We start from the raw sequence: 115,343 nt of genomic DNA, 5'->3' as shown, positions 1-115,343 counted from the left end.
CGCATGGCCCACACCGAGGTGCCTTTATGGCAATGGGCGATTTCTTTAAGTCTGTTAGTTGCGTGCTTGTGGTGGTTTAAATCTGCCGCTACGAGAGTATTTACACTCGGTATTCGCATGTATGGGAAAGAGCCCTCTTGGAAGCAGATGTTTGAAGCATTTTTGTTTCCGATTAAATCTATATGAGGCGGTGAGGGTCAAGGTTTAAATGTTGTACTGATAGCTCAATACCGAAAAAATGACTGCTGTCAAAAAAAGCCCAAATGCATCGCACTGGGCTTTTTTTATATTCTTCAATCAGGCATTTTGTATTTTTTTCGTTCCGCTCGAAAATCAACGGTCACTGATGCTTTATCGATAATGTCGATTGCATTCTGCAGCAGCTCGATGGCACCATTAAAAAAAACAGGATTTACTTTATCAGCAGTGTCGCTGGGCTTATGATAATCGACATGATCTTCTACGCCAAAATACAAGTGAGGAATGCCCGCTGTGTAAAACACATAATGATCAGATTGGTTGGTCCAATCGTTAGTCCCTTGCTCAGGGCGATCGTGATCGAATTGCAATTGGATGCCGTAACGGCCATTTAAGTCTGAAAGCAAAGTTCTAAACGCAGGTGTTTGGTACGAGCCACTGGCAAATAGAACATTCTTGTCGCCTCGGGCGATCATATCAAAATTAATATTGGCCACAATTTTATTGAGTGTAATCGTTTGTTGCTTGATGAACGCTGCAGCCCCTTTTAAACCGATCTCTTCCCCATCAAAAAAAGCATAAACAATATTGTTCGTCGGCGTTTTATGTTTAAAGTATTCTGCAACAGCGATTACGCCTGCGACTCCGGAAGCATTGTCGTCTGCACCGAAGTAAATTTTTTGATTGTTGACTCCGAGGTGATCATAATGAGCTGATACCACAATGTAGTCTGCTGAAGTCGTTTTCCCTGGCTGGCAAGCAATTACATTTCTGCCAATGCTTTCACTTGTGTTGCGCGCTTTGACATTGAATTCTGTAATAAATTGACTGGAACATGGTTTCAAACCGATCTCAGCGATTCGCTTGAGTATGTAATTACGAGCACGTTCACTTCCTTCAGTTCCAATGCCGCGGCCTTGCATCTCAGCACTTGCGAGCGTCTGCAAATCACGCATCGCTTGGCTTGATGGTGCAGTTTGCTTGAGTGGAGCAGCATGAAGTGTGCTGCTAAAAAATAAGCCCAGGAGAGCAGTCGCAAATGGCATTTGAAATGGAATTGGTCGCATAGAATATAAAAAAAAGTTGGTTTCGCGACTGTCGTTGCGAAAGCAGAAAAGCCTGTGATCATAGACCACAGGCTTTTCTGTTTAGTTCAGAAATTTCTTGGAATTAGCCGAGGTTCGCTGTTGCGAAATCCCAGTTAGCCAATGCCCAAAACGCTTCTAAGTATTTTGGACGTGCATTACGGTAGTCGATGTAATATGCGTGTTCCCACAAATCGCAAGTCAACAATGGTGTATCCGTTGTTGTCAATGGTGTTGCAGCATTTGATGTGTTGACGATGTCTAATGTGCCGTCGGCTTTTTTTACCAACCAAGTCCAGCTAGAACCGAAATTGCCAACACATGATTTGGTGAATGCGTCTTTGAAAGCGTCGAAGGAACCCCATTTCGCATTGATGGCATCTGCCAATTTGCCACTTGGAACGCCGCCACCATTTGGTTTCAAACCGTTCCAATAGAAAGTGTGGTTCCAGATTTGCGCTGCGTTATTGAAAATACCTGCGGAAGATTTCTTAACGATTTCTTCGAGCGTTGAGTTTTCGAACTCGGTACCTTTGATCAGGTTGTTGAGGTTAGTCACATAAGTTTGGTGATGCTTACCATAGTGGTATTCCAGCGTTTCTTGTGAGATGTGTGGTGCTAACGCGTCGATTGCGTATGGCAGAGCTGGCAAAGTATGTTCCATGATCGTTCCTATCAAGAAGTGTCGCGCCAACGGATGTTGGCACGGCGTTACCGTTTATGGGGAATAAAACTGCAAACCGACATTGTAAGCGTTTGTCGCTTTGCTTGCAGCTTCGCCTTACTTTTTTTTGAGGGCAAACATTCTTCGGCAAATAGACTTACAACTTCTGGGGTTTTCCGACCTGCTTCAATTGAACTTCATTGAGATCAAGGGCTGTACGTACTAGGAGATGTTGGTCAGCGTGAAGTTCTTTACCACTGCGGATTAAGCTTCCATCTGTCTGACTTAAAATGACATAGCCACGTTCCAAAGTACGCTGGGGATTGAGTAATTCTAGTTGTTCTTTGAGGTGATCTAAACGCAGGCGACGTTGTTGGAGTAGCTGATTCATTGCGACTTTGAGCGCGTCAGCCTTGCCAGTCGCTTGTGCCTCTAGGCCGGCGGTCTGTGGCTTATGCTGCTGCAGCCTCTGTTGCAATTGTTGTAAACGCAGTCGACCGCGTTGTGCTGGGACTTGCAAAGCATGACGTAAATGCTGGGAGCTGATCTGCAGACTTTGACGCTTACTCGCGATACTGGCGATCGGGCTAATCAAGCGCCTTGCGGTCCAATCGAGTTGCTGGGTCTGAGTCTGGATTTGCCTGTGCATGAGGCGATATAGGCGTTGACCTTGGTGTTCGATTGTGGCGAGCCAGTCTTGTTGCGCGGTAGCGGCTAACTCAGCCGCTGCTGTTGGCGTTGGTGCTCGCAGGTCAGCCACAAAATCCGCAATGGTAAAGTCTGTTTCATGTCCGACGCCACTAATCACTGGGATTTCGCAATGCGCAATGGTGCGCGCTACGATCTCTTCATTGAATGCCCACAGGTCTTCGATACTCCCGCCCCCGCGGCATACGATTAGGAGTTCGTTGCGCGGGTCTGCAGACGCGGTGGCAATTGCTTGGGCGATCTTGGCAGCAGCGCCTTCACCTTGAACCGGGCTTGGGTAAATGCAAACTTCTACATGGGGAGCTCTACGTTTGAGTGCCGTGAGCACATCGCGTAAGGCTGCAGCATTCGGGCTGGTGACGATAGCAATACGTTTGACAAAGATCGGAATATTTTTCTTTTTGTCGGCATCGAATAAACCTTCACTCTCTAACTGTGCCTTGAGACGGAGGAAAGTTTCGTAAAGTGAGCCTAGGCCAGCACGACGTATTGCTTCGACATTGATTTGATAGTCACCGCGTGGTGTATAGAGTCCGACCACAGCGCGTACCTCGACTTTATCGCCTTCTCTCGGCGTAAATGACGCGTATTGCGCCCGCCCGCGAAACATTACGGCTCGCACTTGTGCATCTTGATCCTTGAGTGTGAAGTACCAGTGCCCGGAGGCAGCGCGGGTGAAGTTCGAAATTTCGCCGGAAATCCAAGTCAGCGGAAAGTTTTGCTCGAGAAGCCGCGCCACCGCTTGGTTTAAGGCTGATACCGTGATGACAGGCTCGGTTTTTGCGGGATTGTCGAACAAAGAATAAGATGCCATGGTGTCTGAAGGGGAGATATGTCCACAAGCAGTGATTATAGGGCAGGGGAGGCTAGCTGTGGCTGCACATCTTAAAAACTGCTTTAGCTGAAAACTTTAAGTTATTGATTAATAAGATAATTTAAAGTTTTTATTGATTTTATTTCATGTAAAAAAAGTTTCTTTCTTTGCTGAAGGCTTTTTATAAGTAGTTCGGCATCAAGTTTATTCACAAAGTTATCCACAGATAGATCGAACAAAAACTTAAATTATTTCCATGTGGCATTAAAACAAGATTTGCCTTTTTTTAAGGCAGTGAAACAAAAATCAATGAAATCATCGACTTAAACTTTATTGCCCATCATGTTCACAATCTTATCCACAATTCTTGTGCAAAACTTGCTGAATATAGGCGATATTTCCTAAATAAGTTATGTATTATTTATTTTTTTATTGATTTTTTAGATAAAAGCCAGCTTTGATCAAAATTCGTGCAGATAACTTTTACTTAAATGAATCAATGACTTAAAGAAGTGTAAAAGTGTTGTTCACAAAGTCATCCACAGTTTGTGTGCAAAACTTTGAGACTTATCCACTTTTCCGAAGAAATTTCCGAAAATTCCCGTTGGGAAATGTATTTTGCGTATATTTTGGTCAAAATAGGGAGGTGCTTAAATTTGTAGCTAGCGACTAAAATGTCGATAAATCAATCACTTATCTTTTCATCCAGAAGATATCCACAATATTGCACACAGATTCTGTGCAAAACTTTTCACTTCGAGTTGGATGTTGAGGAAAATATAAGTTTGGTTTGTCGTGTTTTAGCCCTAACAAAAATATTCCGTGCGATAGACTTGCCCGCTGCGCAACAACACGATACATTGCGAGCTTGATCTAGCAAATTCATCTTTAGTGGTCAGTCTTTGCATTCGATTCGTCGAGTTTGAAGACAGATGAAGTTTAATTTGCCTTGAGGTGCAATTCATATTTAAGTCTTTGTAAGGAGTTTCATTTGTTTGCAATTATTCAGGCGGCTGGCTGGCCTATTTATTTACTTTTGATAGCTTCTATCGTGGCGCTGGCATTAATTATTGAGCGCTCCTTGTCATTACGCCGTCAACGTATCTTGCCGAAAACCTTGCTAGAAGAGGTTATTCGCGTGTATCAAAGCGGAAAGATCAAGCAAGAGGTGATCGATCAATTGGCGATCAATTCTCCTCTCGGCCGTGTATTGGCTGCGGGCTTGCGTAACGTTCATGCACCGCGTGAAGTGATGAAGGAGTCCATCGAGGAAGCTGGAAGCGCGGTTGCACATGACTTGGAAAAATTCCTAACCACCTTGGGGACGATTGCTTCTTTGGCACCATTAATGGGGTTATTTGGAACCGTGGTCGGTATGATTGAAATTTTTGGGTCACAAAATGCATCTGGTGCGAATCCAGCACAGTTGGCGCATGGTATTTCAGTCGCTTTGTACAATACCGGTTTTGGTCTGTTGATTGCGATGCCTGCGATGATTTTTTATCGCCATTTCCGTGCTCTGATTGATAGCTTCGTGGTTGAAATGGAGCAGCAAGCAGTGAAGTTTGTTGACGTAGTGCACAGCACGCGCAAGTAATTGCGAGATTTTCGTATTTGATATTAGGAAGAAGTCGCCTCCATGAATTTTCGTAAAGGTCTGGGTAAGGAAGATCCTGAAATCAACCTGATTCCATTTATCGACGTGCTATTGGTGATCCTGATTTTCTTGATGGTAACCACGACGTATAGCCGTTTTACTGAGTTGCAAATTACTCTGCCAACTGCAGATGCTGAAAAGGCGCAAGAAAAACCCAGTCAAATTGAAATAGGTATCGATGCACAAGGTCGCTATAAGATCAATAGCGAGGCAGTGAGTTTTCTTGACACTGCAACTTTGGCGAACGATCTGAAAAAAGCGGCTGATGCTTTGGGTTCTGGCAAAGGTAATCCTGATCCTGTGATCATCATTAACGCGGATCGCGCGACGAGCCATCAATCAGTGATCGATGTGCTAGAAGCAGCACGTATCGCAGGATTGGCAAAAGTGACTTTTGCGGCGCAGGCGTCATCGGGCGGAAAGTAGCGTCGATCTAATTTGAAGGTGTTGAACGAATGGGAAACGCTGCAACGTTTCCCATTTTTCTTGATGCGACGCGAATGTTTGTTATTGAGACCCAGTTGATACAGTTTAGGAAGAAAGTGATTGTGATCGATGCTTGAAAAGTTTTTCTTGCGAGTGTGGATGCGACGCGGCGTTATCGCATTTGTTTTGTGGCCACTGTCTAAGATATACGGTGCGCTATTGAACCTTCGCTTTGGCTTATATGTGATGGGCTATAAGCCGCAAAAGAAGTTGGACGTTCCTGTCATCGTGGTTGGGAATATCTTTATTGGTGGTACAGGTAAGACACCGATGGTGATTTGGCTAGTCGAATTTTTGCGCTTGCATGGCTGGAATCCCGGCGTTATTTCTCGTGGTTATGGTGCAGATTCTAACTTCGTACGTGAGGTTAAAGAGGGCGCATTGGCCGCAGAAGTTGGTGATGAGCCTTTGTTGATCGCGCAGAGTACAGGCTGCCCGTTGATGGTAGGGCGCCAGCGAGCAGTCGTTGCTGAACATTTATTGGCGCAACATCCTGCAGTCGATATTATTATTTCAGATGACGGTATGCAGCATTATGGGATTGCACGTGACGTCGAGATTTTGATGTTTGACCAGCGCGGAATTGGGAATGGGTTTTTGTTGCCCGCAGGACCTTTGCGTGAGACGTCCTTGCGCCGACGTGATTTCACGATACTGAATTCAAGTTCGGATCAAATTCCTACCGGAATTGGCGAGCCGGTTTTGCAAATGTGCCTGCAACCGGCGCAATTGACACAGCTCGTCGATAGCAAATGCAAATCTGAATTGAGTGATATGCGTAGCAAAAAAATCCTGGCTGCCGCCGGAATTGGCCATCCGCAACGGTTCTTTCAATTGTTAGAGAGTCATGGTCTTCAGTTTGAAGCTATGCCACTGCCAGATCATTTTAGTTACACACCAGACTTGTTCGCGCAAAAAGACGCGGAAATCATCCTGATTACTGAGAAGGATGCAGTAAAATGTCGGCAACTAGCTGGTTTGAAAGAAGACCAGCGTATCTGGGTAGTGCCGGTCTCGGCGCAAATCGACGCACAATTTGGGACGCAACTACTTGCAAAGCTTTCGGAGATTAAACATGGACGCACGTCTGCTTGATGTACTAGTATGCCCAATTTGTAAAGGACCCTTAGAATTTGATAAGGCCGCTAAAGAGTTGATCTGTAAGGCAGATAAACTAGCATTTCCGATTCGCGATGGTATTCCTATCATGTGGGAAGACCAAGCTCGTCGTTTAGACGGCGACACTCAAGTTCCTGCGTAGTAATGCTATGAGTTTTACTGTCATCGTGCCAGCGAGGCTGGCCTCAAGCCGATTACCGAATAAGCCTTTAGCTGATATTGGCGGCAAGCCCATGGTAGTGCGGACCGCGATGCGAGCACAAGAGTCAGGCGCGTCGCGCGTTGTGGTTGCGACGGATCATGCCGATATTGTCGCCGCTTGCCGTGACCATCAAATTGAAGCTTTCATGACACGTGCCGATCATCCTTCAGGCACCGACAGGATTGCTGAAGTGGCTGCTTTGCTCGAACTCGCGGATGACGCGGTAGTCGTCAATGTACAGGGCGACGAACCGATGATTGATCCGCGTCTCATCGCGGCGACGGCCGCTAAGGTGAACGCCCAAACACCAATGGCAACAGCCGCTCACCCTTTGCACGATATCGCGGAAGTGTTAAACCCGAATGTGGTCAAGGTTGTGCTGGATAAAAATCAACGTGCGCTGTATTTTTCACGAGCGGTCATCCCTTGGGCACGCGATGCTTTTGCGCAATCCCTAAATTTGATGCCGGCTGCTTATGAGCCGCTTCGCCATATCGGTCTTTATGCTTATCAAAATCAATTTTTGCAAGCCTACCCAAATTTGCCCGTGTCGCCTTTAGAGCAAATTGAGGCTTTGGAACAATTGCGAGTGTTGTGGAATGGCATCGCCATTGCCGTCCATGTCACTGCGCATACACCAGCGGTAGGGGTTGATACGCCAGAGGATTTGGAGCGCGTACGACAGTTTTTTTGAGATAAGCGGAAAAAATGAAAAAACTTGAAGTCTGAAAGCGCTTCAAGCAGAAAAATCTGTGGTAAATTTCGTAAAGATACAATTTGTCGGCGACCCGCGTTGCAACACTCAGTCTGCAGCATAAGAAAAATAATTGAGCGTCGTCTGGCAACAGCAAGCCAATCAATCCTGAACGATTCGGGTGTTTGAATTGCGTACAGAATAATTAAACTCGTCTAGGAAATAAAAATGCGTCTTATTTTGTTGGGAGCACCCGGAGCAGGCAAGGGCACGCAGGCCAATTACATTAAGGAAAAATTCGGCATTCCACAAATCTCTACAGGGGATATGTTGCGTGCTGCGGTGAAAGCAGGCACACCTTTGGGTGTGGAAGCGAAAAAAGTCATGGATGCTGGTGGCTTGGTGTCTGATGACATTATCATCGGTTTGGTTAAAGAGCGTTTGAAGCAAGCTGATTGTGCTAATGGCTACCTGTTCGACGGATTCCCGCGCACCACGCCGCAAGCTGATGCAATGAAAGAAGCCGGTGTCAATATTGATTACGTGCTGGAGATTGATGTCCCTGACAGCGCGATTATCGAACGTATGAGTGGTCGCCGCGTACATCCTGGTTCTGGTCGCACATATCATGTCAAATTTAATCCTCCGAAAGTGGAAGGGAAAGATGACGATACAGGCGAAGACTTGGTACAACGCGATGACGATAAAGAAGAGACCGTCAAGAAGCGTTTGAACGTCTACCACGATCAAACTGAAGTGCTGCTAAGTTACTACGGTGATTGGGCGAAATCAGGGCAACCTGGAGCACCGAAATATCGCAAGATTGCTGGCGTGGGCGCCGTAGAGGCGATTCGCGATGCCGCTTTTGCTGCACTAAGCGAATAAGAATAGAGAGAGCGGACACCATGTCCGCTTTTTTTTCGTCTGTCTTGATGTTAATCAGATAATTGAATATTGTTTATGTTGACGTAAAAATGAGGGAGGTAAGATTTAACGCAGAATGATTCAAAATTGAACCGCTAGGTTATCGGCGGCGAATACAAAGCAAAGAATAAGCAGCAGAATAAATAGAACTTCAAGTAATTGTTAGACGCAGTATTTTTCGTACAGTTTTAAAGAGGGGCCGACTGCAGGTAGTCATTCTGTAGGAGGTTTTAAAACGAGTGTTTGATCTATTCGAAAAGAGCTAAATCCAGATCAAGTGCTTTGGTGAACACCAAGAAAAATTGGAGGAGTCGACATGGTAGAGAGTCTGTGGATTGTTGTTGGATGTGGCGTACTAGCCGTACTTTATGGTTTACTGACCAGAAGTTGGATTTTGAAACAGGATGCGGGAAATGCCCGTATGCAGGAAATCGCGACAGCGATTCAGGAAGGTGCCGCTGCTTATCTGGCACGTCAATATAAAACGATTGCAATGGTGGGCGCTGTGTTGTTCATCGCAATCGCTGTTTTACCTGGTTTAGGCTTGGTCACCGCACTTGGGTTTCTAGTCGGTGCTGTCTTATCGGGCGCCTGTGGTTTTATCGGCATGAATGTCTCGGTTCGTGCCAATGTACGCACTGCGCAAGCCGCTACAAAAGGCATGAACCAAGCTTTAGACGTGGCCTTCAAAGGCGGTGCAATTACTGGTATGTTAGTCGCTGGTTTGGGCTTGCTCGGCGTCGCACTGTTTTATATGTTCTTAACTAAAGGTGGAACTACGCCAACCCACGAACTGATCAAACCTTTAATCGGCTTGGCATTTGGCGCCTCCTTGATTTCGATTTTCGCACGTCTCGGTGGTGGTATCTTCACTAAAGGCGCAGACGTCGGAGCTGACTTGGTGGGTAAAGTTGAAGCTGGCATCCCTGAAGATGATCCACGTAATCCAGCCGTGATTGCTGATAACGTTGGCGATAACGTTGGCGACTGCGCAGGTATGGCTGCTGACTTATTCGAAACTTATGTCGTTACCTTGATTGCGACTATGTTGCTCGGTGCTTTGATGGTAACCGGTGCAGTGACCGAGGCCATCATTTATCCATTATTGCTCGGCGCTGTTTCAATTCCTGCTTCGATCATTGGTTGTGCTTTCGTCAAACACACACCTGGTCAAAAAATTATGTCGGCTCTGTACAAAGGTCTATGGTGGGCAGCGGGCTTATCGTTGATTGGTTTTGTGGTCGTCACCCATATGTTGTTTAAAGACGAAGCGATGCGCAATCAAATGATTATCTCGTCAATCGTTGGTATCGTATTGACAGGTTTGATGGTCTACATCACTGAGTACTATACGGGTACGGACTTTAAACCAGTTCGCCATATCGCCGAAGCGTCAACTACAGGCCACGGTACGAATATTATCGCTGGCTTAGGTGTGTCCATGAAGTCCACTGCTTATCCAGTATTGGCTGTTTGTGCAGCAATTTTGGTGTCTTATAAATATGGTGGCGAGCTCTATGGTATCGCTGTGGCTGCGACTTCAATGTTATCTATGGCAGGCATTATCGTGGCACTCGATGCTTATGGTCCAATTACTGATAATGCCGGTGGTATCGCTGAAATGTCAGGTATGGATGAGTCAGTTCGTGCCATTACGGATCCTTTGGATGCGGTTGGTAACACCACTAAAGCGGTCACTAAAGGATACGCTATTGGCTCCGCAGGTTTGGCGGCCTTGGTTTTGTTTGCCGATTACACCCATGCTTTGAGTTCAGTAGGTTTGAATGTGAAGTTTGATCTTTCCGATCCACAAGTGATTGTCGGCTTGTTTATTGGTGGTTTGATACCTTACTTGTTCGGTGCGATGGCGATGGAAGCTGTTGGACGTGCAGCTGGTGCTGTGGTGGTTGAAGTACGCCGTCAATTCCGTGACATCAAGGGCATCATGGATGGCACCGGTAAGCCAGAGTACGATAAGGCAGTCGATATGTTGACGGCTTCGGCTATCAAAGAAATGATTTTGCCATCTTTATTGCCAGTAGCGGTGCCTATCATTGTGGGTTTGACTTTGGGTGCAGCGGCTCTGGGTGGGATGTTGATGGGTACTATTATTACTGGCTTGTTCGTCGCGATCTCGATGACGACCGGTGGCGGTGCTTGGGATAACGCTAAAAAATACATCGAAGATGGCAATTTCGGTGGCAAGGGGTCTGAAGCCCACAAGGCAGCAGTGACAGGCGATACCGTTGGTGATCCTTATAAAGATACTGCAGGCCCTGCGGTGAATCCATTGATTAAGATTATCAATATCGTTGCTTTGCTTTTGGTCCCTTTATTTCCCTTGGTTCCATGGTTAAAGGCGCCAGCAGCACCTGCGCCAGTGGTGCATCAAGTAGAAGCGCCATTACCTGCTGTAACCGCACCGGAAGGTATGGATGTGGTGAAAGTAAAGGCAGCGGCACCAGCACCAACAAGCCCAGCGAGTTCTGCTTCCGCGGCTGATGCTGGAAAATAGGACTGATCTCATCTTGTTCGCCTGTTAATGTATTGTTAATACTGGGCTAACATAGGAAAGGCAGCTGAGGCTGCCTTTTTTATTTTGAGGGAGCGACCAAATTCGATACAATAGCGTTAATTGACGTTTACGTTAACGTTAAATTTGGCGACCCAGTTAGCATGCTTTACTGGCCTTTGCCTGAAATGCGTCAATCTAATTATTTGAACTAAAACAAGAGGAAATTATGCAAATTCAAAATAACGTTTTTATCATTACTGGTGGCGCATCTGGTTTGGGTGAAGCAACAGCACGCATGATCAAAGCCAATGGCGGTCAAGTAGTTATCGCTGACGTGCAAGTTGAGGCGGGTCAAAAATTAGCAACTGAACTCAATGCGATTTTCGTGAAATGCGATGTAACTTCCGAAGCCGATGGTAAAGAAGTTGTCGCAGTTGCGACTGCAGCCGGAACCTTGCGCGGTTTGATTAACTGTGCGGGCGTTGCACCTGCGGTGAAAACCGTGGGTAAGGATGGCGCCCATCCTTTCGAGTTGTTCCAACGTGTCGTGAATATCAACTTGGTCGGTACCTTCAACATGGCTCGTTTGGCTGCTGAAGCGATGTCCAAGACAGAGGCAACGAGCCAAGACGAACGCGGTGTGATCATCAATACTGCATCAGTTGCAGCATTCGACGGCCAAATGGGGCAAGCGGCATACGCGTCTTCTAAAGCGGCAGTCGTTGGTTTGACTTTGCCTATGGCTCGCGACCTGTCTCGTAACGGCATCCGTGTCATGACTGTGGCGCCAGGTATTTTTGAAACGCCTATGCTGTTAGGTATGCCTCAAGAAGTTCAAGACGCACTCGGCAAGATGGTTCCGTTCCCATCACGTTTGGGCAAACCAGACGAATATGCGCAATTGGCGAAGACCATCATTGAAAACATGATGTTGAATGGCGAAACAATTCGTCTCGATGGCGCAATTCGTATGCAACCAAAATAAGTTGGTGAACTGGACTGAGCCTTTGGTTCAGTCTTCATTTGTATTTGTTACAGCACGGCTCCAAAAATCAGACAAATCGAACTGGAATTGCTTGTAAATGCAGACATTTTTTGTGTCTGCGAATACACTTAGGCAAACTAGTCGATCTGACTAAAACTGATTTGAGGAGCCGTTTGTGCATGGGCGATAACGCGAATACCGGATTAATTTTGACTGGCGGTGGCGCCCGCGCCGGTTATCAAGTGGGTGTGCTGAAAGCGATTTCCGATATCCTGTTGGAGGAAGGTTGGGGGCCGCGAGACAATCCCTTTGGCATTATTTGTGGTACTTCGGCTGGTGCAATTAACGCGACAGCCTTGGCTTGTCGTGCTGATGATTTTCGTGAATCGGTCATGAACGTTCATCAGGTGTGGAGCAATTTCGAGGCCGCACAAGTGTATCGTGCAGATTCGCTTGGGGTTATTCGCTCTGGCGCAAAATGGCTCTCGATTATGTCGTTTGGTTGGTTGCTCAATAAATGGCGCAAATCACCACCGACCTCTTTACTTGATAACTCTCCCCTTGAGGGTTTGCTACATCGGATGCTCGATATGGAGCGTCTTGATCAAGCATTTGTGAATGGTGATTTGCATGCCTTAGCGGTTACAGCCTCTTCGTACACGACAGGTCATCACTTAACTTTTTATCAGACGTTGGCGGAAATTCAACCCTGGGTGCGCACTCAGCGCCTGGCACAACGTGACTTCATCGGTATTCAGCATTTATTGGCATCCTCCGCCATTCCCTTCATTTTTCCCTCAGTAGCGCTGAATTGGGGAGGGCATCTCGAATATTGTGGTGATGGATCGATGCGGCAATTGGCGCCTATTTCGCCAGCAATTCATTTGGGCGCTAGCAAAGTATTAATTGTAGGAGCGGGGCGTTTATCTGAACCTGCACGTCAAAACTTTGATACGGCCCGTTATCCAAGTTTGGCTCAAATTGCGGGCCATGCGATGTCGAGCATTTTCCTAGATAGTTTGGCGGTCGATATTGAGCGTCTTACTCGCATCAATAAAACACTGTCGATGTTGCCGGCTGAGTTATTGGAGCAAACACCGCTCAAACCAGTTGATCTTTTGGTGATCGCGCCATCGGAACGTTTAGATGAAATGGCCAGTCGCCACATCCAAAGTTTGCCGCTCCCTGTTCGGACCATGCTGGGGGGGATTGGTGCGACTGAAGCACGTGGCTCAGCATTGGCTTCTTACTTGTTGTTTGAGGCTAGTTATACTTGTGAGTTGATTGATTTAGGGATGCGCGACACTCACGCAAAACGCGCTGAAGTTGTTGCGTTTTTTGGAGTGAAGAAACACTAGGACCTTTTTTTTCTTATTTTTGTGTGTTTTAAAATATGATTTTCGCTCGACTTTCTCTGTTCTTTAAGTTCACTTTATTCGCTTGGCTTGTTGGACTTGGTAATTTCTCTGCTGCCGCAGATTTAGGTGTAATTTCATATGGTCAGCTGCCGAGAGAAGCAAAGATAACCATCGAATTAATTAAGCAAGGAGGACCATTTCCTTATGAGAAAGATGGATCTGTTTTTGGTAACTATGAAAAACAATTACCTAAGCGCCAGCGTGGTTATTATCGTGAATATACGGTCAAAACTCCCTACGCAAGGAATCGCGGTGCAAAACGGATAGTGACAGGTGGGCAAAGCCCGAGCTACCGTTATTACTATACCGATGACCACTATCGGAGCTTTCGCGAAGTGATCAATTAAGCTTTTTAGATGAGTTGTGAGTCTATATTTTCGTTGAGGTTGAAATGAGTTTGCTCAGTAGTATTTCTAGTAATGTCGTGCAATCGATTCGTGCTTTTCGAATTAGCGAGCTGCGTCAAGACGCCGCTGATTTAGGTCAGCACTTCCTCTATGCGTATTGTGGCGACGCAAAAAGCAAAGAAGATGTACTAAAGGAGATAGGACATCATTTTGGTTTTCCCGCGCATTTCGGCCATAATTTTGACGCTTTGTACGACTGTTTGACCGACTCAATTTATAAAGCCGGCAAACAAAATGGATTCGTCGTGGTCGTTGAGCAACTGCCATTTACCGAGGAATTTGACCGTGACGCTCGGGAAACTTTGATTGATGTTTTTCGCGACGCAGCGGAATTTTGGCATAAGCGTCAGATTCCTTTCCGCATGTTTTACTCCTTTGTCTGAAATGACTATCTAGGCTGTTTTATTGTTTAAATGATAGTGAAAAGCGAGTAAGCCTCCCAATTCCGGGCTTTTCTCTTGGGCTTCAAGCCTGAGACGGGTACAATGCTGGCATGAAAAAGATCGTTATCCTTATTTCTGGACGCGGCAGCAATATGCAAGCCATCGTCCAAGCTTCCCAGAAAGAACAATGGCCCGCGCAGATCGTTGCTGTTATCAGTAATAAGGCTGATGCGGCTGGTTTGCAATTCGCGCAAAGTCAGGGTATTCCAACCCAAGTAGTAGAAAGTAAAGGGTTGACGCGTGAGGTTTTTGACCAAAACTTACAGCAGGTGATTGATCAATGCCAAGCCGATTTAGTGGTGTTGGCTGGCTTTATGCGAATTTTGACGCCGGCTTTCGTGCAGCACTACCAGAATCGCATTATCAATATTCATCCATCGTTGCTCCCTAGTTTTGTGGGGTTACATACTCATCAACAAGCGCTAGATGCTGGGGTCAAGCTACACGGTGCGACGGTCCATTTTGTGACCGCTGAACTTGATCACGGCCCGATTATCGATCAGGCTTGTATTCGCGTTCTGTCTGATGATACGGAGCAGTCACTAGCGCAACGCCTTTTGGAAAAAGAACATCTAATTTATCCACGTGCAGTACGCTTGTTTATCGAAGACAAGCTTGAAGTACAAGGCGATCGCGTTTTGATTAAGGCTGACACCAGCCAGTTCTAACACCGACAGCTTTAAGCTGCCGATAAAAATTTTAAGTGCGCGAATGATGACGATCATTTGTGCCGTTCAGCATTACTGTTTATATCAAAGTTACCGAGGAATACCATGAGATTACCACCAGCTATTATTGGCCATGCAGAAGAAGTTCTACGTGAAATTTTGCGTTTTACTGGGCCTGCTGACGGTACGCTCTCACGTTATTTCCGCGAACATCAACGTTTGGGTTCACGTGAACGTGGTGTGATTGCCGAGGCGATTTATGGATTGCTTCGTAACAAAAGTGTTTACACCAGTTTTTCAGAGTCTGGTTCAGGCTCAGCGATGCGTCGTTTAACATTGCTTGGTTTGGCAGATGCCGTTGGGATCGATTCCTTAGGTGGTTTAACCGAAGATGAAGATGCTTGGTTGCGTCGGGTGATGGATATTGATCGTACGCATTTGCCGATCGCGCTCAAATCAAACTTGCCAGACTGGCTGTGGCAAAAGTTGCAGTCAAAATTTGGCGAAGAAGATGCCTTGAAATTGGCATCCTCGTTGAATACGCCGGCCTCACTGGATTTGCGAGTAAATACCTTGAAGTCGAATCGTGATGACGTGATCACTTCTTTGGCGCAGGCACCGATTATTGCCGAACCTACCCCATTTTCTGCCACAGGATTGCGTATCCTGAAAAAACCATCAATTCAAAATTTGCCGCTGTTTAAGGACGGTACGATCGAAGTGCAAGACGAGGGTAGTCAAGTGCTCGCTCAGTTAGTTGGCGCTAAGCGCGGTGAGATGGTTGCCGATTTCTGTGCCGGTGCGGGGGGTAAAACTTTGGCTCTTGGAGCCATTATGAGAAATACCGGACGTTTGTACGCATTCGATATCTCTGAGAAACGTTTAGCTAAATTAAAGCCACGTTTGGCACGTAGTGGTTTGTCGAATGTCCATCCAGTGGTAATCGCGCATGAACGTGATGCAAAGATCAAACGTCTGGCGGGTAAGCTTGATCGCGTCTTGGTTGATGCTCCATGTAGCGGACTCGGGACCTTGCGTCGTAATCCAGACGTTAAATGGCGTCAAACGGAAAAGGGTGTAGCTGAGCTCAACGAAAAACAAGCATCGATTCTTGACAGCGCTGCGCGCCTTGTGAAGGCAGGTGGTCGTTTGGTGTATGCAACCTGCAGTATCTTGGATGAAGAAAACGAAGGTATTGTTAGTGATTTCCTAAACAATCATCCTGACTTTGAATTGTTGCCGGTATCTCAAGTTTTGGCTGAGCAAAAGATTGCAATTGAGATGGGCGATTACCTAAAACTGTATCCGCATTTACATCAGACTGATGGTTTCTTCGCCGCAGTATTGCAACGCAAAAAACTTGAGATTACAAAAGTTCCTAAGCCTGCAAAGGCCGAGGAAGCGAGCGAAGAGTAACTGTTTCGAATGATGAGCGTTGCTAGAAATTGAGTAGAACGCAAGTTGAACATGAGTAGAGAATAAGCGAAGAATGAAATTGATCATGGGCACCCATTCCATTTCCCATCTGGTTTCTGATATCTCAGCCGATTTTGGCGATGCGACTTTCGTATGGCAGGTGGTTAGCATCGTTCTGTGTTTCGTCTTGGCATGGTTCTTATCCAAGCAATTGCACAGAATGTTTGCCAAAGTCGGAGATAGTTCCGATGTGGTCAAGCTTGGGGTGGAGAGTTTCTCTCGAGTGCTTTGGCCGCTGTTGGCGTTGGCATTTTTGTTTTTGGCGAAATTTTTTCTCGCTAAATTTCAGCATACGAGCTTGTTGAAACTGTCGTTTCCTATATTGACTAGTTTTGCCCTAATTCGTTTTAGTTTTTACGTTTTTCGCCGCGCATTCGTGCGTGAAGGAACTGTTGGTAATACCTTGTTAGTTTTTGAAAAGGTATTCGCGTCTTTGGTTTGGCTGGGCGTGGTCCTTTATATGACGGGTCTATGGGACGAACTATTGCTAAGTCTCTCAGAAGTGGTACTGCCTCTGGGTAAAAGTAAAGTAAGTTTGCTAGCTGTTTTGCAAGGACTTGCATCTGTCGCATTGACGGTGGTGCTCGCTTTATGGATCAGTGCGATGTTGGAAGCGCGTTTGATGCTTATACCGAGCATGCACTCTTCTCTAAAAGTCGTGTTGTCGCGCCTAGGACGAGCGATTTTCATCTTGATGGCGATCCTGATCAGTCTATCCTTGGTTGGTATCGACTTGACTGTGTTATCGGTTTTTGGTGGTGCACTGGGTGTTGGTTTAGGCCTCGGTTTGCAACGCATTACCAGCAGTTATGTGTCTGGATTCATTATCCTTTTTGATCGTAGTTTGTCGATCGACGATATGATTACGGTGGATAAATTTAGCGGTCGCGTCACCCAAATCAATACACGTTATACGGTCTTAAAGGGACTTGACGGTGTGGAATCGATTATCCCCAACGAGATGCTGGTATCGAATCCGGTGCAAAATTTATCACTAACAGACCGAGCGGTGATCATAACCACGGATTTTACCGTCGATTATAAGACCGATCTTGATGTCTTATTGCCCCGTCTGATTGAGGTGGTGAGTGAGGTGCCTCGAGTTTCGAAAACAATTCCGCCTTCTTCCTATTTAATTCGTTTTGGTGCGGACGGTTTTGATGTGCGCGTTGGTTTTTGGATTGACGATCCAGAAAATGGACGCACCAATATTACTTCCGAGGTGAACCGCATCATTTGGAAGTTATTAAAAGAATTGAATGTTGAATTGCCATATCCTCATAGAGACATAACAATTTATCAAGCAGAAACAAAGAGATAGCGTCGTTTTTGTGTTGGGCATCTGCGACTGCATGCAGAAACGAGCGTACAATTTAGTGGTGTGTGATGTCGAGTTGTTCGACAGCAAAGTTTTGAAATCATTTGGAGTGGTTATATATTTTGAGTAATTTTATTGATAGCGCCGTGGATTTCCTGAGTAATGGATTTACCCGTGCCACAGCTTGGCAAGTGTTTATTTTTACGATGGTGGTTACGCATATCACGATCGCTAGCGTCACGATCTTTTTGCATCGTTGCCAAGCACATCGTGCGCTTGAATTGCATGCAATTCCAAGTCATTTCTTTCGCCTTTGGTTGTGGATGACGACAGGGCAAGTGACTAAAGAGTGGGCAGCAGTACATCGTAAACACCATGCAAAATGTGAAACTGAAGAAGATCCGCATAGCCCGGTCACACGTGGCATTAAGAAAGTGTTGTTTGAAGGTGCAGAGTTGTATCGTGCTGAATCCAAGAATTTGGAAACGATTCAAAAATACGGGCATGGAACACCTGACGACTGGATCGAGCGTAATTTGTATACTCGCTTTAGTTGGCAAGGCGTGGCACTGATGTTGATTATTGATTTTCTTTTGTTTGGCGTGATCGGTGTTACCGTTTGGGCAGTTCAGATGTTGTGGATTCCAGTGACAGCAGCCGGAATTATTAATGGTATTGGTCACTATTGGGGGTATCGTAACTACGAATGCAGCGATGCAGCAACTAACATCGTGCCTTGGGGCATCTTGATTGGCGGCGAAGAGCTGCATAATAACCACCATACGTTCGGTACCTCTGCAAAGTTGTCCTCTAAATGGTATGAGTTCGACATCGGTTGGGGATATATCCGTATCTTGGAGACAATCGGTCTTGCGAAAGTGAAGAAAGTTGCACCGCGTCCTAAGTTTTCTAAAGAGAAAATGCTGGTTGACGTTGAGACTTTACAAGCAGTGATTACGAATCGCTATGATGTCATGGCGAAATATGCGAAGTCTTTGAAAAAAGAATGGAGCGAAGAGTTTCAACAGTTGCGTGAAAAGGCTCAGTTAGAAAAGAGCTTCCTCAAGTCAGCGAAGAAAGCATTACAGCGTGAGCCAGGTAAGTTGGAAGCAACGCAATTACAAACCTTGCGCGAATTGTTTGATCACAGTAGTGCATTGAAAACCATGCATGATATGCGTGTCGAGCTAAATGCGATTTGGGAGCGTTCTAGTGCAACGCGTGAACAGCTGGTGGCGCAATTACAAGACTGGTGCGCACGCGCTGAAGCCTCAGGTATCAAGGCTTTGGAAGAGTTCTCACTGCGTCTGCGTACTTACGCCTAATCGGTGAATCTTAATTTGAAAAATGGCGCCTAGTGCGCCATTTTTTTTATACTTGTTTCACTTGCATAGATTTGAGATTTGCTCGGCGCAGTTATGGATAGAGGGTGAGCTTCAAATATTTGCTGCAGGGGGAGCGGAGTAGATTGGCGAACGAAAAAAAACCTGCATGGTTGCAGGTTTTTTTTGACATTCTACCAAAGCAGAAACTAAGTAAAAATTACTTAATTTTTGTTTCTTTGTAGATAACGTGCTTACGTGCCTTTGGATCAAACTTCATGATTTCCATTTTTTCAGGCATCGTACGTTTGTTTTTGGATGTCGTATAGAAGTGACCCGTACCAGCTGTCGATTCTAATTTGATTTTGTCGCGACCAGATTTAGCCATGATATTTTCCTAACAATTATTTCTGTATAAACAGCGTCAGCTTAGACTTTTTCGCCGCGAGCACGTAAGTCGGCCAAAACGGCATCAATACCGATTTTGTCAACGATACGCAAACCTGCGTTAGACAAACGCAAGGAAACCCAGCGATTCTCTGATTCTACGAAAAAGCGACGATTTTGCAGGTTAGGCAAAAAACGACGTTTAGTTTTGTTGTTCGCATGGGAAACGTTGTTGCCAACCATTGGCCCTTTCCCTGTAACTTGGCATACACGCGCCATGTTTCACTCCTTAATGATTTCCGAAATTGGAAAAAATGAGAGTATAACGAAAAAACTACGGAATATCAACGACTTGCGAAAAACAATTGTGTCTTTTTTCTTTTTTAGGATTTAACAATTTGAATTTGGGTCGATTTTCCTCTATGAGAACGCCTAAATCCGCCCATTTTCAGCGAAAGAATAGATTTGGTTGTTCGCCACAATAAAATGATCAAGGACGCGAATATCAACTAAACCAAGGGCTGATTTTAAGGTCTGTGTCAGACTCAAATCGGCTTGGCTAGGCTCGCTTGAACCAGAGGGATGATTATGCGCGAGGATCAGGCTCGCAGCGTTAAAGCTCAGTGCGGTTTTGACCACTTCCCTAGGATACACGCTGGCATGGCTTAAGCTGCCACGGAAAAGTTCCTGGGCACTGATTAAACGGTTTTTGACATCAAGAAAAAGCACAGTAAACGACTCATACTGTTTATTCCCGATTTGAAGTTGCAAGAATTGTTTGACTGCTTGCGGCGACGATAAGGCTGAATTAATTTGTAACTCTTCAGAGATAGAGCGCTTGGCAAGCTCTAGTACGGCCTGTAATTGCGCGAACTTTGCACTGCCCAGCCCATGAACTTTAGAGAAGTCGTGTAAATTTGCTGCAAATAAGGTGCGTAAAGAACCGAATTCTTCAAGCATTTCACGACCAAGGTCGACCGCGCTCTTGCCGCGAACACCAACACGCAGAAAAACCGAAAGGAGCTCAGCATCAGATAATGCCTGAGCACCTTGTCGAATCAAACGTTCGCGGGGACGTTGATCTTCTGGCCAATGATTAATTCCCATACTTTTCGTTCTCCATATGCTGCTAGACCGGTCTGTTCTGGCGGGTTTGGAAGCAATTCCACTCGGTCTGCCTTACAATAGCGGTTTTGTTGCTAATGAAATCCCATTTGAAAGGCGGAGTCGAACAAATTTGGTAGAAACTGCCATGAGTTTGCGACTCCGATCAATAAATTATGTCCGAAAAGTCTATACTTGTCGTTAACAATGGTGCTTATTTGACACTGCATTACCGTCTTGCCACTTTGGATGGTGAAGATATTATTTCGACTTTTCATGAAAGTCCTGCCACCTTGTTACTCGGTCAAGGCCAGTTGGCACCCAGTTTGGAAGAGGCTCTATTGGGTTTAGAAGAAGGATCCCATACGACGCAAGAACTTCCACCAGAGCAGGCTTTTGGCTTGCGCAATCCAGACCTCATTCAGCGTGTCTCGCTGAAGACTTTGCGTGAAAACTCTGCATTTGGCGAGGAATTTAAGGTGGGTGATTTGATCGACTTTTCGGCTCCATCGGGCGGGAAGTTCGCTGGGGTGATTCAAGAAATTGATGATGAGTCTGCTTTGTTCGACTTTAATCACCCGTTGGCTGGTCAACGCGTATTGTTTGAAACCAAGATTATTGGCATTTTGTGAGTCGCCCCATGAGTGAAATACACCAAGAAATTTTACTGGCACAGCCTCGCGGTTTTTGTGCAGGTGTCGATCGTGCGATCGATATCGTTGAGTTAGCGCTGGCCCAATTTGGCGCACCGATTTATGTGCGTCACGAGATTGTTCATAATGCCTATGTGGTAAATGATTTACGACAAAAAGGGGCGATCTTTATCGAAGAACTCGATGACGTTCCAGCGGGGAATACTTTGATTTTTTCTGCTCACGGTGTGTCACAAGCGATTCGCGAAGATGCGGAAAAGAGGGGGCTGAAAATTTTTGATGCAACTTGCCCCTTGGTGACCAAAGTACATATCGAAGTCTCAAAAATGCGCAAAGAAGGTCGTGAAATCATCATGATTGGCCACCAAGGCCATCCAGAGGTTGAAGGCACGATGGGCCAGAGTGAAGATGGCATGTATCTGGTGGAGACCGTCGAAGATGTGGCAAAACTTGAAGTGACCAATCCTGCAATGTTGGCCTATGTCTCGCAAACGACCTTGTCGGTGGACGACACAGCAGACATTATTACTGCCCTCAAGAGTCGTTTCCCTTTAATTGCTGAGCCTAAGAAGGGTGATATCTGCTATGCGACCACCAACCGTCAAGCTGCCGTCAAATTTATGGCACCGCAGGTGGACGTGGTGATCGTGGTGGGCAGCAAAAATAGCTCAAACTCCAATCGACTGCGCGAAGTTGCCGAGAAGATGGGAACCGCCGCGTATATGGTGGATAAAGCAGAAGATATCGATGCTAAATGGCTGGCGAGTGCAGTTCGAGTGGGCGTTACCGCAGGCGCATCAGCGCCTGAGATTTTGGTCAACCAAGTGATTGCTCAATTGCAGAAATTTGGCGTCAAGAGTGTGCGAAAGCTAGAAGGCGAAGAAGAGAATGTGACATTCCCTCTGCCGAAGGGGCTGAATCGTTTACCTAAACCCTAAAGGCATCAACTCTCAGTTGAGTAGCGCGATCAGACCTTTCTTTAAGATTTTTTGATCGCAGCGTTCAATACGAATGCCTGGCGTTTCATGCCACTTGGCGAAAGCGCTTAAAGCTTTCGCCAAGTCTTTACACAGTGACTCACTGATCTCGACTCCTTCTTCGAGATGCACAGACTTTATTTCCATTTCCTTGAGTTTGCGATGTGCTTTGGCATCGACACGTCCGATCAACTGGCCTTTGCGTAAAATCGGCAATGTAAAATAGCCAAATTGACGTTTTGCCTCGGGCGTATAACATTCGAGGCGATAATCGAAGTTGAATAATTCTAGGGCTCGTTTTCTATCCCACACGACAGGGTCAAATGGGGATAGTAAGCAAGTGTGTGTGGCGCGAAGTTTTCCTTGCTTTGCTTTATTGACTAAGGCCTCATGGTCTGGGTGGTAAAACGCAGAGCCTGCCCAGCCTTCGACTTCTATTTGCTTCAAGAAGCCTTGTTGACATAGGTATTCCGGTGTGATGTCTGGTGCCAATTTTTTCATACGAAAGTAATCTGCAATCCAGCTTGCTTTGCAAACACCCAATGCGCGTACCGCGTCGATTACTTGATCTCGTTGTTCGTCGAGGACAGGCCGCATATCGCGTTTGTCGTTCCAATTGGGATGTACACGTTCGGTAAGATCATAGACGCGCTGAAAGCCTTGGCGTTTGGAGACCATGACCTGGCCAGTGGTGAACAAAACTTCGAGCGAACGTTTTTCAGGTTTCCAATCCCACCAACCACCACCTTTGCCATCTTTGCGCTCAAAATCAGCAGAGCGGCAAGCGCCAAATTTCTTAATGTGTTGCAGAACTTGTTTGACTTGAGTTCTGTTTTCTTGGAGCCAAGTTTGATTGTATTTCCAACCTAAACCTTCTGGCTTAAGCATTTGATGGCGATAGCGACTGAAGCTTTCTATCGGCAAAAAGCTCGCTTCGTGAGACCAGTATTCGAAAAGCTGTCCCTCGGCGAGTAGTTCATCCAGCCAAGACGAGGTGTATTGACCTAATCGGCTCCATAGCACCAGATAAGGGCTGCGGGCGACGACATGAATCGTATCAATTTGCAGCACGCCCATGCGTCGTATGCAGGCAAGAACGTCTTCTTTGGTTGCCTTTGTTTTGGCCGGTGACAATAAGCCTTGCGCTGCAAGATGAATATTTCGGACTGCGCTTAGGCTTATAGTCATACTGTGTTGCTCGGCATTAGAAATGCTTAAGTCCGATCGCGGCTTTGACCTCATCATTGGTCTTTGCTGCGATTTCGCGTGCACGGTAAGTGCCTTCTTTTAATAGCTGCAAAACGTGACCGCGGTCTTTCTCGTACTCTTGGCGACGTTCGCGAATCGGACGTAGCATATCTTGCAGAATGCCTTCTAAGCGAGCTTTCACTTTGCTGTCACCAAGACCACCGCGCACGTAGTGGTCCTTCATCGCTTGTAAGGATTCTTTATCAGTATCGAAAGCATCGAGATAGGTAAAGGCAACATTGCCTTCAAGGTGTCCAGGGTCGTCGACACGCAGGTGCAACGGGTCAGTGTAAACATTGCGTACAGCTTGTTTGATTTCAGCTTCGCTGGCACCTAAGTTGATTGCATTGCCCAACGATTTACTCATCTTTGCTTTGCCGTCGATGCCTGGGAGGCGGCCGATTTCTGGCACCAATGCTTCACATTCGACCAAGATATCCTTTTTCGCTAATCGGTTAAAGCGACGTACGATTTCGTTGGTTTGTTCAATCATCGGAATTTGATCATCGCCAACCGGCACCAACGTTGCCTTGAACGCTGTGATGTCAGCTGCTTGGCTAACTGGATAGGTGAAGAACCCCGCAGGAATATCACGCTCAAAATTACGCAAGATGATTTCTTGTTTAATCGTTGGATTGCGCTCTAAACGAGAGATGGTCACCAAATTCATGTAGTAGAAGGTGAGTTCCGTGAGCTCTGGAATTTGCGACTGAATGAAAATTGTAGATTTACTTGGATCGATGCCTACCGCAAGATAATCCAATGCAACTTCGATTACATTGTTATGCACTTTGGCTGGGTCATCCATGTTATCGGTCAAGGCTTGTGCATCGGCGATCATGATGTACTGCTTGTATTGGTCTTGATAGGTGACGCGGTTGCGCAAGCTGCCAACAAAATGGCCCAAATGTAGCGGTCCAGTTGGGCGATCGCCAGTCAAGATTAAATGTTGCTTATTGGCTGAAGGCTGCGCAGATGCTTTTACTGCGTCATTGCTTTCTGCTGCTGGGTTCGCTACTTGTTCGCTCATGAAAAATCCAAAAAATGAAAATAAGGTAATAAATGAAAATGCCGCGCTTCAATTCCTGAAGGGCGGCATCATAAAATTTGTCTTGATTGTAGTCGTAACGGGGCGCCACCCTAAAAATAGGTGTTACGCCAATGACCGCAATGAAGTGTAAATGATGAATACATGCAGGCATGATGCCGTTTTTTCCTGTTTTTTGTCAAGAATTGTATGGGGTGACATGTTAAAATCTCGGCTTTTCCGACTGTGGTCAGAGGCTAGCGAGCGTCAAACGCAGTTCATGCAGAATTTAAATAGAAAGTCATTTTGTGAAGCCATCACCAACCAAACTTATTATCGCGTCCCGTGAAAGCCGCCTTGCAATGTGGCAGGCAGAGAACGTTCGTGCCCGTTTGCAAGCCTTGTATCCGCAGTGCGAGGTTCAGATTTTGGGTATGACTACGCGTGGAGATCAGATTCTCGACCGTGCTTTGTCGAAGGTCGGTGGTAAAGGCTTGTTCGTGAAAGAGCTTGAAGTGGCAATGGAGGAAGGTCGTGCGGATTTGGCTGTTCACTCGTTAAAGGATGTACCGATGGACTTGCCTGAAGGCTTTAGTCTCGCTGCAGTTTTAGAGCGTGAAGATCCGCGTGATGCTTTCGTATCGACACAATTCAATAGCTTAGCCGAACTGCCACACGGTGCAATCGTCGGTACCAGTAGTCTACGCCGTCAAGCACTGATTTCAGCGAGGTTTCCTCATTTGGTCATTAAGCCGTTGCGAGGGAATTTAGATACTCGTTTGCGTAAATTAGACGAGGGCGAATACGCGGCGATTATTTTGGCTGCTGCAGGCTTAAAACGTTTGGGTTTGCCCGAGCGTATTAAAGCGTTTTTAGATCCTGTCGAGAGTTTACCGGCAGCTGGTCAAGGTGCGATGGCAATTGAGATCCGAAGTGATCGCCAAGATTTGCAGGAAATTTTAGCACCACTCAATCATCTTGAAACTTCACAAGCGGTGAATGCAGAGCGTACTGTCTCGAAAGCATTTGGCGGTAGCTGCCAGATTCCGTTGGCGGCATTTGCTGAAATTAATGCTGGTGCGATGCGTTTGCGTGCGATGGTGGCAACGCCAGATGGCTTGAAATCTGCGAAGGCTGAGTTACAGGGGCAGGCAGTTGATGGTAATAAGCTTGGTCTGCAAATTGTGGATGCACTGCGTGCGCAAAATGCAGAGGCAATTTTGGCCGAATGCAAAGTACAAGAAGATGTTTCCACTTCGTAGTGGAGAGGCTCGGCTGATTAAGCCAAAAAAACGGAGCACGACACTCTGTGTGATTATTTCGAAGTGAAAGCGAATATGCTCAGTCCAGTAGTTATTACGCGGCCGGAACGACAATCGCAGGAGTTAATTTCACTGCTGCAGAAACAAGGGAAGACTTGTGTAAGCTTCCCTATGTTTGAAATTGCCGCGTTGGATAACACTACAGATCTCGACCAGCAACTGGCAAGACTTCAGGCTTTTACAATGCTTGTTTTTGTCAGCCCAAATGCAGTCGAGGCCTTTTTTTCTCGATTAAAAGAATTGGATTATGTTCGGCCTCAGCAACTGAGTCTTGCTGTGATGGGGCAGGCAAGTCGCTTGTCATTGAAACGACATGGGGTTGATTTTGCGGTGACGCCAGTGTTCAGCCCTCAAGATAAACAGCGAACCGATTCCGAAACTCTACTAAAAGAGCTGGATCTCGCTAGTATGAGTGGGAAAGAGGTGTTGGTCATACGTGGAGATTCTGGACGTGATTTCTTCGCGACGAGTTTGCGTGAAGCGGGGATCCTGGTGACGCAGGTGGCGTCGTATCAGCGAGTTATTCCAGAGTTTGACCAGCATAAACAATCCCAATTGTTGACATTGATTTCATCCGCGCTTGCTTGGATAGTTACTAGTTCGGAGGTGTTGCCGCGCTTACTCGCATGGAGTGAAAAGCTAGGAGGAATTGAAATGGTTGCTAAAATGCAACAACAGTCTTTGTTTGTTCCACATGCTCGGATTGCAGAAAAAGCACAAGAATTGGGCTTCAAGTCGGTTTCATTGACTGCTTCTGGCGACGAAAACCTCGCACTCGCGTTACAATCTCGTTATGAATGATCAACCTATAATTCCTGAAGCTATGTCGACACCTAACTCGACCGAAAATAATCCTGTTGCCCCAGTCGTGACTGTAGCGGCGGCCGAGCCATCGAGCTTTTGGCGCAGCCAACAAGCGCCATATGCATTGTCGGCAGTGCTGGCCGTTTTGTTGGCCATGCATTGGTATGCCTCGAATACACAGATTCATAGCCTGCGTGACGAAATGGCGCGTCGTTTGCAACTGAGTGATGTTTCTGCAATTGAAGTTAAAGGAATTGCGAAGACGGTGCAAGAAACATCGAAAGACCTGCAAACCAAAGTCACTTTGTTAGAAGGTAAGCAGGCGGAAGCACAAGGACAGCAACTGGCGCTTGAGCAACTCTATCAAGACCTATCGAAAAATCGCGATGAATGGGCCTTGGCGGAGATTGAACAAGTGTTGGCGACGGCGAGTCAACAATTGCAATTGGCAGGTAATGTGCAAGGCGCCTTGATCGCTCTACAAAATGCAGATAATCGATTGGCTAAGTCGGAGAAGGCGCAATTCATTGCTGTGCGTCGTGCGATTGCAAAAGATATCGAGATGCTCAAGACTTTGCCGCAGCTCGATATGACAGGTTTGGTTTTGCGTTTGGATAGCGTCATAGCTCAAGTCGATAGTATTCCGTTGTGGTCTGATGAAAAGCCACCCGCAACTGTGACGGCCCCGAAGGCACCATTGCGCGTCTTGCCAAAACCTAATAAAGGTAAGACGGATAAGGAAAACGAGGCAAGTGGCGAAAATACTTTCTCGACCAAGGTTCAAGATTACTGGCAAAGCTTCTCTAGTGAAATGTGGACAGAAGTGAAGCAATTAGTACGCGTACGTAATGTTGAAAATCCTGAGGCTTTGTTGTTGAGTCCTTCGCAGGCGTATTTCGCTCGTGAGAATTTGAAACTGCGTTTGTTGAATGCGCGCCTCGCATTATTGTCTCGCAACGAAGGGGCCTTCCGCAGCGATATGATTTCTGCTCAGGACATCATTACCAAATACTTTGATGTTCGCTCTAAGCAGGCGCAAACCGCACAGTCACTGTTGAAACAAGTGCAGAGTAATAATTTGTCGATCGAAATGCCAGCTCTGACTGAGAGCTTGAATTCTGTTCGCAATTTCAAGGTGAAGCCTTAAACATGCGCATTTTTATTCGAATCCTTATCCTATTTGCCTTGGCGGCAGGGATTGCTATTGGTGGTCGTTTTAATCCAGGTAACGTGGTGTTCTTCTATCCGCCAACGCGGATTGATATGTCACTCAATGTTTTTTTAGTGCTGCTGGGTATCCTGTTCTTTATCTTGTATTTCTTGGTTCGCACTTTCGTCGTGACCATGGATATGCCTGCAAAAGTAGCCGAATATCGGCAAGCGAAACGTGAGCGTGAAAGTAATAAAGCTTTGCGAGAAGCGTTGAAAGCCTTGTTCGAAGGACGTTTTGGACACGCTGAGAAATCTGCGTTGAAAGCGGTAGACCTTCCTGATAACGCAGCTTTGAGTGCATTAATTGGTGCTCGTGCCGCACATCACATGACTCAATTTGAGCGTCGCAATGCTTGGTTCGCACGCATTGAAGATGATAGCGCCTACAAAACAGCTCGTTTGGTGACAATGACAGAGCTTTTTGTCGATGAGCATAAGGCTGATCAAGCCCTAGATGCCGTGCGAGAATTGAATGCGAGAGGGAAGCGTCATATTCAAGTTTTGCGTTGGGCATTGAAGGCAAATCAACAGGCTAAGCAATGGGCAGAAGTCGTCAAGCTGGTGCGAACTTTGGAGAAAAATCATGCAATTCATCCCGCATTAGCTGGACGTTTGCGCGAGATGGCCTATGAAGCTTTGCTCAAAGAACACGGTCATGATCCAGAATCTTTGCGTCGTGTATGGAATGAGGTTCCTGCTGCTGAACGTAAGAATCGTTACATTGCTTTGACAGCCGCTGCCGCATTTACTAAGTGTCAGTTGACGGAGGACGCTCGTAGTATCGTTGAAAAATCACTCATCGAAGAGTGGGATAACCGACTATTACGAGTATATCGGGAGGCTTCGGCTCCTGAAGGCTCCGCCGCTCTACGCTCGCAAATTGAGAATTGCGAAACTTGGTTAAATGATCATCCGAAGAACGCCGAATTAGAACTAACTTTGGGTGTCCTTTGTTTTAATCAAAAGCTTTGGGGTAAAGCGCAAGTGCATATGGAAGATGCCTTAGCACATAGTCAAGAGCCACGAACCATACGTGAATCGAATTTGAGTTTGGCACGTCTGCATGAAACGATTGGGCAGGAGGCGGCTGCCGCCAAATACTACCGTCAATGTGCGATCGCTACGACACTGTAGGCGAGTGCTCTACGGAATTGGTGTGAGGCTGCATTGATCCTGCTGCATTGCACCAAACACCTCTAAAAATCGTTATAATCACGTATTCCTGACTGATTCTGTTCGATTTACTTTGAAAGTGCATTATGAGTTTAAATAAAGTCCCTGCTGGACGCGATTTGCCAAACGATTTTAACGTGATCATCGAAATTCCTATGAATGCCGATCCGATCAAGTATGAAGTGGATAAAGAAAGCGGTGCGATTTTTGTTGACCGCTTTATGGGCACGGCGATGCACTATCCATGTAACTACGGTTATGTACCAGACACTATTTCTGGTGATGGTGATCCTGTTGACGTATTGGTCATTACCCCATTCCCGTTGATTCCAGGCGTAGTTGTGCGTTGCCGTCCTATCGGTATTCTGAATATGCACGATGAAGCCGGTGCAGATGGTAAAGTTCTAGCAGTACCTATCGATAAGATTCTCCCAATTTACCAGCACTGGCAAAAACCGGAAGATATGAACGAATTGCGTTTACGCCAAATTCAGCATTTCTTCGAACACTACAAAGACCTCGAAAAAGGCAAGTGGGTGAAAGTTGATGGCTGGGGCGGCCCTGATGATGCACGTGCCGAGATCTTAGCGGGCGTTGAGAACTATAAGAAATCTCAACAAGCTTAATTGCTTCCCAACAAAAAAGGCACCGAAAGGTGCCTTTTTTGTTGGGCGCGAATTTCGTGAGTCTTATTTTTGGAAAGCCAATACGACCAGGATCGAGGCAATGATAAAACTTGCCCAGCCGAGCCAGAATAATGCGCTTTTTTCACTGATCTCGCTTGTGGTTTTACTGATTACATTTGCTGTCCCAGACTTGCGACGCTCACGTTTTTCTTTTGCTAAGAATTTGTTTAAAGCAAGGGCCATTTCCGCGGCGCTCTTATAGCGTCGATGCGGTTTTTTTTGCATCGCTTTCATCACGATGTGGGCCAGTTTTTCGGGTACCTCAGGATTGACCAAATCCGGTGATTTCGGTGTCTTACGCGCAATGTTATACAGCAGCTTGTCAAAATCGGATGCTGAAAACGGTTTTTGGTTCGTCAGCATTTCGTAGAGTGTCGCACCAAGTGAGTAAACATCAGTAAGCGCAGTGACAGGTTGGCTTGAGGCTTGTTCTGGGGACATGTAGTTTGGTGTCCCCATAATATTATTTTTGAACAAGGTTTGAGGTTGTCCGTTTTCGTCAAGTGTACGATTTGGCACCCTAGCGATCCCAAAGTCCACCACCTTTGGTTGATTATTCTCAACCAAGAAAATATTGGCAGGCTTGATATCCCGATGGATGACACCCTGATTATGGGCAAATGCAAGAGCGTTCGCGACCTTATAGGCAATGCTTGCAGCTTCCATCGCATCGAAACGTTTGCCATTTGACATTAGCTCACGTAGATCCTTACCTTGCAAGAATTCCATGGCGATGAAGGTAGTGCCGCCTTCGGTGGATGCGTCATAAATGGTGACGATATTGGGATGCGAGAGTCGACCTGCCGCTCTTGCTTCATTTATGAACTGCTGTTCACGTTGTTTCTTATCAGCTGTGCCGCCTGGGTTATTCAATATCTTGATGGCTACTGGGCGATCAATCACAGGATCGTGGCCGAGCATGACGTTCCCATTAGAGCCACTTCCAAGCTTATCGGTAATAGTGAAACGACCAATGCGACGCATTGGTGCCTTTACTTGCGCTGCAGCGTTCGATAAGTGGTGGTTTTGAATCATTGTCTTTGGGGTATTGGTGTTAATTTGGAATCAAATTGACTCTTTATTTTTATTGTTCAATTGATAGCGCTCTTTTGCATCTGCACATTCTAAAGGATTTAACAGTAATTAAAGAAGTGGTGTTAGCTTTTGCTTAAATTTATGTTGCAAATGCGCGCTTTTTGACAGAAAAGATTGCTTTTACTTATTTAAACGGAGAATGCTCGTTCAGTTCGTCAATGTATTCGGTGATGCCATGTTTCTCTCGACGCAAGAAATCTGCGACAGCGTCATAAAACATAGGCTCTTGCAAGTAGTGTGTGGAGTAAGTGGTATGGGGCAAAAAACCACGGGCCATTTTGTGCTCACCTTGTGCGCCCCCCTCAAAACGCTGGATACCTTTCTTGATGCAAAATTCTAGGGCTTGATAATAGGCGGTCTCGAAGTGTAGACAAGGAATGTACTCGGTGCAGCCCCAGTAGCGGCCAAAAAGCACGTTCTCATCGTGTATCAAGAGGGATGCGGCGATCGGATTCTTGTTTCGGTAGGCCAAAATTAGATGAATTTGATCTGGCATTGTCTGCCCGATTTTTAGAAAAAATTCGAGATTCAAGTAGGGCGAGGAGTGGTGTTGTGCATAGGTATTGTCATAGCAGGTCTTAAAAAACTCCCAATCTTCGCCTTGGATTTGATCGCCCTCGAGATGTCTGAAAGTGATGCCTGCTTCTTGCACTTTACGCCTTTCAGCGCGAATGTTTTTCCGTTTTTTAAACTCGAGGTGCGTTAAGAAATCTTCAAAGTCTTTATATCCTTGATTCTGCCAGTGAAATTGCACACCTTCCCGCAGTAGAAATCCGTTTTTTTCCATTTGCATTGCTTCTTCTTGTGGCAAGAACAGAATGTGTGTAGATGAATAGAGATTGAGTTGGCTAATGTGTTGGATTGCTTGAATCAGACCGAGTCGAGCCGCGTCATCGAGTGCGAGCAGACGATTACCGCTGACTGGTGTGAAAGGTATCGCTGAGAGGAGTTTAGGATAATAGTCCAAACCGTGTTGGCGATAGGCATTGGCCCAGGCCCAGTCGAATACGTACTCACCGTAAGAATGCATCTTTTCGTACAAGGGCAGGGCGGCAGCAAGTTCTTCATCTCTCCAGAGGCAAAGGAAACGGCAAGTCCAGCCTGTATCAGAGGAAGCGGAGCCAGAAGTTTCCAACGCTGATAGAAAAGCGTAACTCAAGAATGGGTTGCCCGCATTTTGCTGCGTAACCAGCTTGTCCCAATCTTGTTGTCGAATCTCTGATAGAGAATCAAGCAGCTGCATGCGATAATGTAGGTCTTCAGAATCCATAGCTTTCGGTAAAACGTATGACTGTTAAAGTTGCTATTGCGCAAATGAATAGCATTGTCGGTGATCTCACTGGCAATGCCACCAAAATTCGTGATCTCGCCCGCCAAGCTCACGCTGCAGGGGCCGATATTTTGGTCACACCTGAATTGTCCTTGGTCGGCTATCCTCCCGAAGATCTGTTATTGCGAGCCGGCTTTTACGTTCAGTCGGCATTGGCTTTATCGACTTTAGCAAATGAACTCGCTGAATTCCCTGGTTTGCATGTTTTGGTTGGACATCCCCATCAAGTCGCTGACGCACACTATAACGCGGTTTCAGTTTTGTTGAATGGTAGCGTGTTAGCCAGCTATTGTAAGCATGCTCTTCCGAACGATATGGTGTTTGACGAAAAACGCTATTTTGAAGCTGGCAATCAGCCAGTTGTTATTGACGTCAAAGGCACGCGCTTCGGTATCAATATTTGTGAGGATACATGGACTGCTGGCGCGCCGTTGCAGGCGCGAGAAGCGGGTGCTCAAGTGCTGTTAGTGCCAAATGGCTCCCCATTCCATCTGAACAAAGAACAGCTGCGATTTGATGTGATGCGAAATCATGTATGTGCTGCTGAAATGAGCATCGTTTATGCCAATCTTTTAGGCGGGCAAGATGAGTTGATCTTTGATGGTAACTCTTTTGTTTTGGATAAAGACGGGCGTTGTATGCTGCAAATGAAGCATTGCGAAGAGCAATTGGATTTTATCGATTTTATCGATGGTGTACCTCAGCAAACTCGTTGCGAACCTACACTTTCCACCGAAGCGCAGATTTATCAAGCATTGGTGTTGGGTGTGCGAGATTACGTCACGAAGAATGGATTTCCATCAGTATTAATAGGTTTTTCTGGTGGTGTCGATTCTGCTTTGACACTGGCAATCGCTGTCGATGCTTTGGGGGCGGATAAAGTACGGGCAGTGATGATGCCTTCACCTTATACAGCAGACATTTCTTGGATTGATTCTCGTGAGATGGTAAAACGCATAGGCGTTCGTTATGACGAGATTTCCATTAACGAATGCTTTACTGCGTTCCGCAATACTTTGAGTGAAGAGTTTGCAGGTTTGAAGGAAGATACAACCGAAGAGAATATTCAAGCGCGTATTCGGGGCACTATTTTGATGGCCATGTCAAACAAGTATGGATCTATTGTCCTGACGACCGGTAATAAGAGTGAAATGGCGGTAGGGTATTGCACTCTGTATGGTGACATGGCTGGCGGTTTTGCGGTGATCAAGGACATCGCGAAAACGATGGTGTATCGATTGTGTGCTTACCGTAATTCGGTTTCAGACGTCATTCCTGAACGCATTATTACGCGTCCACCGTCTGCAGAATTGCGCCCAGATCAAAAAGATCAAGATAGTCTTCCCCCCTACGATATTCTGGATGGCATCATGCAACGCTATATGGAAGAAAATCAATCGCGTGCTGAGATTGTTGCGGCCGGATACAGTGAGGCTGATGTTGAAAGAATTACGCGATTGATTAAAATTAACGAATACAAACGTCGGCAAGCACCTGTAGGAATTCGCATTACGCACCGCGCATTTGGTCGAGATTGGCGTTATCCAATTACGTCGAAATTCAGAGATTAAGTATTATTTAAAATAAACGATAGGGACGGACAATTTTATGAAACAAATTACTGCAATTATTAAGCCCTTTAAACTAGACGAAGTGAGAGAAGGTTTGGCGGATGTCGGTGTAACTGGTTTAACGGTAACAGAGGTCAAAGGTTTTGGCCGGCAAAAAGGGCACACTGAGCTGTATCGTGGTGCCGAATATGTGGTCGACTTCTTACCGAAAATTAAAGTCGAAGTCGTGGTTGACGACAAAGTTTGTGATGACGTCGTTGACGCCATCATTAAAGCAGCTCATACCGGCAAGATCGGTGATGGTAAGATTTTTGTGCAGAATGTTGAGCAAGTAATCCGTATCCGCACCGGTGAGACGGGGCCAGAAGCGGTTTAACTGGAACGCAGTAAGACGATCAAAGCACCCGAGCCACCATCAGCAGCGGTGGCTTGGCTAAAGGCGATGACTTCTTCTTTTTGTATCAACCAATTGCGAACTTTGTTTTTGAGAACCGGTTCTTTATTCACTGATCCAAGACCCTTGCCGTGAATTACACGTACACAGCGAAAACCGCTACGTACACAACGGCGAATAAATTCCCCAAGGTTGTCGCGCGCTTGATCTCGCCGCATTCCATGCAGATCGAGCTGCGCTTGTATTGTCCATGCCCCTTGTCGTAATTTCTTGGCGACATCGATGCCAACTCCAGGCCTGGTGTAACTCAAATTTTCATCTGAGTCGAGCAAGCTTCCAGCATCAAATTCATCAGAGATCGATTCCTGAAAAGCCGCGCGTTCGTCTTCTATGTGTTTGTAGGGAATAGGTGCAGGTTTCTTCGGTTGTGGATGATGTTTGTCGACACTTTTTGATTTCAATGCCTGCACTTCACCGACCGTGTTCCGAAAAATATTCGCTTCAATTGCAGCTTGTTTCTCACGGGCGAGTCGCTCGGCTTCGGCTTTTGCCCGTTGCTCTTGTTGCAGCTTGAGTTGTTTGGCGACGTCTTGTAATTCAGCAAAAGTTTTCATCGATTTGCCATGATATTTGCTGGTTAGGGAGAGAAGTGATGTGAGTCCTGTGCGCAGTTTTCTTTTGCACACAAGACTTCATAAGGCAATTGTTTTGCTTAGCCTTCGAGGAAGCGCTGTGCATCCAATGCAGCCATACAACCTGTACCAGCGCTCGTGATTGCCTGGCGATAGATATGGTCTTGCACGTCACCCGCCGCAAATACCCCAGGGATATTGGTTGCGGTTGCCATGCCTTCGTTACCCATTTTGGTAATGATGTAGCCGTTTTTCATTTCTAACTGCCCATCAAAAATACCGGTGTTAGGCTTGTGTCCGATGGCGATGAAAACACCATGTAATGGCACAGAGCTCACCATGCCATCCGCAGATTTGATATTAATACCTGTGACGCCAGAATCATCGCCAGTGACTTCATCTAAAGTGTGATTCCATTTGATTTCGACTTTGCCTTCAGCAACTTTTGCCATTAAACGATCAATCAAAATCGCTTCTGCGCGGAATTTGTCGCGGCGGTGAACCACAGTCACTTTGCTCGCGATATTGGACAAATACAATGCCTCTTCAACGGCAGTGTTGCCGCCACCAACTACTGCAACTTCTTTGCCGCGGTAGAAGAAGCCGTCACAAGTGGCGCAGGCAGATACGCCTTTGCCCATAAACGCTTCCTCTGAAGGTAAGCCTAAGTATTGTGCCGACGCACCTGTCGCAATAATCAAAGAATCGCAAGTGTATTCAGCTTGGTCGCCGATCAAGCGAATTGGTTTCTCAGTCAATTTTGCTGTGTGAATATAGTCAAAGATAATCTCAGTATTGAAACGTTCGGCATGTTCCAAGAAGCGCTGCATCAACTCTGGACCTTGCACGCCATTTGGATCTGCAGGCCAGTTTTCAACGTCAGTAGTAGTCATGAGCTGGCCGCCTTGTTCTACGCCTGTGATCAGAACAGGTTTGAGGTTGGCGCGAGCTGCATACACCGCTGCAGAATAACCTGCGGGGCCAGAGCCAAGGATCAAGACATGGGCGTGTTTAGCTGTAGTGGACATAATGTTTCCGATAAAAAAGTCGACAATACCGTCAGTGTGAGCACAATTCAACGTTAGTGTATTGTCCAAGAACTCTGCAGATGGAGCATTTGGTCAATAAATCAAGCGATGAAATAATCAAAGAGGGGATTATCCCAGATTTGCGTTGACTTGACTTTATTCAGCTCAAGGAACCAACGAAATGGTGGGAATGCAATTGACTACGCTTGGCGAATTAGCTAGACGTAGTCAATTTTTGAATGTGTATCAATCTACTTATTTTGATAATGCAATCTTATTTGATGTCGGCCACAAAGATACCGCGAGCGCCGAGATTAATCGTGGCGATGCCATTGTTATCCGCAGTGATGCTGGTACCTGCAGGGAAAAGTGGTGTCAGTGTTGCGTTTGCAGGAAGCCCGCGGATAATCGTTGAGCTGCTACTATTGTTGTAATTGATGACTACAATGCTGCGCTCACTTCCTAATTGACGCTCGAAACTCATCACATTACTACTGGTGCTCGGGTTTTGGTAATTCCCTTGGCTTAATGATGGACGTTGTTTACGTAGACTGATCAAGCTCTTGTAAAAGTTCAATAAGGAATCAGGATTGCCTGCCTGGCTGGCGACGTTTTGGCTTGCTACGTTACCTGAGAGTGCGCGAAACGGTGTGCCGGTGGTAAATCCTGCATTGCTGGTACTAGCAGTCCAACTCATCGGTGTACGCAATTTGGCGTCACCGCTGAGGTTAGCAGCGCCCGCTAGTCCGATCTCTTCACCGTAGTAGATAAATGGCGTTCCAGGTTGTAGTAAGTAGGTCGCAGCTGCAAGACGGTATTGACTCAAGTCTCCGCCGACTTGATCCCATAAGCGAGCGCCAGCGAATTCATCATGGTTAGATACCATGGTTGCGATCGATAGTGGCGCATTTGGGAAATAGTTTGCGACCGCTTGGATCGCGCTGCTTTGTCCTTTGGCGGCATTGACGATGTCATAGTTATGTTTGAAGGCGAAAGCATTGCCGCAAGAGTTACTTGCTGCGTACAGTAAAGGATTGCCCGGTGCTTCACATACGATGAAGCGTTTGTCGTATTGCATTATATTCTGCTGCACTTTACCCATCAGACTGACACTTTCGGGTTGGCTTTCCCACGCGCCAGCGTTATTTTCGATCAGGTTGCCAACAGCGTCAAAACGAAAGCCATCAACACCTCGATTGAGCCAGAAACGCAGATTGTTTTGGTGAAAATCAACGACTGTTTGATTGCTTAAATTGAAGTCGGGCATGCCGGAATAGAAGGCTGCGAAGTAAGCGCCATTCTTGGTGTTGTACCAAGGGTTCGCGCCGAAAATATTCCATCCTGTGGGTGCCGTATCCTTCCACACATACCAAGAGCGATAGGTATTGGTCGTAGTATCTGCGGAGTTAACAAACATGGGATGAGTGTTGGCACTGTGATTCATCACGTAGTCGAGAATGACACCAATGCCACGTGCATGGGCTTGCTTTAACAGTTCGTCGAGGTCAGCCAAATTGCCATAATCACTTTCAATGTCGCGATAATCTTTGACGGCATAGCCATGGTCCTTATCTTCGCTTTTGGTCACCGGCATCAACCATATGCCAGTAATGCCGAGATCTTTGAGGTAATCAAGGCTTTGAATAACGCCGCGCAAATCACCAATACCATCGCCATTACTGTCTTTGTAGCCGCGTACATAAATTTCCATGAACACGCCTTTGCTCCAATCGGCACTCAATGTGCTGCCAGGATCTTGCTTGCTAATAGCACTGATGTCGACCGCAGGGAGATTTGCGCTTGGTGTTTCTGGAGTTGGCGTGGTGGTACCTGTGCCTGGGTTAGGATTTGGCGTAATAGCGACAGGAGGAGAACTGCCCCCGCCGCCTCCGCAGGCGTTCAAAAACAAACACAAACTGAGACTGAGTAGGGTGGGACGGAGAATGGTGGACGTGCGCTTTTTCATACGAGCTGACCTGTATTTTAGTTACAAAGAAAATGCCTAATCATGATTTTTGTTGCAAATTTTCTTAATAATAATCTGTTTACGTCAATTCAAAGCGCTTTGATGTAATAAAACTACATTTTATTAGACAAAAAAGCGACCAGAAGGTCGCTTTTTGTTGTGAGCTTTGTAGTCGCCACTTCGGTGGCAATGACCTCCCAATCGCGGCTAACAATTTGACTCAGTTAATGTCGATCAGAGCCTTTTTAATGGTGTAAGGGCCGCTATAGGTTCCACTCGCATTTTTGTAGGATTGTGTTTGCCCATCACGTTTGAAGGTGAGGGTGAACGAGCTTGGATTGTAGCTGTCTGAAGGTGCAGTGCCAGTACTGGAAGTTGGAGTTTGATCAGCCATGTGTCTGAAGGTCGCCGTTGTACTGCCTAGGCCATTTGCATCGACCGCGAAGATGTCGCTGGAATTGGCTGTTGTACTAAACTGGTAAGGAGCACTTGTCGAGCCAATCAAATAGGTTTTGCTCGTAGTGATCGTACGATCGCTGAACTTGAAGCTGTCACCCGCGGTGAGATAGGACAGGCGAACTGCAGTCGCGCTAAATTTTGTTCCTGTACCAAAATTGCTGCTGGTTGCTTCGGCAACGAAGACACCACCCGCACCATAAACCGTTGCTACATCACCATTCACATACAGTGCTGTATTTTGATCGACGCCGTAGCTGACTGTCGGGCCAATGTTTTTCAGAGCTGCAATCATACGACCCAAGCGCCCAGAACGACTCGCCCGATTATCAAAGTGAGTGTCAACGTTGGCATTTGGAATGAAACCGAAACCTTTGATTTTGGTTCCGTAGTCAACATTACTTGGATGAGTTAAGCAGCTTGGTGCTGGCGTGCCATCGGATGCAGGTGCAGTATAAGGGCAATTCGCAGGTGTAATTGAACGCAGAGTATTTTGATTCAAATAGCCAATGCTGATACCTTCACCGTAGGAGGTGCTTGGCGCAATTGCAGTACCTGCAGAATCACCTGCATAAATCAAAGAGCCCGCATTGTAACGACTACGAATCGCTGCCATCAAAGGGGAGTCGCTGCCGTCATCCTTCAAAAAGGTTCTTGCTAAGCGGGACTGATCTCCGCCAATCACATAGACCAAATCAGCTTGATTGATAATTGCGATATTGGCTTGTCCTTGGGTGCTCGTGTTGCCTGAGTTGGAGGCATATGTATCGTGATGGCTGAGAATGTGTTTTGGTGAGAAACCATGGCGTTGGAACAGATTGTAGTAAGACCAAGTTCCCGTTGCAGTGTCGTTGGTGAATTTATCTACACCATCTGCCTGATTAACAGCGGCTGCAGTAATAATTGCCACGCGTGGGCATGGTGTGGTGTTCCAATCAGTGCTGCAATTGGTCGTGCTATTGATATTGGGTGTAGTCGTATTTTTGCCAGTTGCTTGACGCAAACCGCTCACAAAAATCGCGGTGTTAGTTTGCGAAATTGCGCCACCATTTAACCAGACTTTTCCCGTGACTGCTGAAGTGGTTGGTGGGGTAGTCGGATCGCCGCCTCCTGTGTTGCCGCCAGTACCTCCGTCGGGGTAGGTAACAGTCAAGGTATACGCGCCTGATCCAGAATAACTTTTTACTCTGATGTAGTAGGTTCCCGCGGCTGGCGCTATATAGTTGCCTGTTTCGGGGTTGCTACTTGTCGATTTGTAGGTGACATAGCTTCCTGTTGCTGGGTATAAATACCAATCGAGATCAATGCCACTTGCATGGGCTAAGTTGATACTGATTGTGCCTCCTGCGACTAAATCGATGCGATACCAGTCGTAATCGGTACTTGAGCTAATGCTGCCAGTGACCGCCGTTCCAGAGCATAGTCCTTTGTTGGCTGTGGTATCGGTGTTGTTTGATTCGCTTTCGCTTGTCAGGCAAGCGGCAAAACTCGTTTGAAAACAAAGCGATGCGAAAAGAGTGATGACACCCTTCATAAGAGTACGTGTATTCAATTTACAAACCTCCAAGTGTTTAGTTGCGCAAACTTCTTTCCTAGACCGATCTCGTTCGGATCTTTCTTGGTAGTCTTAGGTTGGGCTTGCGTTAGCTAGATCGGTCTTTGTTTGTGTATTGACTGAACATGCGTTAAAGCAATATTGCAAATGTTCAAATATTTACATCTTTGTGTTTTATGTAAACCGATTTACATGCAATATAAATCGAGCTTCCGAGAAATACAAAGTTTTTTTATGCTGTGTTGCAGAAATGTTGTAGAAGATGTTTAGTCCCGCTTTGAATGTCTATATGTCGGCAATAAATTTAATTTCTCGGTAATTGCCGTATGCTTTTCCGATATGACAGTTCAAATTAGACGAAAAGCCTGATTTCATAGCGCTGAGTAGGGCTTTTGCCCTACAATCATGGTAACTGTAATGCTTGAAGACTATGACAAATTCCAATGAAGTTTATAAGCGCAGTCGTGCTGCCACGCCTGCGGTGCAATTGCCAAACAGATTAGTTCTGCTGCTGAGCGAAGCTCGGTGGTTGTTTTTCGCTGTTTGCTGCCTTTACCTGATTCTGATTTTTGCAAGTTTTTCGAAATTAGACCCGGGATGGTCGCGCGCGATTGAAGTCGCAAAATTTCACAATATTGGTGGTCGTTTCGGTGCCTATATCGCCGACTTATCTTTCTTTATTTTCGGATTCTCTGCTTGGTGGTTCTGTGTGGCCTTGTTTCGATTTGTTTGGAATGATTACCGACGAGTTGCAAAAAGCAAAATAGGCCAAGCAGATGATGAGCCCGTTCATCATTTGGAAAAAATGATAAAGCTGATCGGTTTTGGTTTGATTTTGTTCGGTTTTATGGGCTTGGAATCACTCCGTTTGTACAACATGAATGTATCTTTACCCGGCGCACATGGTGGTGTGTTGGGAGAGTTGATAGGCAACCTAAGTTTTGCTGCATTTGGATTTACAGGAGCGACCTTATTGTTGCTGCTTCTGATTGCTGTCGGTGTCAGTTTGTATTTTCATCTTTCTTGGTGGCAGATTGCTGAAAATACAGGTACGGTGCTTGAGACCAGTTTTGAATTCATCCGCAAAAAATATACCGATAGGGAAGATCGACGTTTAGGTGAAACTGCGGCTGTCAAACGTGAATCTACCGTGGTGCAGGAGCGCGCGAAAATCGTTGAAGCACCGCCGATCCGCATTGAGCCGCAAGTGGTTGCGGTACAAAAATCAGAGCGCATTGAGAAAGAGCGTCAAACTTCGCTATTTGACGATATTCCAGAAACGAATTTGCCGCCCCTTTCTTTGCTCGACGATGCTCCTGTTAGCCAAGAAACGGTAAGTATAGAAACCTTAGAGTTCACTAGCCGTTTGATTGAGAAAAAGCTGTCGGATTTTGGCGTTGAAGTGAAAGTGATAGCGGCTTATCCTGGCCCCGTCATCACGCGCTATGAGATTGAACCAGCGACTGGAGTCAAGGGTAGCCAAATTGTGGGCCTCGCGCGTGACCTCGCTCGTTCATTTGCGTTGACTTCGATACGCGTGGTTGAGACCATTCCTGGTAAGAATTATATGGGCTTAGAATTGCCCAACCCTAAACGTCAGATCGTCCGTTTGACAGAGATCTTAAGTTCCAAAGTCTACAACGATAGTCATTCGAATTTGTCAGTGGCCTTGGGTAAAGACATTGCTGGACACGCAGTCGTCGCTGATTTAGCCAAGATGCCGCATCTGTTGGTAGCGGGTACTACCGGCTCGGGTAAGTCGGTCGGCATTAACGCGACTATCTTATCCTTGCTGTATAAATCAGACCCGAACGATGTTCGCATGATTTTGATCGACCCTAAGATGTTGGAAATGTCGGTCTACGAGGGCATTCCGCATTTGTTGGCGCCAGTGGTGACGGACATGCGTCAGGCGGGGCATGCGTTGAATTGGGCGGTCAACGAGATGGAGCGACGTTATAAATTGATGTCGAAACTCGGCGTTCGAAATTTAGCTGGCTACAACGCCAAAATTGCGGAAGCGGCGAAGCGTGAAGAACATATTCCGAATCCATTTAGCTTAACGCCGGATGCACCTGAACCATTAGAAAAATTGCCGACGATCGTTATTATCATCGACGAATTGGCGGATTTGATGATGGTCGTTGGTAAAAAAGTGGAAGAGCTCATTGCCCGTATTGCACAAAAAGCGCGAGCCGCCGGTTTGCATTTGATTTTAGCGACGCAACGACCTTCGGTCGATGTGATTACCGGTTTGATCAAGGCCAATATTCCGACGCGTATCGCTTTCCAAGTCAGCAGCAAGATTGATTCACGTACGATTCTCGATCAAATGGGCGCTGAGTCCTTGCTCGGGATGGGTGACATGCTATACATGCCGCCAGGTACTGGTTTGCCGGTTCGTGTTCATGGTGCTTTTGTTTCTGATGATGAAGTACATCGAGTCGTCAAATACTTGAAAGAACAGGGCGAACCTAACTACATCGAAGGTATTCTTGAAGGCGGTGTACTTGAAGAAGGTGCTGATGGTATGCCTGCGACCGAAGGTGGTGGTGAAGCAGATGCTTTGTATGATCAAGCGGTTGCTATCGTCTTGAAAAATCGTCGTGCCTCGATTTCTTTGGTGCAAAGGCATCTACGTATTGGTTACAACCGCGCTGCACGTTTGTTGGAGCAAATGGAAGCAAGTGGGGTCGTCTCAACCATGCAGTCAAATGGAAATCGTGAAATCTTAGTCCCAGCTGGTAACTCGGAGTAGACGCTTTATTGTCTGCTGCGTTACTAGCAGTAGCGGTGTGTCTTTTGACACATTCAATCTTGAAATTACATGAATGCTCATATGAATAAATTTGTTCCGTCATGGTCCGTGAAAGCGCTTCTAGCTTCGGCCATTCTGTTTACCAGTCATTTTGCAAATGCTTCTGCGATTGAGCAGTTTAAATCATTCGTGGTGAATACAAAGACAGCGAAAGGCGAGTTTTCGCAGCAACAAGTGAAAATGGTGAACGGAGCGGCGAAATTAGGTAAAACTTCAGCGGGCACGTTTAAATTTTCTCGTCCAGGTCGTTTCATTTGGACCTATGAAAAACCTTATGAACAGGTGTTGCAAGCGGATGGTGACAAGCTGTATATGTACGACAAAGATTTGAATCAAGTCACGATCAAAGCCTTGGGTAATGCGATCGGTTCAAGTCCAGCTGCTATCTTGTTTGGTAGCGTCGATCTAGAAAAAAACTTCGTATTGAAAGACGCTGGTTTGAAACAAGGTATCGAATGGTTAGAAGCCATTCCAAAATCGAAAGATACGCAGTTCGAATCCATCAGCATCGGCATGAGAGATGGTCTTCCAGTGGGGATGGAGTTGCGAGATACTTTTGGCCAAATTTCCTTAATCAATTTAAAGAATTTCGAGCGCAATCCCAATTTTTCCGCCGATCAGTTTAAGTTCATCATGCCGCAAGGCGCTGAAGTATTGCGTCCATAATGTTTGGTTTGAATTTAACTTCGCATCAGCCTTTGGCTGAGCGTATGCGTCCTGCCAGTATTGACGATGTCATTGGTCAACAGCACTTGCTTGGGCCCGGCAAACCGTTGCGTGTTGCCTTTGAATCGGGTGAGCCTCACTCTATGCTGTTATGGGGGCCGCCTGGGGTTGGAAAGACGACACTTGCACGATTAATGGCACAAGCTTTTCAAGCGGAATTTATTGCTTTATCTGCGGTGCTATCGGGCGTAAAAGATATTCGCGATGCAGTCGAAAAGGCGGAATTAATTCGCGCTAGTTCACAGCGTAGAACCATCTTGTTCGTTGATGAAGTGCATCGTTTTAATAAGAGTCAACAAGACGCATTCTTGCCGCATGTTGAGAGTGGCCTATTTACCTTTATTGGTGCCACGACTGAGAATCCATCATTTGAAGTGAACAGTGCGTTGCTCTCACGTTCCGCAGTGTATGTGCTGAAATCCTTGACCGATAGCGATCTTGAACAAATGGTGGATCGTGCATGTAGCCGAGAACTCGACGGTTTACAATTTACGATAGAGGCGAAAGCGAGCTTGATTGCTAGCGCGGATGGTGACGGTCGCAAGCTCTTAAATAATCTCGACATCACTGCACGTGCTGCCGGTGTTAAAAAAACACGTGAAGTGGATCCTGTTTTATTAGCCGAATGTCTTGGCGATGCTTTGCGCCGTTTCGATAAAGGCGGCGATGCATTTTATGACCAGATCTCCGCTATGCATAAATCGGTGCGTGGGTCTAACCCTGATGCCGCTTTATATTGGCTGGTGCGTATGCTAGACGGTGGCACTGATCCACGTTACTTGGCACGTCGCATTATTCGTATGGCCAGCGAAGATATAGGTTTGGCCGACCCACGCGCGTTACGCATCAGTCTTGATGCCGCTGAAACTTATGAGCGCCTCGGTTCGCCTGAGGGGGAATTAGCATTAGCAGAAGCGGTGGTGTATTTGGCCTGTGCGGCGAAATCGAACGCGGTCTACATGGCCTATAAGGAAGCGCGAGCGTTTGTCGCCAAGGATAAATCTCGGGTAGTGCCGGAACATCTTCGTAATGCGCCAACCAAGTTAATGAAAGAACTTGGCTTTGGCAAGTTGTATCGCTATGCCCATGATGAACCTAATGCATATGCAGCAGGAGAAACGTATTTGCCAGATGGTCTAGAAGGCCAGCGTTGGTATCAACCAGTCGCTAGAGGTCTAGAAATTAAGATCGCGGAGAAGTTAGCCTATCTGCGACAACTCGATCAGGATACCCAGGGCTAATGCTTGTTGATCGTTGATAGATCCTTGCGCCTAGGGCTGAAACCATAACTCGCTTCGCTGTAATGGCAAGGAGTTGATATTCAGATGAGGATTGTTAAGCTTGATGACGGTTCTCTGCTTAATGTTCGTCTTCCCTATTGATGCTTGATTGTGTTTTAAGAATAGTTTTTCGAAACTTCCATTCGCCAGAACTTTTTCAAAGCCGATGCGAAAATCTTCCGCCAGTTGTGGACGTCGAGGCGTGACAAAAAAATAGACGGCGGCTGGATAGTGCAAGATGATATTTTGATCTAGATGTACGCCATATTCCTGATGGTTAGATAACTCGCCATATACCTCGAAAATGGAACGCGGGAAGTAATCGAAACGGCCTGCTTGCAACATGCCAAATAATGGTTCGAAACTTGACGAGGTCGTGACCGGTAATTTGTTCGCTTTCAAGATGGCGACGTCGGGCCAATCTTGTTCTTGTCCAGCGGTGAATTTACGTAAATCGTCAATTGAACGTATGGTACTAAAGTCAGCTTTGATTTTTGGCGAAATTAAGGCGACACGCCATCCGATTAATCCTTTGTCGACAGGAATGCGAATCGGTATTAATTTCTTCTCACGTTCATCGGTGGTCATCGTCAGAATCATGTCGACGTCACCATGCTCGCGTGTCATTTCGTAAATAGCACGTCCCTGTAACATGCGAGATTTTGTGGGACTATATTCATACCGTTTGGGAGTGTTTTGCAAGATCAACTGAAGCAAGTCCAATACGTAAGCTTCATTCGGATCTGCTTTGACATCGAGTCTAGGGAAACGAATCAGTGAATTCTCTTTGGCCACAGCGCAAGGCGAGGTAAAGGCGAAGATCATGCAGAGCATGATGCAAAGCATCAAATTCTGATGCATGTATCGTTTGAACTCTTGCATTACTGATGTCTCCCTTATTCGTGCAGAATTTTTGTCTATATGCACGTTTGTTACAAATGAGTATAACTCAAAATAAAAAAAGAGCGTCTATCCACGAAGGATGACGCTCTTGTAAAAATTGCTTCTTTAGATCTTACTTTAGCCGGCGAGGCTCAAGTGTTTTTCGATATGGCTTAGATGTCGAAACTGATACCCTGTGCCAATGGCAAGGAATGGCTGTAGTTCACTGTATTCGTTGAACGACGCATGTAAGCTTTCCAAGAATCTGAACCAGATTCACGACCGCCACCTGTGTCTTTTTCGCCACCGAACGCACCACCGATTTCCGCGCCAGATGGGCCGATGTTGACGTTAGCGATACCGCAATCACTACCAACATCAGACATGAACAATTCTGCTTCACGCATATCTGTTGTGAAGATACTAGAAGACAAACCTTGTGGTACTTCGTTATTCATCGCGATCGCGTGTTGCAAATCGGTGTAACGAACGATGTACATAATCGGCGCAAACACTTCGTGATGCATGTGTTCAGTTTGGCTTGGCATCTCAACGATAGAAGGACGAACATAGTAGCCACCTTCTGCGCCAGCAACTGTAACACGCTCACCACCGAATACCTGACCTTGGTCCGTTTTCGCTGCTTCTAATGCTTTTTGCATGCCGTCGAAAGCGGCTTGATCGACCAATGGACCGATCAATGTCGTTTTTTCCAAAGGATTGCCAATTGGCAGACCTGCGTAGATTTTCTTCAAGCGTGGCACCAAAGTGTCATAGATGCTGTCGTGCACGAACAAACGACGCAAGGTGGTGCAGCGCTGACCTGCTGTACCAACCGCAGAGAAAGTGATGGCGCGTACTGCCATTTCCAAATCTGCACTTGGTGCCACGATCATGGCGTTGTTGCCGCCTAATTCCAAAATCGTGCGTGTCAAACGTTTAGCACAAACTTCAGCAACTTGACGACCCATACGTGTGCTGCCTGTTGCAGAAACTAAAGCAACGCGTTTGTCTTCGACCATTTGTGCGCCAGTTTCACGAGCACCAATGATCAATTCAGCCAAACCAGCTGGTGCATCGTTACCAGTCAAATTGAAGCGGGCTACTGCTTTCATGAACAAAGCGTGTGTTGCCACTGCTGTCAATGGTGTTTTTTCAGATGGTTTCCAAGTGACGGAATCACCACAAACGAATGCCAATGCCGCATTCCATGCCCACACTGCGACAGGGAAGTTAAATGCAGAAATCACACCAACCACACCAACCGGATGCCATTGTTCCATCATGCGATGACCAGGACGCTCAGACGCAATAGTTAGGCCGTACAGTTGACGTGAGAGCCCGACTGCGAAATCGCAGATGTCGATCATCTCTTGTACTTCGCCCAAGCCTTCTTGCAAAATTTTGCCAGCTTCCAAAGTGACTAATTGGCCCAATTCTGCTTTGTGTGTGCGTAACTCTTCACCGAACAAACGGATCAATTCGCCACGACGTGGCGCTGGTACTTTGCGCCATTGAAGGTATGCAGCGTGCGCACGATCAATCTTCGCTGTCACTTCTGCAGCATTGTCCGCGCGCAAAGTCGCCATGGTTTGACCATTGATAGGGGAAACGCTAGGAATGTCTTGACCTTGGTAATCGGCCATGTTGACGCCGAGGCTGGTGAGCAAGGTGTTTATATCTTTTGTCATGAGTGCTCCAATAAATTCTTATTTAATCTCAACCACTTGAATCACAGAGGCGCAGAGTGCAGAGAAGTGATGAAATCTCTGCTACCTCCGCGCCTCTGCGACGAGAACTAATTGTGTTGATTACAGTGCGTAGTAGCGACCGAAGCGGTTAGCTGTGAAGTCTGCCAAAGTAGCTTGCTCCTGACGAACCATACCTTTTTGTGGCAATTTGCCTTCAACAACCATATCGACCATTGCGCAAATACCAGACGCTGTTGTCAATTGTATCGCAGACAGCAATTGGCCGTTAACTTCTTGCGCGTAGATTTTCTTCGCATAGGACTCTTGTTCCAAGCGACCGTTACGTGTACCGATAACACTGACGAATACCAACACCACGTCTTGTTTAGTCATAGGAACAGAAGTTTCCAATACGTCTTTCAAGATTGGACGGCGTTCCAATTTGCCCAATTCCAAATCGCGAATCAACATTTTGACGATATCGCGGTGACCTGGGTAACGTACTGTTTTGTAGTTCAAGTTTTGTACTTTGCCTTGCAAAGATTCGCACAATGTACCCAAACCACCAGATGTGTTAAATGCTTCGTAGTCGATACCGTCGAGTGAGAAGTGTTCCATTTCTTCCAATGGGGATGTTTCGCGCAATTGACCATCAACGATAGCTTCGCATGGGTTGCAGTATTCGTTGATCAAGCCGTCAGTACTCCATGTGAGGTTGTACTTCAATGCATTGTTTGGGAAAGTTGGCAAAGCACCGACGCGCATGCTGACATCACGCAACGTTTCGAATTTTTTCGCAACATCGTTTGCAACGATAGAAATAAAGCCTGGAGCCAAGCCGCATTGTGGAACGAATGCGCTATCTGCACCGTCAGCCAATTGCTTCACTACGCGTGTGCTTTCAACGTCTTCTGTCAAATCGAAGTAGTGGGAGTTGGCTGCTTTCGCTGCACCAGCGATGATTGGTGTCAAGAAGTATGGGCAAGCAGACAATGTGACTTTATGACCACGGATCAATTCAGTAACAACTGCTTTATCGCCCAAGTCAGCTTGTTTTGTTGTTACATTAGGAAAACCAGCTTGTGCCACATATTTCAAACGCTCTGGATCGCGGTCTGCCACGGTGATTTCATAATCGCCAGTGTGGGATAACAAGTTCAGGATTGCATCGCCGATTTTGCCAGCGCCGAGAAGAATGAGTTTAGTTGCCATGTTGGGTCTCCAATTGGATGGGGATTGAATCTAGGGTTTGGTTTTGTTGTCGAAATCGTTTTGATTGCGTTTTCGAATGGAGAGAGTGTAGAGGCAATAATTGTCAGAAAATAGAGTGTAAATTATCGTCATATTGCGTCATAATGATGCAATATGACGATTGAATGAGATAAAGTGTATAAATGAAACCAGCGCTAGACGATATTGATAATAAAATCCTCGCTTTACTGATGGATAACGCTCGCATGCCAGTGACAACCATCGCTAAACGTGTGGGAATTGCACGTACAACAGTTATCGCGCGAATCAGTGCCTTGGAAAAACGAGAGGTGATCGCTGGCTATGGCCTTAAGTTGAATCAAGCGATGTATCAACCCGCGGTCCGTGCTTATGTAGGACTCTCGATTGAGGCGCGTTCGGTTGCCGGCTTAATCAAATTTTTGCAGCAATTACCAGAGGTGGAGAGTTTGTGCGCGGTTAGTGGTGCCATTGATTACATGCTGACTTTGCGCTGTGCCACTACAGAGGTACTTGATAAGTTGCTCGACCAGATAGGTGCTATGGAAGGCGTCAGGCAAACCTCAACTTCGATTATCTTAAGTAAACGCATCGACCGTTCCGCTCTGTAAAAAGAAAATGGCCCGTCGAATTTCGCGGGCCATTTTTCTATATTCTTTCGAATCTACCTGTTGAGTTGGTGATCCTTCAAAACACGTAATTAGTTATTTTCTTGTGTCTTCGTGTTGTTTGACTTTTTCTCGTCTGCAGATGATTTCTTCGGTGAGCCTGAGCTTTCAGTGAAGCGTGGGGAAGTTTGCTGCATGATTTGCAGGTGTACTGAAGCTTTGTCCATACCGCTACGATCAATTTGTAAAGGTGCTTGCGCTTGGCCTTCTTGAGAGCAGTTTTCCTGACACTGTGCTTCTTTGTTCGACTGGGTTTGTGAAACAACGAATAGTTCCTGAGCGCAGGCTGTTCCAAACATCGCAGACAATGCTAGGCCTAGGGAAATTCTTTTCATGTTCATGATGTCAAACTCCACTTGAATGGATATTAAGCGTATTAGTGTAATTCAAAACGAAAATAAATTGTCGAACAAATTGCCTTCAAAGTTAATAAATTAAACATTAACTGTGGTATTCGCATTACTTTTGCAATCGACTTAAAAATTCTTACTTTTTTGCTTTGATCTGTGCACTTTAGTCAAAGCTTGTCGGTCAATTCATTATGCAGTTTGACGCAGAGTCTTGTTGAATTGAACATTCGCCTGAAAGCTGGAAGCATTTGCTTTGTCATAGGCTAATTTCGCCTGTGGGCTCAAACGCTTTGCCGATATGACCACGGTTTGTACACCATGGCTGGCCTGTTCTTGATCATATGCAACCTTCTGTTCGTTACTCATGCGTTTGGCTGTGACAGTGATAGTTTGAACCTCGGCGTTGGAGATCTGCTTGTTTTTTGTCACATCGGTTGCCGAAGATGCTGCGGCTAAGGCTAGAGAGATAGCCAATGTTGAGAGAAGTGCTGCACCAGTTTTAAGTGAGTTGTTCATTTTCTAATCCTTTAAGTGTATTGAAAATTTATTCGGTTTAAATTTTGTTCAGTTTTGAGCGCTAGATGCTGAACGTATGCCTCTGTTTCGATGTGATCACTTTAAAGAAGCATGAAGCAAGTCGCCAGCGGCATGCGACGAAATGCGAAATGGCGGGAATCAACGCCGGAAAACCAAGCGTGGAATGTAAAGAAATCTCAGAAAAGTGTGTGCTTTGGAAGGTTTGCAGTGCTTCGTGGCAATAGATGTTGGTGGCTATCTTTCCTCAGTTTTACCGTAGCCATTGTGAAGGGCTTAGACAGATAATCTTTCAATACATATTTTTTTGCACTTCAGCCCGCATTTTTGTGATTTGGTCGGATAGTGCAAGAAACTATGTTGGCGCTGACATATAGTTTGTCTGCCTTCATTCTTTATAGGGATTCAAAATGAAATCTTCGACTAGTGAATATTTGTACTCGGTTTTGCGTCAAGCCTGGCAAGAGTTGCGCGCCTTGGGCGGCAAAGCAGCACAAATGCTGATGCGTACGCCTTTGCCTAAGTTGCTAGTGCTGTGTATTGGCTTAGCCTTGATCATCACGATCGTGCCACTAATTTTGACGCTGTTCGTTGCTTTCATGCTCATCAAGCTTTTGTTGCTTTTGGTCTTTGTGAGTGTTCGTGCAAATAAAACGCGCCATGACTCATCACCTAATCGGCCACATTATTCATCAAATGACGTCGAGGACGTACAAGTGATACGGGTTGAGAAAATCGATTTTCGTCGCGGCGATCGTCGTTAAATCTACATTTGTGACTTAACATTTTTCTTTAGACGAAAAAAAGCCACACCGTAATTGGTGCGGCTTTTTTGCTTTTAATATCTTGGTTTGTCGAGCCGATTTTTTTAGTTTTGATTGAAACGGTCAAATCGAGGAATGACATAAATTTCTTTTTGACGGCCATCGATGTAGCGTACTTTTTCTCCATCAAAAAACGCATCTTCTTCGAGCATGATGCGGATGGATTTTTTCCATTCGGGGATCATACTAGTGGCATTCAATTCAATCGAATAGGCGGTATTTTTACGTAATTGTTGTTCTCCAGTTCCAGGGACTCCATCTTGTTGGTCCCACATGCCAAGCGCCGGGCCTGCTGCATGACCATGGTAACCAATCGGATGTGAGTAGATACTCGGAACAATTCCTTCTTTTTTGGCTTGCGCTAACGCATCTGCCAACACTTGGTTGCCTGTTTTTCCTTCTTTAAATTGCATGGTCAAAATGTCTTGCAGGCGGTTCCCGCGTGCGAATGCAGTTTTAATTGACTCTGGCACACTGGTTTCACCTGGGCGCAAAATGTATGCATGCTGTTGAATATCCGTATTCAACCGCAGATAAGTGATACCGATATCAACATGGATCAAGTCGCCAGGTAGGATAACGTCGGTTTTTGGGCGATTGGAGAAGCTGCGTTGCGCTTCGTCATTGTTTGGATCAGCGCGTTGAATATCGACGGTAGGGTGAAACCAAGTGTCATAGCCTAAGTCACGAATCTTTTGGCGGAACCACCAGACAACATCTTCGCTTGTAGTAATGCCAGGTACAATGACTTTTTCAGAGAATCCTTCTTCGATGATTTCATGAGTTGTTCGTATCAACTGCGGGTAAAACTGCATTTCTCTTGCGGTACGAGTTTCAAGCCAACGAATGGCGAGTGGTTCAGCCGAAACGACTTTGCTTTTCAAGTTGGCCGGAAGCTTGTTTTGAAACTCTTGATATTCTGTATGGTCAAGTCCATCTGCATGGGCAAAATGGGTCGAAGTATTGATGCCGATCTTATTGGGTTGACGTTTTTGGATGAGATCGATTAAGGCATCCCATTGATCCGGAAATTTTTTGGTATCCCATGCTGCTTTGACGTTGTCACCAAAATCGTAACGAGCGACGGCAAGTCTTTCCACTTTCTTTGTTTTGCTATCTTGGAAAAAGACCAAAATGGTGCGCCGACGTGCATTTAGCCACTCAGCCGGAAGCATCGTTTTCAGTACAGGATCTTCATTATATTCCCGTGAAATCACTACCCACATGTCGATTCCAGTTTGCTCCATCATGCCTGGAAGCAAACGATCAAATCTCTCTGCTAAATTTTCATTAACAACACGAGCTTGCTCACGTACGCTGAGGATTTGTGCGTCTGCTGAGCCGTATGCGAGGGCGCTGCATAAACTGAGAGCGAGTAGGAATTTTTTCATGACAGCCTTCAAGTTCAAATGGATGATGTTGGTTTTGAATCAGTCTTGCTTGTGAAGCTGGTTAGAGCAGTGTCAAGGCGAAAAAGTTCTCCACAAAAGCTCAATGCGGAGTGCTTTATGGACGATTTTTAATCACTTAGAGCAATTTTTGCAGCTTCTTCTGGGCTAAGACCATCGTAGAACTGGTCAGTAAGGAACTCGATCTCTTCCTCAATGTATTCTTGTGCCTGGGCCTGCGTGGCGCCGCCTTTGACTAGGAAAGCTTCTAGTTCGATACACCATTGAATGACAGCCATGGTTTCTTCGTCGAGTTCTTGATTTTTCTTAGACATAAATGCTTCCTATTTGATATCGTTGATAAGTTTATCAATGTCGACTTTGCATTCTACAAGTTTCATCTTGACGGAAGGTTGTTTTCAATGACGTATCGTTACCGATTGCTGAATGTTTTTGCCGAAACGAAGTTTGGCGGAAATCCCCTGTGCGTGTTCGAACAGGCTGCCGGCTTGAGTACAGAAGAAATGCAAGCAATTGCTTTGCAATTTAATCTATCTGAAACTGTATTTCTACTGCCTTCGATTGTAGCGCACGCCAAGATCCGAATCTTTACGCCGAATGCTGAGCTTCCCTTTGCAGGTCACCCTTCGGTGGGGGCTGCGCAAGTGGTGAGTTCAATGGCCAATGGAATAACTCACCTGACACTGGAGTGTGATGCTGGTATCGTTGCATTGCATCGGGACAGAAATCAATGGAGTTTGTCGCCACCTGTACTGGTTAGTAAGAACGCCGATTATCAAACAATGCTGCGACCCGTAGAGTGCAATCCTAAAGAGCTCGCTGACATTTTGGGTATAAACCTGAAAGATTTGTCTGATGACATCGTTTGGGTGAATACGGGCAACGAGCATTTAATGATACCTGTACGTTCGGCTGAGATTGTTCAAAGTGCTCGTATTGCTAGCCATCGACTGAACGATTGGCCTGTTAGTAAGCTTGGACGACAGAATGCTTATGTTTTTAGTCTGGGTGGTGAAGAAGAGGGCGTGAAAAAAGTCAAGGCACGCTATTGGTTTGCTAAGGCAGGAAGCCTCGCGGAAGACCCTGCGACAGGTTCCGCAGCGGCCAATCTTGGTGCATGGTGGATCGCGCGAGGCCTATCATTGCCGCAATCTTTTATGATTACGCAAGGTGCCGAGATGCAGCGTCCATCGCGGCTATATTTGAATGTGGAATTGGATGCAGATCAAGTTCCTAGGATACAGGTTGGCGGGTCTGTCATCGAAATCGGTTCTGGAATGCTACACTTGTAAATTCCTTCGTTAATAAACGCTTATGGTAGTCAATCTTATGAATCAAAAACGTCCGATGTTGTCGGTAACGGAAGCGCTTGAAATACTGTTGAATGCGGCTGGAACAGGTCAAGCGACAGAGATAGTGCCGACGATTTCGGCGAATGGACGGGTACTTGCCAGCGCTCAATACTCAAACTTACACGTGCCTCCCATGGATAATACGCAAATGGATGGCTACGCAGTTCGAAGTGCAGATTGTAGAGGTGGTGCGGCGCTCTTGCCGGTAATTCAGCGTATCCCTGCTGGCCTAGTGGGGGCTGAGTTGGCTCCAGGATCTGCGGCACGTATCTTTACAGGGGCATTTATACCCGTGGGTGCGGATGCGGTGGTGATGCAGGAGCAAACGCAAGTAGAAGAGATTGACGGCCAGACCTATGTACGTATCTTGCACGAGCCACAGGCGGGTGAATGGATACGACGTCAGGGTGAAGATATCAGAGAAGGCGCTGAAATTTTGCAGGCTGGTACGCGGTTGCGAGCACAAGAGCTGGGCTTGGCGGCGTCGGTCGGCTTGGCCGAATTGCCTGTCGCTAAAACCTTGCGGGTAGCAGTCTTTTTTACCGGTGATGAATTGACGATGCCGGGGGAAACTTTACGTCCCGGCGCTATCTATAATTCAAATCGTTTTTTGTTGAACGGTCTTCTGCAAAATCTCCAGTGCCAAGTCACAGATTATGGCATCGTACCCGACAGCCTAGAGTCTACGCGCGAGACCCTCCGGAAAGCGGCGCAAGAGCATGATTTGATTATTACCTCGGGAGGGGTGTCGGTTGGAGAAGAAGATCATATTCGCCCCGCTGTAGAAGCCGAGGGGCACATCAATATGTGGCAGATTGCGGTAAAGCCTGGAAAACCTTTGGCGTTTGGAGAAGTCAATCGAGTGTCTTCAGGTGCCGCTTTCTTTATTGGACTGCCCGGCAATCCAGTGTCTAGCTTCGTGACCTTCTTGCTATTTGTTCGCCCCTTCATTTTAAGATGCCAAGGGGTGCAAGATGTAGCGCCGAGATCTGTCCCAATCAGAGCTGATTTCGATTGGTTGAAAGCTGACCGACGAAATGAATTTTTACGAGTCAAAATGAACGAACATGGTGGTCTAGATTTATTTCCGAATCAAAGTTCCGGCGTTTTGAGTTCCGCCGTTTGGGGTGATGGTTTGGTGGACGTACCGGCAGGCACAAGTTTTCGAAAAGGCGATTTCGTTAAATTTATCCCTTTCGATAGTTTGATGTATTAAACAAAAAAAGATATTTGTCGATGAAGATACAGCTTAAATTCTTTGCGAGCGTCCGCGAACAACTTGGGGTTTCGGTTGAAACCTTGGAACTTGATGAGGGCTTAACTGCCTTTGCTGTACGTGATTATTTGATGCAACGCAGTGATGTGTGGTCAGCTGCTCTGTCGCATCAAAAAGTATTACGTATGGCCTTGAACCAGGACATGATACAAAATGATCAGGCTTTAAAAGACGGTGATGAACTGGCTTTCTTTCCACCAGTGACAGGCGGTTAATTCATGCATATTAGTGTACAAACCAGCGATTTTGATGTCTCCAGTGAACTTAAACGTTTGCATGCGCATGATTCTGCAGTTGGCGCGGTGGTGAGTTTCGTCGGCCTGGTGCGTGATCTTGGTGATCAGCAAAAGTTGATTGCTATGGAGTTGGAACACTATCCAGGCATGACAGAAAAGTGTTTACTGAAAATTGCCGAAGAGGCTAAACAGCGCTGGAAACTAATCGACTGTTTAATCATTCATCGTGTTGGTCGCCTACAGGCGCTCGATCAAATTGTCTTAGTTGCCGCAGCGAGTGCACATCGTGGTGACGCTTTTTCAGCATGTGAGTTTATGATGGACTATCTGAAAACAGAAGCACCGTTTTGGAAGAAAGAAATCGGCCCTAGCGGAGCACAGTGGGTTGACGCACGATCGAGCGACGATAGTGCGCTTGCGAAGTGGAAAAAATAAGAGAGGAACTAAGCGATGAACGCAATGGGTATAGTAGCGGTGGGGGGGGGCGCAGCGCTGGGCGCTTGTTTGCGCTGGCTACTGAGTATGTCGATGAACGGCATACATACTAGCCTACCAATCGGAACCTTGTTAGCCAATCTCGGAGGTGGTTATGCGATCGGCATTTGTGTCGGTTTCTTCTCGGCTAATCCCGATCTCTCTCCTGAATGGCGCTTGTTTGTCGTGACGGGCTTTCTAGGTGGGCTAACCACATTTTCCACATTTTCCGCCGAAGCGATGAGCTTGATGCAAAAGGGCGATTGGACTTGGGCATTCGCTCACACCGCGTTACATCTGTTAGGATCTATTTTGTGTTGTTTCGCAGGATTTGCAACTTGGCGTGTTTTACATTAAACGCGCAGAATTTCTGGCAATACAGTAACTCGAACAAATCAAAATTGTACCTTCGGTTAAATCAATAAAGGCCAAAACTATGTCTGAAGAAAATACCTTGATGTTTCCAGCAATCGAACCATACCGTCAAGGCATGTTGCAAGTCGATGATTTGCATACCTTGTATTGGGAAGAATGTGGGAATCCGGCAGGCCAACCAGTTTTGTTTTTGCATGGTGGTCCTGGTGGTGGAACTTCGCCAACACATCGTCGCTTCTTTGACCCAGCGCATTATCGTATTGTGTTGTTTGATCAACGTGGGGCTGGTAAATCTAAGCCGCTCGGTGAGTATAGAAATAATACGACGGCCTTATTAATTGAAGATATCGAAAAAATCCGTCAGATGCTGAACATCGATCAATGGTTGGTGTTTGGTGGTTCTTGGGGTTCTACGCTCGCATTGGCGTATGGCGAAGAGTTTCCTGATCGTTGTTTGGGCTTTGTTTTGCGCGGCATTTTCCTATGTACCAAGGCTGAAGTTGATTGGTTTCTCAATGGTATCAATCATTTTTATCCTGAAGTGCACCAGAGGTTCTCAGATGCGATACCGCATTCTGAGCGCGGCAATCTCTTGCAAGCCTACGTAAAACGTTTGTTTGACGAAGAGCCAGCGGTTTATAAAGAAGCGGCTCGCAATTGGAGTCGTTACGAAGGTTCTTGCCTATTCTTGGAACCTCAAGCACAAGCGATTGAAGATTTTGAATCGGATGAAGTGAGCCTGGGAATTGGCCGACTAGAAGCACACTATATGCTTAATGGTGCCTTCATGGATGAAGACCAGTTGATCAAGAACATTCAAAAGATTCGACATTTGCCAGCGGTGATTGTGCAAGGACGTTACGACGTGATTTGCCCACCTTTGTCTGCGTATCGCTTACATCAAGCATGGCCAAGTGCGAAATTTCATATGATTAAAGATGCGGGCCACGCGGCGATGGAGCCCGGTATAGCTGCAGAGCTGGTGCGTGCAACTGAACAGTTTAAGTTGCATAGGAAGTTTTTGTAGACTTATGTAAAGCAAGGTCTCTCATTACCGGAGAGACCTTGATCAAAAAGTTTAAGCTAGTTCAATAGGTGGGCAGGCTTATGAAATTCCTCAGATTTTGGTAAAACGAGGTCTAAGTCCCATCTCGCCGTTTTTTCGGTGTCGATCAATAGCTTACAGAAACCGTGCAATAGCTCGGTATGTAACTTCAAGTCAACTGTGCCGCCTTGAGTAGGAAAAAACTGCAGCCACAAAGGCTCATCTTTTTGTAGATGTATTTTTACTGTTTCCAATAGGTAAGGGCGTTCGCCATTGAGGATATTTCGGTTGCTGCCGTCATATTCTTGGTCAAAATTGCCACTTTCCGATATCTTCTGAATGGCTTCGTCGTGGTCCATATTTACTAGTTCTTCGCTAGCAAAAGCGGCTTCTGGCCGATTTAGACGTAGATGTGACGCGATCGACTCCATCAACACAGGCCACATCAATTGTAATAAACGACGTGTGAAAAAGAGCTGAATTTCATTCTTAGGGCCCTCAGGAGCTTCGGAGGATAATCCCACTTTGCACAGAATCCTGTCTTCGTTCGCGAGATAGCTGAGATTAAGTTGTTCTAGTTGCATAAAAAATTGATGTAGCACAATGTCCTAAGGAATTTTTCCGAACATCGTTCTTGAAAAGTTCTACTCTTGCCTAATCTATCGCTTATCGAAATTCAAATGGAAGATTAGGGGGCATTATGCGTCTTGATAAATTAACGACAAAACTACAAGAGGCTTTGGCAGATGCGCAGAGCCAAGCTGTCGGCAATGATAACCAATATATCGAACCTGTGCACGTCTTGCTGGCGCTGATGAACCAAGATGACGGCGGCGCACGCGCACTACTGCAGCGTGCTGGCGTTAATATCAATGGTTTACTTAATGGGCTCAAGAGCGCTTTGGATCGCTTGCCAAAGGTGACAGGTACCGATGGCCAAGTACAAATTGGACGCGAATTAGCAGGATTGTTGAACCTTGCAGACAAAGAATCGCAAAAGCGTGGTGATCAGTTCCTTGCGAGCGAAATGTTATTGCTGGCCTTGGTTGACGACAAATCAGAAGCCGGTAAGTTAGCGCGCGAGAATGGCCTGACACGTAGTGCATTGGAAGCCGCGATTAAAGGTGTTCGTGGTGGTGCTAATGTTGATTCCGCCGATGCGGAAGGTCAACGCGAAGCATTGAAAAAATATACCTTGGATCTGACTGAGCGCGCACGATTGGGTAAGCTTGACCCAGTGATTGGTCGTGACGATGAAATTCGTCGTGCTATACAAGTTTTGCAGCGTCGTAGCAAAAATAATCCGGTACTCATTGGTGAACCAGGTGTGGGCAAGACGGCCATCGTCGAAGGCTTAGCACAGCGTATTGTCAATGGCGAGGTGCCAGATAGCTTGAAGTCTAAACGGGTACTGTCACTCGATATGGCAGCATTGCTGGCAGGTGCGAAGTTTCGTGGCGAATTTGAAGAGCGTCTAAAGGCGGTGTTAAAAGAGATCGCGATGGATGAAGGTCAGACTATCGTTTTCATCGACGAGTTACACACAATGGTCGGCGCTGGTAAAGCTGAAGGCGCTATGGATGCGGGCAATATGTTGAAGCCAGCCTTGGCGCGTGGCGAGTTGCATTGTGTTGGTGCCACTACTTTGGATGAATATCGTAAGTACATCGAGAAAGACGCTGCTTTGGAGCGCCGCTTCCAAAAGATTATTGTCGATGAGCCTAGTGTGGAAGCGACGATCGCGATTTTGCGCGGATTGCAAGAAAAGTACGAAGTCCACCATGGCGTTGATATCACAGACCCAGCAATCGTGGCTGCGGCTGAATTGTCGCACCGTTATATTACCGACCGCTTTTTACCGGATAAGGCGATTGATTTGATCGATGAAGCGGCTGCGAAGATCAAGATCGAAATCGACTCGAAACCTGAAGTGATGGATAAGCTTGACCGTCGCTTGATTCAATTAAAGATCGAACGCGAAGCGGTTAAACGTGAAAAAGATGAAGGTTCGAAAAAGCGTTTGTCTTTGATTGAAGAAGAAATTAAGAGCTTGTCGCGTGAGTACGCCGACCTCGAAGAAATTTGGAAGGCAGAGAAATCACAGGTACAGGGTACAACCCATATCAAGGAAGAGATCGAAAAGATACGTCTGCAAATGGACGATGCCAAGCGCAAGGGTGATTGGCAAACCATGTCGCAATTGCAGTATGGGCGTTTGCCAGAGTTGGACGCACAATTAAAAGCCGCTGAGCTTCAAGCAGCGAAGAATGAAGCGGCGGATGGCAAAACTAAATTGTTGCGTACGCAAGTTGGTGCAGAAGAGATTGCTGAAATCGTATCACGTGCTACTGGTATTCCTGTGTCGCGCATGATGCAGGGCGAACGCGACAAATTGCTGCAAATGGAAGACGCTTTGCATCAACGTGTGGTTGGTCAACATGAAGCAATTACTGCGGTTTCCGATGCTATCCGTCGTTCACGTGCAGGGCTTGGTGACCCGAATCGTCCGTATGGCTCTTTCTTGTTCTTGGGCCCTACCGGTGTCGGTAAGACAGAGCTATGCAAAGCATTAGCGGGCTTCATGTTTGATACTGAAGAGTCCTTAATTCGTATCGATATGAGTGAATTCATGGAGAAACATTCCGTCGCGCGTTTGATAGGCGCGCCACCTGGATATGTTGGCTATGAAGAAGGTGGTTATTTGACCGAAGCAGTGCGCCGCAAACCGTATAGCGTGATTTTGCTCGATGAAGTGGAAAAAGCCCATCATGATGTGTTTAACGTCTTGCTGCAAGTGCTTGATGATGGTCGTATGACTGATGGCCAAGGCCGTACTGTGGACTTCAAAAATACCGTGATCGTGATGACCTCGAATCTGGGCTCGCATCAAATCCAAGCGATGGAGGGTAGTGAACCTAGTGTGATCAAGATGGCGGTAATGGGGGAAGTGAAGTCACATTTCCGTCCTGAATTTATTAACCGTATCGATGAGATCGTGGTGTTCCACGCTTTGGATGCAAAGAATATTGGTGCGATCGCCAAGATCCAATTGCAAACGCTAGCCAAACGATTGGCGCAAATGGATATGGGCTTAGAAGTATCCGATGCGGCTTTGCTCAAGATTGCGGAGGCAGGCTTCGATCCTGTGTATGGTGCACGGCCTTTGAAACGAGCGATACAGCAAGAAATTGAGAACAGTCTGTCTAAACTCATCCTGCAAGGTAAGTTTGGTCCAAAAGACGTGATCATTGTGGACGTTGATGGTGCTGAACTCGTATTCAAGAAAGCAGTTTAAGTCGATGATTTTGGCTTAATCAAACGCGCCGTCAATGTGCTTGCGGCGCGTTTTTCTTTTATGCCGATTCTGTGTATCATGAGTTTTCGTTCGTGATCAAGGAAGAGGTAGACATGTCGGTATCAAAGCCATCATCGGTGCTCGTGCGTCCCAGTACGATGGAAGAAGTTCCAGAATTGAACCAGCTCATTCAAGAATCTGCTCGTGCCTTGAGTCGTGGTTTTTATTCGGATGTGGAGACCGAAGCGGCGATTCAGTACGTGTTCGGTGTTGATACCGCACTGGTCAAAGATGGGAGCTACTTCACTGCAACGATCGACGGCAAGTTGGCTGGCTGCGGAGGTTGGAGTCGCCGTCGCACCTTGTATGGTGGCGATCAAAGACCGATGGGTGGTGCAGAGTTTCTTGACCCAGCCCATGACGCAGCTAGAATTCGCGCTTTCTTTATTGCGCCCGATGCCGCCAGACGTGGTGTGGGGACCGCAGTGTTTAATGCTTGTAAAGAGGCCGCTAGAGAACAAGGTTTTCGAAGTTTGGAATTAATGGCGACCTTGCCGGGCGTGCCGTTTTATCAGGTACTTGGATTCCAAAAAATAGAAGACGTCGCCGATACCTTACCTAATGGCGTGACGATACGATTTGAACGTATGCGTTTAGAATTGGAATAGTTGATCGATGCGTAGCGTCAACGAGTATCTCGATGAGTATAGTGATGCAATAAAAAAACGGACAGCGTTAATCGACTGTCCGTTTTTTCTTAGCTGTTGAATACACTACAGCGTATTAATCTAGCTTCGCTGCATGCTCACGTGTAGCGTGGAATACGATGTCAGGCCAACGCTCTTGGGTTAAACGTAGATTAACCCCTGAGCTCGCTAAGTAAGCCAGATTACCTGCGGCATCATAGGCTAGGTTGCCGCCAGCGCTAGAGCGCTCGAAATCTGCCAACATTTTCTTGTCTTCACAAGTCACCCAGCGGGCACTACTAATGCTAGTGCCCTCAAATACTGCATCGACGCCGTATTCATTTTTGAGACGGCTGGCGACCACTTCAAACTGCAAGACACCGACCGCACCGAGGATGAGGTCACTACTGACCACAGGTTTAAACACCTGCACTGCACCTTCTTCACCCAACTGTTGCAAACCTTTTTGCAACTGTTTGGTTTTTAACGGATTAAGAATGCGAGCAATACGGAAAAAATCTGGCGCGAAGTAGGGGATGCCAGTGAACTGCAAGAGTTCGCCTTCTGAAAAACTATCGCCGATTTGCATGTTGCCGTGATTTGGCAAACCAATGATGTCACCTGCGTAAGCTTCTTCCACTTGTTCGCGAGAAGAAGCCATGAACGTGACCACCGAAGAGACTTTAATATCACGATTAATGCGCAAATGTTTCAGCTTCATGCCGCGTTCGAAACGGCCAGAGCATACGCGCAAGAAGGCGATACGGTCGCGGTGTGCAGGGTCCATATTCGCTTGAATCTTAAACACGAAACCGGAGAAAGGCGCTTCGTTTGGTTCAACTGCACGCACTGTCGCATCACGACCGCGCGGTGCTGGAGCCCAGTCTAACAGGGCATTCAAAATTTCACGGACACCGAAATTGTTAATTGCGGAGCCAAAGAAAACAGGGGTTTGCGTACCTGCTAATACAGCGTCCAAATCAAATGGATGTGAGGCGCCGTGTACCAATTCAACTTCCATTTTTAATTGTTCGATTTCGAGCGGGAATAACTCGGCAAGGCGAGGGTTATCAATGCCTTTCACGACTTCAAATTCTTGATCAGCACGTTCACTACCGGGTGTGAACAGCATGATTTCATCTTTGAGAATGTGATACACACCGCGGAAAGTTTTACCCATACCAATCGGCCAGGTGACTGGCGCGCATTGGATTTTCAATACAGATTCAAGTTCGTCCAAAAGCTCCAATGGGTCGCGTGTTTCGCGATCCATTTTGTTAACGAAAGTAATGATAGGCGTGTTGCGCATGCGGCAGACATTGAGCAACTTGATGGTTTGCTCTTCCACACCCTTCGCAGCATCGATCACCATCAATGCCGAGTCAACAGCGGTTAATACACGATAGGTATCCTCTGAGAAGTCTTGGTGACCTGGAGTGTCGAGCAAATTGACGACGTGATCGCGGTATTCAAACTGCATTACAGAAGACGCAACCGAGATACCACGTTGCTTCTCAATTTCCATCCAGTCCGAAGTGGCATGGCGACCGCTCTTACGTGCTTTGACAGTACCTGCCAATTGAATTGCACCGGAGAACATCAATAGCTTCTCAGTGAGTGTCGTTTTACCCGCATCCGGATGGGAAATAATGCCGAAAGTGCGACGACGGGCGACTTCTTTGCGAATCAGATCGGTCGAGACTTTCTTGACTTGGACTGACTCTAAGTCGTCTTGTTGTTCGGGATTTTGGGTAAGATCGTTCATGGCAGGACTTGCAATAAAATGGAGAATAACCCGCCATTCTAACACGGGAGGGGCATGCTCCAAAGTCCTGCGGGTAGGCGACAAATCAAGGCCGAGAAAATTGGCGCTTTTGATAGAGGCTGGTGAAGAGGTTATTCAGGGCTTTACGATAATCCGATCAGATAACTATCGGTAGCATAAAAGCAATTTAGTAAGGCGCAATGAAACGTCGTACCAAGAACAAATTACGGTGAGCGTAATTCGACTTTGAGTTTCGATTTGCCTAACCAATAGCCATAAACGTTTGTACCAGAAGTTTTCAGCTGGAACTTGGCTTGCTCTTGTCCATCTTCATTTCTCTCAATGAGCTCAAACATCCCATTCTGTCCGCTACCAAATAAACTGATGGCTTTTCGATATTTGTCATAGAAATAAATCGCGGAGACGGTATCTTTGGTATCTGCTTGTATCACCATAGTGATGGCATTGTTGCCGAGCTTTCCTCGTAAGACTTGGCTGATGACAGTATTCTCTAGGGTTACATTTCCTTCGAATAGAAGGGCTTGACCATATTTACTGAGATGGGGGCGTAGACTGTCGTAACTGATGTTGACGCTTATTTCACCCACATCATCGAGTGCACGCGAGGCATGATTACTGCAGCGACTACTGAGGATCATCAGCTCTTTATCGAGTAGCTTGTATCGCAAGTAGGTAAGGGCTTCAACCGATGTCATGCTGCTGAGACTTGCTTGGCTATCATTCAGACATTGCGTATTCAATGCGATTCTATCTTCGATGTCAGCGATCTCATCTTGCTGCGATTTTGTTCTTTTCGGGGAGATATTCTTGCGCTCAAGTCTAAGTTGTCGCAATTGGTCACGATACTGACGTATTTTCTCAGCCTTCAACCGTCGCAAGATTTCCTGCGCGCCCGGCTTGGTGACTAATTCCGAAAGAACGATGTAGCGACCGCTCTGCGTTTCAAAGTTGTAAAAATAGTTGGACGCTTCGCAATAGGCGCCGCAATATTCAGTGTCGAAATCGACTGTAATGACTTTTTGATCTAGGCGGCTAACGGTGAAACTTTGATTTTCAATGCCAGTCACGCTCGTGCCATCGGCATCACCAAAAAAGGGCTTCCATCGTGTTGGTGCCAACATTTCGAGCTGCCCGATGAAGAGCTTGTCATTGATATAGCTCGCAATATCTGTTTTTGAAGAACTGAAGAAAGGCATGGTGATATCGCTCGTCACGATATCACCGCGTGTTGACTTTCCTTTAAATTGCATTGATTGATAACTGATGTCTTGGGCCAAGGCTTGAACGCATGCGCTGATCAAAACTGAGGCGACGATAGTCCGATGGATCCGGAAATAACGGATGTTTAACAGAGAGAACAGACCAGAAAGAGGGAAAGCAAACATAGCAGATCAGTACAACAAATACGAAAGCAGGTTCAAGCTGTGTGGCTAGGTCCTATTGCGGCGAACTTCGATATGCTTGTTCGCCGCAGTCCATTTTAGCGCTAGAATTCAACAACAGAGCGTATCGATTCTCCACTCTTCATTAAGTCGAAGCCTTCGTTGATACGCTCCAATGGTAACTTGTGCGTGATCAAATCATCGATATTGAGTTTTCCTTCCATATACCAATCGACGATTTTCGGTACATCGGTGCGGCCGCGTGCGCCGCCGAAAGCGGAACCTTTCCAGACCCTGCCAGTGACTAATTGGAATGGACGCGTACTGATTTCTTGACCTGCCGCTGCGACGCCAATGATGATCGATTGCCCCCAACCTTTATGACAGCATTCTAAAGCTTGACGCATTGTCGTCGTATTGCCTATGCATTCGAAACTATAGTCGGCGCCGCCATCTGTTAAGCCGATGATGGCATCCACCACATTGCTGACTTCTTTAGGATTGATGAAGTCTGTCATGCCGAATTTTCGCGCCATGCTTTCGCGTGCTGGGTTGATGTCGACGCCAATGATTTTGTTGGCACCGACCATGCGAGCTGCTTGAATCACATTCAAACCAATACCGCCTAAACCAAACACCACTACGTTAGCACCGGCTTCGACCTTGGCTGTAAACAGAACGGCGCCAACGCCTGTGGTGACACCGCAACCGATGTAGCAAACTTTATCGAATGGCGCGTCTTCACGAATCTTGGCGAGGGCGATTTCCGGGACGACGATGTAATTAGAAAAAGTCGAAGTGCCCATGTAATGGAATAGTGGCTTGCCATCCAAAGAAAATCGGCTAGTAGCGTCGGGCATCAAGCCGCGGCCTTGCGTGCTGCGGATGGCCTGGCACAAATTCGTTTTTTGGGAGAGGCAAAATTTGCATTCACGACATTCAGGCGTGTACAAAGGAATGACGTGGTCATCTTTCTTGAGTGACTTCACACCTGGGCCTACATCAACCACGATGCCCGCACCTTCGTGGCCCAAAATGGCAGGGAAAATACCTTCAGGATCTGCGCCTGAAAGAGTGTAGTAATCGGTGTGGCAAATACCAGTGGCCTTAATTTCCACCAAAACCTCGCCTGCCTTTGGTCCTTGCAAGTCAACTTCTTCTATTGTTAATGGTTTTCCTGCCTGCCATGCAACCGCTGCTTTAGTTTTCATTTGGAGTCTCCCGGATCATTGGTATGGTGATTTGTGCTGAAAATTTGTGTGCCGCTATTGTAAAGCTTTCAATCAAAATGCGTGCGTGCGGCATTCAGGCTAAAATCAGGTTTTAACTTATTTGTGGTATTTCTTAATATGTTGCTTCTTACTCGTCGCCTTTGCGCGTTATTTTTGTCTTTGACGTTGATTTTGCCGTCACCAGTATGGGCCTGGGGCGCAGATGGTCACGAAATAGTGGGTGCGATGGCTGAACGCTTGCTGCAAAATACGCGAGCGGCGGAAAGAGTGAAACTGATCCTTGGCGGGCGCTCGATGGCACAAGTGGCAGGGTGGGCGGATTGTCTCAAGAATGTCAGTCCGGACCTACAATTCGAATATACCAATCCAGGTCGCTACGTGGATTGCAAAACGTTTGAAAATCCGGAAGATATCGCTGTTTTGACTGCTTTCGTGAAACGAAATCATGATAGTTGTTTTGCGACAGCGAAATCACGCGAGAGTTGCCATAAACATTACCATTACACTGATTTGAGCCTTTCGCAATCTAGCTATCAAGCGGGTGAGTTTGGTAGCGCCGGCGAAGATATCGTGCAGGCTTTGGCTGCTTCGATCGCCTATTTGCGCGGTGAAACGGTTCCCGCACCATTCCATTTTTCAAGTGAACGTGAAGCATTGTACATGTTGATCCATTTGGTAGGAGACCTACACCAGCCCTTACACGTGGCCGGTGTGTATTTGGATGCGGATGGACAAGTGGTCGATCCTCTTTCTGTGTCATTGAGTGTGGCTGGATCAGCATCCACAATTTCCGGCACTCAGGGGGGAAATGCGCTTCAATTTGAAACAACGAATTTGCACTCACTGTGGGATAAGGTCAGCCCGAATGTAAAGGAACAATTGCAGATGCAGGCTCAGCAACAGGGGCTCGCGGCTTTGCCTATGATGTCCCCAGAGCAAATACGCTTGGCGCCACAACTTTGGGCAAATGAGTCATTGATTGATGCACGGAAAGCTTTTGAGGGTTTGAGCTTCGGCAAAAAGACAAATACACCGCGCGGCGATCGCTGGAATGTTGAACTACCGTTAAAATACCGTGAACGTGTAGAGCAAATGCAGATTGTGGAAATCAATAAGGCAGCATTTCGCCTGGCCGCTTTGCTGAATTCGATTTATGCCTGAGCCTGTGACACAGCCCGGGTAGTTGCTTCAGTTTTGGTTTTGTTCGATTTTTTGATTATTTTTTGTGGTTAAACATCAGGAGTGTTTATGGCAGTTTCTCCCTTCGGTAGGATAGGACAAGCAATTAAGTTCGTATGGAACGCGGTCGACAGTAGTCGTCGCTTTGTGATGAACTTTATTTTTCTCCTGATCGTGATTCTCATCTTCAGCAGTATGTTTTCTTCGAACAAAATTAAGGTCGAAGAGAAAACCGCGGTGGTCATTAATTTTAAGGGTGACCTTGTTGAGCAGCACCCCGGTAGCGCAAGTGATGCATTTCTGGCAGAGCTGCAAGGCGATTCGAAAAAATCGACCCAATTACGCGATGTCTTAACCGTATTGGAAGCGGCCAGTAAAGATCCGAAAATCACCAGTGCGGTGCTGATGCTCGATAATATGCAAGGTGCTGGTCTGCCAATGTTGCGTGAAGTTGCAGCAGCGATTGATCGTTTCAAAGCGAGTGGCAAGAAGGTGATCGCTTGGGGTACAAACTACGATCAACGTCAGTACTTTTTGGCGGCGCATGCGAATGAAGTATATTTGCATCCTATGGGTACGGTAATGTTGACGGGCTTTGGTCGTTACCGTAACTATTACCATGATGCTTTGGAAAAAATCGGCATTACGGTTAATGTCCTGAAAGTAGGTACCTTCAAGAGTTTTGCTGAGCCATACATTGCTAATGGGCCATCACAATCTGCTTCCGAAGCAGAGGCTTTCTTGTATAACGCGATGTGGAAAATTTATACTGACGACGTTGAGAAAGCACGCAAAATGCAAGCGGGTGCGGTAATGGAAAACATCAATAAATTGCCAGAGATGTTAAAGGCTGCTAACGGCAGTGTGGCGCAGTTTGCAGTGGATGCAAAATTAGTTGATGGCTTAAAAACACGTGATGACCTGCGCCAAATGATGTTGGCAATGGGGGCGAAAGATGAGCATTCTAAGAGCTTTAAACAAATCGCTTTTGATGAGTACCTTGAAAATCAACGTAAGCTCGAGTTTGGCCCAGCAGTGGGTGTGATCATCGCCGAAGGTGAAATTAGTGACGGCAATGCGCCGGCAGGTTCGATTGGTGGCTTATCGACGTCGAACTTGATTCGTAAAGCACGTGAAGACGATCAAATTAAGGCTATCGTATTACGCGTAGATTCGCCAGGTGGTAGCGCGTTTGCGTCTGAATTGATTCGTCAAGAATTGGAGTTGACTCAGAAAGCCGGTAAGCCAGTCATTATTTCTATGGGTAATCTGGCGGCATCAGGTGGATATTGGGTGTCAATGTCATCTGACGAAGTCATCGCAGACCAAGCGACAATTACCGGTTCTATCGGTGTGTTCGCGATCTTCCCAACAGCAGATCGCGTGATGGACAAGATCGGTGTTCATACAGCAGGTACGACGACGACTTGGATGGCAGATTCGTTTAACCCTTTGCGTCCTTTGAATCCACGCTTCGCAGAAGTGATACAGTTGGGCATCAACAATACCTACAGTCAGTTCATTACCAAAACAGCGGCTGCCCGTAAGACCACTCCAGAAAAAATTGATGCGGTAGCTCAAGGACGTGTGTGGACCGGCGAGCAAGCGAAGGAGCGTGGCTTGGTCGATCGTTTAGGTAGTTACCAAGACGCATTGAAGTCTGCAGCTGTGCGTGCCAAATTGGGCGACGGATATCGTGTTGCCTATATTGAGCGTGAACCTTCAAAATTTGAACGTTTGTTTAGCGCCTTTGGTGACTCTGCTGCACAAGCAGTGAGCCAACAGTTTAAGGTTGCAGTGACACCTACAGGCGTACCTCCTGCTGCTGCAGCTGATATGGTCAAAGAATTGAGCTGGTTAGCGGATATGCGTAAAGATAACAAAGGCTATATGGTGATGACGCATTGTATGTGCGGCCCGCAATAAGCTTTAGGACTTACGCAAAACAGACGCTGGCGTTGTTGCTTTCGGCTCGCCGTGCAGAAGCACTGTCTTCGCCTCGGCGCCTAGCCAGCGGAATTTTGCGTAAGTCCGTTATAAGGGAACGAGAAAAACAGACGTTGGCCTTGTTGTGTTCGCCTTGTCGTGCAAGTGCATTGTCTTCGGCTCCACGCTTAGCCAGCGCAATTTGCGTAAGTCGTTAGTCTAGGAATTGAATTTCTTCACCAACAAAAAAGCAGCCCGTGGGCTGCTTTTTTGTTGGCGTGACTAGATACGATTAATCACGTTTTGCGCTATTGAAATAACGCTGCATCACCGCTTCATTGATCCCCAATGCGTTATTCGATGACACTGGCTTCAAAGGCGTTAATTGCGGTGGATTGTTGACGAACGGCGTAATACCAAAGTTCTTGTGAATCTCGCTTGGATACATCAAAAAGCCGCGAGTGATCACAACTGATGCTTTGCGCACATCTTCAATATTTTTGGTCGGGTCGCCATCGACCAAAATGATATCGGCCAGTTTGCCAACTTTGATGGAACCACGGTCAGACTCCGTACGAGTAAAAATGGCACCGTTCTTGGTGGCCACTTGCAAAGCTTGTGCTGGTGTTAAACCTGCTTTCACCAACATCGCGAGTTCCGAGTGCAGTGTGAAACCTGCTAATTCATCTGTACCTGCGACGATAGGCACACCTTCTTTATACAAGCGTCCGACAAATTCCACCATTTTTGCGTATGACTTCTCATGCTGCTTTAATGCCGCATCGTCTTCGATCTTCATGGTACCAACCGAGAAACCGCGGCTGACATCTGGCGGCATATGGCTAGCAATGGTCGCGAACGGTTCGTTAATATCACCATCTTTTTGCTTCAAAAATGCAAAAGTCGCGAGCGTAGGATCGAGTGCAATCTTTTTGTCCTTGAGTGTCTTCACGAAATTCTTGACTGTTTTTGAATTGAAGTCGATGTCTGCGGTTTTCTTAGCAGGTAAGTTAAAACGATCAAGGGTGCGCGTATCTGTCTCGGGTGTGGCGAGGAAGTTCAACATGATTTGATTGATATGTTGGATTTCATCGTATCCTGCATCGATTGCTTCGAATGCGCGCAAACCAACTGGAATATGTCCCGAAACACGTAAGCCGCGTGAATGGGCGTAAGCAACGGTTTCTTTTAAAATCTCTTTAGGGAACGAGTTGTAGATTTTGAGCTGAGGATAACCGTGTTGCGCATACCAATCGATTGCGTTTTTGGCGCCAGCAAGATCCTTAATCACGAAACCATTGTTCGCAGAAAATGGACTTTCTCCCTCAAGGAAGCCCGCCGGAACAATTTGTGGGCTAAGTAATTTGCCATCGGCAACTTCATCAATGATCAATTGTACTTGAGCATTCTCGTTCCCCAGATCACGGACCGTCGTGACACCTGCCGCGATATTGAGGCCACCATCCCAACGACCGACATGGCCATGCATATCAAATAGACCTGGCAGCATAATACGACCGGCAGCATCGATTTCTGCGTTAGCACCGCGCACAGGAGAACCTGCTGGCAAAATTGCAGAAATACGGCCACGCAGTACGTAGACGTCGGACAGTGCACCGACCGTCGCTTTGTCGCTATCAAAAATGCGGGTGTTTTTGATGACGGTCAAGCCTTGCAATGGATGTTGTAGTCTCTTTGCCCAATCGTTGAGAACTTTAGCTTCCGCAGATTTCTGAACTTCTGCCATCGCATCTGCATTCTTTTCCCAACCTTCTTCCAGGGCTTTCATATAACCTGGAACAATGACGCCAAATAGGCGTGGCTTGTCGCCGGTCGTTGCCCACATAAAACTTGGGGATAGGCCAATTCCTGTTTGTGCCAGTAATTGAACTTTTTGTTTCTTGTCGCCGTTCGTGACTTCAAGCTCAGCAATTTTGGTCTGCGATAACGTACCCGTTGGCAGTAAAGGCAGTTGATTGTTTGGAGAGGCAGCTAAAGCTCCAATCGAGATAGAGCCGATTTCAAATGAACTATTGAGTGGAATATACAAAGCAGCGCCATCGACTTGCTTACTGCCCTTTTCGGAAGTCGACTGCCATTGCGCTTGTTTGCCGTCACGGCGGAAACTCTCATTGATGGGCGCACCGAAAGTTGAAGTGCCAGTGACTTTAAATTCGCTGACTAGTCCATCGCCACCAAGACGGATTTCTTCTTTAAGTTCTGGTCCGCGTCCATTGTCTTTGAAAACGAAACTGACTTTAATTAAACCAGAGTCGTCACGTTGCACGACATGTTCACCGGCTTGTTTGCCATTCTCTAGAAAAATGAGAAATTTCGTGGTTTGTGTATCGGCGAATGCAGACATCGCATACAAAGAGAAAATACTGCTGGCAATGATGGTTTTAACGATTTTCATTCAGAGGCTCCAAGAAAATTTGAGGATGACATTGAAACTACTGTCTAAGAATACCTGCGATACAAACGGATCGCATGAATTTTTCGATTGAATGCAAAGTTGAGTGATGAAATGACAATCTGTGTGGATGAACGGTTTAGGTGCTGACGCAGGGAGATTCCTGAACGATTTTAATCACGACTTTTTTGATCCGTATTGGCTGTGTTGCCGCCTTGCAAGGGCGATGCAATTCGCCGGGATAAAATACGGCGAACATCCTTGGTGTTAGATGCAGCTTAGTTTCGTTTTCTTGCGTCGCTACAAAGGCAATATCACGCTCCTTCAGAAAATCTTGAGTAGGAATGAGGTCTTGATTCGCGGGTAAATAACCAATGATTTCTTCACCCTGCAACAGGCATTGCACATCGATATGTCGTTGATGGAATTCGGGGAATCCTGTATCCCAATATTGGGTAAGAGGATCTTGCACCAAAGCGAACATTTTTCCTTCTTCGATTTCATATCGGCCAGGTTCTTTTTCAAGATAGTCGGTAAGACGCAAGTGATCGATCGCTTTTTGGATCTCAGGAGGCAACAGGTGACTTGCTTGGTCGAGGTGAGCCAGTATCATAAAAGTGCTAGGTAATTGCGAGATAGAGACCTTGATTATGGCAGAACTTTGAATTTGACCACAGTAATTGTCGAAAACGCTGTATCAAAGCTTTCTCCTCAGAGTGGCATGCGGTAGACTTGGCTCAATAGATAGTATTTGTGGGTGAAAGTCCGCTGACCGTGTTTCCTATCAATTCAAGAACTGATTCCTATGTTGACAGCAATTATTATTGTGTTTGTTTTGACCTATGTGGCGATTGCGTTAGAGCATCCGATTAAGATCAATAAGTCAGCGTCTGCCTTGCTTGGTGCCGGTTGTCTGTGGACGATTTACGCCATGTCGTCGTCTTCTCCAGAGCTTGTTGGAAACGAGCTGGGTGAGTCGCTGATGTCGACCGCGCAGATCGTATTTTTCTTGATGGGGGCGATGGCCATCGTGGAAGTGGTCGATGCTCATAATGGTTTTGAAGTCATTACTTCTAGAATCAAAACCAGTCGATTATCTTCCTTGATGTGGCTGGTCGGATTCGTGACTTTCTTTTTGAGCGCCATTCTCGATAATCTGACTACTACTATTGTTATGATTTCTCTGATGCGCAAATTACTTGCGGACAAAGAAGATCGTATGTTGTTCGCTGGCTTAATCGTGATTGCTGCTAATGCGGGGGGCGCATGGACACCGATTGGTGATGTGACTACCACGATGTTGTGGATTGGTGGACAAATTACTGCCATCAATATTATGAAGACCGTGTTTCTGCCTAGTTTGATTAGTCTTTTGATTCCACTTTTGGTGATGACGTTTATGATAAAGGGCCGGCCGGTCGTGTTGCCAGCAGAGCGCGGAGAAGATCTCTCATTTCACGCTGCGTTTGAACGTAATACCATGTTTTGTTTGGGACTAGCGATTTTGATTTGTGTCCCACTATTCAAGACTGTTACACATTTACCCCCATTCATGGGCATACTTTTTGGCCTTGGCATCTTGTGGATGGTTGGTGACTTGTTACACAAAGAAAAAGACGAGGCACACAAAGAGCGCTTGACCTTGGTCAGCGCTTTAACCCGTATTGATATGGCCTCAATTATTTTCTTTATTGGCATTTTGTTGGCGGTTGCTGTGCTGGAACACACGCATTTGTTGGCAAATCTGGCGACGAGTTTAGAGCATGCGGTGGGGCGCCAAGATGTGATTGTGGTATTGATCGGACTAGCAAGTGCAGTCGTCGATAACGTGCCCTTGGTTGCAGCTTCAATGGGTATGTATAACTTGGCGCAATATCCCGTTGATAGCTTCTTGTGGGAATTTCTGGCCTATTGTGCTGGCACAGGTGGGTCGATTTTGATTATTGGATCTGCTTCGGGTGTGGCTGCCATGGGTTTAGAGAAAATTAGTTTTACGTGGTATTTGCGTAAAATTAGTTTGCTAGCTTTAATTGGCTATTTTTCGGGTGCAGCCGCTTACATGCTGCAATATCAAATGACACATTAAGCCTTGCATGGGGCTACTTAATCTTACTCGAATTGAGTTGAATCGGAGCGACTTTGTCCGCTCTTATTTCTTTTCCGCTGGGTCGGGAAGGAGACATGCATCAACGATCTGCAGATCATTGTCTTTGGCAAAACTTAAGACGAAGTGATATGCCAATGGCTCAATCTCACGCAGCGCTTCGTTAACTACGACTGAGCGAACACCATCAAGCAGAATAGGGCGTACATAAGGGGAGTATTGCAGGTGTGCGTTGCGCCCACCTTCTGGACGGAAACAAGACATCGCTCCACACAGGCGTTCTGCCCAATCGCTAGGGCGAAACTGTTTGCCATCACTGGTTAAACCTTGGATGAAAAACTCCCGTTTCGGTGCTGATGGATTGACTGAAGAATCTGTCATGGGGTTCGCTTGTACTGTCCAAGAATGAAGATGTTGTCGAAACCTGCTATATGCATTTTGTCTCTCACCACATGCGATGTTATTGGATTCTGTTACTGGCTTCGTAAGTGCAACAAGGTAAATCTTTCGCGCTTACTAGGTGTTCATTGGTGACGGAATCGAATCACGTATGTATTATATCTTATAGAAGACTTACAGACGTTTACTCTGGAAAAAAGTCTCTAAAAAATTTCCGTGGTGCAATCTCGTCAAGTATAGTGCAAATTTTTTCAGAGTAAAGCGGAATTGCGACGCATCGCATTTCTGTTGTTTGTCTGTGAAAGTGAACTTTTTGTAGGCTTAGAAGGTCTCTCATGAGCGAATTACGATTTTAAGTACATCGATGTAAGTAGTGTTTTTTGCAAATACATTCCAAAAAGATTAAGGGAAATAAGCATGTTGAAGAGAGTAAAAGTTTTAACAATGACAGCAGCGTTGCTAGCAGCCTTCGGTTCGAACCTCTTGCTGGGCAATGCAATTGCCGCCGATAAGACGTCAGAAGTCAGTGTTTTCTCCGACAAAGATTTGAATACAGCTGCTTGGTTGCGCGATGCAGCCCGCCTTGATAATGCGAGTTATCGTATTTTGGAATCTTTGACGACCGAAGTCGGGCCTCGTATGGCCGGTACGCCGGCCGATGCACGTGCTGTTGCGTGGGCAGAAGCAAAATTCAAAGAATTAGGATTTGATAAAGTATGGAAAGAACCTGTGACTTTTCCGAGCTGGCAGCGGGGCGAAGAGAAGGCTGAAATTGTTGCTCCTTTTCCGCAACCTCTAACCATCACTGCATTGGGTAATAGTATTGCGACACCTGCAGGTGGCTTGACGGCAGAATTGGTGCAGTTCGCAACCTTCAAGGATTTGCAGGCAGCATCTCCAGATGCAGTGAAAGGTAAGATCGTTTTCATCAACCACAAGATGCAAACAGCAGCCGATTATGGCTCGGTGCAAGCGGGGCGTACCAAAGGCGCATCGGAAGCAGCACGCAAAGGTGCGGTGGCGATCGTCATTCGCTCAGTGGGAACGGATAGCCATCGTTTTCCGCACACCGGCGTGATGAACTATGAAGACGGTGTAGAGAAAATCCCAGCGGCAGCAATGTCGAATTCGGACGCTGATATGGTTGTGCGCATGATTAAACGTGGTAAGCCTGTCAGTTTAAAGCTCAGCTTGAGTTCTGGCGCTAATGGCAGCTACACTTCTTACAACGTTATTGGTGAAATTACGGGAAGTGAGCTTCCAAATGAATATGTGCTGATGGGTGGTCACTTGGATTCTTGGGACTTGGGGACTGGCACTATCGATGATGGCGCTGGTTGTGCGATTACGATGGCTGCAGCAGAATTTATTAAGCGTCAAGGTCTGAAACCTAAGCGTAGTATTCGTGTGGTCTTGTTTGCTAATGAAGAGCAGGGATTATTCGGCGGCAAAGCCTATGCTGCTGCGAATGAAAAACAAATTTCGAAAATTCAGGCCGCAGCCGAGGCAGATTCTGGCCAAGGCCCAGTCACACAGCTGTCTTCTTTTGTTCGTCCAGAGGCATTTGCGGTGGTTAAACAGATGCAAGCCGTAATGGCACCGCTTGGTGTTGTTGCCGGTGATAATAATGCTTATCCAGGGCCAGATATGGGCAGCTTACGGTCGCTTGGTGCTGCTAGTTTTGGATTGACCTTGAAAGCCGATGATTATTTCGATCTGCATCACACGCCCGACGATACTTTCGATAAGATCGAGCCAGCTCGCATAAATCAAGCGACCGCAGCCTTTGCAGTATATGCGTGGATGTCGGCGAATTCGCCGGTCAACTTTGGTTCGGGCCAGGAGCCACTGAAGTCGAGAAAATGATCACGCTAATTAGTTAAGTGAATCGTTTCAATGTTCAGCACCACCCTCTGGGTGGTGTTTTTTTTTGTCGAAATATGGCGCGATACCAACACAGATCAGGGTTAGTGATAAGGGAACAGTTGAAATGAAGCCGAGGTACTTAAACCCTGACGCACCGGCGATGCCACCAACAAAAAAAGCGATCACTAGAGAGCTGTGTAGTCGAAGCTTATGACGATTTGCACGAATATGTGCCTCTTCGCCTTTATCCTTGTCGTAGTTCCAATAGCATAGTTTTCCTAATTCGATGCCAATGTCTGTGACTAATCCGGTGACATGAGTCGTACGAATTTCTGCGTGTGAAATCTTTGTGATCAGAGCGTTTTGTAGACCCATCATGTAACACAAGAGCATCGTCGTGAACGAAACAGTAATGAGCTCATGTTGCGAAAGTCCATGGCCGACCATGCCGAAAAAAAGCAGGAGGATCGCTTCTAGAAAGAGTACGGGAGAGTAATGCATCGCATAGGAATTCCGCTTCGCGTAGTTGATCCAGATCGCTGTCGTTGCAGAGCCAATGATGAAAGCGATCAACATGAGTATTGCAGCCACTGCTGGTATATATCGAGACAGAATTAGATCATCTGCCGCAGTCGAAATTATCCCTGTCATATGCGAAGTGTATTGCCCAACAGCGAGAAAGCCACCTGCGTTTAATGCTCCTGCGATCCAGCTTAATACCAATCCCAAATGTAGGTTTGATTCTTGGGTGCGTTTGGGAGAGGTGAGCTTAGCAATGTAATGAAGGGTCATTCTGATTTTTAACTGAGTCGAGAGAGGTGCTATTTACCTCTTCTTTTTTACACCTCAAATAGATGAAAGTCTAGTAAAGCAAAAATATCTCAGTTTTGTTACCTCAAAACATGGCTTTTTTGAAAATATTTGCTATTAAGACCACTGAAAATAACTGGTCTACATCGTTCAGTGAAAGTGGTGTGGCTTTTTTGCGAATGGTATGTTGACTTGTATCAACATACCATTCGCAAAACACCAGTGATTGAATGAAAAAAATAGCTGCTGAATCAATGGTTTAGAAAATGTTATATCAATGATCTTCTAATACCATTTTTGGAATGGTTGTAATACCAATCAAATAAAGTTAATACCACATGAATACCGCTTGACAGTTGGTATTAGCGAATCTAAAGTGAAGACTCTTCGAAAATTTATATGTTTGGCTTGCATTTGGTCTCGAAACTTGAGATGCGATGAAGTAAATATTCCTGTGGGGGGAATTTCGAAGTCGCATCGAATGCGTTTGAAGTTGGTAAGTTTGACTCTTGAGCTGGAAGTCGTTGTTTGTAGAAGTGGATTTGATCTAGTTCTACCTTTCAAAACATGAGTCGTCGTTTTTCAAAAAAAAGTGGTAACGAGCGCTGGGTAAATAGGCTGTTGTTAGTTTGCCGAGCATTGAACGTTTTTTATGGAAGTCTTGGGGGAATAAATGAAAAGTAATTTGAAGCCTAATCTGACGCCAATCGCCTCTGCTGTGACGGTGTTGATCATGACTGCAGCAATGTCTGCGCAGGCGCAAGAAGTCGATACGAAGAAAGGTTTGAAGGAAGAACCGCAACAGATTATCGTGACGGGCGTACGTGCAGCGATGCAGCAATCTTTGAATCAAAAACGTAACGCTGAAGCGCACGTTGAAGTGATTACAGCTGAAGACATCGGCAAAATGCCGGATAAAAATGTAGCTGACTCTTTGCAGCGCGTTTCTGGTGTCACAACGAGCTCCGCTTCTGGTAACGAAGGTGGTTTCGATGAAAATGACCGCGTCAGTATGCGTGGTACGAACCCTAGCTTGACACAAACTTTGATCAACGGCCACAACATGGCTGCAGGTGATTGGTTTGTATTGAATCAATCTGGTGCTGGTGTGGGCCGTTCAATTAGCTATACATTGTTGCCATCTGAGTTGGTTGGTCGCATTGAAGTGAATAAAACGTCCCAAGCTAGTTTGGTTGAAGGTGGTGTTGCGGGTTCGATTAACGTGATCACTCGTAAGCCATTGGAGTTCAAGAAGCAAGTAACTGCTGAAGCTGCTTTGGGTGTGGTTTATGCAGACTTGCCAGGTAAGTCTGATCCTCAGTTGTCCGGTTTGGTGAACTGGAAGAATGATGCGAATACTTTCGGTTTGATGATTCAAGCGTTCTCCGAAAAACGCAGTCTGCGCCGTGATGGTCAAGAGATTTTAGGTTGGTCTCAAATCTCTGCAACTAGCCCAATGGCTAAGACAAATCCGGATTTGGCTGGTGCTTACTACCCAAGTTTGATGGGTGCAGCTTTGTTTGAGCAAACACGTAAACGTACTGGTGGTTTAATTAGCGCTGAATTCAAACCAAGTAAAGAATTTGACTTGGTGGTCAGTGGCTTCAGTTCAACTCTGGATGCAGCTAACTACAATCGTAACTACATGTTGTGGGGTTCTCACTTTATCGATGGTGGTAACGGTCAAGCTCCTGAAGCTGGCTATCGTGTATCCAATATCAATGGCGTGAAGACATTGACCAGTGCAAATTTCAAACCTGTTGCTGGTACAACGTACGGTGTGTATGACCAAATTTCTCGTCCAGATGCGGGTTCTGAAGTTAATTTCTTTAGTACTGAAGCAACTTGGAAAGTTAGCCCAGACTTTAAATTAAATGGTCAGTTGGGTACATCTAAAGCGAAGGGTAAAACACCAACTCAAGACGTGGCTGAATGGAATGTCGGCGTTGGTTCCGGTGCAAGCTATAACATCAATGGCGTCGATCGTGCTGCAGATTGGAAGTTAGGTAGTACAAACTATTCCAGCGCTAAACCACAATCTTTGGGTTGGGTATTTGGCTATCAAAATACTTTGGTTAATGATTCTGAATCATGGGCAAAGTTGGATGGCGAGTATTCCTTAAATGAAGGTGTATTCACTTCCTTGAAGTTTGGTGTTCGCGGTACAGAACATAAACGTGATAGTGGTGCTGCTCTCGGTCAGGGTCCTGGTTGTAAGAAGTCTAATGGCTTGCAAGCGCCATGGGATTGGTCTCAATCTACTTGGTGCCCAGTTGGCACTGTAGCTCAAAACGATCCAGCAAAATTCCCATCGACAGTGAGCGTGTATCCATCTAACTACGGTTCTGGTTTGGGTGGTGCGTTCCCAACAGCTGTTTGGTATTACACGCCAGCTCAATTGGCTGAATTCAATAAATATTCAAACCGCGACAATGATGGCTCTCGCCTCGATTACTCCACACAGTTTGCGCTGAAAGAGAACGTTAACGCTTTCTACGTGCAAAGCAATATGGAAGGCCAAGGCTGGAGTGGTAATTTTGGTTTGCGCGTAGTTCAAACTAAAGAAACAGTAACTTCTGCTTTGACAGGCCCAGGTAAGAATCAAGCTGAATCTGCGTTCGGTACTTTCCATTTCGAAACAACTGAAAATACATACAACGACGTATTGCCAAGCTTGAACCTGCGCTTTGACGTACAAAAAGATTTGGTAGCACGTTTTGCTGCTTCCAAAACAATGACACGTCCTGATTTTGGCGCATTGGCTAGTGCAATTAGTTTGAGTCCACCATCTACTGCAACAGGTATCGGTAGCGGTAGTGGCGCGAATCCAAACTTGAAGCCAATTCGTTCCAATAACCTCGACTTCTCATTGGAATACTACTATGCACCACGCGCTCTGTTATCTGGTAGCGTGTACTACATGGATTTGACGAGCTATGTTGGTATTGGTCAAGTAACACGTAGTTACTTCACTACTAGCTCTGCAATTCCACAAGGTGCAATGGTTCCTTACGTATTGAGCGTACCAGTGAACTCCAGTGCTAAAGTGAAAGGTTTTGAGTTGGCGTGGGAACAGCCAATTATGAATAACTTTGGTTTGGCAGCGAACTACACTTACGCTGATGCAAAAGATGCCAAGGATCAGGAAGTTGTTGGTGCGTCTAAGAACACTTATAACTTGAGTGGCTACTATGAAGATGACACGTTCAATGCACGTTTGTCTTATAGCTACCGTTCAGCGTTCTATAGTGGTTTGGACCGTGAAACAGCGTTTTCTCAAGCTGCAACTGGTTCATTGTCTGCGTCGTTTGGTTACAAGATCAATGAAAACTTCGCGTTATCATTGGATGCACATAACCTCAACAATCCTAAGTTGAAATACTTTGCTTTGAACAATGACCAGCCACGTTCCATCTACCAAAGTGGTCGTCAGTACTACCTGACTCTGCGCGTGAAGATGTAATAGAAGATTTCTGTGAGTGGCGGTAGCTGCTCACAGTATCTGCGGTAGGCGTTGAAGGAGTGACGGGGCAGGGTTTGCTTCGTCACTTTTTTTTCGACGAAAAAGAGAGTTTCCCTATTTTGAGATCGATCTTTCAAAATTCTTCGATTGTCAAAATAAGGAAATTTTCTGCTGTTAGGATGTGAGTGACTAATGCATCAAGACAACAGAATTTGAAATAAAATTAAATACCACTTAAATACCTATTGACATCCACTATAGAAGCACATAAAGTGTTTCTATTGCAGAGAGCAGCCGCGAAGGCGACTAAACTGATCTCTTGATTGGCATTTTTTAGGTGGCATCGTGAAAGACTCTATACCAGTGTACTACCAATATTTCATCGGCGTGGACGGCGGCGGAACAGGAACGCGAGTTCTTGTGGTGAATGCTGAGGGGCAGGAGATTGCACGTGGTAATGCTGGGCCATCGGGATTGATGCATGGCGCTGAAGCAGCGTGGAAAGCGATTTTAAGTGCGATTACGCAAGCTTTCCAGCAAGCAAATTTGGCGCTTCCGCCCTTATCTGTCATGGCGGTTGGATGTGGTTTGGCAGGTGTCAATAACCGCCAATGGGCGAGCGAGTTTATCGCTGCCAATCCAGGTGTGGCAGGGCTAGCCGTCGAAACTGATGCTGGTACAACCTTATTGGGAGCGCATCAAGGCCAACCGGGTGCCATTATTGCTCTTGGTACTGGTAGTGTCGGTGAAGTGATGCAAGCGGATGGTAGTCGTCGAGAAGTCGGAGGTTGGGGTTTTCCATCTAGCGATGAGGCGAGTGGCGCATGGATGGGTTTGCGTGCGATTAATCATTTGCAGCACGCACTCGATGGGCGAGCTTCAATGGATGAATTTGCGCAGGCTTTATTGAATTTTTGTGGTGGAACGCGTGACGCCGTTTTTGCCTGGCTAGCACAAGCAAATCAAACCAAGTTCGCGCAATTAGCACCTTTGGTGCTTGAATTTGCTGAAAAAAGTGGCAGAGCGAAAAATATTTTATTGGAAGCTGGTATTGAAGTAGAAAAAATGGCGAATGCCCTCGATCCCTCTGGTACGATACCAGTTGCATTATGCGGTGGTCTTGCTGAAGCAATCTGGTCTTATCTACCTGAGCGTTTGTTGCAACGTGTGACTAAACCAAAAGGTGACTCCGCCCTTGGTGCCCTCATTTTGGCCAAAAGCCAATTGTTGAAATCGTAGTTCAACGCACTAGATTGAAGGAAAACAGAAATATGTTGGCTCAGCTACTTGATTTTAAGCCCGATGGAGATAGTTCAACGCCGTTGTACTTACAACTGGCGAATAAGCTGGCAAACGGTATTCATAATGGCTATTGGCAGCCAGATGAAGCCCTGCCTTCGGAACGTATGTTAGCGGAAACTTTGGATATTTCCCGAGTTACTGCGCGTAAAGCGATTGAGATGTTATGTGAGCGCGGATTACTGACTCGCAAACACGGTTCTGGTACGTACATCACGCCAAAGTTGGAGCAACCATTGTCGCGCTTGACCAACTTTAGTGAAGAGTTGCGTCAACGCGGTTTTATGCCAGGCTCGCAGTGGCTGTCACGTGATACAGGCGTGGCTTCTCCAGAAGAAATTTTGTCATTGGGCTTGTCGCCTCATTCTGTAGTATCGCGCTTAAAGCGTTTGCGTACGGCCGATAACGTGGTGATGGCAATCGAGAGTTCGACCATTCCCAATATTTATTTGCCGAATCCAAAATTGGTAACCGACAGTCTATATGGTCATTTGGAGATCAATAACGTCGCGCCGACTCGCGCTTTGCAGCATATTCGCGCTGTTAGTGCGACAGCAGAACAAGCAAAGCTAATTGGTTTGAAACAGGGTACAGCGATGCTGTTGATCACACGCGTTGGTTATCTGGCGAATGGTGCGGCGGTGGAATTAACGCATTCTTATTGCCGTAGCGATTATTACGACTTTGTAGTGGAGCTGTTTAGATGAATTCAAGTGGGCAAGCAATGCAACAAGTCAGTGGAAATATCTTAACCCCAGAGGGTTGGATTAAAGGTGAACTGCAATTCACTGACAAGATTCGTGCGATTCAAGGTGAGGCAACTCTGCCTGAGTCCAACGAAGACTGCTACATCTTGCCTGGTTTTATTGATCTCCACGTACATGGCGCTGGTGGCAAAGATACGATGGAAGGCGGTGAGGCCATTAAGGTGATCTCACGTATGCATGCACGTCACGGTACGACTAGCATGTTGGCGACGACGATGACAGCGCCGATGTCTGATCTTGAAATGGCTTTGCAAGCTTTGTCAGATGTTTGTGCGAGTAGACAGACTGGTGCTGCTCGTGTGTTGGGTGTGCATCTGGAAGGGCCATACATTAATCCAGGCAAGCTTGGGGCACAGCCTGATTTTGCCCATGCCGGGTCGCTAGACCAAGTTAAAGTCTTAAACGCGATTGCACCTATTAAGCTGATTACTCTTGCGCCAGAAGTTGAAGGTAATTTGGCCATTGTGAGTCAATTGACTGCGCTCGGTATGCGCGTTCAATTAGGGCACACACTTGGCACCTACGAAGATGGTGTCGCCGCGATGGAAAATGGCGCAACCAGTTTCACTCATCTCTACAACGCGATGTCGCGTTTGGATCATCGTGCGCCCGGTATGGTGGGGGCAGCCTTGGCTCATGCGACCTATGCAGAAATTATTCCTGATCTATTACACGTCCATGCAGGCGCAATCAAAACGGCTCTGCGTGCGATTCCTAAATTGTACTGCGTCACTGACTCTACATCCGCTTCAGGCATGCCTGATGGCGAGTATATGTTGGGACGTCAAGTAGTCCATAAATGTCTGGGCGGTGTACGTCTTGCAGATGGAACTCTGGCAGGCAGTACCTTGACTATGGATCAGGCATTAAGAAATTTAGTCAAAATTGGTTTAGAACTGGACGATGCTTCAAAGCGTGTTTCTACTTACGCAGCAGATTTTTTAGGTTTATCTGATCGCGGACGTTTGCAGGCCGACGCGTATGCCGACCTGGTAGTTCTTGATCGTGACTTAAATCTGATCGCTGTTTATATAGAAGGAGAGAAAATTGACCTCAAAGATGCTTAAGGAAGCGTGTTCCTCAGGAGAATTCGTTGCTGCGCAATTGGCGCATGATGGTGAAAGATTAGCTGAGCTTGGAAAGTACTTGCGTGCTACTCCACCGTCCTCAGTTGTAACGATCGCGCGTGGAAGTTCAGATCATGCTGCAAACTATGCCGCATATTTGATTATGTCTCGTCTAGGTCATATCGTTGCTTCGCTGCCGATGTCTCTTGTCACGTTAAATAGTGCTCCCTTACACGTGCGTAATGCCTTAGCAATTGCGATTTCACAATCGGGACAAAGCCCTGACGTGGTTGAGCCGATTCGATTCTTCCGTGAAGGTGGTGCGTCGACTGTCGCTTTGGTCAATGACGCAAACTCCCCCCTCGCGAATGCAGCGCAATGGACCATGCCTTTGCATGCAGGACCTGAACTAAGCGTAGCAGCGACCAAGAGTTTTATTACTTCATTGGTTGCAGGCGCGCGCCTTGCCGGCCATTGGCAGAATGATGCTGGCTTCCTAGCTGGCATCGAAGAATTGCCGCAAGTACTAGAAGCAGCCACTAAACTCGATTGGTCCAATGCTCTCGATGTACTGGTTCCCGCGGAGCGCATCATGGTGGTTGGACGCGGTATTAGTTTTTCCGTTGCCTTGGAATCGGCATTGAAGTTCAAGGAAACTTCTGTGATTCAAGCGGAAGCATTTAGCGGTGCAGAAATCAAGCATGGCCCAATGGCCTTGATCGATGATGGCTATCCATTGTTAATTTTCGCAACACGTGGTCCAACACAGGCAGGTCTCATTGCCTTGGCAGAAGAAATGCGTGGTCGTGGTGCGAATGTGTTGTTAGCAGCGCCTGCTGACGTGAAAGAACGCAATTTGACTTTGGCAACTGCAGCCACACCAGATCTCGACCCAATCGCAGCAATACAGTCCTTTTACGTGATGGCAGCGCATTTATCAGTTGCACGTGGCTTAGATCCAGATAAACCACGTCACTTGAGTAAAGTAACAAAGACTAATTAGTGTGTCCTTTGCCTGACGGGGAAAGTGTGGGGCCGGTACTCGTCAGGCATATTTTTTGACACGTGATACTAAGACATATCTGCTGAGCTCCTCGCTTTCACACTTCCTTGTGTGAAAGCGCTACGAAACGTAGGCTCATGCACTCATGATGGATAAGTGAAATGAAGTTTCGGCGGCTCTTTTTATGTGCCTTCTCGCTAGCCTTGGTTCTGCTGTGGAATCTCGCTAGTGCCGCTGACTCATCTACTGCACGTCGCCAAAAAATAGAGTTTTGGACGATGAGTCTGAAGCCTAAATTTATTCCTTACTTTCAAAGTCTCGTTAAAGAATACGAGCGCATGCATCCGCAGGTGCAGATTGAGTGGGTTGATTTTCCTTGGGATATCCTGCAACTTAAACTAATCACGTCGATTGCCGCAGGAACGCCTCCGTCTTTGGTGAATCTCAGTGTGCCATGGGCTGAGGAGATGGCGCGCGATGGCTTGTTACAGCCAGTCGATCGCCTGATGCCGATCTCCAATCCTTATACCCAAGGTGCGCTGAACGACGTACGTTTCGCAGGCAAGCTCTACGCTTTCCCTCATTATAGTAACGTCAATGTGGTCGCCTATAATCGCCACATATTAAATGCGGCAGGTCTTACCGCGGCGCCCAAGACGATGGATGACTTGTTGGCTTATGCGCGCCAGATTTATGCGACGACTGGTAAAGCGGGATATGCGCCCGCTTTAGGTAAAATCGATGGTTTCATGATGCAAGAAGGGCTTCCCTTAATCGTCAACGGCAAGGCTGTGTTTAATTCGCCTGCGCACATGGCCTTAATTGCAAAACTGAAACAGACTTATCAAGCGAATGGTTTTTTGAAAGATAAGTTATTCGCAGAGGATAATTTTCCAGCAGTGGTCGATGCCTATCTCGGTGGACGTCTCGGTATGATGGTTTCTGCGCCCACCGCGTTGCGACGTATCCAAGCTGATTCAAAAGATATCTATGCGCAAACGGATATCTTTCCTGCGCCGATTGGCCCCACTGGTATTGCAGATGGTGGCTGGATGTTCAATTTTGCGATCCCTAAAGGTGTACCTGCTGAAAAACTGCCCGCAGTCGCTGAGTTCGCTCTGTTCTTAACTAATGATGTTAATCAATTGGCTTTCGCCAAGATCGCTAACGTCATGCCTACCACTAAGAAAGCTTTAGCGGATCCACATTTCCAGAGTTTGGGTACACAAGCGAAGCAAGGTGCTGCAGAAAAAGCACAAACAGTTGCCGCAAACTCGATGGAGTATTCTCGTAGTTTATATGTCGCTGGCATCGACGATTATGATGAATTGCGTCGCTTCTTAGTCAAAGCAGTAGAGGCAAGTGTCACTGGTAAACGCGATGCACAGACTGCCATGGATGAGGCCGTCGCAATCTGGAATAAAAAATTGGTGGGGACAAGATGATTGCTATTGTCGCCTCTTTTATACGACGTCATCAGTTGAGTGCCTATCTGTTTCTAGCCCCGGCTTTATTGCTGATTGCCTTATTCGGATTTTGGCCCGTGCTATACGGTTCGTATTTGAGTTTTACGGATTACAGCTTGGTGCGAGAGACACACTTCGTTGGCGTTGCGAATTATCGCTACATTTTTGCCAATGATATGTTTTTGACTGGCTTAAAAAATTCCATTCTGTTTCTGCTGATCGTGCCCGTGATTCAGATCTGCGCGATCAGTTTAGCGGTTCTAGTGAATCGTCAAATACCAGGGATGCGTTTCTTTCGTGCGGCATACTATGTACCAGTGGTAACCACGGTATCTGTCGTGGGTATCATGTGGGGTTTCATGTTTCATGAGCAGGGCGCGTTGAACTATGTGCTGCTTCAGCTCCATGCCATCAATGCGCCAATCGGATGGTTATCGGACGATAGTATCGCCTTGTTCGCCATTATGTTTGTTTCACTGTGGCGTGGCCTCGGATGGTATATGGTGATGTATCTTGCCGCCTTGCAATCGATCCCTTCTGAGATGCAAGAGGCGGCGGTGCTAGACGGTGCAAATGCCTGGCAGCGATTTTGGAAAATCACCGTGCCCATGTTAATGCCAACCATCATGGTATGCAGCATCATGTCGCTGTTGGCGGCACTTAAGGCTTATCAAGAAGTGGATGTGCTGACCCAAGGTGGGCCGATGAATTCAACCTTCACCGCTTTATATTACGCCTATGATCAGGGATTAAAACATTTGAAATTGCCGCGTGGTCTAGCGGCGAGTTTTGTAGTGTCCTTGGTATGTATGTCGATCGCAATTCTATGTCTGCGCTACCTGAAGCCACGTCATCGCTAGGCAAAAAACAGATCAATATTTTTAGACCATATTTTTTGATAGATACTCCTAAATACGACATGATGCAATTTAAGTTAAGACGGCAAATGCTTCAATCGCTGACACGCTATGTGCTGCTGTCTGTGATCGCACTGCTATGCATCTTTCCATTTTGGTGGACCTTGGTGGTAGCGATCTCGACCGAAGGAAATATCTTCGAGTTTCCACCAAGCTTTACGCCTCAAGCAATCAGTTTAGAAAATTTTGCTGAAGTGTTTCGGGTGATACCTATTTTCTCTTTCTATAAAAACTCATTTCTGATCACGATATCTACAGTTGTTTGGAAATTAGTATTTTGTTCTCTAGCTGCCTATCCGTTATCTCGCATGAAGTTTAGCGGAAAGAAATTAATCTTCGGATTAATTTTGGCGACTATGGTGTTACCTTCTGAGGTTAATTTTCTGGTTAACTTCATCACGATGACGCAGATGGGTTTGGTGAATACGTATACGGCCGTGATTTTGCCGAATGTGGTGAATGCGGTATCGATACTCTTGTTAAAGCAAGCCTTCGATGAAGTACCGCAAGATTTGATTGACGCCGCTCGTGTCGATGGCGCGTCTGAGTGGATTATTTTTTTAAAGATCGTCTTGCCTTTAATTACACCATGGCTGGCGACTGTGGGCATACTGTCCGCAGTGGAAGCTTGGAACGAATACATTTGGCCCTCTATTGTGTTGAGTAAGCCAGAGGATTTTCCATTGTCGGCTGGCGTGCTTTACTTGCGAGGCACTTACGGCAGCAGCACGAGGGTAATTGCTGCAGGTACGATTTTGACAGTGGCACCAATTTTGGTAGCATTTTTATTGACACAACGATTTTTTATGCGTGGCATGGATGGGGCAGTGAAATGAGTGAGCAAACACAAGCAATGACGAAAACAATTATTAGTCGGGAAGAGGCGCGCAAGATCGCAGGACAATCTATTATGATCCGCATGCCAGGGACGAGTTTAGAGCCCGAAGTTGCGCAGTATCTGCGCGATAATCACATTCGAGCAATTTGTCTGTTCCGTCAAAATATGGTGAATCAAGAGCAGTTGGCGAAATTCACCGCTGATCTACGCTCAGTGATGGGGCCAGATGCCTTGATTGGCATCGACCAGGAAGGTGGTGCAGTAGTACGTTCGACTTGGGTACCTCAGCCACCTGCAGCGATGTCCTTGGGCGCGAGCGATGATGCGGAACTGGCGCGCGAAGTTGGTGCGGCAGTAGCGCGCAGTGTGAAGTCGCTCGGTTTCAATTGGAATTTTGCACCAGTGCTGGACCTGAATAATAATGTCAATAATCCAGTGATTTCGGAGCGATCCTTCGGCGCAGAACCTGCCAAAGCTGTGCGATTGGCCAGCGCTTGGATGGAAGGTAGTTTGTCGGAAGGCGTCGCTTGTTGCGTCAAACATTTTCCTGGGCATGGTGACACTCATGTTGATTCGCATCGCGATTTGCCCGAAGTGAATAAGTCGCGTGCACAACTCGACGCACTGGAATTAGCGCCATTTCAAGCGGCAGCGAAACATGCGCCAGCGATGATGACAGCACACATCGTGTATCCACAACTAGACGCTGAGAATCCAGCAACCATGTCACCCAAGATCCTGACTGGGATATTACGTGACGAGTGGAATTATCATGGTGTCGTGATTACCGACGGTATGGATATGCATGCTATCGCTGGAAGATACGGTGTCGGTAACGCAGCAGTGCGTGCCCTCGCCGCAGGTGCCGATATGGTGATGGCTTTAGGAACCCGCGAGACCCAGCTGGAAACACTGGAGGCACTCACGGACGCTATCGAAAACGGTCAAATTCCATACGCTGAGCTGCAAAAGAAATTGGCACGAGTGGAAAAATTGGCGCAAGACTATCCTTGTCAGCAAAGTGAATACACGCAACAACAGGATACTGAAGATCGCGCGTTAATGGCACGTGCTTGGAAGCGTGGCTTGACGGCCTATCGCCAAGCACATTCACCTGCACCTGGCGGTAAGGTGCGGCTTGTGATTAGTGCAGATGTGGTCAGTGATGGAGTCTCTGAAGCAGGTATCTCTGCGGATAAAGTGGCGGCGATGCTATCGCAGATTTATGATCTTGAGACGACTACCTTCGCTGATGCAAAGACCTTCGATTGGAATCAGGTTCCTCAAGATGGACGTTTCGTTATCTTGGCTTCAACGGTCAGAATCCGTTATAACGAGCATGCTCGTCAAACCTGGAAACCTGATTTGCATTTGGTACTATGGAATCCCTTCCAGACACTCGATATCGATGCACCCGCCTTAATAACTTATGGCTTCGCGCCTCCGGCAATTGAGGCGGTCGCATCATGGTTACGTGGTGAAACTGAAGCTAACGGTCACGTGCCAGTACCGAATTTTGACCAATTGAATTGATTGGATACAGTTCAATGACACAGGTTCGACTACGTCAGATTCGTAAGCAATATGCCGATGGTACTGAAGTAATTCATGGAGTTGACCTAGATATTCACGATGGTGAATTCATGGTTTTTGTGGGACCCTCCGGTTGTGGTAAATCAACGCTGTTACGTATGATCGCAGGATTGGAAGATATTAGCGGTGGTGAACTTCATCTAGACGGAATGCTAGCAAATGACATTGCGCCAGCAAAACGTGGCTTAGCAATGGTATTTCAATCCTATGCTTTGTATCCCCATATGTCGGTTTTCGACAATATGGCGTTTAGTCTCAAGATGGCAGGGCAGAGTAAGGTAAGCATTGAAAGCGCAGTGCAGAAGGCCGCTGCCATCTTGCAGATTGAACACCTGCTTGATCGGAAACCGAAGGACCTTTCTGGCGGACAGAGACAACGCGTAGCGATTGGACGGGCCATTGTGCGGCAGCCGAAGTTGTTTTTGTTTGACGAACCTTTATCGAATCTCGACGCTAGTTTGAGAGTGCAGATGCGTATCGAGTTAAGCCGACTGCATCAAGAACTTCAAACAACAATGATCTACGTTACACACGATCAAGTTGAAGCGATGACGCTAGGACAGCGTATTGTGGTGTTTAATGGCGGACGTATAGAACAAGTTGGCAAACCGCTTGAGCTCTATGAAAAACCAGCCAATTTGTTTGTAGCTGGTTTTTTGGGCGCGCCAAAAATGAATCTCCTGCCAGTCATGGTAGAGCGGGTCGAAGGAGATGTGGTTGTTCTAAAAATTGCTAGCGGTGATTTGATTCACATCGAAACAAGCACGTTGGATTCTATCCCCCAAGTTGGGCGCAGTTATACTTTGGGATGTCGGGCTGAACATGTTTCTATGTTGGAAAGTCAAAGTAACACGGGGCTGAACGTCGTGTGTCAGTTTGTTGAACACCTCGGTGATAGTTGTATCGTGTACGCATCTCTGCAGGATGGGATGACCGTAGCAATGAAATCACAACAATTGCATCGTGTCCCCAAGAGTGGCGGTCATTTCACTTTGTCTTTCGATCGCAAACATGTACATTTATTTGATTCAGTTGGCGCAAGGATTTAAGCTTCGCTGTTCGGGCGGGTAGCAACAAAGATTGAAAAAAAGCCTCGTACATTAATGTACGAGGCTTTTTTGCAATCCTAGTTTGTGAAACTACACCGTGGTCGTTTTTTCTTGATCTTTGATTTTCAAGAAGCGACACAAAATTAGTACCGGTATCGCAGAGATCAGAACCCAAATGAAAAACTGTTGGTAGCCGAGCGCGGTTTGTACTTTGCCACTAATCATTTTTGGAATTACCAGGCCCAATTGCATAACACCAGTGGCTAGAGCGTAGTGCGCTGTTTGGTACTTACCCACCGCAACCACTTGCATCATGAAAAGAATCAATCCGACGAAGCCGAAACCATAACCAAACATTTCTAAGCTTAATGCTGCACCAACAATGCTTAAGTTATCTGGAAGAGTGGCGCTGAGGTAGAAGAATACGAGGTTTGGCAAATTCATTGCGATGATGAGCCAAGGTAATGCCCGACGTAGACCCAACCAGGCCGCGAAATACCCACCGAGGATACTGCCGCCGATGAAAGCAATGGTTCCTGCAGTGCCATAAACAACTCCAACTTGTTCATTGCTTAAACCGAGTCCACCGTTGGCGCGTAGTTCTTTTAGGAATAGGGGGCCAATGGTTTGTATTTGTCCTTCACCAGCGCGAAATAAGAGAATGAAGGCGATAGCAAGCCAGATTCCAGGTTTTGAGAAGAAATCTTTGATAACGTCTATAGAAGTGTTGAAAACACTGCTCATCGATTCTTGCTTCGCGTTTGACTGTGCATTTGGCAAGGACCAACTGTGGTAAAGCGCAATCGCGATCAACATAGCCCCCAAGAGACCGAATACGATTGCCCACGCTTGTGCAGGGGGCATACTCTTCTCTAAGTGTCCTGCGAGTATGACTAAGCCACCAAGGGATATAAATTTCGCTGCATTGTAAAACGCGCCTTGCCAGCCTGCGTAAGCAGCCTGCTGTTTGTTGCTAAGGCTAGCGATGTACAAGCCATCAGCAGCGATGTCGTGCGTCGCAGAAGCAATAGCAACCAATCCTAACAATGCAATGCTGATCGCAAAGTAGTTGGGTAGTTGCATTGAGAGAGCCACTAGGCCGAGGCTTATGCCACCGATAAGTTGAAACGCGATGACCAACAATTTCTTGCTTCTCACCGCTTCAAGGAAGGGACTCCACAAAGGTTTAAAAACCCAAGCGAAACCTATCATGCCCGTCCAATATGCGATTTCATCATTGGAGACACCTAAACTTTTATACATCAGTCCGGCAACGAGTGCGACCGCGAAATAAGGGAGGCCTTCAGCAAGATACAGAGTTGGTACCCAGCTAATGGGGGAACGTTGTTTTTCTTGTGTCATGTTGGTCGTAAAGTTGAGATCGAATGGCCTGATGGATACCTTGCGACGGCAGAAAACGGCTTTGCTGGTCACGGTAGTATCGTTCAGTTGACTGAGGAATTACCTATAAATGACAAAATACTCTGGGCGATGTTGGCGGTCAACTGGTTTTACAAAATTAATGCCACTTAAGTACCAATATACAACGTTTTTACTTTTGGTATATTTCCTAATAGCGATATTTCTATCTTGCGATCTAGAATGATTGCAAAAATCGATGCCAGTATATTTGTGTCTTGTTGTTGTTTTCGACTTAGGGCATTTACGAGACACTGGTATTGTTTAATAGTTATGTAAATTTGAGCTTGGCTTGCAGCGAAACGGCACGAAACAAAACAATTTTAGGGATATAACATGAGCGAAATACAAGCGACTTCGACACGATTGAATTCGATAGACGTTTTTCGAGGTTTGACTGTGGCAGCTATGTTGTTAGTCAATAATGCGGGTGATTGGGCACATGTTTATCCATGGTTGGAACATGCCGAATGGAATGGATGTACCCCAGCGGATTTCATATTTCCCTTCTTCCTTTTTATCGTCGGTGTGTCGCTTGAGTTCGCCATCGGGTCAAAGCTTAGTACTGTGGCCTCAGGTGATTTATGGCGATCAGCTTGCTGGCGGGCCGCAAAAATATTTGCGCTTGGCCTTGCGCTTCATGTGATCGCGATGATCTTGATTCCAGATCGTAGTTTCCGTTTGCTAGGTGTGTTGCAAAGAATTGGGATTTGTTTTTTTCTTGCTGCGACAGTACTTATCTATTTGCGCAGTACCATTGTATTGTGGGTTTTCTCCGCATTCACGCTAATAGCATATTGGTTTTTGCTTAATTCGACCGGAGGCTATCAGCCTGGCATCAATATCGTCGATCAGATCGATACCATGCTGTTGGGATCACTGGCATATCAATTTGATCCTGTCACTTTTCGAGCTCAGGAGCCAGAAGGTGTTCTGAGCAGCTTACCTGCAATGGTGAATGTTCTGCTTGGCGTAATTGCAGCACGCTTGCTACGTAACAAGTCGAAGAAGACGCTGACTCTCGTTGGCGTATCTTTAATCGGATTAGCTTATTTGTGGTCTTTTTCGATGCCTTTGAATAAGCAGTTATGGACTTCGTCATTTGTTTGCTGGACGTGCGGGTGGGGCGTTTTGTTATTGGTCTGTTTTCATTATTTGATCGATCAAAAGCAGTTACCGTCTTTGGGGCTCAGTTTTGGCGTCAACGCGATCACCGCATATGCGGCTGCTTGGGTAGTCACTTGCATCATCGCAGCAACACATGCGATGCCCTATATTTATCCTCAGTGGTTCGTTTTGGCACTCGCAAAGGCGACTAGCGAGACTTTTGCGTCCTTCTTTTTTGCTCTGTTATTTACCCTCAGCTTTGGCGCTTGGATGTATTTGCTGCGTCGTCGTGGCTGGCGGTTTTCGATTTGATATTCTGAAAAATAACACCATCATTGTTTTTTTTGCGACAAAAGCAGGTGTAAACACCCGAGTTTTACCTATACCCTGAAGAAAAGCATGCATTATGGCAATACTCTGATACGATATAGTTTCGAAGTAATGTGTTTCAGCTTTGCCAGTTTTTGAATTGATTAGATGATCTTTTCTTGAGGTATTGCATGTCAAACAAACGCATTTCCATGTCGGATATCGTGCTGGGACAGCCCCTGCAATGGGATATCTATGGCAGTGACGGCAATTTGCTATTGCGGCGTGGTTTTGTCGTGAATAGTAGTCATCAAGTTGAAGTTCTGATCGAACGTGGCCTGTATGTCGATGGCGATAAACTTGATCAATCTTCACGCGATAAGAAGATTCCCAAAGTGGTTGAGCTACCGTCGGTCCTCAGAATCATTACCGATGTACGTAGTGAATTGCGCAACTTGTCTTATAACCTTCCTGGTGAAACTGAGGCGAGGGCAAAGTTCCTCGCATTAGCAAAACAAACCGTTGTAGCGACCTTTCTCGATACTGATGTTGCGCTTGGCTGCATTTTGTTAAACCAAGAGGGAAATTATTCGGCTCGACATTGTGTTGATACTGCGGTTGTATCTATCGTCATCGGTAGAGCACTGAAGAAAAGTGAAGAGGAAATCACGATGCTGGCCGCCGCCGCGTTGACGATGAATCTCAGCATGATGCGACAACAGGAGCGATTGCAGGAAAAAAGCGATGGCTTGAGCCCTGAAGAGCAAGAACTCATTTTTCGCCATCCACAAGAAAGTGTTGACCAGCTTATTGCGGCCGGAATACGTGACGAGGGTTGGCTCAGTTGGATCTTATTTCACCATGAGAATGAAGACGGCTCTGGTTATCCTGGGAAAAAAAGAGGGCCTGAAATTCCGCAAAATGCGAAGATAATCTCAGTTGCAGATCGGTATTGCGCTCGGGTTTGTTCAAGAAGTTATCGCAAATCTTTGCTTCCTAATGCAGCGCTCAGGGATATCTTGATCGGTGGGAAGACGACGGTTGATTTAATGTTGGTGACGCTGTTTATTCGTGAACTGGGAACTTATCCGATCGGAACTTTTGTGAAGCTAGAGAATGGGGAAATCGGCGTCGTCACGAGCAAAGGGGCTACCACGACTACACCTTATGTGCACTCATTAATTGGTCCAAGGGGGGCACCTTTAACCATGCCCATTAAAAGAGATACGCAAAAACCTTTACATGCCATTAGGGAAGTTTTGCATCGGGATCAGGTACCAATTCGGTTCACAATGCGTCAACTTTGGGGTGAAATTGCAGCGCAATAATGAGATTGATTTGAGAGCTTTAACTTGCTTGGTTTAATTCCAGTGAGATGCATAGTCTAAACTTTGATGGAAAATCAAATGGATGAGAATTCAGGAAAATATTTTGATTTAGTATATGTCTATTCTGCAGAAGCTACTTTTAGTTCTGAGCTAACGACTGCGTTACGATTCTATGATCACGAAGTGGTTGGTTTCACAGATATTGACGAGTTTCGATCGGCGATTTTAATACGAGCGCCTCAAGCCGTTGTGCTTGATATTGATTCAGAGTCCGGGCAAAAAGCAAAACAAGCGATGGCGACGCGTGTGGTGACTACATTTCCTGCCATCTACGTATCATCTCGAGATGTCTTTGAAGATCGACTTGAAGCTGTGCGGGAAGGCGCTGAAGGTTATTTCATCAAGCCGATTGATGTACAAGCACTAAGCGCACGCATCAGTGAAAAGATCGCTAAAAATGCAGTGCATTCTTATCGTATTTTAGTTGTTGATGACGATGACTTTTTCCTGAGTTTTTTTGATGCCGTTTTGAGTAGCGCTGGGATGCACGTGAAGGCAATTATGGATCCCAGTCAGATCCTTGATGCTATGAAAAAATTCAAACCTGAGTTGGTATTGACTGATTTGCATATGCCACAATGCAATGGCATTGAAATGGCGAAAATCATACGTCAGAACAATCACTATTTGGATATTCCCATCGTCTTTCTTTCTTCGGAAACTGAAATGCAGAAGCAATTAGGCGCATTGGAAACGGGTGCCGATGATTTCTTGACGAAACCTATCGATCCCGAGAAATTGATCTCTTCGATTTCTAGTCGCGCTGAACGCTATCGTAACTTGCGCAAACAACGCTAGGCGAAATGATTAGGGAGTGAATAAATCACTCCCTTCGTTTTGATTAAGGATAGAAAACCGTCACGGCGTAACCTGCTGCCTTCATGGTAGTGAGTTCGAAGTGTACTTTGACGCTGCTGTCGCTATTCGCCGCAATTCCCTTCGCTACCTGTGCCTTATTCTCTAGGTATTCCTCTGGTCGGAAAATTCTTTGTAATACTGTTTTGCCGCGACTATCTTTTAATATCAATTCCACCATAGGCCATGCTTGCGTCATGGTGCTCTTATTTTGCAGTTGTAATGCAAGTGAATGAATATGCGGATCTTGATGCAGATTAAGTAACTCGGTTGAATCAACCGTAATCATATCAATTTGCGTTGGCAACATTATTTGGCAATTTAAACGTTGGCACATTTGTACAAGCCAAGGTTTAGTTTGCGGGAAATGAGCAGCAATCCCTGAACGGAAAAAATAGATGCCTTGTGCACTTGCCGTAGCCAATAAAACAGTAATGCCTAGCAGCAGCGACGCTAATTTCAGCTTGCTATAACGACGAGCTTTTTCTGCTTGAAGCATGAACTCAGGTTGTTCGTCTTCGTTCTCATTCAACTCCGGCTCAGGCTCAGGGTCTGTTGTGCTGACCGTAGGTTCTGATTGGAAAGCGGTGGCGGGTTTTGTTGAAATCGCTTCACTTTTCATCTGCGCTGTCGGCGTTTGAGAGAGCAACTGATGTAGATCTTGCTCTAGTTCTTCTTCAAGAATGGTGGCATCAGAAAATACTTGTTCGTGTTTTGAGTATTTGCTTTCGTCACCGTCGACAATCGCCGCTTGTGTTTGTAGCTCGAGTTGATTTGCTTGCGCAATTTGCTCGTTCCAAGAACGTTCGCCATCGCTTAACTCGAAATCCAGACTCGCAGTTAAGGAAGCTTGCTTGCGAATGGGTGGGGTTTCTTCGATAGGTTCCGCTGTATCTTGATGATTAGTACCAAGGTCATTTGACTCCGCTGAATCTGGCTCTTGGTCGATTGTTTCAAGTTGAGATGATGCTTGTTCTGCGAAATGCTGGTCGTCGTCGGCAGCAAATGAACTTGATTCTGGTAACTCAATTTGTGGAGAAAAAGAAGCAAGTTTTTCTTGAAATAGCGCAATATCGTCTAATTCTTGTTGAGTAGGCGGTGGCTCAATAGCCGTTTCATTCACCTCAGTTGGTGCGACTTCAACGGTTTCAGATTCCGAAAAAAGATCTTGTTCACGATGCGTATTTTCGGGCGAATTAATGTCAGGGGTGAAAGATTCTGAATATTCTGATAGTGGTGTCTCAGAACTTGAGACGTCCTCAAAATTGAGACTGTCGTCTGTTAGACTCTCCGTTGCCGACTGTTTGTCTGTTGTTACGTTTTGCTCGCCTTCAGTAGCAGCAGAAAACGCCTGTTCGTGTTTGTTTTCTTCTTTTTCTGTCGTGACATCAATTATCGACGCTGAACTATCTGAATATAAAGCGGTGGTCTGCCTTGAATTTGTCTCGTCTTGTGATGCCAAGCTACTGTCAATTGAAGTCGGTGGCTTGCGCGGTTCTTCGCCTGGTTCTAATAAATGTTCAATACCGTTAAAGGTCTGCTTACAGGCACCGCAACGGACCATGCCCGCATGTAGCTTAAGCTGGTCGTTGGCAACACGAAAGCTAGTGTAGCAATGTGGGCATTGGGTTGCGAGTGCCATGATCTATTCCTAAACGTTTAAGCGATTGCTTTATGGCCGTGCAAGGCGACCCAGCCTTCGCGCTCTTGCCAAACGCTTAGTTCAATAAATGGTGCGTATGCAGCAGCAACTTCTTCGGCTTGGCGCGCCAAAACGCCAGATAACACGAGTGCACCACCTGCCTTCACGCGACCGGATAACATAGGCGCCATTAACTTGAGTGGGCTAGACAAAATATTTGCAACTACTACGTCAAATTGATGTGTCGTTGGATATTGTTCGCTAAATGGTTCGGGCAATGCGAATTCGATTTCGCATTGATTTTTCTCGGCGTTGAAATTCGCGGACTCGATCGCTTGTGGATCGATGTCGACGCCAACAACATGTTTTGCCTCTAATTTTTTGGCGACCATGGCCAATATTCCAGAGCCACAGCCATAATCAAGTACCGTTAGGTCTTGCGGCGCATTCGCTTCTAACCATTCCATGCACAAGCGTGTTGTTGGATGACTCCCTGTACCGAAGGCAAGGCCTGGATCAAGTTCGAGTACCAGAGCATTGGTATCGGGGGCATCATGCCAGCTCGGCACAACCCAAATATTTTTGCCGATATGGATAGGTTCGAATTGTGATTGCGTCAATCGAACCCAGTCTTGTTCTTCCACTTTGCGTGTGGTGTAGCTTGGCACTGTCGTTAATTGTATGCTCGCCGCAGCATCTGCCACGATGGCTTGGTGATCTGCATCGATTTCTGCGAGGGCGACTACACGGCTACGTTCCCACGCATGTTCGCTAGGCTCCATTCCAGGCTCACCGAACAGTGGTTTTTCGGCATCTGTACCTTCGTCAGCGTCTTCGACCGATACCGACAAAGCGCCGACTTCCATCAATGCATCGGATAGATTTTCCGCATGATCGCGTGCGATTTCAATAATAATTTCTACCCAAGCCATGGTGTTCTTTCGTGTTCAAGTGTGTGACGTCATTGCTATCAGCGTCAGTTTAAATCAAAAAACGCGATTGAATATGAAATCTCAATCGCGTTATGTTCTCCGCCATAGTGCGAAGTATATGCTTCATACCAAGCGCATTACTGCGCTGGTGTACTACTTATTTTACTTATCTTTCTTCGACAGCACTGGCATATCGGCCAATTTATGCTCGAGATAATGGATGTTTGTCCCACCTTCGATGAAGCGAGCATCCACCATCAGTTCGCGATGCAAAGGGATATTCGTTTGAATTCCTTCAACCACCATTTCTGACAAAGCAATTTGCATACGACGAATCGCTTGTTCACGTGTCGAGCCATAAGAAATGACTTTACCGATCATGGAATCGTAGTTCGGTGGAACAAAGTATCCCGCGTAAGCATGCGAATCGACACGGATGCCTGGTCCACCAGGGGTGTGCCAAGTTGCGATACGACCCGGTGAAGGGGTGAACTTGAATGGATCTTCTGCATTGATACGGCATTCGATAGCATGTCCACGCAACTCGATATCTGATTGCTTAAAGCGCAGTTTCTCGCCAAAAGCAATACGGATTTGTTCTTGCACGATGTCGATTCCCGTGATCATTTCCGTAACAGGGTGTTCAACTTGAACGCGGGTATTCATTTCGATGAAGTAGAACTCGCCATTCTCATACAAGAATTCGAAAGTGCCTGCGCCGCGATAGCCGATTTTCTTACACGCATCTGCACATCGATTGCCAATTTTTTCAATCGTCTTGCGTGGGATGCCCGGCGCTGGCGCTTCCTCAATGACTTTTTGGTGACGACGTTGCATAGAGCAATCGCGCTCGCCTAACCAGACAGCGTTACCGTGTTGATCGGCCAAGATTTGGATTTCCACGTGACGTGGGTTTTCCAAGAACTTTTCCATGTAGACTTCAGGATTGCCGAACGCAGCACCGGCTTCAGTCTTAGTCATCGTCACAGCGTTCAAGAGGGCCGCTTCTGTATGCACGACACGCATACCGCGACCACCACCGCCACCGGCTGCTTTAATGATGACTGGATATCCAACTTTGCGCGCGGTTTGTACGATAACTTTAGGGTCATCTGGTAAAGCACCATCAGAACCTGGTACACAAGGAACACCTGCTTCGATCATGGCATGCTTAGCAGAGACCTTGTCACCCATGAGGCGGATGGATTCTGCACGTGGACCAATGAACACAAAGCCAGATTGTTCAACTCGTTCAGCAAAATCGGCATTTTCAGAGAGGAAGCCATAGCCTGGATGAATTGCTTGCGCGTCTGTGACTTCAGCAGCACTGATGATGGCTGGCATGCTGAGGTAACTGAGATTGGATGCAGCTGGACCGATACATACGGATTCATCTGCTAATTTGACATACTTGGCTTCACGGTCGGCTTCAGAGTGAACAACGACGGTTTTGATACCCATCTCGCGGCAAGCGCGCTGAATACGGAGAGCAATTTCGCCACGATTGGCGATCAGGATTTTTTCAAACATAATTTTTACTTTGGCAGAGGTTATAGCCTATCAGCTAAGTGGCAGAAGCATGCGCCGCATCATCAAAACAACCAGGACTATCGGCGTATATATCGTCTAGCTAGTTCTGCTTATTTCAACCAATGATGAACAAAGGCTGACCAAATTCAACTGGTTGACCATTTTCAACCAAGATTTGTTTGATGCTGCCGGAGAAATCACTTTCGATTTCATTCAATAATTTCATTGCTTCGATAATGCACAGGGTGTCACCAGAGTTAACATTTTTACCAATGTCAACAAACGGTGCGGAACCAGGCGAAGCAGCGCGGTAGAAAGTGCCGACCATTGGGGACTTAACAATGTGCCCTTCAATTGCTGGAGCCGCTGCTGGTGCAGCTGGAGCGGCCGCTGCTGCTGCAGCGACAGGTGCTGCCATCGCTTGTTGCATCTGAGGCTGCATCATGACCATTTGGCCTTGTGGTGCAGGTGCAGATTTCACGATACGAACTTTACCTTCGCCTTCGGTGACTTCCAATTCCGAAATATCGGATTCAGCAACGAGGTCGATGAGGGTCTTGAGTTTTCTTAAATCCATGTGAAATCTCCTGAAAAGAGGTGCGAAAAAGTGCGCAATTGGCGCCTTATCGGCTGTTATGGGAAAGTAAGCAATTAAAAGTTATTGTGTAAATATGAGTTAATTGCGTGAAGATGCGAGAATTTAAAGGTTTTTTAGTGCAAAGTCAATCGCCAAGCGATAGCCATCTACACCAAGCCCACAAATGACACCTTTGGCAACACTTGATAAGTAGGAATGATGACGAAAGTTCTCGCGTTGGTGAATATTCGAGATGTGTACTTCAATAAATGGGATGGCAACGCCGCTCAAAGCATCCCGCAGCGCAACACTGGTGTGTGTAAAACCGCCCGGATTAATGATGATGGCATCGATATTTTCTAGTCTCGCGGCATGAATTCGGTCGATGAGTTGACCTTCGTGGTTACTTTGATAATATTCTAAGCTGGCACCGTGTGCATTTGCCTGTTGTTGAGCTGCTGTTTCTACATCATGCAGGCTGGTAGAGCCATATACCGCCGGTTCTCTGGTCCCTAATAAATTCAAGTTGGGGCCATTAATCAAGAGGAGCTTTTGAGCCATATTGTTAGAGTATTTGCAGAAGTTAGCGGCATTTTGCCGTTAATTCGACCTGCTTGGCAAGCAAAAAAACAGGAAAAACAGATTATTTATTTCTGATTTTGACCTATTTGGTATTGAGTTTTTGAATATCTGCTTTTAACTCATCCATTTTTAGTTTGCCAAAATAACTCTTGACGATCTGACCATTGCTTGAAATGAGTACAGTGAATGGCAGTCCACCTGCTTTGTTCCCCATGGCCCCAGAGAGGGAGGTGCCTTCCATTCCTGCTGCAAATAGAGGGTAGCTAATTTGATACTTTTCAGCAAATTCAGAAATGTTGGAAGGGGAATCTATGCCAATTCCTAGTAGCTGAACGTTCTGACTTGCTAGATCTTTTTGCAAGGCAACTAATTCTGGCATTTCTTGTACACAAGGTTTGCACCAGGTTGCCCAAAAATTTACCACCAAGAATTTTGATTGCCATTGTTTCAAGGCTTGAGCCTGTCCTTTGCTATCTTTTAGGGTCAATGACATGAGTTGTTGTACTGCAGAATCGACGGGTGGCTTGGGTTCAAGCCTTTTGTTCCCTACATATGCCCCAGCAGCTGCACAGAGGATGGCAACAGTAATGCCCATCTTTAGAAAGTGTTTGTTCATTTTTATCTTTCAGTCGTATTCGGAATTGTTGTTGTTTTGCTTGCTTGTTTCGAGAAGTGCGATTACCGCATTAAAATCAGCGCGTTCGCTGCGGTCCGTGTGCTTGAGGTCATCGTAATCATGAATTAGTAAGTGCACGCCTTCATTTCTATACATGAAGCTTAAAGTCTCGAGCGGCTCGTGACGTTTGCCTTGGTGCTCGGAAACTTCAAAGTCGATACCAAGATTGAGTAAATAAATCGCCACATCTTTGCTGTTATCGGTATAGAGATGCAAATAGATATCGGAATGCTCACCGGCAGTTCCGTTCATCGCAGCACCAATCAAATAAGGATTAAAATGATTGAGCTTCTGCATCAGATCAACCGCTAAGCTGCGCAAGGCATGCAAACGCTGCGGTTGGCTATCCGCATAAAACAAGGCGTGGTATTCACGAACTTCTTGCTCGATTTGTTGATTGTCTGGCAATATATTGCCATGCATCTTTTGATTGCCCAGCAGTTGCTTTGCAGCGCGTCGTTTTGCGGTGCCGTATTCGCAACCTTCTTCAGCAATCAATTTGGCCGCTAATAATGCAATCTCGTTACGTATTTGATCAATACGATCGTTGTCAGGAAAATTAAAATTCGTCATCTTCGTATCATATCGTATTCGGTTAAACCCTGTCTGTCGGGTAGAATTGCGGCATTCTCAAATTACGTTACATGATGGCAGTTTTGTCTCGACTAATGGAGCGGCTCGAATATAAGCCAATAGTCAACATTTATTGCTGTTCAGAAAGTATTGCAAGTTTATGCACATTCACATTTTAGGTATTTGCGGTACGTTCATGGGCGGTCTTGCCGCTCTCGCCAAACAAGCAGGGCATAAGGTCACAGGCTGCGATGCCAACGTATATCCTCCCATGAGTACCCAGCTGCAGCAGCAGGGTATTGAGTTGGTTGAAGGTTTTGGCGCTGAACAATTGGCCTTATCGCCTGATTTATTTGTAATCGGTAACGTGGTTTCTCGTGGCAATCCTTTAATGGAAGAAATCCTAAACCGTGGTTTGCCTTACGTCTCCGGTCCGCAGTGGATAGGTGAACATATTCTTCGTCATAAATGGGTATTGGCTGTGGCTGGTACCCATGGTAAGACAACGACCTCTTCGATGTTGGCTTGGATCTTGGAATGCGCGGGATATGCGCCTGGTTACTTGATTGGCGGTGTCCCATTGAATTTTGGAATTTCTGCGCGTCTTCATGGCGACAAGCCTTCAGACTTTTTTGTGATTGAGGCAGACGAATACGATACGGCTTTTTTTGATAAACGCAGTAAGTTTGTGCACTACCATGCCAAGACGGCGATTCTGAATAATTTGGAATTCGACCATGCTGATATTTTTCCCGATATCTCCGCCATCGAGACTCAGTTCCATCATCTAGTGCGTACCGTGCCCGGTATCGGTCGTTTGATTGTGAATGGTGATGAAGCCAGTATGCAACGCGTATTGCAAAAAGGCTGCTGGAGTGAGAAAGAATTTTTCTCAGGGAGTGCTAGCGAACTTGCCGCTGAATGGCAATTGGTACCGCAAGACGGTGAAGACTTTGATGTGCTTTATCGTGGCGCTGTGCAAGGGCGCGTGCGCTGGCAATTGAACGGTGCACACAATCGATTGAATGCTTTGGCTGCGATCGCTGCTGCACGCCATGTTGGTGTTGAACCTGCTACTGCGATTGAAGCTTTATCGAAGTTTGAGAACGTCAAACGCCGCATGGAAGTCCGCGGCGAGGTCAATGGCATCAAGGTGATCGATGATTTTGCACATCATCCGACAGCCATCACGACCACAGTGGAAGGGTTGCGTCGAAGTGTTGGTGATGCACGAATCTTAGCGGTGCTAGAACCGCGTTCGAACACGATGAAAATGGGCGCCGTTAAACAGGCGCTACCTGTTAGCCTAGCTGCATCCGATTTGGTGTTTGCATATGGTGCCTTGAGTGGTAAAGACGCGCTCGGTTGGGACTTGGCTGAAGCATTTTCTCCGCTTGGCACCAAGGCGCGTACGTATCATGAGCTGTCTTCTTTGGTAGCCGATATTGTCAAAGTTGCGCAACGAGGCGATACAATTTTGGTGATGAGTAATGGTGGCTTTGGCGGAGTTCATCAAAAACTACTTGATGCTTTGAAGCTCCGGTTTCTTGATGTGGCGGTCGCAGAATGATTTTGTATTTGCACGGCTTTCGGTCTTCCCCTTCGTCGTTAAAAGCACGTCTCTTAACTGCGCATTTTGAGGATCTTGGACGTGGTGAGGAATTTTTATGTCCCCAATTACCTGCGTCGCCGAAGGCAGCGATTGAATTAGCGCAGAGTTTAGTCGCCGGCGTGCCAGAGAAAGAGTTGAGCATTATTGGATCTTCACTTGGAGGATTTTATGCGACTTATCTCGCTGAAAAATTAGGGTGCAAGGCTGTTCTCCTCAATCCTGCGGTCAAGCCCCCGCGTGACTTGGCGAACTATGTTGGAGTGACCACTGCTTATCATAGCGATGAGCCATTTGAATTTAAACAGGAATACATTCCCGAATTGCTTTCTTTGGTGGTGCCTTCGATTAGTTTGCCCCTGCGATACTTTTTGATTGCAGCAACCGGTGACGAGGTTTTGGATTGGCAAGAGATGGCGGGGCATTATCGTGGTGTGAAACAACGTATCATCGAAGGTAGTGATCACGGAATCAGCGAATTTGCTGATTACATAGAAGAAGTGGTGGCTTTCTGTGATGCCTGATTTGATCTCCATGAGAAGGAAGGGATATGCCGGTTGGCATCGACATGTCAATGCGGTGCAGGCAGACTTCAATATGAGCGATTGGCTAACTGATCGTAATTCATTGACTGCTCGTTTGATCGCCCGCTCACAAAGTTTTCGGGTGCAGAGGCTACGACAAGGACGAGCTCTGTGTTTGCCGGATGAGGCGGATGCCATTGCCTTGCCGCGAGTGCAGCAGGTTATTGAACGTGAAGTCGTTTTGCGTTGCGACGAAACGCCCGTGGTATATGCTCACACGGTATTACCATTAACAGCAACGGCTTCGCACTGGCCTTTGTTTGCGTCTTTGGGGAATCGTTCATTGGGAACGACTTTGTTTAGCGATCCATTGGTACAGCGTGGGCAACTCCAATATGCGCGTTTATGGCGTGAACATCGTTTGATGAAGCGAATTGCAGCGGAATATGCGCTACCTGCCGAATGCCAATTTTTGTGGGCAAGACGTTCAGTTTTTCGCCGCAAAGGCTCTCCCTTGCTCGTAACTGAAGTATTTTTACCTGAAATTTTAGGGCTACCTCAAATGAAGGTGGCTAATGATGAAAAGACAGATTAGATGAATTTATTTTTTGAAGAGTCAGGTGACTTTAAAGCTGGCAGTGTGTTGTCTCAAGCTGGAGAAGCCTATCAAGTTGAATTAGCGAGTGGTAAGCGTACTAAGGTTAAATCTAAAGACGTATTTCTGCAGTTCACAAGTCCAGATCCAGCGAGTCTGTTGGCGCAAGCCAAGGAAGTCGCGACACAACTTGATTTAGGTTTTTTGTGGGAAGTCGCAGGACAAGAAGAATTTGGTTTTGCGGAGCTTGGTGCTGAATATTTTGGAGCTACTCCACAGGCGCACGAATCGGCTGGCTTAATTTTGGCTTTGCATTCTGCGCCCATTTATTTTCAGAAAAAAGGACGTGGGCGTTATAAAGCCGCGCCAGAAGAAACACTAAAGGCCGCGCTAGCCGGTATCGAAAAGAAAAAGCAGCAAGCCCTGGTGCAAGCAGCATACGTCGAGGAGTTGAAGCAATACCGCTTGCCTGAGGCATTTAATGGCATTGGTTTGCAGCTCTTATTTAAGCCTGATAAGAACAGTATCTCCTATAAAGCCATGGTTGAAGCTTGTAATGAACTTCAAACAACGCCAGCGAAACTGATGTTGGCCTGCGGTGGCTTGAAGAATGCCAAAGACTTTCATTTGTCGAAATTCTTGCTGGAGCATTTTCCTAAGGGGGTTAGCTTTCCAAGTACTGCGTTACCGTCTTTGCCAGATAATTTGCCGATCGCTGATGTGCGAGCATTCTCGATCGATGATGTCACCACCACAGAAATCGACGACGCCTTTTCTATCACTCAGATTGACGCCGACACCGTGAAGGTTGGTATTCATATCGCTGCTCCTGCTTTGGGAATTTCACGCAACGATGCATTTGACTTGATGGCGCGTCAACGTATGTCAACGGTGTATATGCCAGGCGACAAAATCACCATGTTGCCCGATGATTTGGTCAACGTATATACATTGGGCGAAGGCCAGACTCGTCCGGCAGTGTCGCTTTATGTGACCCTGAATACGAATGATTGGCAGATGCTGAGTGCCGAGACCAAGGTTGAGGCGATCCCAATGTCGGCAAACTTGCGCCACAATGATTTGGATGCCTTAGTTACAGAAGATAACTTAGCCGCCAATGCGGGCGAATATGCGCACAAAGATGACATTGCTATTTTGTGGAAATGGGCGCAGGTTCTGGAAGCAGGGCGGATGGCTAAGCGCGAGAGTTTTGGTCTGAAACCAGAACAGAATAATCGTGTCGACTTTAATTTTTATGTTGAAGACGATGTGGTCAGTATCGTCCGTCGTAAGCGCGGCGCTCCGCTCGATAAAATCGTTGCTGAATTGATGATTCTTGCAAATAGCACTTGGGGTAAGTTGTTGGCGGATCATGGCATCCCCGGTATTTATCGAGCACAAGGGGGCGGATCCGGCGGTTGGGCTGCCAAGATGCAAGTACGCATGGTGACGCACGCCGCGCCGCATCAAGGCTTGGGTGTTGATCAGTATGCTTGGAGTACTTCGCCGCTGCGTCGTTACACTGATCTCGTAAACCAGTGGCAAATCATCGCTTGTGTACAGCACGGCGTAACGGCGGCCCTAGTCGCTCCGTTTAAACCCAAGGATGCAGATTTGTTCGCGATCGTGTCTGGTTTTGATGCTGCTTACGCTGCCTATGCCGATTTTCAAACCAATATGGAACGTTATTGGTGCTTACGTTGGTTGGGTCAAGAGCAGAAGCGTCAGGTCGACGCTGTTGTTTTAAAAGACGAAGTCTTGCGTTTAGTTGAAATTCCTTTGATCATTCGGATGGCTGGTATGCCTCAGGTGGCTCGTGGCGCCCAAGTACGATTGGAGATTTTGCGTTGGGATGAACTTGACCTCAGTGTTGAGGCTAGATTTCTTGAGGCTTTGGATACCGCAGTGGAAGAGATTGGCGATGAGCTTGAGGAGTTGGAAGAGGCCGAATCGGCTGAATCCAATAACTTGGTTGAACCACAATCTACTGAAGTTGCTGTCGTTGCTCCCGTTGAAGGGGAAGATCTGGAGCAAAACGCGAACGCTGAGCCAGTCTTGGATAACGGTGCATCAGAAGTGCAAACCTAGTTGATGCCGAGTAGTAATTGGAAAATGTTTGGATGTCGTAGTGAAAACCATACTTGATAATTTGATTCTCAGTTCTGCGATTTTTGTGTCCGTGTTGTTTCATACGGTGATTTTGCTCGTGCATTTCGTCGCGCCAAAAACGCAAGAGACTACGCCCGTCGACCCAGGACTTGAAATTATTTTGGTTAATGCTAAACACGATAAGCGTCCGAGCAGCGCGCAAGCCTTGGCGCAAGTTAATCTAGATGGTGGTGGCCTGAATGATCAGGGCCGTGCGAAATCGCCATTGCCCGATATGCGCCGCTCCGAAGATGGTGATAGCGTATTGGTGGCTCAACGTAAAATTCAAGAATTAGAGGAACGTCAAAAGCAGTTGATTGATCAAGTGCGCAATGAATCTCGGTTTAAGTCGCAACGTGTTCTCGACAAGAAACAGCTCGAAGATAACCAGCAAGCAGAGAATGGACGCGATCAAGCCGATAGCAGCAAAGCCCTAGCACGGTCCATTGCTGAAATCTCGCAAACGATAGAAGATCAAAATAAACGTCCCCGCAAAACTTTTTTGTCGCCGAGTACACAAGCCGTTGGACACGCAATCTATTACAAGGCGCTTCAAAAGAAAGTCGAAGATGTCGGTACGCTGAACTTCCCTCAGCAAAACGGCAAGAAGCTATACGGGCAGGTTATTGTCTATATTCCGATTTTTCAAGACGGTACCATCTATGAAAAAGGTGGCGGACCTAAGGTTGAGAAGTCATCTGGCATACCTGCGCTCGATGAAGCTGCATTACGTATTGTGCGAAAAGCTGCGCCCTTTGGTAACTTCCCACCGAATATGCGTTCCAAAGATAAAGATGACATTTGGATCGTGATCACGCAGTTTAAATTCACGCGTGACCAGCAGTTAGAGACCGAGATGCGAGGAGGGAAGATTCGTGACTAGCCCTCTCGACCAATATCTCGTATTTGGCAATCCTATCGCGCATAGTAAATCGCCATTGATTCATCGCATTTTTGCCGATCAGACTGCGCAGGCGCTCAATTATCAAAAGTATTTGGCACCAGTTGATGGTTTCGAGAATTCGGTTCGGCGCTTCATGGCTGAAGGTGGAAAAGGTGCGAATGTGACAGTGCCTTTTAAGCTGGAAGCGTTTGCTCTTTGTGACAGCTTGAGTCAACGTGCGAAGTGCGCCGGCGCTGTCAATACCTTGCGTTTTTTAGATGGTGTGATTGAAGGTGATAACACCGATGGTGCTGGTTTAGTGCGAGATATAGTGGTGAATGCTGGTTTTTCATTGAAAGATAAGCGCGTTCTCCTATTAGGTGCCGGCGGTGCGTCGCGCGGAGCATTGCAACCGCTATTGATGCAAAACCCCAAAGAACTTGTGATTGCTAATCGCACTTTAGCGAAAGCGCAAGAACTCGTGCAATTGGCGTCTTCGTTTGAAGTGATACATACGGTTTGTATCGCCGCAAGCTGGGAGCAAATTGTGGGGCAATTCGATTTAGTGATTAATGCAACATCGAGTAGTTTGCAGGGTGAGGCTTTGCCTATTTCTGGGACAGTGTTTGGTGAAAATTGTTTAGCTTACGACATGATGTATGACGCTCAGTTGACACCATTTTTAGCCTTTGCGAAAAAAGCAGGAGCCCAGGTGCGTGATGGGCTTGGTATGTTAATAGAGCAAGCCGCTGAAGCATTTTATTTGTGGCGCGGCGTGCGTCCTGAAACAACCAATGTGTTTAAGCAATTGCGGGAAGGTGCAATTGAATGAAAAAGAAATTATTTTTGTGGCTCATTGTTTTTCCGTTGAGCTTATTTTTGTTGGTGCAGCTGTATTTTTTAGTGCAGATAATGTGGTGGATTAACCATAATCCGAGCTCGACCAGTTTCATGCGTCAACAGGAATCAGTATTGCAGGAAAAAGATCCGAAGTTTGTGCTCAAACACAAATGGGTAAGCTATTCACGGATTTCGAATCATTTGAAGCGGGCCGTGATCGCTGCCGAAGACGATGGTTTTTCAGAGCATGATGGTGTCGATTGGGAAGCGATGCAAAAAGCCTTTGAAAAAAATAAGAAAAAAGGCAAAGTCGTCTCAGGCGGCTCTACGATAACCCAACAGTTAGCCAAGAATTTGTTTTTATCCGGTGAACGTAGTTACCTGCGTAAAGGCGAGGAGTTAATCATCACCTATATGCTGGAAATGTGCCTGGATAAGGAGCGTATTTTAGAAATTTATTTGAATGTCGTTGAATGGGGTGTCGGTGTGTTTGGGGCGGAGGCCGCTTCACAACACTACTATGGAATTAGTGCAGCGAATTTATCGGCATCACAGGCGGCACGCTTAGGGGTTATGCTACCCAAGCCTCGTTTTTACGATAAAAATCAAGGGTCTGCTTATCTGCAGAAACGTACAGATCTCATCATGCGACGCATGAACTATGCAGAATTACCGTAACAACGGGAGTAAGAAATGATAAACGTCTTTGTTTTACACAATGGCCGCTTGAGCCAAATCCATATCGAGAGCCGCGAAGACCTCGAAAATACTTTGCCTATTTGGGTTGATTTGACAGACCCAAATGAAGAAGAACGTGAGTGGGTGAAGGGGATTTATGGAGTAACGCTGCCAGGCGAAGATGAGGTAAAAGATATTGAGGCGTCGGCACGCTATTACGAAGCTGATAACGGTGACTTACATTTACGCACGGATTTCTTAATTGATGAAACCGAAACAGCACAAACGGTGACAGTTGCTTTCATCTTGGCGCGTGAAATTTTGTTTTCGGTGCACACGATTGATTTGCCAGTGTTCCGCTTGGTGCGCATGCGTGCCCGTTCTCGTCCAGGTTCAATTGCGGACTATAAAGATGTTTTGATGGATCTGTACGCGACAGATGCGGAATATTCAGCGGATGCTTTGGAAGGTGTGTATCAAAACCTGGAAGCCGTTAGCCGCGCTGTTTTGAAAAAAGAATTTTCAGATCAGGATGCTGCGGTTGCTTTGAATGCCATCGCTCAAGAAGAAGATTTAAATGGCCGTATTCGTCGCAATATGATGGATACACGACGGGCGGTCAGTTTCTTGATGCGCGGTAGATTACTCAATGCTGAGCAGTTCGAAGAGGCTCGCCAAATTTTGCGAGATATTGAGTCATTGGATGGTCATACCTCATTCCTATTTGATAAGATTAACTTCTTGATGGATGCCACCGTCGGTTTCATCAACATTAACCAGAATAAAGTCATCAAGATTTTCTCCGTGGCTTCTGTAGCTTTCTTGCCACCAACTTTGATCGCAAGTATTTATGGTATGAACTTTAATATCTTGCCAGAATTGAAGTGGGATTTGGGTTATCCCTATGCTCTGGCATTGATGTTCGCCTCTGCGATAACACCGTTGTGGTACTTCAAACGGCGAGGTTGGTTGAAATAAGTCTAAGTTTTATCTGTTAGCTTCCGGTGTAAATTTGTTAAGGAATGTCAAGTGCATGCCAAAATAAACAAATTTACTTTCAGGAAATTTTTTGCTGTTGTAAAATCAAAACAATCATATATAGATAACTTGGCATTTGTGTTGTTCCTTTTCCTGCTGGGGTCAAAGGTCGATTTCACTCAACAAATTCCCGGGTAAAAAAAGAATGAGCCAAAACGAGTCACCTTCACCAAGTCCATTGCCTATTCGCCCAGTCGGCGGTGTGCAGTCCAGTGGAATCCGCGAGGATCTGTTGCATCGTGATCCTCTGCTTGATTGTTTGGTGGAACTGACACGTATTCACGGACGCCCAAGTACTCGCGCTGCATTAACAGCGGGGTTGCCTTTACTTCCTGAAGGGTTAACACCCTCGTTGTTTGCTCGTGCAGCAGCGCACGCCGGCTTTTCAGCGAAAGTAGTTCGCCGCGAGCTACTTAAAATCGATCAAGCGCTATTCCCGGTTATCTTGCTATTGAAGAATAACGAAGCTTGCTTACTACAAGGCTGGAACGAGGAACGCACTCAAGCACAATTGTTGCTACCGGATTCAGGGCAGGGCGCTGTGAGTATGTCGAGTGAAGAACTAAGTTCGCGCTATAGCGGTATTGCAATATTCTCTCGGCCTCATTTTCGATTTGATCAGCGCACTCCGCCATTGGTGGAGGTGCCACAGAAACATTGGTTCTGGGGTGCTGTACTCGAACAAAAACCGATCTTTAAAGATATTCTTGCTGCTGCATTGCTAATTAATTTGTTTGCGATTGCAATGCCTTTGTACACCATGAACGTATATGACCGGGTAGTGCCGAACTTTGCGGTGGAAACCCTCTGGGTATTCTCTGGCGGCATTACACTTGTATTGATTCTTGATTACATTATTCGCCTTCTGCGTGGGCATTTTATCAGCTTGGTCAGTAACCGTATCGATCTCAAGTTGTCTGCCTTGATCATGGAGCGCGTACTCGGGATGCGCATGACGCAAAAGCCCGCTTCAGTGGGTGCATTCGCGTCGAATCTGCGATCGTTTGAAACCGTCCGTGATTTTATTGCGTCCGCAACCGTAACGGCGATGATTGATTTGCCGTTTGCTATTTTGTTCTTATTGGCACTGATTTGGATCGCCTGGCCATTAGTGCTATTGCCAATTATCGGTATCATTTTGGTGGTGATCTACAGCTACACGGTACAACACAAAATGCGTGAATTGTCTGAAACGACCTTTCGCGCTGCGGCATTGCGTAACTCCACTTTGGTCGAGAGTTTGACTGCATTGGAGACCATTAAGGCTCATGGTGCTGAAAGCCAAATGCAAGCGAAATGGGAGAAAACCACAGCGTTTTTGGCCAAAGTGAACTCCGAGTTGAAGTTGCTTTCAGCCTCTAGCATGAATGGCGCTTCGATGATTCAACAGTTGGTGAATGTGGCTGTAGTGATAGCCGGCGTATATTTGATTCAAGAAAAAATGATGTCAATGGGCGGCTTGATAGCGGCAACCATGTTGGCTGGTCGAGCCATGGCCCCTGTCGCTCAAGTGGTTGGTTTGATGCTGCAATTTGAAGGCGCCAAGAACTCGTTGGCATCTCTTGAAAAAATTATGGCGACGCCAACCGAACGCAGTGACGAAACTTCCTTTGTCCATCGTCCAGAAATAAAGGGACAGATTGAGTTTCGCAATGTGCACTTTAGTTATCCAGGGCGTAAGGAAGAAGCCTTGCGAGGTGTGAGCTTTAAAATTATGCCGGGTGAGCGAGTGGTCATTATTGGTCGCATTGGCTCTGGTAAATCGACTTTGGAGAAGCTGATTCTCGGGCTATATGCGCCTAGCAAAGGTGCGGTGTTGCTTGATGACGTCGACCTACGTCAACTTGATCCAGCGGACTTACGTCGAAATTTAGGTTATGTAGAACAAGATTCGATGCTGTTTTATGGCACGCTTCGCGAAAATATTACGATTCGTGCACCGTATGCCGATGATAGAGCTGTTGTGGCAGCCGCCGAATTGGCTGGATTGACTGAGTTCGTTAATAGTCACCCAGAGGGCTTCGATATGGTGATCAGTGAGCGTGGAGAATCGATCTCGGGCGGACAGCGTCAGAGTATTGCGATCGCACGTGCTGCGTTACTTGACCCGCCAGTGCTTTTGCTCGATGAGCCAACGAGTGCGATGGATTATCCATCTGAGGCGCAGTTTAAAGATCGTATTGCCAAATACGGAATGCACAAGACGATGCTGATCGTAACCCATAGACCAAGTCTGATGGATTTGGCGACGCGAATTATCGTGATCGACAGTGGTGTTGTGGTAGCGGATGGGCCGCGTGATAAAGTCATGCATGCCCTGCAAACCGGTCAGGTCGGGAAGGCTAAACTATGAAAATTGGCCGCCGATTTTTGTATTCCTTACTTGCTATGCTCGAGCGTTTGCGCTTGGCTTTAGGATTTGCGCCGGGCCAATGGCTCAAGCGATGGACTGACGAAGCTAAATTACCCGAGTCTGATTTTATGCGTGATGCGGAAAGCATCATGATTCAGCAAGAGCCGATTCAAGCGCGAGTGTTGACAAGATTTGTCCTGCTTTCGTTTTTAATTTTTGTGATTTGGGCAGGTTTGGTGCACGTCGACGAAATTACAAAAGGTGAAGGGAAAGTGATTCCTTCGCAGCAGTTGCAAGTCTATCCAAGTTTAGATGGTGGTATCGTCACTGAAATTTTGGTTAAAGAAGGCCAAGTCGTGAATGAGGGACAGGTCTTACTCCAAATTGATACGACACGTTTTGAATCTTCGGTTAAAGAAAATCGATCTCTTTATCTCTCTTTGATGGCAAAGGCCGCGCGCTTACGTGCTATAGGTGAAGGAACACCCTTTCAACCACCGGAAGAGGTAGTGAAAGAGGATCCCAAGACAGCCGAAGAGGAACAACGTTTATATGAAACGGCGACAAATGAACTAAACGCACAAGTGTCAATTGCGCGACAACAGTTGCAGCAACGTAGCCAGGAACAAGCGGAAGCCAATGCTAGACAAAAGCAAGCATCGCAGGCATATGAGTCTAGCTTAAAGGAATTGAATTTCACGAAACCTTTGCTCAGCACTGGTGCGGTCTCCGAGGTTGAAATTTTACGTCTAGAACGTGATGTCTCTCGTTTCAAAGGCGAGCGAGATGTCGCGACTGCACAGATCGCACGGACTGGTGCAGCGATCGCGGAAGCCACGCGTAAGATTCAAGAAGTTGAATTAGCTGTTCGAAATAATGCTAGCAAAGAATTGTCAGAAACGATGTCTCGTTTGAATTCGATCGTGCAAAGTAGTGCAGGTTTGGTCGATAAAGTAAAACAGTCGGCAATTCGCAGTCAAGTTCGTGGGACTGTTAAACGGTTATTGGTCAATACGGTCGGTGGCGTCGTTCAACCCGGACGAGATGTAGTGGAAGTGGTGCCTATGGATGGCAAGTTAATCTTAGAGGCTCGCGTTGCCCCCAAAGATATTGCATTTTTGGTGCCAGGGCAAAAGGCTGTCGTGAAATTCACCGCATATGATTTTTCAACTTACGGTGGTTTGGAAGCTAAGGTCGAGCATATTGGTGCTGACTCGGTTACAGATGAACGAGGTTTTACCTATTATACGGTGCGTGTTTCTACCAATAATTCCCGTCTAGCGGGCGGTCAGCCTATCATTCCTGGTATGGTTGCAGAGGTTGATATTATTACTGGTAAGAAAACCATTTTGACTTATTTGCTCAAGCCAGTGCTTAGGGCGAAACAAAACGCTTTCACTGAAAGATAGGCATGGCAGTGAAAGAGATCTCGAGTTACTTTTATTCGCGGGGGCAACGGGTGCCACAGGGCTTGGAGGAGATTGATCCGAGTATTGTGTCTATTGGCCCCGACTTTCAGTTGCATGATGCTGAGTTTTCCGGCTTAGTTTGGTTTCATTTGACCGCAGGTAGCACGATCGCAGCACAAACGGAAAAGCTCCGAGCTGGTTGGCCGAAAGCGAAGTTGGTAATGATGAGTGACTTACCAAACGATCTCGAAGCGCTAGCAGCTTTTTCTATTTTGGCTAAAGCTTATTGCAATACTCATGCCGCGCCAGAGGTCTTACGAAATGTGTCTGGCGTTGTAAGTCAGGGTGGGATTTGGATCGGTGAATCGATTATGTCTCGCCTGTTGGCGCAACAAATACCGCATGTGCAAATTGAGCAGCAAGTCAGCGCACGGTGGGATGATGTGCTAACTCTGAGAGAAAAAGAGGTCGCTATCTTGGTTGCTGATGGCATGCAAAATAGACAAATCGCTGAGCAAATGGCGATCACCGAACGTACTGTGAAAGCGCATATTGGTTCTATACTCGAAAAACTGCAATTAAAAAGTCGATTGCAGCTCGCATTATTGGTTAAAGAAAGTTAAACCATCTCCCTAGTTGTACCTTAGTACAATTGTCTTAAGGAAACACATTTGCTATTGTCAGGACGATATAAGAAACCGTCCGGAGTAAAGACATGGCAAGCACAGCAAATACAAGCAATATCATCGGTAAAGTGGTGGGTCTCAAAGGTGGAGCGATTGTTAAATCGCCGGATGGGTCGCAACATGTCTTAAAAGTCGGCGATATTGTGTATGAGAAGGACGTGATCGTGACGGCCAATGGTGGTGAGGTCGAGATTGCGTTTGATGCAGGCCATTCCTATGTAGTACGTTCTAATGAAACCGTCAGTTTAGATGCTACGGTCTTCGCTCCTGGGCAAGTCGAAGTGGCGGCAAATGCGCTTCTTCCGGCAACTTCCTCCTCGGTTGATCAAGACATTTCCAAAGCGATTATTGGTGGCAATAGCTTAGACAAGTTGTTGGAAGAAACGGCAGCGGGTTTAGGTGGTGGCGAAGGTGGTGATGGCAATGGCTTTGTGCGTTTGGATCGGATTGCGGAGAATGTGTCGCCGTTGAGCTTTGACGGTGCGGTGGTTGAGGGCGTAACACAGCCCTTGTTTGAAGCGGCGCCGCCAGTGCAGAACACGGGTGTGGAAGTGATTTCGGTGAGTGGTTCAAGCTCAAGCGAAGGCACGGCGCAAGACTTCGTGGTGAAGTTAAGTGGCACATCAACGACGCCAACGACCTTGAATTTGTCCTTGCTATCAGGCAGTGCGACAGTGGGCGTGGATACAGTGAGTCAATTAGTGTCGGTGGATGGCGGCACTACCTTCGTTCCTCTTTCTGGATCGGTTGAAGTACCTGCAGGCGTATCGAGTGTGATTGTGCGTGTTGGTACGCTCAAGGACGGTGTGATCGAAGGCAATGAGAGCTTGTCCTTGGTGGCAAGTACATCGTCGAACGCAGCGGTGGTGACAGGAACCGGTACGATTATTGATGGCGCGGTACCGATTGCTAACATCAGCGGTCCGTTGGAAGTGAATGAAGCAGCAGGAACGGTGACGTTCACGGTGAAACTGACAGAAGCGAGTCCGGCCTCGATTTCAGTCAATTACAACACGACCAATGGTAGTGCGACCTCGGGATCGGACTTTACGCCAGTGATTGGCAGTGTGGTGTTTGCTCCAGGTGAAACGGTTAAAACGATCACAGTACCGATCACCAATGACCGCGTCTATGAAGGCGGTGAAACGTTCACGGTGAATTTGACGAATCCGACCAATGTCACGATTGGTGCAGGCGCCAGCATTGTGACGATCAAAGATGATGGTACAGGTATAGATGGTACAAATGACGACCGTCCTGTAGTGTCGTCGATTGATAGCGCGACAGTCGCGGAAGGTAATGCCTTAGTCTTTACCATTAATTTGACAGGCACAAGTACAACAACGACCGCCGTCAATGTAAATGCGATTTCTGGCAGTGCGACAGTTGGTGTGGACACAGGTGCACAACAATATTCAGTGGATGGTGGCGCGACGTGGTTAAACTTGGCTGGTGCGGTCAATGTTCCAGCCGGAGCGCAAAGCTTTTTGCTGCGAGTAGCGACGATAGCTGATGGTGTTGCTGAAGGCACCGAAAGTATTACGGTATCGGCGGCCA

104 protein-coding genes and 1 pseudogene (1 of these 105 running past the window's edge) are annotated in these 115,343 nt (G+C 46.5%); 68 read left to right on the top strand and 37 right to left on the bottom strand.

The window, feature by feature from the left end; all coding sequences use genetic code 11:
• On the top strand, window positions 1–186 hold the 3' portion of the coding sequence (locus H8K36_RS16930) for an ABC transporter permease (protein ID WP_230404772.1). Its footprint begins 909 nt before the window's first position; only the last 186 of its 1,095 coding nucleotides appear in the window; its start codon lies off the left edge, out of view; its stop codon occupies window positions 184–186.
• 107 nt (window positions 187–293) lie between these two features.
• On the opposite strand, the gene H8K36_RS16925 is transcribed toward H8K36_RS16930, so the two are convergent.
• The 3 genes from H8K36_RS16925 to xseA form a co-directional block, all read right to left on the bottom strand.
• Window positions 294–1,043 carry a M20/M25/M40 family metallo-hydrolase gene (locus tag H8K36_RS16925; protein ID WP_186920459.1) on the bottom strand — a complete coding sequence of 250 codons (750 nt, stop codon included), beginning with the start codon at window positions 1,041–1,043 and terminating at the stop codon, window positions 294–296.
• Between the two features lie 325 nt (window positions 1,044–1,368).
• Window positions 1,369–1,947: a superoxide dismutase [Fe] gene (sodB, locus tag H8K36_RS16920; protein ID WP_186917693.1), complete on the bottom strand. Its 579-nt coding sequence runs from the start codon at window positions 1,945–1,947 to the stop codon at window positions 1,369–1,371.
• 157 nt (window positions 1,948–2,104) lie between these two features.
• Complete coding sequence (xseA, locus tag H8K36_RS16915; RefSeq protein WP_186917692.1) at window positions 2,105–3,469, bottom strand: exodeoxyribonuclease VII large subunit; 1,365 nt, start codon at window positions 3,467–3,469, stop codon at window positions 2,105–2,107.
• 991 nt (window positions 3,470–4,460) lie between these two features.
• Here xseA and H8K36_RS16910 point away from each other — a divergent pair.
• From H8K36_RS16910 to H8K36_RS16840, 15 genes and pseudogenes are all read left to right on the top strand, one after another.
• Window positions 4,461–5,066 (top strand): MotA/TolQ/ExbB proton channel family protein, encoded by a 606-nt coding sequence (locus H8K36_RS16910; RefSeq protein ID WP_186917691.1) that lies wholly within the window; start codon window positions 4,461–4,463, stop codon window positions 5,064–5,066.
• Between the two features lie 42 nt (window positions 5,067–5,108).
• On the top strand, window positions 5,109–5,552 hold the full coding sequence (locus H8K36_RS16905) for an ExbD/TolR family protein (protein WP_186917690.1): 444 nt from the start codon (window positions 5,109–5,111) through the stop codon (window positions 5,550–5,552).
• A gap of 129 nt (window positions 5,553–5,681) precedes the next feature.
• Window positions 5,682–6,707: a tetraacyldisaccharide 4'-kinase gene (gene lpxK / locus H8K36_RS16900; RefSeq protein ID WP_186917689.1), complete on the top strand. Its 1,026-nt coding sequence runs from the start codon at window positions 5,682–5,684 to the stop codon at window positions 6,705–6,707.
• Window positions 6,688–6,873: a Trm112 family protein gene (locus H8K36_RS16895; protein WP_186917688.1), complete on the top strand. Its 186-nt coding sequence runs from the start codon at window positions 6,688–6,690 to the stop codon at window positions 6,871–6,873. The genes lpxK and H8K36_RS16895 overlap by 20 nt, the downstream gene beginning before the upstream one ends.
• A gap of 7 nt (window positions 6,874–6,880) precedes the next feature.
• Window positions 6,881–7,627 carry a 3-deoxy-manno-octulosonate cytidylyltransferase gene (gene kdsB, locus H8K36_RS16890; RefSeq protein ID WP_186917687.1) on the top strand — a complete coding sequence of 249 codons (747 nt, stop codon included), beginning with the start codon at window positions 6,881–6,883 and terminating at the stop codon, window positions 7,625–7,627.
• A gap of 228 nt (window positions 7,628–7,855) precedes the next feature.
• Window positions 7,856–8,512 carry an adenylate kinase gene (gene adk, locus H8K36_RS16885; RefSeq protein ID WP_186917686.1) on the top strand — a complete coding sequence of 219 codons (657 nt, stop codon included), beginning with the start codon at window positions 7,856–7,858 and terminating at the stop codon, window positions 8,510–8,512.
• A gap of 355 nt (window positions 8,513–8,867) precedes the next feature.
• Window positions 8,868–11,066 (top strand): sodium-translocating pyrophosphatase, encoded by a 2,199-nt coding sequence (locus H8K36_RS16880; RefSeq protein ID WP_186917685.1) that lies wholly within the window; start codon window positions 8,868–8,870, stop codon window positions 11,064–11,066.
• A 226-nt stretch (window positions 11,067–11,292) separates the two neighbouring features.
• Complete coding sequence (locus H8K36_RS16875) at window positions 11,293–12,051, top strand: 3-hydroxyacyl-CoA dehydrogenase (RefSeq protein WP_186917684.1); 759 nt, start codon at window positions 11,293–11,295, stop codon at window positions 12,049–12,051.
• Window positions 12,052–12,230: 179 nt separating this feature from the next.
• Window positions 12,231–13,409: a patatin-like phospholipase family protein gene (locus H8K36_RS16870; protein WP_186917683.1), complete on the top strand. Its 1,179-nt coding sequence runs from the start codon at window positions 12,231–12,233 to the stop codon at window positions 13,407–13,409.
• Window positions 13,410–13,444: 35 nt separating this feature from the next.
• Window positions 13,445–13,816, top strand: coding sequence for a guanyl-specific ribonuclease (locus tag H8K36_RS16865; protein ID WP_186917682.1), 372 nt, complete (start codon window positions 13,445–13,447; stop codon window positions 13,814–13,816).
• 32 nt (window positions 13,817–13,848) lie between these two features.
• A pseudogene (locus H8K36_RS16860) lies at window positions 13,849–14,259 on the top strand (barstar family protein); the annotation flags it as partial.
• 110 nt (window positions 14,260–14,369) lie between these two features.
• Window positions 14,370–14,987 carry a phosphoribosylglycinamide formyltransferase gene (purN, locus tag H8K36_RS16855; RefSeq protein WP_186917680.1) on the top strand — a complete coding sequence of 206 codons (618 nt, stop codon included), beginning with the start codon at window positions 14,370–14,372 and terminating at the stop codon, window positions 14,985–14,987.
• A gap of 105 nt (window positions 14,988–15,092) precedes the next feature.
• Window positions 15,093–16,403, top strand: a complete 1,311-nt coding sequence (locus H8K36_RS16850) for an RsmB/NOP family class I SAM-dependent RNA methyltransferase (RefSeq protein WP_186917679.1) — start codon at window positions 15,093–15,095, stop codon at window positions 16,401–16,403.
• Window positions 16,404–16,476: 73 nt separating this feature from the next.
• On the top strand, window positions 16,477–17,784 hold the full coding sequence (locus tag H8K36_RS16845) for a mechanosensitive ion channel family protein (protein WP_230404755.1): 1,308 nt from the start codon (window positions 16,477–16,479) through the stop codon (window positions 17,782–17,784).
• A gap of 119 nt (window positions 17,785–17,903) precedes the next feature.
• The gene (locus H8K36_RS16840) at window positions 17,904–19,106 is read left to right on the top strand and encodes a DesA family fatty acid desaturase (RefSeq protein ID WP_186917678.1); all 1,203 of its coding nucleotides are present in this window, start codon (window positions 17,904–17,906) and stop codon (window positions 19,104–19,106) included.
• Between the two features lie 217 nt (window positions 19,107–19,323).
• Here the strand turns inward: H8K36_RS16840 and rpmG are convergent, their stop codons facing one another.
• The 3 genes from rpmG to radC all read right to left on the bottom strand — a co-directional run bounded on the left by rpmG (window position 19,324) and on the right by radC (window position 20,597).
• Entirely contained in the window at window positions 19,324–19,491 is a 168-nt protein-coding gene (rpmG, locus tag H8K36_RS16835) for a 50S ribosomal protein L33 (protein WP_110257750.1), read from the bottom strand.
• A gap of 41 nt (window positions 19,492–19,532) precedes the next feature.
• Window positions 19,533–19,769 carry a 50S ribosomal protein L28 gene (gene rpmB, locus H8K36_RS16830; RefSeq protein ID WP_186917677.1) on the bottom strand — a complete coding sequence of 79 codons (237 nt, stop codon included), beginning with the start codon at window positions 19,767–19,769 and terminating at the stop codon, window positions 19,533–19,535.
• Window positions 19,770–19,922: 153 nt separating this feature from the next.
• Window positions 19,923–20,597: a RadC family protein gene (gene radC, locus H8K36_RS16825; RefSeq protein WP_186917676.1), complete on the bottom strand. Its 675-nt coding sequence runs from the start codon at window positions 20,595–20,597 to the stop codon at window positions 19,923–19,925.
• A 173-nt stretch (window positions 20,598–20,770) separates the two neighbouring features.
• Between radC and H8K36_RS16820 the strand changes: the two genes are divergently transcribed.
• Together H8K36_RS16820 and ispH are read left to right on the top strand one after the other, a co-directional pair.
• The gene (locus tag H8K36_RS16820; protein WP_186917675.1) at window positions 20,771–21,226 is read left to right on the top strand and encodes an FKBP-type peptidyl-prolyl cis-trans isomerase; all 456 of its coding nucleotides are present in this window, start codon (window positions 20,771–20,773) and stop codon (window positions 21,224–21,226) included.
• 8 nt (window positions 21,227–21,234) lie between these two features.
• Window positions 21,235–22,185, top strand: a complete 951-nt coding sequence (gene ispH, locus H8K36_RS16815) for a 4-hydroxy-3-methylbut-2-enyl diphosphate reductase (protein ID WP_186917674.1) — start codon at window positions 21,235–21,237, stop codon at window positions 22,183–22,185.
• Between the two features lie 12 nt (window positions 22,186–22,197).
• Here the strand turns inward: ispH and H8K36_RS16810 are convergent, their stop codons facing one another.
• Both H8K36_RS16810 and trpS read right to left on the bottom strand, forming a co-directional pair.
• The gene (locus H8K36_RS16810; RefSeq protein ID WP_222611257.1) at window positions 22,198–23,412 is read right to left on the bottom strand and encodes a winged helix-turn-helix domain-containing protein; all 1,215 of its coding nucleotides are present in this window, start codon (window positions 23,410–23,412) and stop codon (window positions 22,198–22,200) included.
• Window positions 23,413–23,428: 16 nt separating this feature from the next.
• Complete coding sequence (trpS, locus tag H8K36_RS16805; RefSeq protein WP_186917673.1) at window positions 23,429–24,502, bottom strand: tryptophan--tRNA ligase; 1,074 nt, start codon at window positions 24,500–24,502, stop codon at window positions 23,429–23,431.
• A 305-nt stretch (window positions 24,503–24,807) separates the two neighbouring features.
• On the opposite strand from trpS, the gene hemC reads away from it, so the two are divergent.
• The 5 genes from hemC to ppa all read left to right on the top strand — a co-directional run bounded on the left by hemC (window position 24,808) and on the right by ppa (window position 29,636).
• The gene (gene hemC, locus H8K36_RS16800; RefSeq protein WP_329604237.1) at window positions 24,808–25,761 is read left to right on the top strand and encodes a hydroxymethylbilane synthase; all 954 of its coding nucleotides are present in this window, start codon (window positions 24,808–24,810) and stop codon (window positions 25,759–25,761) included.
• 75 nt (window positions 25,762–25,836) lie between these two features.
• A complete protein-coding gene (locus H8K36_RS16795; protein WP_186917672.1) occupies window positions 25,837–26,622 on the top strand; it encodes a uroporphyrinogen-III synthase in 786 nt (261 codons plus the stop codon).
• Window positions 26,615–27,772 carry a uroporphyrinogen-III C-methyltransferase gene (locus tag H8K36_RS16790; protein WP_186917671.1) on the top strand — a complete coding sequence of 386 codons (1,158 nt, stop codon included), beginning with the start codon at window positions 26,615–26,617 and terminating at the stop codon, window positions 27,770–27,772. Before H8K36_RS16795 ends, H8K36_RS16790 begins: the two co-directional genes overlap by 8 nt.
• 2 nt (window positions 27,773–27,774) lie before the next feature.
• Entirely contained in the window at window positions 27,775–28,971 is a 1,197-nt protein-coding gene (locus H8K36_RS16785) for a heme biosynthesis protein HemY (RefSeq protein WP_186917670.1), read from the top strand.
• Between the two features lie 125 nt (window positions 28,972–29,096).
• On the top strand, window positions 29,097–29,636 hold the full coding sequence (gene ppa / locus H8K36_RS16780) for an inorganic diphosphatase (protein ID WP_186917669.1): 540 nt from the start codon (window positions 29,097–29,099) through the stop codon (window positions 29,634–29,636).
• Between the two features lie 63 nt (window positions 29,637–29,699).
• Here the strand turns inward: ppa and H8K36_RS16775 are convergent, their stop codons facing one another.
• Window positions 29,700–30,731, bottom strand: coding sequence for a serine/threonine protein kinase (locus H8K36_RS16775; protein ID WP_186917668.1), 1,032 nt, complete (start codon window positions 30,729–30,731; stop codon window positions 29,700–29,702).
• A 184-nt stretch (window positions 30,732–30,915) separates the two neighbouring features.
• On the bottom strand, window positions 30,916–32,061 hold the full coding sequence (locus tag H8K36_RS16770; protein WP_186917667.1) for a GNAT family N-acetyltransferase: 1,146 nt from the start codon (window positions 32,059–32,061) through the stop codon (window positions 30,916–30,918).
• A 17-nt stretch (window positions 32,062–32,078) separates the two neighbouring features.
• Between H8K36_RS16770 and H8K36_RS16765 the strand changes: the two genes are divergently transcribed.
• On the top strand, window positions 32,079–33,692 hold the full coding sequence (locus H8K36_RS16765; protein ID WP_186917666.1) for an NAD+ synthase: 1,614 nt from the start codon (window positions 32,079–32,081) through the stop codon (window positions 33,690–33,692).
• Between the two features lie 37 nt (window positions 33,693–33,729).
• A complete protein-coding gene (locus H8K36_RS16760; RefSeq protein WP_186917665.1) occupies window positions 33,730–34,068 on the top strand; it encodes a P-II family nitrogen regulator in 339 nt (112 codons plus the stop codon).
• Here the strand turns inward: H8K36_RS16760 and H8K36_RS16755 are convergent.
• The 4 genes from H8K36_RS16755 to H8K36_RS16740 form a co-directional block, all read right to left on the bottom strand.
• Window positions 34,065–34,700 (bottom strand): Smr/MutS family protein, encoded by a 636-nt coding sequence (locus tag H8K36_RS16755; RefSeq protein WP_186917664.1) that lies wholly within the window; start codon window positions 34,698–34,700, stop codon window positions 34,065–34,067. The two genes, H8K36_RS16760 and H8K36_RS16755, sit on opposite strands and share 4 nt — an antisense overlap.
• A 98-nt stretch (window positions 34,701–34,798) precedes the next feature.
• Window positions 34,799–35,746, bottom strand: a complete 948-nt coding sequence (gene trxB, locus H8K36_RS16750) for a thioredoxin-disulfide reductase (RefSeq protein WP_186917663.1) — start codon at window positions 35,744–35,746, stop codon at window positions 34,799–34,801.
• 274 nt (window positions 35,747–36,020) lie between these two features.
• Complete coding sequence (locus H8K36_RS16745) at window positions 36,021–37,712, bottom strand: alpha-amylase family glycosyl hydrolase (RefSeq protein ID WP_186917662.1); 1,692 nt, start codon at window positions 37,710–37,712, stop codon at window positions 36,021–36,023.
• 220 nt (window positions 37,713–37,932) lie between these two features.
• Entirely contained in the window at window positions 37,933–39,720 is a 1,788-nt protein-coding gene (locus H8K36_RS16740; protein WP_186917661.1) for a pre-peptidase C-terminal domain-containing protein, read from the bottom strand.
• Window positions 39,721–40,153: 433 nt separating this feature from the next.
• On the opposite strand from H8K36_RS16740, the gene H8K36_RS16735 reads away from it, so the two are divergent.
• The 3 genes from H8K36_RS16735 to H8K36_RS16725 all read left to right on the top strand — a co-directional run bounded on the left by H8K36_RS16735 (window position 40,154) and on the right by H8K36_RS16725 (window position 44,508).
• Complete coding sequence (locus tag H8K36_RS16735; protein WP_186917660.1) at window positions 40,154–42,481, top strand: DNA translocase FtsK; 2,328 nt, start codon at window positions 40,154–40,156, stop codon at window positions 42,479–42,481.
• Between the two features lie 81 nt (window positions 42,482–42,562).
• Entirely contained in the window at window positions 42,563–43,207 is a 645-nt protein-coding gene (lolA, locus tag H8K36_RS16730; protein ID WP_230404752.1) for an outer membrane lipoprotein chaperone LolA, read from the top strand.
• Window positions 43,207–44,508: a replication-associated recombination protein A gene (locus H8K36_RS16725; RefSeq protein WP_186917658.1), complete on the top strand. Its 1,302-nt coding sequence runs from the start codon at window positions 43,207–43,209 to the stop codon at window positions 44,506–44,508. Before lolA ends, H8K36_RS16725 begins: the two co-directional genes overlap by 1 nt.
• Window positions 44,509–44,538: 30 nt before the next feature.
• On the opposite strand, the gene H8K36_RS16720 is transcribed toward H8K36_RS16725, so the two are convergent.
• The 3 genes from H8K36_RS16720 to H8K36_RS16710 form a co-directional block, all read right to left on the bottom strand.
• On the bottom strand, window positions 44,539–45,429 hold the full coding sequence (locus H8K36_RS16720; protein WP_186917657.1) for a substrate-binding periplasmic protein: 891 nt from the start codon (window positions 45,427–45,429) through the stop codon (window positions 44,539–44,541).
• A gap of 173 nt (window positions 45,430–45,602) precedes the next feature.
• Window positions 45,603–47,120 (bottom strand): L-piperidine-6-carboxylate dehydrogenase, encoded by a 1,518-nt coding sequence (amaB, locus tag H8K36_RS16715; protein WP_186917656.1) that lies wholly within the window; start codon window positions 47,118–47,120, stop codon window positions 45,603–45,605.
• 120 nt (window positions 47,121–47,240) lie between these two features.
• On the bottom strand, window positions 47,241–48,332 hold the full coding sequence (locus H8K36_RS16710) for a saccharopine dehydrogenase family protein (protein ID WP_186917655.1): 1,092 nt from the start codon (window positions 48,330–48,332) through the stop codon (window positions 47,241–47,243).
• Window positions 48,333–48,514: 182 nt separating this feature from the next.
• On the opposite strand from H8K36_RS16710, the gene H8K36_RS16705 reads away from it, so the two are divergent.
• A complete protein-coding gene (locus tag H8K36_RS16705; RefSeq protein WP_186917654.1) occupies window positions 48,515–48,961 on the top strand; it encodes an Lrp/AsnC family transcriptional regulator in 447 nt (148 codons plus the stop codon).
• 89 nt (window positions 48,962–49,050) lie between these two features.
• Here the strand turns inward: H8K36_RS16705 and H8K36_RS16700 are convergent, their stop codons facing one another.
• Both H8K36_RS16700 and H8K36_RS16695 read right to left on the bottom strand, forming a co-directional pair.
• Complete coding sequence (locus H8K36_RS16700; RefSeq protein WP_186917653.1) at window positions 49,051–49,359, bottom strand: hypothetical protein; 309 nt, start codon at window positions 49,357–49,359, stop codon at window positions 49,051–49,053.
• A 198-nt stretch (window positions 49,360–49,557) separates the two neighbouring features.
• Window positions 49,558–49,884, bottom strand: coding sequence for a hypothetical protein (locus H8K36_RS16695; RefSeq protein WP_186917652.1), 327 nt, complete (start codon window positions 49,882–49,884; stop codon window positions 49,558–49,560).
• Between the two features lie 428 nt (window positions 49,885–50,312).
• Here H8K36_RS16695 and H8K36_RS16690 point away from each other — a divergent pair, with 428 nt between their 5' ends.
• The gene (locus H8K36_RS16690) at window positions 50,313–50,666 is read left to right on the top strand and encodes a hypothetical protein (protein ID WP_186917651.1); all 354 of its coding nucleotides are present in this window, start codon (window positions 50,313–50,315) and stop codon (window positions 50,664–50,666) included.
• 104 nt (window positions 50,667–50,770) lie between these two features.
• Here H8K36_RS16690 and H8K36_RS16685 read toward each other — a convergent pair whose 3' ends face one another.
• Together H8K36_RS16685 and H8K36_RS16680 are read right to left on the bottom strand one after the other, a co-directional pair.
• The gene (locus tag H8K36_RS16685; RefSeq protein ID WP_186917650.1) at window positions 50,771–52,117 is read right to left on the bottom strand and encodes a M24 family metallopeptidase; all 1,347 of its coding nucleotides are present in this window, start codon (window positions 52,115–52,117) and stop codon (window positions 50,771–50,773) included.
• 128 nt (window positions 52,118–52,245) lie between these two features.
• Window positions 52,246–52,449 (bottom strand): hypothetical protein, encoded by a 204-nt coding sequence (locus H8K36_RS16680; RefSeq protein ID WP_186917649.1) that lies wholly within the window; start codon window positions 52,447–52,449, stop codon window positions 52,246–52,248.
• Window positions 52,450–52,536: 87 nt separating this feature from the next.
• On the opposite strand from H8K36_RS16680, the gene H8K36_RS16675 reads away from it, so the two are divergent.
• The 6 genes from H8K36_RS16675 to pip all read left to right on the top strand — a co-directional run bounded on the left by H8K36_RS16675 (window position 52,537) and on the right by pip (window position 56,875).
• Window positions 52,537–53,427 (top strand): PhzF family phenazine biosynthesis protein, encoded by an 891-nt coding sequence (locus tag H8K36_RS16675; protein WP_186917648.1) that lies wholly within the window; start codon window positions 52,537–52,539, stop codon window positions 53,425–53,427.
• Between the two features lie 37 nt (window positions 53,428–53,464).
• Window positions 53,465–54,703, top strand: a complete 1,239-nt coding sequence (locus tag H8K36_RS16670) for a molybdopterin molybdotransferase MoeA (protein ID WP_186917647.1) — start codon at window positions 53,465–53,467, stop codon at window positions 54,701–54,703.
• A 20-nt stretch (window positions 54,704–54,723) separates the two neighbouring features.
• Window positions 54,724–54,978 carry a molybdopterin converting factor subunit 1 gene (gene moaD, locus H8K36_RS16665; RefSeq protein ID WP_186917646.1) on the top strand — a complete coding sequence of 85 codons (255 nt, stop codon included), beginning with the start codon at window positions 54,724–54,726 and terminating at the stop codon, window positions 54,976–54,978.
• 3 nt (window positions 54,979–54,981) lie between these two features.
• A complete protein-coding gene (locus H8K36_RS16660; protein WP_186917645.1) occupies window positions 54,982–55,434 on the top strand; it encodes a molybdenum cofactor biosynthesis protein MoaE in 453 nt (150 codons plus the stop codon).
• Window positions 55,435–55,458: 24 nt separating this feature from the next.
• Window positions 55,459–55,830, top strand: a complete 372-nt coding sequence (crcB, locus tag H8K36_RS16655; protein WP_186917711.1) for a fluoride efflux transporter CrcB — start codon at window positions 55,459–55,461, stop codon at window positions 55,828–55,830.
• Window positions 55,831–55,909: 79 nt separating this feature from the next.
• Window positions 55,910–56,875, top strand: a complete 966-nt coding sequence (pip, locus tag H8K36_RS16650; RefSeq protein ID WP_186917644.1) for a prolyl aminopeptidase — start codon at window positions 55,910–55,912, stop codon at window positions 56,873–56,875.
• 56 nt (window positions 56,876–56,931) lie between these two features.
• On the opposite strand, the gene H8K36_RS16645 is transcribed toward pip, so the two are convergent.
• Complete coding sequence (locus H8K36_RS16645) at window positions 56,932–57,477, bottom strand: hypothetical protein (RefSeq protein ID WP_186917643.1); 546 nt, start codon at window positions 57,475–57,477, stop codon at window positions 56,932–56,934.
• Window positions 57,478–57,593: 116 nt separating this feature from the next.
• Between H8K36_RS16645 and clpB the strand changes: the two genes are divergently transcribed.
• Window positions 57,594–60,188 (top strand): ATP-dependent chaperone ClpB, encoded by a 2,595-nt coding sequence (clpB, locus tag H8K36_RS16640; protein ID WP_186917642.1) that lies wholly within the window; start codon window positions 57,594–57,596, stop codon window positions 60,186–60,188.
• 113 nt (window positions 60,189–60,301) lie between these two features.
• The gene (locus H8K36_RS16635) at window positions 60,302–60,856 is read left to right on the top strand and encodes a GNAT family N-acetyltransferase (protein WP_186917641.1); all 555 of its coding nucleotides are present in this window, start codon (window positions 60,302–60,304) and stop codon (window positions 60,854–60,856) included.
• A 115-nt stretch (window positions 60,857–60,971) separates the two neighbouring features.
• Here the strand turns inward: H8K36_RS16635 and H8K36_RS16630 are convergent, their stop codons facing one another.
• The 3 genes from H8K36_RS16630 to H8K36_RS16620 all read right to left on the bottom strand — a co-directional run bounded on the left by H8K36_RS16630 (window position 60,972) and on the right by H8K36_RS16620 (window position 65,253).
• Complete coding sequence (locus H8K36_RS16630) at window positions 60,972–62,639, bottom strand: peptide chain release factor 3 (protein WP_230404751.1); 1,668 nt, start codon at window positions 62,637–62,639, stop codon at window positions 60,972–60,974.
• Window positions 62,640–62,863: 224 nt separating this feature from the next.
• A complete protein-coding gene (locus H8K36_RS16625) occupies window positions 62,864–64,045 on the bottom strand; it encodes a hypothetical protein (RefSeq protein ID WP_186917640.1) in 1,182 nt (393 codons plus the stop codon).
• Between the two features lie 101 nt (window positions 64,046–64,146).
• Complete coding sequence (locus tag H8K36_RS16620; protein WP_186917639.1) at window positions 64,147–65,253, bottom strand: S-(hydroxymethyl)glutathione dehydrogenase/class III alcohol dehydrogenase; 1,107 nt, start codon at window positions 65,251–65,253, stop codon at window positions 64,147–64,149.
• Window positions 65,254–65,391: 138 nt separating this feature from the next.
• Here H8K36_RS16620 and H8K36_RS16615 point away from each other — a divergent pair, with 138 nt between their 5' ends.
• Together H8K36_RS16615 and sppA are read left to right on the top strand one after the other, a co-directional pair.
• On the top strand, window positions 65,392–66,435 hold the full coding sequence (locus H8K36_RS16615; RefSeq protein WP_186917638.1) for a S1/P1 nuclease: 1,044 nt from the start codon (window positions 65,392–65,394) through the stop codon (window positions 66,433–66,435).
• Between the two features lie 87 nt (window positions 66,436–66,522).
• The gene (gene sppA, locus H8K36_RS16610) at window positions 66,523–68,379 is read left to right on the top strand and encodes a signal peptide peptidase SppA (protein ID WP_186917637.1); all 1,857 of its coding nucleotides are present in this window, start codon (window positions 66,523–66,525) and stop codon (window positions 68,377–68,379) included.
• Between the two features lie 292 nt (window positions 68,380–68,671).
• Here the strand turns inward: sppA and H8K36_RS16605 are convergent, their stop codons facing one another.
• Window positions 68,672–70,795: an amidohydrolase family protein gene (locus H8K36_RS16605; RefSeq protein WP_186917636.1), complete on the bottom strand. Its 2,124-nt coding sequence runs from the start codon at window positions 70,793–70,795 to the stop codon at window positions 68,672–68,674.
• A 136-nt stretch (window positions 70,796–70,931) separates the two neighbouring features.
• On the bottom strand, window positions 70,932–71,405 hold the full coding sequence (locus tag H8K36_RS16600) for a NanQ anomerase/TabA/YiaL family protein (protein ID WP_186917635.1): 474 nt from the start codon (window positions 71,403–71,405) through the stop codon (window positions 70,932–70,934).
• Window positions 71,406–71,597: 192 nt separating this feature from the next.
• Between H8K36_RS16600 and nhaD the strand changes: the two genes are divergently transcribed.
• Window positions 71,598–72,878 carry a sodium:proton antiporter NhaD gene (nhaD, locus tag H8K36_RS16595; protein ID WP_186917634.1) on the top strand — a complete coding sequence of 427 codons (1,281 nt, stop codon included), beginning with the start codon at window positions 71,598–71,600 and terminating at the stop codon, window positions 72,876–72,878.
• Window positions 72,879–72,941: 63 nt separating this feature from the next.
• On the opposite strand, the gene H8K36_RS16590 is transcribed toward nhaD, so the two are convergent.
• Window positions 72,942–73,277: a DUF3579 domain-containing protein gene (locus tag H8K36_RS16590; RefSeq protein ID WP_186917633.1), complete on the bottom strand. Its 336-nt coding sequence runs from the start codon at window positions 73,275–73,277 to the stop codon at window positions 72,942–72,944.
• Window positions 73,278–73,712: 435 nt separating this feature from the next.
• On the opposite strand from H8K36_RS16590, the gene H8K36_RS16585 reads away from it, so the two are divergent.
• Window positions 73,713–75,161 (top strand): M20/M25/M40 family metallo-hydrolase, encoded by a 1,449-nt coding sequence (locus tag H8K36_RS16585; protein WP_186917632.1) that lies wholly within the window; start codon window positions 73,713–73,715, stop codon window positions 75,159–75,161.
• 27 nt (window positions 75,162–75,188) lie between these two features.
• On the opposite strand, the gene H8K36_RS16580 is transcribed toward H8K36_RS16585, so the two are convergent.
• The gene (locus tag H8K36_RS16580; protein ID WP_186917631.1) at window positions 75,189–75,953 is read right to left on the bottom strand and encodes a YoaK family protein; all 765 of its coding nucleotides are present in this window, start codon (window positions 75,951–75,953) and stop codon (window positions 75,189–75,191) included.
• A 691-nt stretch (window positions 75,954–76,644) separates the two neighbouring features.
• On the opposite strand from H8K36_RS16580, the gene H8K36_RS16575 reads away from it, so the two are divergent.
• From H8K36_RS16575 to H8K36_RS16530, 10 genes are all read left to right on the top strand, one after another.
• Window positions 76,645–79,434 carry a TonB-dependent receptor gene (locus H8K36_RS16575; protein ID WP_230404750.1) on the top strand — a complete coding sequence of 930 codons (2,790 nt, stop codon included), beginning with the start codon at window positions 76,645–76,647 and terminating at the stop codon, window positions 79,432–79,434.
• Between the two features lie 345 nt (window positions 79,435–79,779).
• Window positions 79,780–80,673 (top strand): glucosamine kinase nucleotide-binding domain-containing protein, encoded by an 894-nt coding sequence (locus H8K36_RS16570; protein ID WP_329604236.1) that lies wholly within the window; start codon window positions 79,780–79,782, stop codon window positions 80,671–80,673.
• A 32-nt stretch (window positions 80,674–80,705) separates the two neighbouring features.
• On the top strand, window positions 80,706–81,440 hold the full coding sequence (locus tag H8K36_RS16565; RefSeq protein ID WP_186917630.1) for a GntR family transcriptional regulator: 735 nt from the start codon (window positions 80,706–80,708) through the stop codon (window positions 81,438–81,440).
• On the top strand, window positions 81,437–82,567 hold the full coding sequence (gene nagA / locus H8K36_RS16560; RefSeq protein WP_230404748.1) for an N-acetylglucosamine-6-phosphate deacetylase: 1,131 nt from the start codon (window positions 81,437–81,439) through the stop codon (window positions 82,565–82,567). Before H8K36_RS16565 ends, nagA begins: the two co-directional genes overlap by 4 nt.
• Window positions 82,560–83,570, top strand: a complete 1,011-nt coding sequence (locus tag H8K36_RS16555) for an SIS domain-containing protein (protein ID WP_186917707.1) — start codon at window positions 82,560–82,562, stop codon at window positions 83,568–83,570. The genes nagA and H8K36_RS16555 overlap by 8 nt, the downstream gene beginning before the upstream one ends.
• 161 nt (window positions 83,571–83,731) lie before the next feature.
• On the top strand, window positions 83,732–85,015 hold the full coding sequence (locus H8K36_RS16550) for an ABC transporter substrate-binding protein (RefSeq protein WP_186917629.1): 1,284 nt from the start codon (window positions 83,732–83,734) through the stop codon (window positions 85,013–85,015).
• Window positions 85,012–85,896, top strand: a complete 885-nt coding sequence (locus H8K36_RS16545; RefSeq protein WP_186917628.1) for a carbohydrate ABC transporter permease — start codon at window positions 85,012–85,014, stop codon at window positions 85,894–85,896. The genes H8K36_RS16550 and H8K36_RS16545 overlap by 4 nt, the downstream gene beginning before the upstream one ends.
• Before the next feature lie 86 nt (window positions 85,897–85,982).
• Window positions 85,983–86,789, top strand: coding sequence for a carbohydrate ABC transporter permease (locus tag H8K36_RS16540; protein WP_186917627.1), 807 nt, complete (start codon window positions 85,983–85,985; stop codon window positions 86,787–86,789).
• Window positions 86,786–88,324: a beta-N-acetylhexosaminidase gene (nagZ, locus tag H8K36_RS16535; RefSeq protein WP_230404740.1), complete on the top strand. Its 1,539-nt coding sequence runs from the start codon at window positions 86,786–86,788 to the stop codon at window positions 88,322–88,324. The genes H8K36_RS16540 and nagZ overlap by 4 nt, the downstream gene beginning before the upstream one ends.
• Window positions 88,325–88,338: 14 nt before the next feature.
• Complete coding sequence (locus tag H8K36_RS16530) at window positions 88,339–89,433, top strand: ABC transporter ATP-binding protein (protein ID WP_186917626.1); 1,095 nt, start codon at window positions 88,339–88,341, stop codon at window positions 89,431–89,433.
• 90 nt (window positions 89,434–89,523) lie between these two features.
• On the opposite strand, the gene H8K36_RS16525 is transcribed toward H8K36_RS16530, so the two are convergent.
• The gene (locus tag H8K36_RS16525; RefSeq protein ID WP_186917625.1) at window positions 89,524–90,795 is read right to left on the bottom strand and encodes an MFS transporter; all 1,272 of its coding nucleotides are present in this window, start codon (window positions 90,793–90,795) and stop codon (window positions 89,524–89,526) included.
• Between H8K36_RS16525 and H8K36_RS16520 the strand changes: the two genes are divergently transcribed.
• The 4 genes from H8K36_RS16520 (at window position 90,778) to H8K36_RS16505 (ending at window position 94,454) form a co-directional block, all read left to right on the top strand.
• Window positions 90,778–90,966, top strand: a complete 189-nt coding sequence (locus tag H8K36_RS16520) for a hypothetical protein (RefSeq protein ID WP_186917624.1) — start codon at window positions 90,778–90,780, stop codon at window positions 90,964–90,966. The genes H8K36_RS16525 and H8K36_RS16520 overlap by 18 nt on opposite strands.
• A 222-nt stretch (window positions 90,967–91,188) precedes the next feature.
• Window positions 91,189–92,271, top strand: a complete 1,083-nt coding sequence (locus H8K36_RS16515; RefSeq protein WP_186917623.1) for an acyltransferase family protein — start codon at window positions 91,189–91,191, stop codon at window positions 92,269–92,271.
• Window positions 92,272–92,459: 188 nt separating this feature from the next.
• Window positions 92,460–93,596 (top strand): HD-GYP domain-containing protein, encoded by a 1,137-nt coding sequence (locus tag H8K36_RS16510; protein ID WP_230404739.1) that lies wholly within the window; start codon window positions 92,460–92,462, stop codon window positions 93,594–93,596.
• A gap of 78 nt (window positions 93,597–93,674) precedes the next feature.
• Window positions 93,675–94,454: a response regulator gene (locus H8K36_RS16505; protein ID WP_186917622.1), complete on the top strand. Its 780-nt coding sequence runs from the start codon at window positions 93,675–93,677 to the stop codon at window positions 94,452–94,454.
• A 43-nt stretch (window positions 94,455–94,497) separates the two neighbouring features.
• Here the strand turns inward: H8K36_RS16505 and H8K36_RS16500 are convergent, their stop codons facing one another.
• From H8K36_RS16500 to H8K36_RS16470, 7 genes are all read right to left on the bottom strand, one after another.
• Complete coding sequence (locus H8K36_RS16500) at window positions 94,498–96,153, bottom strand: DUF3426 domain-containing protein (protein WP_186917621.1); 1,656 nt, start codon at window positions 96,151–96,153, stop codon at window positions 94,498–94,500.
• 17 nt (window positions 96,154–96,170) lie between these two features.
• Window positions 96,171–97,085 (bottom strand): 50S ribosomal protein L11 methyltransferase, encoded by a 915-nt coding sequence (gene prmA, locus H8K36_RS16495; RefSeq protein ID WP_186917620.1) that lies wholly within the window; start codon window positions 97,083–97,085, stop codon window positions 96,171–96,173.
• 162 nt (window positions 97,086–97,247) lie between these two features.
• Window positions 97,248–98,615, bottom strand: a complete 1,368-nt coding sequence (gene accC, locus H8K36_RS16490) for an acetyl-CoA carboxylase biotin carboxylase subunit (RefSeq protein WP_186917619.1) — start codon at window positions 98,613–98,615, stop codon at window positions 97,248–97,250.
• A 115-nt stretch (window positions 98,616–98,730) separates the two neighbouring features.
• On the bottom strand, window positions 98,731–99,192 hold the full coding sequence (gene accB / locus H8K36_RS16485) for an acetyl-CoA carboxylase biotin carboxyl carrier protein (protein WP_186917618.1): 462 nt from the start codon (window positions 99,190–99,192) through the stop codon (window positions 98,731–98,733).
• A 123-nt stretch (window positions 99,193–99,315) separates the two neighbouring features.
• The gene (gene aroQ, locus H8K36_RS16480; RefSeq protein ID WP_186917617.1) at window positions 99,316–99,753 is read right to left on the bottom strand and encodes a type II 3-dehydroquinate dehydratase; all 438 of its coding nucleotides are present in this window, start codon (window positions 99,751–99,753) and stop codon (window positions 99,316–99,318) included.
• 103 nt (window positions 99,754–99,856) lie between these two features.
• Window positions 99,857–100,390 carry a TlpA family protein disulfide reductase gene (locus H8K36_RS16475; protein ID WP_186917616.1) on the bottom strand — a complete coding sequence of 178 codons (534 nt, stop codon included), beginning with the start codon at window positions 100,388–100,390 and terminating at the stop codon, window positions 99,857–99,859.
• Window positions 100,391–100,399: 9 nt separating this feature from the next.
• Window positions 100,400–101,023 (bottom strand): hypothetical protein, encoded by a 624-nt coding sequence (locus H8K36_RS16470; protein WP_186917615.1) that lies wholly within the window; start codon window positions 101,021–101,023, stop codon window positions 100,400–100,402.
• 160 nt (window positions 101,024–101,183) lie between these two features.
• Here H8K36_RS16470 and mpl point away from each other — a divergent pair, with 160 nt between their 5' ends.
• The 12 genes from mpl to H8K36_RS16410 all read left to right on the top strand — a co-directional run.
• Entirely contained in the window at window positions 101,184–102,593 is a 1,410-nt protein-coding gene (gene mpl, locus H8K36_RS16465) for a UDP-N-acetylmuramate:L-alanyl-gamma-D-glutamyl-meso-diaminopimelate ligase (protein ID WP_186917614.1), read from the top strand.
• A complete protein-coding gene (locus H8K36_RS16460) occupies window positions 102,590–103,156 on the top strand; it encodes a YqiA/YcfP family alpha/beta fold hydrolase (RefSeq protein ID WP_186917613.1) in 567 nt (188 codons plus the stop codon). Before mpl ends, H8K36_RS16460 begins: the two co-directional genes overlap by 4 nt.
• Window positions 103,149–103,751 (top strand): chorismate--pyruvate lyase family protein, encoded by a 603-nt coding sequence (locus H8K36_RS16455; RefSeq protein ID WP_230404736.1) that lies wholly within the window; start codon window positions 103,149–103,151, stop codon window positions 103,749–103,751. Before H8K36_RS16460 ends, H8K36_RS16455 begins: the two co-directional genes overlap by 8 nt.
• Window positions 103,752–105,839, top strand: a complete 2,088-nt coding sequence (locus tag H8K36_RS16450) for a ribonuclease catalytic domain-containing protein (RefSeq protein WP_186917612.1) — start codon at window positions 103,752–103,754, stop codon at window positions 105,837–105,839.
• Window positions 105,840–105,879: 40 nt separating this feature from the next.
• Window positions 105,880–106,782 (top strand): energy transducer TonB family protein, encoded by a 903-nt coding sequence (locus H8K36_RS16445; protein WP_186917611.1) that lies wholly within the window; start codon window positions 105,880–105,882, stop codon window positions 106,780–106,782.
• Window positions 106,775–107,614, top strand: coding sequence for a shikimate dehydrogenase (gene aroE, locus H8K36_RS16440; protein WP_186917610.1), 840 nt, complete (start codon window positions 106,775–106,777; stop codon window positions 107,612–107,614). Before H8K36_RS16445 ends, aroE begins: the two co-directional genes overlap by 8 nt.
• On the top strand, window positions 107,611–108,300 hold the full coding sequence (gene mtgA, locus H8K36_RS16435) for a monofunctional biosynthetic peptidoglycan transglycosylase (protein WP_186917609.1): 690 nt from the start codon (window positions 107,611–107,613) through the stop codon (window positions 108,298–108,300). The genes aroE and mtgA overlap by 4 nt, the downstream gene beginning before the upstream one ends.
• Window positions 108,301–108,315: 15 nt before the next feature.
• Entirely contained in the window at window positions 108,316–109,278 is a 963-nt protein-coding gene (gene corA / locus H8K36_RS16430) for a magnesium/cobalt transporter CorA (protein ID WP_186917608.1), read from the top strand.
• Between the two features lie 205 nt (window positions 109,279–109,483).
• Window positions 109,484–111,691, top strand: coding sequence for a type I secretion system permease/ATPase (locus H8K36_RS16425; protein ID WP_186917607.1), 2,208 nt, complete (start codon window positions 109,484–109,486; stop codon window positions 111,689–111,691).
• Complete coding sequence (locus H8K36_RS16420) at window positions 111,688–113,100, top strand: HlyD family type I secretion periplasmic adaptor subunit (RefSeq protein ID WP_186917606.1); 1,413 nt, start codon at window positions 111,688–111,690, stop codon at window positions 113,098–113,100. The genes H8K36_RS16425 and H8K36_RS16420 overlap by 4 nt, the downstream gene beginning before the upstream one ends.
• A gap of 2 nt (window positions 113,101–113,102) precedes the next feature.
• Complete coding sequence (locus H8K36_RS16415) at window positions 113,103–113,723, top strand: response regulator transcription factor (protein ID WP_186917605.1); 621 nt, start codon at window positions 113,103–113,105, stop codon at window positions 113,721–113,723.
• 92 nt (window positions 113,724–113,815) lie between these two features.
• A partial coding sequence (locus H8K36_RS16410; protein WP_186917604.1) for a retention module-containing protein occupies window positions 113,816–115,343 on the top strand: 1,528 nt, incomplete at its 3' end.

This window comes from Affinundibacterium nitidum (genome assembly GCF_014284155.1).
Taxonomy (GTDB): domain Bacteria; phylum Pseudomonadota; class Gammaproteobacteria; order Burkholderiales; family Burkholderiaceae_D; genus Undibacterium; species Undibacterium nitidum.
This window is presented reverse-complemented; position numbering and strand designations above follow the sequence as displayed.

Coding starts and splice junctions, on each gene's coding strand:
- H8K36_RS16880 (WP_186917685.1), top strand. CDS start 8,868: ATGGTAGAGAGTCTGTGGATTGTTGTTGGATGTGGCGTACTAGCCGTA.
- H8K36_RS16645 (WP_186917643.1), bottom strand. CDS start 57,477: ATGCAACTAGAACAACTTAATCTCAGCTATCTCGCGAACGAAGACAGG.
- H8K36_RS16775 (WP_186917668.1), bottom strand. CDS start 30,731: ATGATTCAAAACCACCACTTATCGAACGCTGCAGCGCAAGTAAAGGCA.
- H8K36_RS16470 (WP_186917615.1), bottom strand. CDS start 101,023: ATGACGAATTTTAATTTTCCTGACAACGATCGTATTGATCAAATACGT.
- H8K36_RS16565 (WP_186917630.1), top strand. CDS start 80,706: ATGTTGGCTCAGCTACTTGATTTTAAGCCCGATGGAGATAGTTCAACG.
- H8K36_RS16795 (WP_186917672.1), top strand. CDS start 25,837: ATGCTCAGTCCAGTAGTTATTACGCGGCCGGAACGACAATCGCAGGAG.
- H8K36_RS16700 (WP_186917653.1), bottom strand. CDS start 49,359: ATGAACATGAAAAGAATTTCCCTAGGCCTAGCATTGTCTGCGATGTTT.
- H8K36_RS16550 (WP_186917629.1), top strand. CDS start 83,732: ATGAAGTTTCGGCGGCTCTTTTTATGTGCCTTCTCGCTAGCCTTGGTT.
- H8K36_RS16725 (WP_186917658.1), top strand. CDS start 43,207: ATGTTTGGTTTGAATTTAACTTCGCATCAGCCTTTGGCTGAGCGTATG.
- sppA (WP_186917637.1), top strand. CDS start 66,523: ATGGCAGTTTCTCCCTTCGGTAGGATAGGACAAGCAATTAAGTTCGTA.
- H8K36_RS16820 (WP_186917675.1), top strand. CDS start 20,771: ATGTCCGAAAAGTCTATACTTGTCGTTAACAATGGTGCTTATTTGACA.
- accB (WP_186917618.1), bottom strand. CDS start 99,192: ATGGATTTAAGAAAACTCAAGACCCTCATCGACCTCGTTGCTGAATCC.
- H8K36_RS16555 (WP_186917707.1), top strand. CDS start 82,560: ATGCTTAAGGAAGCGTGTTCCTCAGGAGAATTCGTTGCTGCGCAATTG.
- H8K36_RS16720 (WP_186917657.1), bottom strand. CDS start 45,429: ATGCAAGAGTTCAAACGATACATGCATCAGAATTTGATGCTTTGCATC.
- nagZ (WP_230404740.1), top strand. CDS start 86,786: ATGAGTGAGCAAACACAAGCAATGACGAAAACAATTATTAGTCGGGAA.
- H8K36_RS16850 (WP_186917679.1), top strand. CDS start 15,093: ATGAGATTACCACCAGCTATTATTGGCCATGCAGAAGAAGTTCTACGT.
- H8K36_RS16785 (WP_186917670.1), top strand. CDS start 27,775: ATGCGCATTTTTATTCGAATCCTTATCCTATTTGCCTTGGCGGCAGGG.
- H8K36_RS16585 (WP_186917632.1), top strand. CDS start 73,713: ATGTTGAAGAGAGTAAAAGTTTTAACAATGACAGCAGCGTTGCTAGCA.
- H8K36_RS16760 (WP_186917665.1), top strand. CDS start 33,730: ATGAAACAAATTACTGCAATTATTAAGCCCTTTAAACTAGACGAAGTG.
- trxB (WP_186917663.1), bottom strand. CDS start 35,746: ATGTCCACTACAGCTAAACACGCCCATGTCTTGATCCTTGGCTCTGGC.
- rpmB (WP_186917677.1), bottom strand. CDS start 19,769: ATGGCGCGTGTATGCCAAGTTACAGGGAAAGGGCCAATGGTTGGCAAC.
- H8K36_RS16870 (WP_186917683.1), top strand. CDS start 12,231: ATGGGCGATAACGCGAATACCGGATTAATTTTGACTGGCGGTGGCGCC.
- nhaD (WP_186917634.1), top strand. CDS start 71,598: ATGTTGACAGCAATTATTATTGTGTTTGTTTTGACCTATGTGGCGATT.
- crcB (WP_186917711.1), top strand. CDS start 55,459: ATGGGTATAGTAGCGGTGGGGGGGGGCGCAGCGCTGGGCGCTTGTTTG.
- H8K36_RS16735 (WP_186917660.1), top strand. CDS start 40,154: ATGACAAATTCCAATGAAGTTTATAAGCGCAGTCGTGCTGCCACGCCT.
- H8K36_RS16605 (WP_186917636.1), bottom strand. CDS start 70,795: ATGAAAATCGTTAAAACCATCATTGCCAGCAGTATTTTCTCTTTGTAT.
- nagA (WP_230404748.1), top strand. CDS start 81,437: ATGAATTCAAGTGGGCAAGCAATGCAACAAGTCAGTGGAAATATCTTA.
- H8K36_RS16620 (WP_186917639.1), bottom strand. CDS start 65,253: ATGAAAACTAAAGCAGCGGTTGCATGGCAGGCAGGAAAACCATTAACA.
- H8K36_RS16865 (WP_186917682.1), top strand. CDS start 13,445: ATGATTTTCGCTCGACTTTCTCTGTTCTTTAAGTTCACTTTATTCGCT.
- H8K36_RS16415 (WP_186917605.1), top strand. CDS start 113,103: ATGGCAGTGAAAGAGATCTCGAGTTACTTTTATTCGCGGGGGCAACGG.
- H8K36_RS16675 (WP_186917648.1), top strand. CDS start 52,537: ATGACGTATCGTTACCGATTGCTGAATGTTTTTGCCGAAACGAAGTTT.
- H8K36_RS16580 (WP_186917631.1), bottom strand. CDS start 75,953: ATGACCCTTCATTACATTGCTAAGCTCACCTCTCCCAAACGCACCCAA.
- H8K36_RS16545 (WP_186917628.1), top strand. CDS start 85,012: ATGATTGCTATTGTCGCCTCTTTTATACGACGTCATCAGTTGAGTGCC.
- H8K36_RS16695 (WP_186917652.1), bottom strand. CDS start 49,884: ATGAACAACTCACTTAAAACTGGTGCAGCACTTCTCTCAACATTGGCT.
- H8K36_RS16680 (WP_186917649.1), bottom strand. CDS start 52,449: ATGTCTAAGAAAAATCAAGAACTCGACGAAGAAACCATGGCTGTCATT.
- adk (WP_186917686.1), top strand. CDS start 7,856: ATGCGTCTTATTTTGTTGGGAGCACCCGGAGCAGGCAAGGGCACGCAG.
- accC (WP_186917619.1), bottom strand. CDS start 98,615: ATGTTTGAAAAAATCCTGATCGCCAATCGTGGCGAAATTGCTCTCCGT.
- H8K36_RS16515 (WP_186917623.1), top strand. CDS start 91,189: ATGAGCGAAATACAAGCGACTTCGACACGATTGAATTCGATAGACGTT.
- corA (WP_186917608.1), top strand. CDS start 108,316: ATGATAAACGTCTTTGTTTTACACAATGGCCGCTTGAGCCAAATCCAT.
- H8K36_RS16630 (WP_230404751.1), bottom strand. CDS start 62,639: ATGAACGATCTTACCCAAAATCCCGAACAACAAGACGACTTAGAGTCA.
- H8K36_RS16530 (WP_186917626.1), top strand. CDS start 88,339: ATGACACAGGTTCGACTACGTCAGATTCGTAAGCAATATGCCGATGGT.
- H8K36_RS16770 (WP_186917667.1), bottom strand. CDS start 32,061: ATGGATTCTGAAGACCTACATTATCGCATGCAGCTGCTTGATTCTCTA.
- moaD (WP_186917646.1), top strand. CDS start 54,724: ATGAAGATACAGCTTAAATTCTTTGCGAGCGTCCGCGAACAACTTGGG.
- lolA (WP_230404752.1), top strand. CDS start 42,563: ATGAATAAATTTGTTCCGTCATGGTCCGTGAAAGCGCTTCTAGCTTCG.
- H8K36_RS16895 (WP_186917688.1), top strand. CDS start 6,688: ATGGACGCACGTCTGCTTGATGTACTAGTATGCCCAATTTGTAAAGGA.
- kdsB (WP_186917687.1), top strand. CDS start 6,881: ATGAGTTTTACTGTCATCGTGCCAGCGAGGCTGGCCTCAAGCCGATTA.
- H8K36_RS16845 (WP_230404755.1), top strand. CDS start 16,477: ATGAAATTGATCATGGGCACCCATTCCATTTCCCATCTGGTTTCTGAT.
- H8K36_RS16425 (WP_186917607.1), top strand. CDS start 109,484: ATGAGCCAAAACGAGTCACCTTCACCAAGTCCATTGCCTATTCGCCCA.
- H8K36_RS16670 (WP_186917647.1), top strand. CDS start 53,465: ATGAATCAAAAACGTCCGATGTTGTCGGTAACGGAAGCGCTTGAAATA.
- H8K36_RS16505 (WP_186917622.1), top strand. CDS start 93,675: ATGGATGAGAATTCAGGAAAATATTTTGATTTAGTATATGTCTATTCT.
- prmA (WP_186917620.1), bottom strand. CDS start 97,085: ATGGCTTGGGTAGAAATTATTATTGAAATCGCACGCGATCATGCGGAA.
- pip (WP_186917644.1), top strand. CDS start 55,910: ATGTCTGAAGAAAATACCTTGATGTTTCCAGCAATCGAACCATACCGT.
- rpmG (WP_110257750.1), bottom strand. CDS start 19,491: ATGGCTAAATCTGGTCGCGACAAAATCAAATTAGAATCGACAGCTGGT.
- H8K36_RS16510 (WP_230404739.1), top strand. CDS start 92,460: ATGTCAAACAAACGCATTTCCATGTCGGATATCGTGCTGGGACAGCCC.
- H8K36_RS16765 (WP_186917666.1), top strand. CDS start 32,079: ATGACTGTTAAAGTTGCTATTGCGCAAATGAATAGCATTGTCGGTGAT.
- H8K36_RS16745 (WP_186917662.1), bottom strand. CDS start 37,712: ATGAAAAAGCGCACGTCCACCATTCTCCGTCCCACCCTACTCAGTCTC.
- mtgA (WP_186917609.1), top strand. CDS start 107,611: ATGAAAAAGAAATTATTTTTGTGGCTCATTGTTTTTCCGTTGAGCTTA.
- H8K36_RS16635 (WP_186917641.1), top strand. CDS start 60,302: ATGTCGGTATCAAAGCCATCATCGGTGCTCGTGCGTCCCAGTACGATG.
- H8K36_RS16790 (WP_186917671.1), top strand. CDS start 26,615: ATGAATGATCAACCTATAATTCCTGAAGCTATGTCGACACCTAACTCG.
- H8K36_RS16460 (WP_186917613.1), top strand. CDS start 102,590: ATGATTTTGTATTTGCACGGCTTTCGGTCTTCCCCTTCGTCGTTAAAA.
- H8K36_RS16600 (WP_186917635.1), bottom strand. CDS start 71,405: ATGATACTGGCTCACCTCGACCAAGCAAGTCACCTGTTGCCTCCTGAG.
- H8K36_RS16625 (WP_186917640.1), bottom strand. CDS start 64,045: ATGTTTGCTTTCCCTCTTTCTGGTCTGTTCTCTCTGTTAAACATCCGT.
- sodB (WP_186917693.1), bottom strand. CDS start 1,947: ATGGAACATACTTTGCCAGCTCTGCCATACGCAATCGACGCGTTAGCA.
- radC (WP_186917676.1), bottom strand. CDS start 20,597: ATGGGAATTAATCATTGGCCAGAAGATCAACGTCCCCGCGAACGTTTG.
- ispH (WP_186917674.1), top strand. CDS start 21,235: ATGAGTGAAATACACCAAGAAATTTTACTGGCACAGCCTCGCGGTTTT.
- H8K36_RS16905 (WP_186917690.1), top strand. CDS start 5,109: ATGAATTTTCGTAAAGGTCTGGGTAAGGAAGATCCTGAAATCAACCTG.
- purN (WP_186917680.1), top strand. CDS start 14,370: ATGAAAAAGATCGTTATCCTTATTTCTGGACGCGGCAGCAATATGCAA.
- clpB (WP_186917642.1), top strand. CDS start 57,594: ATGCGTCTTGATAAATTAACGACAAAACTACAAGAGGCTTTGGCAGAT.
- H8K36_RS16575 (WP_230404750.1), top strand. CDS start 76,645: ATGAAAAGTAATTTGAAGCCTAATCTGACGCCAATCGCCTCTGCTGTG.
- amaB (WP_186917656.1), bottom strand. CDS start 47,120: ATGACAAAAGATATAAACACCTTGCTCACCAGCCTCGGCGTCAACATG.
- H8K36_RS16475 (WP_186917616.1), bottom strand. CDS start 100,390: ATGAACAAACACTTTCTAAAGATGGGCATTACTGTTGCCATCCTCTGT.
- H8K36_RS16450 (WP_186917612.1), top strand. CDS start 103,752: ATGAATTTATTTTTTGAAGAGTCAGGTGACTTTAAAGCTGGCAGTGTG.
- H8K36_RS16500 (WP_186917621.1), bottom strand. CDS start 96,153: ATGGCACTCGCAACCCAATGCCCACATTGCTACACTAGCTTTCGTGTT.
- H8K36_RS16455 (WP_230404736.1), top strand. CDS start 103,149: ATGCCTGATTTGATCTCCATGAGAAGGAAGGGATATGCCGGTTGGCAT.
- H8K36_RS16615 (WP_186917638.1), top strand. CDS start 65,392: ATGTTGCTTCTTACTCGTCGCCTTTGCGCGTTATTTTTGTCTTTGACG.
- aroQ (WP_186917617.1), bottom strand. CDS start 99,753: ATGGCTCAAAAGCTCCTCTTGATTAATGGCCCCAACTTGAATTTATTA.
- H8K36_RS16755 (WP_186917664.1), bottom strand. CDS start 34,700: ATGAAAACTTTTGCTGAATTACAAGACGTCGCCAAACAACTCAAGCTG.
- ppa (WP_186917669.1), top strand. CDS start 29,097: ATGAGTTTAAATAAAGTCCCTGCTGGACGCGATTTGCCAAACGATTTT.
- H8K36_RS16710 (WP_186917655.1), bottom strand. CDS start 48,332: ATGGCAACTAAACTCATTCTTCTCGGCGCTGGCAAAATCGGCGATGCA.
- xseA (WP_186917692.1), bottom strand. CDS start 3,469: ATGGCATCTTATTCTTTGTTCGACAATCCCGCAAAAACCGAGCCTGTC.
- trpS (WP_186917673.1), bottom strand. CDS start 24,502: ATGAGCGAACAAGTAGCGAACCCAGCAGCAGAAAGCAATGACGCAGTA.
- H8K36_RS16420 (WP_186917606.1), top strand. CDS start 111,688: ATGAAAATTGGCCGCCGATTTTTGTATTCCTTACTTGCTATGCTCGAG.
- H8K36_RS16810 (WP_222611257.1), bottom strand. CDS start 23,412: ATGACTATAAGCCTAAGCGCAGTCCGAAATATTCATCTTGCAGCGCAA.
- H8K36_RS16525 (WP_186917625.1), bottom strand. CDS start 90,795: ATGACACAAGAAAAACAACGTTCCCCCATTAGCTGGGTACCAACTCTG.
- H8K36_RS16690 (WP_186917651.1), top strand. CDS start 50,313: ATGAAATCTTCGACTAGTGAATATTTGTACTCGGTTTTGCGTCAAGCC.
- H8K36_RS16540 (WP_186917627.1), top strand. CDS start 85,983: ATGCTTCAATCGCTGACACGCTATGTGCTGCTGTCTGTGATCGCACTG.
- H8K36_RS16660 (WP_186917645.1), top strand. CDS start 54,982: ATGCATATTAGTGTACAAACCAGCGATTTTGATGTCTCCAGTGAACTT.
- H8K36_RS16590 (WP_186917633.1), bottom strand. CDS start 73,277: ATGACAGATTCTTCAGTCAATCCATCAGCACCGAAACGGGAGTTTTTC.
- mpl (WP_186917614.1), top strand. CDS start 101,184: ATGCACATTCACATTTTAGGTATTTGCGGTACGTTCATGGGCGGTCTT.
- H8K36_RS16705 (WP_186917654.1), top strand. CDS start 48,515: ATGAAACCAGCGCTAGACGATATTGATAATAAAATCCTCGCTTTACTG.
- lpxK (WP_186917689.1), top strand. CDS start 5,682: ATGCTTGAAAAGTTTTTCTTGCGAGTGTGGATGCGACGCGGCGTTATC.
- H8K36_RS16685 (WP_186917650.1), bottom strand. CDS start 52,117: ATGAAAAAATTCCTACTCGCTCTCAGTTTATGCAGCGCCCTCGCATAC.
- H8K36_RS16875 (WP_186917684.1), top strand. CDS start 11,293: ATGCAAATTCAAAATAACGTTTTTATCATTACTGGTGGCGCATCTGGT.